Below are 105,367 nucleotides of genomic sequence, written 5' to 3'. Positions count from 1 at the left end.
TCCTCTCCCCCCCCCCCCCCCCCCTCCCCCCCCCCCCCCCCCCCCCTCTCCCCCCCCCCCCCCCCCCCCCCCCCCCCCCCCCCCCGGACCCGCGGCTCCCGTGACCGGGTCTCGGGGACTGTGGTTCGGCGGTGCGGTGCTACGGAAGGTGCGGTGTTGCGGAAGGTGCGGTGTTGCGAGGGTGCGGTTCAGTGGGCCACGGCGCGTGCCATGGCTCCGTGGCGCGGTTGCGCCGGAACGCCGCGTGCGGGTTCCGGGCCCGGTCCGGCCCCCGGTCCGGCCGCGGCCTGGCGGCCGGCCGGTGCGGGAGCGCGGCGTGGCTGGGCCACCGCGCCGTTCTGGACGTCCATCACCGCGTGCGCCACCAGACCGCCCATCGGGTCGTGTCTGATGAGGTCCCGCAGGCGGGACCGTGACGAGCGTCCTTCGTTGCCCGGGTAGAGGTGCTTGCCGAGTCCGACCGCGTGGGCCAGCGCGGCGAGCGCCGCGGTCCGCGGGTCCGGCGGTACGCCGGTGCGGATCGCCGAGTCCAGCCGGGTCTTGATCTCCCTGCTGATCGCCGTGTCCGTCGCCTGATAGCGAGTCGTCGGCAGCACCCCGCACATCTGGCCCTCCACGGCATGCACCATGCCGCATCGCTCCAGATGCGAGAGGTAGGTCTGGCGCAGCCCCAGGCGGGGCCCGCCAATCCAGTTGACCGCCCGTACGGGAGCGCCACGCCTTCGCAGCAACTCCAACGCGCAGTCCAGTGTTGGATCTCCAGTCGGCCGTGGTGCCACCACGGCGATACGATCCCCGTCTGGGGCTATCCGTCCGGCCAGCGCCAGCTCGACCAGCTGCGCTCCGGCCAGACCCAGGTCGAGCGACTGCGGCTGTGCGGTGGTGCCCGTGGTCGGGTCCAACGCCAGCAGCAGAAGCTCCTCCGGAAGTGTTCTGCGGCTCCTGCCCATCCATGCCTCCCCGCGTGGATGACAGACAGGGTGACCCCTCTCACATTGGTCTGTCGAGGGTGCGTGACCGGTTCGTAGTGGAACCAGTAGGTATGTCGTTCTCGTCTACCGCGTGGGTCCTACCCGTACACAGGACACTGGTACATGGTTTCGGTAGCGCACACAGGACGTGCGGCGCATGGAGGAGGCATCGGTGGCGGGCGAGTCCCCCGACAGGTCGAAGCAGCGCGAGTCGTCGGAAGAACCGACGTCGGGGAGCGCGGGTCCGGTTCCCGAAGCGCGGACCGAGGCGAACGAGACGCCCGATCCGCGGCTGGCGGTGACGCGGGAGACCGCGAAGCCCTCGGCGTCCGCCGGGTCCGCGGAGTCCGCCGGGTCGGGCGGGTCGGGCGGGTCGGGCGCATCCCGGGGCGGCGTCGATACGGCGACCCGGGTGCTGTCGGTCCGTGAGACGGACGCCCGGAGCGAGGGCGAGGACACCGAGGCGGAGGAGACCGTCGAGGAGGACACTCCCGAGACGTCCGACACACCCGCTTCCTCCGATTCGCACCCTTCCCCCGCTTCACCCTCTTCCTCCCCTTCACCCGATTCCGAGGACGCGTCCGACGCTTCCGACGCCGGGCCCGCCACGGACGGCGACGGCCGGCTGCGGGAGGCCGTCGCCGCCTGGGTGGCGACCGCGGACGAGCGTGCCGCCGCGAACGCGCGGACCGCGGACGCGGAACCGGCGGAGGGCGCGGCTGCCGCCGCGACGGGCGGCACCGAATCCCCGGCAGGCGCCGACGAGGACGCGGACGCCGTGACGGACGCCGACGCGGACGCCGTGACAGACGCGGACACCGACGCCGACGCCGAAGGCCAGGCCGAGGGCGTGACGGAGGCCGGCGACGGTCCCGAGGAGCCCGCCGACGGCACCGGTGACGAACCGGACGCCGACGCGGCCGCCGGGGAGCGCGAGGAGCCCGAGAAGGGCGCTGGAGAGGCCGGGGGCGGGGAGCGGGCCGTCGATCAGCCCACCGCCGTCTTCAAGGCCGTACGCCCCTCCGCGCCCGCCGTGGACCAGCCGACGACGATGCTGAAGCTGGGCGACGCCGCCGCGACGGCCGACAAGGCCAAGGACGCCAAGGCCAAGGCCAAGGACGCCAAGGACGCCGACCGAGCCGGGGAAGCCGGCAAGGGCGGCAAGGGCGGCGGCGCGGCCGCACCGGCCGAGCGGGACGCCGAGCGGACCAGCAAGTTCGTCGCGCTGCGGCATCCCGACGACCCCGCCACGCGCAAGCCTCCGTCCGAGGCCCCCCGGGCGCCGCAGGCACCCCGTGCCGGGGCCACCGCCGCCGTGCCGCAGGTCGGGCCGGAGCGGACCACGCAGCAGCCGCTGCCGCCGAAGCCGCCGCTGGACCTGCTGGCGGAGCTGACGAACACCCCGCCGCCCCCGGAGACGCCGCTGCGGACGACGGTCCGCCGGGTCAAGATCTGGACGCCGCTGGTCCTGCTGCTGCTGATCGTCCTCGGGGTCGTGCAGTCGATGCGGGCCCTGCCCGCGCCCGAACTCGACCTCACGGCTCAGGACAGCTTCACCTTCGAGGGCGGCAAGCCGCAGATCCCGTGGCCGGCCTCCGGGCAGGCCGCGCTCGACGTGCAGGGCATCGGCACGTTCGGCTCGTCCGGCGAGCAGAAGCCCGTGCCGATCGCCAGTGTCGCCAAGGTCATGACCGCGTACGTGGTCCTGCGCGACCACCCCCTCAAGAGCGGCGCCGACGGTCCGAAGATCCCGATCGACCAGGCCGCCGAGGACCAGTCGGAGGCGGGGCAGGAGTCGACCGCCCACGTCTACGCGGGCGACTCGATCTCCCAGCGCGAGGCCCTCCAGGCCGTGCTGATCGCGTCCGCGAACAACGTGGCGAGGCTGCTCGCCCGCTGGGACGCGGGGTCCGAGAAGGCGTTCGTGGAGAAGATGAACGCCGCCGCCGAGGACCTCGGCATGAAGAACACGACGTACACCGACCCGTCGGGGCTGAACGACACGACGGTGAGCACGGCCGTGGACCAGGTGAAGCTGGCCAAGGAGGCGATGAAGTCGCCCGCCTTCCGCGAGGTCGCCGCGCAGATGTCGTACGACGACTACAAGGGCGTCAACCACCCCAACTGGAACCAGCTGGTGGGTTCCAACAACGTCGTCGGCATCAAGACCGGCACCACCACCTCCGCCCTCGGCAACCTCGTCTTCGCCGCGAAGAAGGAGATCGGCGGCGAGACCCGGACCATCGTCGGTGCGGTGGTGCGCCAGCCGGCGGGCGGCAAGGACAACACCATCCTCAGCGCCGCGCTGACCTCCGGCGACCAGCTGATCCGGGCCGCGCAGGACACCCTGGAGTCGTCGACGATCCTGAAGAAGGGGAGCGTCGTCGGGTACGTCGACGACGGTCTCGGCGGCCGTACGCCGGTCGTCGCCACGCAGGACGTCAAGGCCGTGGGCTGGCCGGGCCTGACGGTCAAGCTCACGTTCACGGCGGACGAGGTCCCGCACACGGCCGCGGCCGGTACGAAGGTCGGCACCCTCACGGTGGGCGACGGGGGCGCCGCCGGGGCCGTGAAGGTACCGGTCGCGCTCCAGGAGGAGCTCGTGGAGCCCGCCCTCTCGGACAAGCTGACCCGCCTGGGCTGACCCCCGGACCGTCCGGGCAGGACACGGCTCACCAGCCCCCGCGGCCACCCGGCCGCGGGGGCTTTCGCCCGACCGAGGCGAGGAAGCCACGGCCCGGGAGCGCGTGCTAGCGTCGCGAGACGGGGCAGGTCGCCGGTCACGGCAAACGGGACACGGCCGAAAGCAGAAGAACAGGACACGGGGAGTGCCTTCAGGTGGCCACTGCGGAGCCGACACGCGCCGAGAACGCCGACACGGGTTCGGGAGCCGGTCCGCGACCGCGCGTACCCGCACCGCGCCCGGACGGCGACCGTGATCCCGGCGGTCCCGGCCGTGCCGGGCGGGAAGCGCCGTCCGCGGTGAAGGCCGCCTTCCTCGCCCTGCGTGAGCGCATGCTGCGCCACCCCGTGCTCTCCGTCACCGCCCTGGCCGCGGTCCTGCACATCGCCTGGTTCTTCACCTTCGCGAACAGTGGCGGCGACCTCGCGGCGCAGGACGCCTGGGCGGAGTTCGTGGGCCGCCACCCCGGCTCGGCGTACAACCTCGCCTGGTACGGCGGCACGCACCCGGTGTCCTACAGCATGGTCTCGCCGTACCTGATGTCGGTGCTCGGCGTGCGTACGACGATGATGATCGCCGGGACGCTGTCGGCCGGGCTGCTGACCATGCTGCTGATCCGCAGCCGGGCGGTCCGCAACCCGTTGTGGGCGTCGCTGGCGGGCCTCTTCGGCCTGCTGGCCAACGCCGCGTCGGGGCGGGTGACGTTCGGGCTGGGCATGATGTTCGGGCTGGGCGCGGTCGCCACGGTGTTCTGCTGGCCGTACCGCTGGCGGTATGAGCGCTGGGCGAAGGGCCTGTGCGCGGCGCCGCTGGCCGCGCTGGCCACGATGTCCTCGCCGGTCGCGGGCCTGTTCGTGGGCCTGGTGGCGGTGGCGCTGTTCCTCCAGAAGCGCCGCCCGGGCGCCTGGGCGCTGGGAGTGGCGCCGGCCGTCGTGGTCGCGCTGTCGACCTGGCTGTTCCCCTTCTCGGGTACGCAGCCGATGGGCTTCGGCTCGGCGGTCCTGCCCGTGGTGTACGCGGGGCTGGTGTACGTGTTCGTGCCGCGTACCTGGACGACGGTGCGGATCACCTCGGCGGTCTACGGACTGTCCGTGCTGCTGGTCTGGGCGATCAGCTCCCAGATCGGTTCCAACATCACGCGCCTCGCGATGCTCTTCGCCGGGGTGGCGCTGGTGGCCGCGCTGCCGTTCACGGTGGAGCGGACCCGCAAGTGGTACGCGCTCGTGCTCGCGATCGCCGGCTTCGTCGGCTGGATCGGCTTCAAGTCGGCCGACGACATCGTGCACACCACGCCCGCCGCCTCCTGGGCCCGTGAGCTGGCTCCGCTGGTGAACGAGTTGCAGGAGGTCGGTGCCGAGAAGGGCCGGGTGGAGGTCGTGCCCGCCCGCTCCCACCGGGAGGCCTCGGCCCTCGCGCCGTACGTGAACCTGGCCCGTGGCTGGCTCCGCCAGGCCGACATGGAACGCAACCCGCTCTTCTACGACGACACGCTCAACTCGGCGAACTACCACGAGTGGCTGAAGCGCTGGGCCGTGCACTACGTGGTGCTGCCGAAGGGCGAGCCGGACGGCGACGGCGGTGAGCGCGAGCGGGAGCTGGTGCAGCGGGGTCTGCCGTACCTGAAGCAGATCTGGGGCGACGCCAACTGGCAGCTGTTCCAGGTGACCAACCCCTCGCCGCTGGCGGAGCCCGACGCGTTCGTCCAGCGGGCCGAGCAGGGCGAGTGGACGATCGACGTGCGCCGGCCGGGCCGCATCCTGGTCCGGATGCCGTACTCGCCGTGGCTGAGCCTCGTCGACGCCGAGGGGAAGAAGCTGGAGGCGCCGCAGGAGACGGAGGCTTCCGAGAACGCCCCGGAGGGCACGCCGAAGACGTACGACAACGTCAACGGCTGTCTGATGGAGACGGAGGAGACCGCCGAGGGCGACAAGTGGACGATGCTGATCGCCCCCGAGGCCGGTACGTACCGGCTGTCGGCGCCCTATGACGTGCCGCGCGGCACCCCCTGCCCGGACGAGCTGAAGTAGCGCGCCGATCGTTCATGTAGGTGAACGGAGGTCAGCAAGCCGAACATTTTTACTTGCTCTTGACCTTCCGCTTCCTTGTCGTGCCCGCGTCGTCGCAACCACGATGAGCGGGCACTTCGCGCCCTGCCTCGCCCCTACCCCGCTCGTGCGAAGTGCCAGCCAGCTGAGCGGAGTTCACAAGGCGGACCCCGGAAGGGGGCACATGAACGGTCTCGACTGGTCCGTGCTCATCGGCTACTTCGCCATCATGGTGGCGATCGGCGTGTGGTCGCACAAACGCGTGGACAACGTCAGCGACTTCTTCACGGCCGGCGGCAAGATGCCCTGGTGGCTGTCGGGCATCTCGCACCACATGTCGGGCTACAGCGCGGTGATGTTCACCGGGTACGCGGGGATCGCCTACACCTACGGCGTCACGTCCTTCGTCACCTGGTCCTTCCCCATCGCCCTCGGCATCGCCATCGGCTCGAAGCTGTTCGCGCCCCGCATCAACCGGCTGCGCTCACGGCTGCACGTGGCCTCTCCCCTGGAGTACCTGAAGAACCGGTACAACCTGCCCACCCAGCAGGCGCTGGCCTGGTCCGGCATGCTGCTGAAGATCGTGGACGTGGCCGCGAAGTGGGCGGCGATCGCCACCCTGCTCTCGGTCTTCACCGGCATCAGCCTCAACCAGGGCATCCTGATCACCGGCGTCATCACGGGCATCTACTGCACGATCGGCGGCCTGTGGGCGGACGCGCTGACCGAGCTGGGCCAGTTCATCATCCAGCTGCTGGCCGGCATCGCGATGTTCGTGGCCGTCGTCGCGAAACTCGGCGACTACGGCGGCTTCTTCGGCGTCTGGGACGAGCCCGCCCTCCAGGGTCACGGCGAACCGCTGGTCGGCCCGTACGGCACGGTGTTCCTGCTCGCCTTCCTCTTCATCAAGCTCTTCGAGTACAACGGCGGCATGCTCAACCAGGCCCAGCGCTACATGGCCACGCCCAACGCCCGCGAGGCCGAGCGGTCGGCGCGGCTGTCGGCGGTGCTGTGGCTGGTCTGGCCGCTGGTGCTGTTCTTCCCGATGTGGATGTCGCCGCTGCTGGTGGAGTCCCAGAAGCCGGACGGCTCCGACTCCTACGCGCTGATGACCGAGCAGCTGCTGCCGCACGGCCTGCTGGGCCTGGTCATCGTCGGCTTCTTCTCCCACACCATGGCCATGTGCTCCTCGGACGCCAACGCCATCGCGGCCGTCTTCACCCGGGACGTGGCGCCGGTGCTCTCGAAGCGGGCGCGGTCCTGGGGCGAGCGGACCGGGCTGCTGGCGGCGCGGCTGGCGACGGTCGTGTTCCTCGGGCTGTCCATGGCGGTGGCGACCCAGGTCGACTCGCCGACCTTCAAGGACATCATCACCGTCGTGATCAAGTGGGTGGCCGGACTGATGGGCCCGATCGCGATCCCGATGATGCTCGGTCTGCTGCGGCCCTTCCGCCGCTCGGGCCCGACGGCCGCGCTCACCAGCTGGTCGATGGGTCTGCTCGCCTTCTGGCTGGTCAACTACCCGATCAACTGGAGCGTGGACGGCGGGGTGCCGCTGGAGTACCAGGTGTCGATCCCGCTGGCCGTGTCCCTGGTGCTCTACGTCCTGGTCGGCTTCCTGAAGCCGGAGGACACTCCCGAGCGTCTGGCGATCATCGAGCGGGTCAACACGGACGACGACGACGACCTGTCCGGCGCGGCCGCCGCGATCCCCGCGCCGGCCGGCGGGGTGGGCGACGCGAAGCCGGGCAGCAGGGTGACCGACTGACCGGCGCCTGACGCTCTCCGACCGGCACCCGCGGGGGTGCCGGTCGGAGGGCTCAGCGCACTTCCTGGATGCGGATCTGGTTCCCGGCCGGGTCGCGGAACGCGCAGTCTCGGATGCCGTACGGCTGCTCGGTCGGCTCCTGCACGATCTCGGCGTTCCCGGCGCGCAGCTTCTCGAAGGTGCCGTCGAGGTCCTTCGTGGCCAGCAGCAGCCACCCGTAGGTGCCCTTGGCCATCATCTCGGCGACGGTGCGGCGCTCGGCCTCGCTGATGCCGGGGTCGACGGCGGGCGGCGACAGCAGCAGGGAGACGTCCGGCTGGTCGGGCGGGCCCACGGTGATCCAGCGCATCGCGCCCTGCCCCACGTCCTGGCGGACCTCGAACCCGAGGACGTCGCGGTAGAACACCAGCGACGCGTCCGGGTCGTCGTGCGGGAGGACGGTGGTGTGAATGCTGATACCCATAGGGCAACGCTAACGGGAACGGGGTTTCCCAGCGGATCGCTCCGCTGGGAGACCCCCCGGCGCACTACTTCCCTTTCCTGCTCGCGTTGATCACGGCGGCGACGACGACGACCAGTCCGATGACGAGTACGGCGACCGTCACGGGCGGATTGCCACTCGGGAACGCTGCGAGTGGCACGGTCAACCCTTCCTCCTCCTCCGCAGCGTGACGACCGCGAAGACGACGAGGCCGACGATGATGATGGCGACGGTCACGCCGACGCTTCCTCCGACGGCGGCGCCGGAGCGAGCAAGTGTGGAAGACATTCGCTTACCTTGTGCTCATTCAGACGACCGAGGGAGCGTACATGAGGGTCTTCATTGGGGTTTGCTTCATTCTGCTGGGGGCGGGGCTCGCCGCACTGTGCCCCCGCCTCATGCGCGCAGGAGCCAATGATGCCAAGCGTCGTATCGGTCGGGGACCCACCATGACGGAACGAATCATCATACGCATATGCCTTATAGGCGGTGGTTTGGCGCTGGTGGCGTTCGGCATTTCCTATGCACTTTCCCTGGCTGGCTAAGTGCACGGATCCTGACCGAAGAGCGCCCGGCCATTTCTGCGGTCGGGCGCTCCTGTACGACTCCAGTCGCTACGGGAATCAGTCCTTGTTCTTTCTGCGCTTCTGGTCTCGAAAGAAGGCCCATGTGGCCACTGCTACCACCACGATGGCGATGATGGTGGTCCACAGCGGGCTTCCCTTGACCCCTGTTCCCATTGCGATCAGCGTGAGCGACATGTCTATTCCTTTCAGAGCCAGGATCCGCTGATTCCCGCGCCTCCCAGGTATCCGCCCACCGTGTACGCCTTTTCGGTCAGGTTCCCTGCAGTGGTCGCGGTGGCCCCGACTGCCTTGAGCCCTACTCCGACGCCTCCGGTCGCTGCACCGAATATGGCTGAGGCTGCGACCTGCCCGGGCGAGTCGCCCTTCATGATTCCGCCTGCGGTGCTCAGTCCGGTGCTGGCGGCGGCCATTCCGATGGCTACGGGCAACCCGCCCCCAGTGACAGCCAGGCCCGCCAGCCCCACGGCGGTCCCGGCTATGGAGAGCGCGTTGCCCCATTCCTTGGTGTCCCAGCCAAGGAAGTCGAGACCACTGGGGTCCATGTGGTTGACGGGGTCGCCTGCGGTATAGGCGTAGGGGTTGGACTCCTTGCCCGAGGGGTCGGGCTGGGTGAAGCGGCCGAGTTGCGGGTCGTAGTAGCGGGCGCCCATCTTGTACAGGCCGGACGGGTCGAGGTAGGTGCCGGTGTAGCGGTAGGGCTGGTCGGTGCCGCTGGTGGTGCGGGCCTCACCGTAGGGGCCGTAGCTGTAGGTCGCGGTGCGCTTGCCGGTGGCGTCGACCAGGCCGATGACGCTGCCCTGGACGTCGGTGAGGTAGTACTGGCTCGCCCCGCCCGCTGTCATGGCTGTCAGGGTGCCCGAGGGCTCCCGGACGAAACCGGTGCTGTTCTCCCGCGTCATGCCGATCGCGGCGTTGGTGAACGTCGAACTGCCGCGCGTGAGGCGGTCGTTGTGGTCGAGGCCCGCGTAGCCGTACGTCGACGCGGTACCGGAGGCCGTCAGCGCGGAGAGCTGGGTGTACGGGGTCCACTGGCCGCCCGTGCGGGTCCCGGTGGGCGAGGCGGCGGAGGTCTCGTTGCCGTCGCCGTCGTAGGTGAAGTTGGTGTTGCCGCCGAGCGAGGTCAGTTCGTTCGCGTTGTTGTACTCGCGGACGGACTGGGCGTCGGCGCAGGCGGGGAGGCTGGTGCCGGTGGAGCGGCCCGTCATGTTGCCGGACTTGTCGTAGCAGTAGGCCCAGCCGGCCGTGGTGGAGCCGGACTTGGTCTCCACGGCCTTGGTGAGGCGGCCCTTGGTGTCGTAGGTGTAGGCGGTGGCGGCGCCGTCGGTGGTCCGCTTCTGGATCTTGTCGCTGTCCTTGCCGGACTTGTTGTAGTCGTAGGTGATCGTGGACAGGACGGTGGTGCCGTTCTTGACCTCGATCTTCTGGGCGCGGCTGGACTTGTCGTAGTCCGTCTTCTGCACCGTGCCGCCGGGGTAGGTGGTGGTGGTGCGGTCGCCGTTCTTGTCGTAGTCGTACGTGGTCTCGGCGCCGCCCGGCTGGGTCAGGGTGGTGAGCTGGTTGGCGTCGTTGTAGTCGTAGGTGACGGTGCCGCCGGCGTCGGTGGCGGTCTTCACGTTGCCCGCGGCGTCGTAGGTCACGGAGCTGGCGCCGCCCGCGGGCAGGGACCGGGTGCGTTCGCGGTTCTGCTCGTCGTACGTGTACGTGCTGGTACCGGCCGGAGAGGTGCGGGTTCTGATGTTGCCGTCGGCGTCGTAGACGAACGTCGTGAGCTTACCGCCGCTGGTCTGCGTCTTGAGCCGGTCGCGCTTGTCGTAGGTGTAGACCGTCTCCACGCCGCGGCCGTCGGTGACGGTGTCGGTGCGGCCCAGGGCGTCGTAGGTGAAGGTGACGTCCTCCTGCGCGGACGGGCGGTCGACCTTCGTCAGGTTGCCCTTGGCATCGTAGGTGAAGGACGTCTTGTTGCCCTCGGGGTCGGTGGCCGAGCAGCGCTGGCCGGGCAGGCCGTCGCACTTCATCGTGCCGGACTTCGGGTTGTAGTCGTAGGTCCACTTGGCGCCGTCGGAGCCGGTCGTGGTGTCGGTCTGCGACATCATGTTGCCCGAGGTGTCGTAGCCGTTGGTGACCTTGTCGCCGCTCGCGGAGGTCAGGGTCTCGGGGTAGTGGCCGCCGGCCTTCTGGGTCCAGCCCATCGTGGACTGCGCGCCGGTGGGCTGGGTCGCGGTCTTGGGGTTGAAGGAGTCGTCGTAGTCGAACTTGACGGTGTTGCCCGGCGTCGATCCCACGCCCATGCCGTCGACCGCGCTGGTGATGTTGTTGTCCGGCCCCCACGTCCGGGAGCGCTCACGATCGAGCGGATCCTTGGTCTTCTTCACGCGCCAGCGGGCGTCGACCGTCTTCTCGGTGTGCTTGCCCAGCGGGTCGGTGATGCGGGCCACGCCCTCGCCCTCGGTGCCGGGCTGCGGAAGGATGTAGCGGAACGCGGTGGTCGCGCCGGTGCCCGTGGCCTTGTCGACGACGCGGGTGATCGAGGCGAGGAGGTTGGTGTTCCAGGTGAACCGCGTCTCCCGGCCCTCCGGAGTGGTCACCTTCGTCATGCGGTGCGAGGTGTCGTAGTCGAAGACCGTGGTCCTGCCGTCGGTGTCGGTGAACGTCTTAAGGTCGTTCCCGGACCACGTGTAGGTGACGTACCGGCCGGTGTTGTCCGTGACCTTGGTGATCTGCTTGCCATCGTTGTCGAAGGTCAGGGTGCGACCCGAAGCGGCGGTGATCTTCGAGGTGAAGGCGCCCGAGTAGGAGATCGTGGTGGCGTTGCCGTTCTTGTCCTCGACCTTGCTCACGCGGGCGTCGCCGGTGGTGCCGGAGCGGGTGAAAGTGGTCTTCTGGCCGTTCTTGCGCGAGGTGAGGGTGAAGGACTTCTTGTCGGAGGACTGGGTCAGGTCCTGCTTGTAGCCGGGGGCCGCGGTGAACCCGGAGCCGTCCCGCTCGAACACGGCGATGGTGCTGGAGGGGCCCTGCACGTAGACCGACGTCGTGTTCGGCTCGTGGATCAGGTAGTCGCTGCCGGTCGTCGCCTTCCAGCTGGTGTTGAGGCCGTTGTAGGCGTGCCCCAGGGACAGGCCAGGGCCCGCGTCGGCGATGTCGAAGGCGTTCACGGAGACCAGCAGGTTGCCGTTGCCGTAGTTGACCTGCGCGCCGACCGAGTCGGACAGCGGCGCCTCGTGGAACTCCGACCAGGGGACCTGGCCGATGCCCAGTCCCTGGAAGGTGGACTGGAGGATGCCGGGCTGCACCAGCGCGCGGTCCTCGCCCGCGACGCCGATGGGTGTGCTCGCGGGGGCCGTGGTCTTCCCGACCGGGGAGGCCGTCGGCCGGGGCGGGGCCGGTTTACCGACCGGTGAGGCGGATGCCTGGGCGGGTATCAGGGCGACGAGCAGCGCCGCCCCGGCGGCCGAGGCGACCATGGCGGTGGCTGCGGAGCGTCTGCCGCGTCTGATCCGCCGGTTTTCGGGCATGCCGAAGTGCATGGGGAACTCTCCTGGGATCGATCGATCAGGCTTCGGGGCCTGGTGAGGTGAGAAGCGGGAGCGGGACTCGGCGGGTGGCGGCCGGTGGGCGGCGGCCACCCGCACTCCGCGTCCCGTCAGCAGCGCTTGGACGTCCGGCTGTGGTAGCTGCCCTGCTCGCTGAGGATGGTCAGCGTTCCGTCGCCCGAGGTGCAGTCGTCGACGGTGTCGGCGCCGTTGCCCCAGAACTCCTGTTCGAGCGTGTCGTACTGGCGGTCCACGCCGATCAGCGCGGAGCGGTCGTAGGACCACACACCGACCTGGAGATCAAAGGTGATCTTCTTGTCCAGGAACGACTTCCAGACCCAGACGTAGCCGTAGTTCTCGTTGCACTGCGGCGAGTAGAACTGCTTCACCGAGGCGATCTGCACCGCTTCCCGGTAGATGTACGAGGTGGTGCCGATCTGGTAGGCGTCCGAGCAGACGCCGGCCGCCGCAGCCCTGGCGGACGAGGGATTCCCCTCCTCCGTCGGGGCGTTCGCGGCGGAGGGCTGGGCGGGTGCGGGGCGCGGCCCCGTCCCCGCGGACGCCGTACCCGCTCCGGCCAGCGTCAGGGCGAAGGCCCCCGACGCGGCAGTCGCACACACCAGCGTCCTGAAGCTCTTTCGGGCACGCGAAGACCGCGCACCGTTGGTGCGTCGTATCAAGACTTCCCCCCACAGGAAGACAGACCTCGCAGACCCCAGCGGTCACGAGGAGCCCACAACCTGTCACAGAAACCACACACGTCGGCCGCCGTGCCCTCGAACACGCAAGCTATACGGGCCAGAATCAGCCCCTCCGCATGGCGTGTTCCGGGCAGTCCGACGCATCGTCATCCGGCCACGAACGGCCGCCCGTCGGCAGCTCACCCTCACGTTGGCGGTGAAACTGCGACCGGAACTCTTCCTCTCATGTCCTCCGCTGTGGAAACGGCGGCCCGAAAGGCTCAGGGCTGCCACCTGGAACGTGCGAGGAGGGGCGACTCAGCGAAGCGGAACGAACCGGTTCGCCTTGGGCTCCGTCATGGTCGTGAACGGATCGGGAGCCGCGCCCGGGTGACGGAGCGCGCACGCTTCAGGAGGAGCCCACTGATGCGCATCAGCATGTCGAGCCGCCGCAACGCCACTCTGTCGACGCGGTCGCGGTGGCTTCTGCCGGGCATGGTCGTGGCGGCGCTGGCGACCGCCTGCACGATACAGGGCGGTGGCGGGGAGGGTGAAGGATCCTGCGCGATCACTGCCGTGTACGAGGGCCGCACCTATACGCAGGTGGCCGGGGTCGACTTCACCGTTGGCGAAGTACTCGGGGCCGCCGTGGTCCCGCCCTGCGAGGACACGCCGGGCCACGACGACGCCGCGGGGGCCGAACCGACCACGGCCTATGCGGTCGACGGCCTGAATCCACGCATCGCCATCGCGATGCGGTACACCTCGGACGAGGTGATGCTCCTTGCCGTCCGCCCAGGTGGCGGCCTGCCTCCGCTTGGTCCGGAGGCAGCCGTCTAGGCGCGCGGGTAGCGGGTCAGCCAGCCCGGGGACGAGCCTGCCGGGCCGTGCAGGGCGGGGCCCTGGGTCATCTCCATGGCGAAGTCGTCGGCGAGTTCCAGGATCGTGGGGCGGCCCTCCAGTTCGGCGAGCCAGGCCGGTGGGAGCGCGGTCTCGCCGTGCAGGGCGCCGAGCAGGCCTCCGGTCAGGGCGCCGGTCGCGGCGGAGGGTCCGTCGTGGTTGACGGCGAGCCGCAGCCCGTGCCGGATGTCCTCGCCGACGAGGGCGCAGTACACGGCGGCGGCGACCAGGTCCTCCGCCGTCCCCGCGCCGATCAGCCCGGTCACCCGTGCCGGGCCCGGCAGCCCCTGCCGGACGGCGCCCAGCGCGTGCTGGAGGGCGTCCACGACGGGCTCGTGCCCCGGACGGGGGGCCAGCAGGGCGAGGGCCCGCTGCACGGCGGCGTCCAGGCTCTCCCCCCGGGCCAGCCCGTGCACGACCACGGCGTAGGCGCCCGCCGCCAGACCGGCGGTGGGGTGGCCGTGGGTCTGGGCCGCGCACTCGACGGCGAGCTGGGTGACCAGTTGCGGCTCCCAGCCGACCAGCAGCCCGAAGGGTGCCGAGCGGGCGGCGGCCTCGGGGCCGCGCTCACCGGGGTTCTTGGGCGCCTCCGGGGTGCCCATGGTCTCGTCGCCCAGTCCGAGCAGCAGGGCGCGCGTCGCGTCCCGGCGGGCGTACAGCCACTCCTCGTGGGCCAGCCACCCGTCGTCCTTGCGCCGCAGGTCGGGCCCCCAGTCGCGCTGGGTGGCCGCCCAGCGCCGGTAGGCCCGGTGCAGGTCGGTCGGCGGGTGCCAGGCGCCGGTGTCCCGCCGTACCTGGGCGCGTATGAGCCCGTCGACGGAGAACAGGGTGAGCTGCGTGAGGTGGGTGACGGCGCCGCGTCGGCCGTGGGCGGGGGCGAGGTCGGCGAGGCCGTCCGGGCCGTGCGCCTCCTGGATGCCGGCGAGGCTCAGCCCGTCGACGGGTGCGCCGAGGGCGTCGCCGACGGCGGCCCCGAGCAGCGTCCCGCGCACCCGGCTGCGGAAGTCCTGCTGCTCGGCACGCCCCCAGACGGCACCGGCTGTCCCGCTCACCCGGACCTCCCCTCGACCTCTCCACACGCGTCCGTACGTACGACGTCCAGCACTGTATGCGAACCAGGGGGGACGGTTCAGGGCCGTGGAGGTGTGGAAACCTTCACGCGTCGTCCGGTCGGGCGCGGAGCGCCTCGCGACAGCAGCGGACGAAGTCCTGGACGACGGGATCGTCGTCGTCGGCAGGGGCCCAGGCGACCGCGACCGCGCTGGGGCCGACTCCGGTGACGGGGCGGTAGACGACGCCGGGGCGGGTGTAGAAGCGGGCGGCGGACTCCGGGGCGAGGGCGACGCCGTAGCCGTTGGCGATCGCGGTGAGCCAGTCGTCCGGGTGCTCGGTGACGGCGCCGACGCGCACCGGGTGGCCGTCGCGTTCGTCGGCGGCGAGCCAGTACTCCCGCCAGCGGCCCGTCTCGGGCGGAGCGGCGACGAACGGTTCGTCGCGCAGTTCGTGGAAGGCGATCGTCTCGCGGGCCGCCAGGGGGTGGGACTCGGCCAGTGCGACGCAGCGGGGTTCGCTGAACAGCGGCAGCACCCGCAGCGCTTCCTGGCCGGGGAACGGCAGGCGCACCAGGGCGACGTCGACGTCCGAGTCGGCGAGTCCGGCGGACGGGTCCGACCAGGCGGCCTGCCGCATCTCGGCCCGCCGGCCCGGTCGGCGCCGGGCGAACTCGGCGATGATCGACTGTGTCGCCTCGTTGGCGGCGCTGGCGAGGAAGCCGACCCGCAGGACGCGGGCCGCCCGGCTCGCCGCCGCCCTCGTCTCCCGCAGCGCCGCCTCCCATCCGGCCAGCAGGGCGGGGACCCGTTCCGCCAGCGCCCGACCCGGCTCGGTGAGCGTCATGCCGTTCCGCGAGCGGGTGAACAGGTCCGTGCCCAGTACCGCCTCCAGTTGCCGGATCTGCTTGGTCAGCGCGGGCTGGGACACGTAGAGCCGCTGGGCGGCCCTGGTGACGCTGCCCTCCTCCGCCACAGCCGCGAAGTACCTCAGCAGACGCGTGTCGACATCCATGCCTCCAGGTTATGGGTGCAGGTATTGGACGGCGCGGGACGGTATCGCGAGGCTGATTCCTAGGGAACGGCCGGAAGGGGAAGTCCGTGTACACCGCCTACGTGCTCGTCACCGTCGCCGCGATCGTCGCCGATGCCGGGATCGCCGTCGCCGACCTGATGCGGGCGCGGTTCGTCCTCGCCAACTCGGCCGAGGTGGCGGTCCCGGGGTCGTGGCTGCCGTGGCTCGCGGTGCTCAAGGCCGCCGGAGCCGCCGGGCTCCTCGCCGGCCTCCTGGGCGTCCGGCTCCTGGGCGTCGCCGCCGCGGTCGGCCTGGTCCTCTTCTTCGTCGGCGCGGTCGCCGCGCACGTCCGCGCGCGGGTCTTCCACACCATCGCGTATCCCGTCGGGTACCTGGCCCTGAACGCGGCCGCGCTCGTCCTGGTGGCCGTGTGAGTCGTGCGGGGTGAGCAGTCTGGCCACGTCTGTCATCGGTGCGCTCATGTGAGCTGTTGGATGACGGATTGCCCTACGGCGTTCACGCTTTTACGCGGCCATGTGTCCGGTCGGGCGGGCGGCGCGGCAGCCGCGGCAGCGGCCGGGCAGCGGGGAGCGGAAGGCGCGTTCGCAGCCGTCGCAGGTCTGGAGAGGGTCGGGGAGCAGTCGGCCGGGCGCCTGCGGACGGGGCGCGGGCAGCACCGGCGGCAGATCGGTGGTCAGGCGGCGCAGCAGGAAGGCCGCCGGGTGGCGGATCGGTTCCAGGGGGAGCCCGGCCGTCAGTGTCCGCTCCACCGCGGTCGCGGGGACGCCGCGCTCCAGCCAGACCGTCACGGAGGGGGCGAGGCGGCGGACGTCCCGTTCGGTCAGCAGCAGCCGGGAGTCGTGCACGCGCAGACGGGCGAGCAGATCGGCCGCCGGTGACCGGACGGTCTCCGGCACGGGTCCCGGGTCGGCTTCCGCCTCAGTTGCCGGTACGGGTGCGGGGGCCGGTACAGGTGCGGGTACGGCGGCTGCGGCTGCGGCGGCCAGGAGCGCGCGGGGCTTGTTGCGGGAGACCGTCCGGGTCACGACTCGGCCCGATGGAAGACGCTCCTTGGTGCGTGCGAGGTAGCCGTGCTCCTCCAGCTCCCGCAGGGCTGCGGCGATCCGGATCTCGCCCTCGGGGAACTTGCCCGCCAGCGTCTTGATCCCGACCGGTGCCCCGGCGGGCAGCGACTGGATGTGCACGGCCAGGCCGATCGCCGTCAGGGACAGCTCGGGATGCTGGAGGAGGTGGTTCCCGACCACGGTGAAGTGGTCGTCGTGGGGGTGGTTCTCGTGCTCGACACCGCCGGGGCGACGGCCGGACGCGGCGCGCGCGTGCGCGCTAGGGTGCTGCTCAGTCATCGGGAAGTCCTCTTCCTACTTCCTAGGTGATCAGGCCCTCGCAGTGGGATGGCAGTCCCGGCGGGGGCCGATTCATGTCCGGGGGGTTCGCGGCTGACGCTGCACCATGAACACCGCCCGGCGCCAGTCGAGTTGGCGATATTCACTCCGGAGAGTGACCGGCGGGGGCGGTGGGGGTGGGGTGGGTTCTTTCCCCGGTTCTTTGGTCTTTGGCGTCGCGTCCGACCGGGTCACGTCCGGCCGCGACCCGGTGACCATTCGGCCCAGACGGTCTTGGCGGGGGCGGGCCCGCGCTCGACACCCCAACGGTCCGCGTACGCCGCGACGATGAGCAGGCCACGCCCGTGCTCCGCAGCCTCGGTCACCGGGACGTGGGCTTGCGGGACCCGGTCACCCCGGGCGTCGGTCACCTCGACGCGGAGGACTCCGTCGGGGCGCAGCCGCAGCGCGAGCCGGAAGTCGCGCCCCGGCACCCGCCCGTGCAGCACCGCGTTCGCCGCCAGCTCCGCCACGACCTGCACCACCTCCGTCGACGGCATGCCCCAGTCGTCCAGTTGCCGCTCCACGAGCAGGCGCGCGAGCCGGGCCCCTCTGCGCGTCGCGGACAACGCCTCCTGGACCACGTTCGTGCACACCATCACGACGGCCGTCCGCCCCGCGTAGTTCATGATCCGTTAGCGGGGCGACCGTCCGGACGCAGAACGATCCGGCCATGACGACCACGACACGTGTCACCCTGACCTGCGCCCTGTCGGCCGCCGCACTGCTCACCGGAGTGGCGGCCCCCGCCGCGACGGCCGCCCCCGCCGGTCATCACCACGGGCACCCCGGTCACTCCGCACGGGAGATACCCTTCACCGCCGCCGAGGTGACCGCCCAGGACGACGGCACCTACGAGGTCACCTGGAAGGCCCCCGGCGTCCGCAAGGTCGCCGTCCGCGCGAACGGCCGTACCGTCGCCACCGGCGGCTCCACCGGCAGGGTCACCGTGTCGGGGCTGCCCGCCGCCGACCGGCAGTGGTTCGACCTGGTCCCCGACCGGGGTGAGCGGCTGCGCCTCGCCGACCGGCTGATCGCGCTGGACGGCACGGTCAACTTCCGTGACGCGGGCGGCTACCGCACCGAGGACGGGCAGTGGGTGCGCATGGGCGCGGTGTACCGCACCGACTCCCTGGACCGCCTCACCGACGCCGACCTGGCGAAGCTGAAGCGGCTCGGCATCTCCGTCGACTACGACCTGCGCAGCGCCTCCGAGCGCGCGGCGGCCCCGGACCGCGTCCCCGCGGGTGCGCGCTACGTCGTCGCGGACGTCATCGGGGACGACTCCCCCGTCTACACCATGCCGACCACGGCGGCCGAGGCCCAGCAGATGATGATCGACGGCGAGAAGGCCATGGTCAGCGGGGAGAGCGCCAAGGCCGCCTACTCCACCGTGTTCTCCGGTCTGGTGCGCGACGCCGACGGCGTCCTCTACCACTGCACCGCGGGCAAGGACCGCACCGGCTGGGCGAGCGCGGCCCTGCTCACCGCGCTCGGTGTGCCGCGGGAGACGGTCATGAAGGACTACCTCGCCTCCAACGAGTACCGCGCCGAGGCCAACGCCGCCGCCCTGGCCTCGATGCCCGCCGCACAGGCCGCGGTCTACAAGCCGCTGCTCGACGTGCGCGCCGAGTACCTCAACTCCGGGTTCGCCGAGGTCGAGGACGCGTACGGGTCCTTCGCCCGCTACGAGAAGAAGGCGCTGGGCCTGGACGCCCGCGAGGTGCGGCGGCTGAAGGCCGACCTCCTGGTTGGCTGACCGAGATCGTCATGGGGAAGGGTGTGTCCATGACCACCAGCAGACACACACTCTCCCTGGCCGCCACCGTCCTCACCGGTGTCCTGGCCCTCTACATCGCGCTCGTCGCCTTCGGGAACATCACCGACTTCGGCACCAACCAGCAGTTCGTGCGGCACGTGCTGGCGATGGACACGACCTTCAAGGACGACGACCTGATGTGGCGGGCGATCACGAACAAGGGGGTCCAGGACGCCGCGTACGTCGCGATCATCGTGTGGGAGACGGTGGCCGCGCTCGTGCTGCTCTGGGCGACCTGGCTGTGGATACGCCGCGACCACACCGCCGCGCGGCGCATGACCACGTACGGCACGCTCATGCTGATGCTGCTCTTCGGCGCCGGCTTCATCGCGATCGGCGGGGAGTGGTTCTCGATGTGGCAGTCGGCGGACTGGAACGGGCTGGACGCGGCGACCCGGGTGTTCCTGCTGAGCGGGGTCGTGCTGATCGTCGCGCACCTGCCGTTCCCGCAGGCGGAGGTGGAGGCTACGCGACCACGGTGACCGGCGTGCCCGCGGTCCCGAACTCCCAGAGCGCGTCGCCGTCCGCCTTGGGCAGGCGTATGCCGCCGGTCTTCGTGCCCGCGGCCGACGGTGGGGGCGAGGAGCCGTCGACGGCGTTGGAGAAGGCGACCCAGACGCCGTCCTCCTGGACGAAGTACACGATCTGCTCGATCCGCACCCCGTCGGAGCCGGTCGTGGGCTCCTCCCGGCGGGTCCCGACGCTGTACGTGCCCGGGTCCGGGTCGACCGTCCCGGGCCACACCGTGAAGGAGCGGCGGGTGGCGTCGCTGGCGTCCACCAGCCACACCCGGTCCTGACCGACCGAGTAGACGATGCGCCGCCCGGTGCCGGAACCGTCCGGCACCCGGGCCGGTGCCGTCTCCTTCGGCGTCGGCTGCGCCGAGACCGAGGGGCGGGGCTTCGTGGCGGCGGCGGTGGGGTGGGGGCCCTGGTCCGCCTGCACGGCCAGGACGCTCACCGCCGCGATCGCCCCCACGGTCAGACCGGAGACCCAGGCCCATGAGGGAAGTCGGGCTGGCACGGGCACGCATCTCCTCAGCTACGAGAACCCCGACACACCGGGGGCCCGATCATCGTACTGCGGGCGGCCCGTGCCCCGGCCCGGGAGGCGCACCCGTCAGTCCAGCACCGGCAGCAACTCCGGCAGGTGCCCGTCCGACTCCGTCGCCGCCCGCTGCCGCTCCTGCGGCACCGGCCCGTACAGGGTCGTGCGGGGCTTCGCCGGGCGGCCCGCCGCCTCCGCGACCGCGACCAGGTCCTTGACCGACTTGTACGAGCCGTACGACGAACCGGCCATGCGGGAGATCGTCTCCTCCATGAGGGTGCCGCCGAGGTCGTTGGCGCCGGAACGGAGCATCTCCGCCGCCCCCTCGGTGCCCAGTTTCACCCAGCTTGTCTGGATGTTGGGGATGTGCGGGTGCAGGAGGAGGCGGGCCATCGCCGTCACCGCGCGGTTGTCGCGCACGGAGGGGCCGGGCCGCGCGATGCCCGCCAGGTACACCGGCGCGTTGGTGTGGATGAAGGGGAGGGTCACGAACTCGGTGAAGCCGCCGGTGCGCTGCTGGATGCCGGCGAGGGTGCGCAGGTGGCCCAGCCAGTGGCGGGGCTGGTCGACGTGGCCGTACATCATCGTGGAGCTGGAGCGCAGGCCCAGCTCGTGGGCGGTCTCGACGACCTCGATCCAGGTGGCCGTCGGCAGCTTGCCCTTGGTGAGGATCCAGCGGACCTCGTCGTCGAGGATCTCCGCCGCCGTGCCGGGGATCGAGTCGAGCCCCGCCTCCTTGGCCGCGCTCAGCCACTCGCGGATGGACAGGCCGGTGCGGGTCGCGCCGTTGACGACCTCCATGGGCGAGAAGGCGTGCACGTGCATGCCGGGGACGCGTTCCTTGACCGCCCGCGCGATGTCGAAGTACGCCGTGCCCGGCAGGTCGGGGTGGATGCCGCCCTGCATGCAGACCTCGACCGCGCCCACGTCCCACGCCTGCTGGGCGCGGTCGGCGACCTGCTCCAGGGAGAGCGTGTACGCGTCGGCGTCGGTGCGGCGCTGGGCGAAGGCGCAGAAACGGCAGCCGGTGTAGCAGACGTTGGTGAAGTTGATGTTGCGGGTGACGATGTACGTCACGTCGTCGCCGTTGACGGACTTGCGGACGTCGTCGGCGACCCGGCACAGGGCGTCCAGCGCGGGGCCGTCGGCGTGCAGCAGGGCGAGGGCCTCGCCGTCGGTCAGCCTCGTCGGGTCGTCGGCGGCCGTGGCCAGCGCCTGGCGCACGTCGGTGTCGATGCGCTCGGGCACCATGCCGGGGGCGGCGGCCTCGCGCAGGGCGCCCCAGTCGCCGTACACCTCGTCGAAGTCGTCGCGGCGGTCCGAGGTACGGCCCTCGGTGTCGATCGTGGTGTGCAGGTCGGTGCGGCCGGAGGCGGTGAACGCCTCGTCCGGTTCCTGCCACGGGTGGCCCTCGACCGTGGCGTCCTCGCGGGCCAGGCCGGTGGCGGGGTCGGCGAGGGCCGCCACGTGCGGACGCAGCCGGGGGTCCAGCCAGGGCTCGCCGCGCCGCACGAACTCCGGGTACACGCAGAGGCGTTCGCGCAGCTCGAAGCCGGCCGTGCGGGACTTCTCGGCGAGTTCGTCGATCTGCGGCCAGGGACGCTCGGGGTTGACGTGGTCGATGGTGAGGGGGGAGACCCCGCCCCAGTCGTCGATGCCCGCGCCGATCAGCCGCTCGTACTCGGCGTCGACCAGGTTCGGGGGCGCCTGGAGGCAGGCCGAGGGGCCCATGATGTGCCGGGCGACGGCCACCGTGGCGACCAGTTCGTCCAGCTCCGCGTCGGGCATGCCGCGCATCGCGGTGTCCGGCTTGGCGCGGAAGTTCTGGATGATCAGTTCCTGGATGCCGTGGTAGGAGCGGGAGACCTTGCGCAGCGCGAAGAGCGACTCGGCGCGCTCCTCGTACGTCTCGCCGATGCCGATCAGGACCCCGGAGGTGAAGGGCACCGAGGAGCGGCCGGCGTCCTCCAGGACGCGCAGGCGCACCGCGGGCTCCTTGTCCGGGGAGCCGTGGTGGGGGCCGCCGGGCTCGGACCACAGGCGGGTCGCGGTGGTCTCCAGCATCATGCCCATGGAGGGGGCGACCGGCTTGAGGCGCTGGAAGTCCGTCCAGGTCAGGACGCCCGGGTTGAGGTGCGGGAGGAGGCCCGTCTCCTCCAGGACGCGGATCGAGATGGCGCGGACGTAGGCGATCGTGTCGTCGTAGCCGTGCGCGTCGAGCCACTCGCGGGCCTCGGGCCAGCGGTCCTCGGGCTTGTCGCCGAGGGTGATCAGCGCTTCCTTGCAGCCGAGCGCGGCACCGCGCCGGGCGATGTCGAGCACCTCGTCGGGCGACATGAACATCCCGTGCCCCGCCCGGCGCAGCTTGCCGGGGACGGTGACGAAGGTGCAGTAGTGGCACTTGTCCCGGCACAGCCGGGTCAGGGGGATGAAGACGCTCTTCGAGTAGGTGATGACGCCGGGGCGGCCCGCGGCCTCCAGGCCCGCGTCCCGGACCCGGGCGGCGGACGCGGTGAGGTCGGCGAGGTGCTCGCCGCGGGCCTGGAGCAGCACCGCGGCCTCGGACACGTCGAGGGCGACACCGTCCCGCGCGCGTTTGAGGGCGCGGCGCAGGGCGTTCTCGGTGGGGCCTGCGGGGCCGGTTCCGGGGGTCGCGGAAGTCGTCATCCTTCGAGCATACGAGCGGGGTGATCGGGACGCCGGGGCCGTCCCGCCGCCCCCGGCCCCGCCACCCGGGCGGGCACCCCCGGCCCACCGCGCGGTTTCCCGCTCTCCATCCTCCGAACCCCTTTCCTTGCACGGGAGTTCACGGCTCAATACGAGGGTTGCACGCACCACCCCGCACCACCCATGTCAGGTCAGGTCAGCCACGACACCCTGGGAGCAGCAGCATGTGCGAGGACGAGCACACCGGGATCGGCAGGCGCGCGGTGTTCGTGACGGGAGCCGCCGCCGCGCTCACGTTGGGAAGCGTGAGCTTCGCGTCGGCGGCACCCCGGGAACGGCGGAGCGAAACGGTGCGCGGCACCCTCCCCACCGGCTCCCCCGACTTCGTGTACGTACCCGTCGACGTCCCGGCCGGCGTCCGGGAGATCCACGTCGCCTACACCTACGACCGCCCCGCCGTCCCGGCGGGCACCGCGGGCAACGCCCTCGACATCGGCCTCTTCGACGAGCGGGGCACCGACCTGGGCGGCCGGGGCTTCCGGGGCTGGTCGGGCGGGGCGCGCACGGAGTTCTTCGTCCGGGCGGACGAGGCGACCCCCGGATACCTCCCGGGGCCGGTGCGGCCGGGCAGGTGGCACATCGCGCTCGGCCCGTACACGGTGGCTCCGCAGGGACTGTCGTACGAGATCACGATCACGCTGACCTACGGCGAGCAGGGCGCGGCCGTGCGGCCGGTGTACCCGCCCGAGCGCGCCCGGGGGCGGGGGCGGGCCTGGTACCGGGGCGACTGCCACCTGCACTCCGTGTACTCCGACGGCCGCTACACCCTCGCCGAGATCGCGGAGCTGGCGCGGGCGGCGGGGCTGGACTTCATCAACTCCTCCGAGCACAACACGCACGCGGCGCACGCGCACTGGGCCGAGGTGGCCGGCGACGACCTGCTCGTGCTGCTGGGCGAGGAGGTGACGACCCGCAACGGGCACGTCGTCGCCCTCGGCACCGACCCCGGCACCTTCGTCGACTGGCGCTACCGGGCCCGCGACAACCGCTTCGGCCGTTTCGCGCGCCGGATCCGCCGGGCCGGCGGCCTGGTGGTGCCGGCCCACCCGCACGCCACCTGCATCGGCTGCAACTGGAAGTTCGGCTTCGGGGAGGCCGACGTGGTCGAGGTGTGGAACGGGGCCTACACACCCGACGACGAGGTGGCGCTGGCCGACTGGGACGGCATGCTGGTCGCCGCCGTGCGGGACGGGCGGGACGGCAGGGGGTGGCTGCCCGCGATGGGCAGCAGCGACTCCCACCGCGCCCCGGACGTGATCGGCCGCCCGCAGACCGTCGTCCTCGCCGACGACCTGACCCGGCAGGCCGTCCAGGAGGGCCTGCGGGCGGGACGTTCGTACGTCGCCGAGTCCTCGAAGGTGTCGCTGGCCTTCACCGCCTCGGGCGGCCGGGGCGAGCACGCCGGCATCGGCGAACGGCTGCGCGTGGACGACGAGACGCCGGTCACCGTCCGCCTGGAGGCGACGGGCGCCCCGCGCTGCACGGTCCGCCTCGTCACCGACCAGGGCGTGCTCTTCACCAGCGCCCCGCTGCCGGTGTCCGGCTCGGGCACCGTGGAATGGCGGACGACCGCCTCCTACGCGGCGTACGTCCGTGCGGAACTGCGCCACGAGGCAGCCGCGGGCCCGGTCCCGGGGGCGCTGGCGGCGTTCACGAACCCGATCTTCCTGGGGCGGTAGGTCCGCGGGCGCGTGAAGGGGGTCCCCGGCGGCACCCGGACCGGCGGGCACCCGGACCGGGAGGCCCCGGAGCGCCCGGACCGGAGACCGTGGAGGTTCAGGGGCCGTCCAGGTCCACGACGACCGCCGCGTGGTCGGAGGGCCAGACGCCGTCCACGGGGCCGTCGCCGGCCCGGCGCGCGGCGCGGACCCGGCCGAGCCCGCCGGGTCCGGGCGGGCCGACGTGGACGTGGTCGATCCGGGCACCCGGCCCCGACCCGCCCGGGATGTACGGGTTGGCGCCCTCCCAGGTGGCGGACGGCGCCGACGGGTCGGCGTGCTCCCAGGCGTCGAGCAGGACGGCGCCCGCGGGGACGGCGGCCCTGGTGAGGAGCCGGACCTCCGCGGAGTCCGGGGTCGCGTTGAAGTCACCGGTGACGACGGGCGGGAAGAAGCCGGGCCCGTCGCGGTGACGGGCGACGAACTCCGCCAGCGCGGCGCCCTGTTCGCGGCGCACCGCCGCCGCGTGGGCGCCCGAGTTCAGGTGGGTGGTGAAGAAGGGGACGGGATGGCCGGGCGCGTCCAGCAGCGCGTGGAACGCGAGGCGCCCGTCGTCGAACTCCTCCGGAGCGGGCAGCCGCAGCGCCGCCCGCCGCGTCACCGGCCAGCGGCTGAGCACCGCGTTGCCGATGCCCACCGTGTCGTCCCCGATCCGCCGCTGCCACCGGCCGGGAGCCTCGGACGCGGCGAAGGCGCAGTGCAGGCCGAGTTCACCGGCCAGCCACTGCGCGAGGTTCGAGCCGTCGTCGGCGGCCCACACCTCCTGGAGACCGACGACATCCGGCCGCAGCTCCCGCAGTACGGCGAGGATCGCCTTCTGCCGGTCGGCCCAGGGCCCGAACCGCCACCACAGATTCCAGGTCACGACCCGCACGACCGCACCGCCCGTCTCTTGCCCAGCCACCTGCCTTCCCTTTCAGGTTTTCCGGGGAACATGGAGGCACACGAGACGGGAGCGTGAACGCGCGATGACGAGATCCTCCAGCACCCCCGAGCCGGACGGCACCCCCCGGCCGGACGGCACCCCCCGGCCGGACGGCACACCCCGGCCGACGTACGCCGAGCGGAAGTACCGGACGGTCACGGCCGTCCAGCGCCGCCTCAACGCCGTCCTGCGCCGGCTGCCGACCCAGACCCTGCTGGAGACCACCGGCCGCGTCTCCGGCCTCCCCCGCCGCACACCGGTCGGCGGGCGCCGGGTGGGCGGCTCCTTCTGGCTGGTGTCGGAGTTCGGTGAGCGGTCCCAGTACGTCCGCAACCTCCGCGCCGACCCGCGGGTCCGGGTCCGCGTACGCGGCCGCTGGTACGCCGGGACGGCCCACGTCCTGCCCGACGACGACCCGGTGGCGCGGCTGCGGCTCCTCCCCCGGTTCAACAGCCTGGCGGTGCGGGCCATGGGGGTCGGACCGGGGCTGCTGACGGTACGGGTGGACCTGGAGGGGTGAGGGAGCAGGTGAGGGACCTGTGATCGGCGTCTCCCACGGCTGACGAGGTCGGCATGAACAAGGCAAACTGGCGTAGTTGCTCAGGATGTCTAGGGGGACTGCATGGACGGTGTACCGCAGGTCCCGGAGCAGCGGCGTCCCGACCCGGCCGCGCTGCGCTTCGGTGTGCTCGGGCCGGTGCGCGCCTGGCGCGGCGACGAACCGCTGGCCACGGGCTCCCCGCAGCAGCGCGCCCTGCTGGCCGCCCTGCTGCTGCGCGAGGGCCGCACGGCCACGGCCGCCGAGCTGATCGACGCCCTGTGGGGCGAGGAACCGCCCTCGCAGGCGCTGGCGGCGGTGCGGACGTACGCGTCCCGGCTGCGGAAGGTCCTGGACCCCGGCGTCCTGGTGAGCGAGTCCGGCGGGTACGCGGTGCGGGGCCTGGCCGACGGGGCGTCGGACCTCGCGCGGGCCCGGGACCTGGCCGCCGCCGCGGAGAAGGCGCGCGGCGCCGGGGACCTGTGCCACGCCCGCGACGTGCTGCGCCGCGCGCTGGCGCTGTGGGACGGCGAGGCACTGGCCGGCGTACCCGGCCCCTACGCCGAGGCCCAGCGCGTCCGCCTGGAGGAGTGGCGGCTCCAACTCCTGGAGACCTGCCTCGACATGGACCTGGAACAGGGCTGCCACGCGGAGGCCGTCTCGGAGCTGACGGCGCTCACCGCGGCGCACCCGCTGCGCGAACGCCTGCGCGAGCTGCTGATGCTGGCCCTCTACCGCAGCGGACGCCAGGCGGAGTCCCTCGCCGTCTACGCCGACACCCGGCGCCTGCTCGCCGACGAGCTGGGCGTCGACCCGCGCCCCGGCCTCCAGGGACTCCAGCAGCGCATCCTCCGGGCCGACCCGGGCCTGGCCGAACCGTCGGCGCCGGCCGTGGAGACGCCGACGGCCCCGGTCCGCCCGGCCCAGCTGCCCGCCACGGTGCCCGACTTCACCGGGCGCGCGTCCTCCGTCCGCGAGCTGAGCGACGTACTCGCCTCGGCCTCCGGGGACGGCGGGGCGGGCCGGGTGATGGCGGTCTCGGCGCTGGCCGGGATCGGCGGCGTCGGCAAGACCACCCTCGCGGTGCACGTCGCCCACCGGGCGCGGGCCGCCTTCCCCGACGGGCAGCTCTACGTCGACCTCCAGGGGGCGGGCGGGCGCTCGGCGGAACCGGAGACGGTGCTGGGCTCCTTCCTGCGTGCCCTCGGCACGGCCGACTCCGCCGTCCCCGACTCCCTCGCCGAACGGGCCGCGCTCTACCGGTCCGTCCTGGACGGCCGCCGCGTCCTCGTCCTCCTCGACAACGCCCGGGACGCCGCCCAGGTACGCCCGCTGCTGCCCGGCACCGAGGGCTGCGCGGCGCTGGTGACCTCGCGGGTGCGGATGGTGGACCTCGCCGGGGCGCACCTGGTCGACCTGGACGTGATGTCGCCGGACGAGGCGCTGGCGCTCTTCACCAGGATCGTGGGCGAGGAACGGGTGTCCTCGGAACGGGAGGCGGCGCTGGACGTGGTCGGGGCGTGCGGTTTCCTGCCCCTGGCCATCCGCATCGCCGCGTCCCGGCTGGCGGCCCGCCGCACCTGGACGGTGTCCGTCCTCGCCGCGAAGCTGGCCGACGAACGCCGCCGCCTGGACGAACTCCAGGCCGGCGACCTGGCCGTCAAGGCCACCTTCGAACTGGGCTACGGCCAGCTGGAACCGGCCCAGGCCCGCGCCTTCCGCCTGCTGGGCCTGGCCGACGGCCCGGACATCTCCCTGGCCGCCGCGGCGGCGGTACTGGACCTGCCCGCCGAGGACACCGAGGACCTGCTGGAGTCCCTCGTGGACACCTCGCTGCTGGAGTCGGCGGCGCCGGGCCGCTACCGGCTGCACGACCTGGTCCGCCTCTACGCGCGTGCGTGCGCCGAGCGCGACGAGCACCCGCCGGGCGAGCGGGGGGCCGCGCTGTCGCGGTTGCTGGACTTCTACCTGGCCACGGCCGCGGCGGTCTACGCGATCGAGCGGCCCGGGGACCGGCTGGTGGACGGCCTGGAGCCGACGGCGTACCCGGGGCTCGCCTTCACCGAGGGGCCGGCGGCGCTGGACTGGCTGTACAGCGAGGCGTCGCCCCTGCTGGCCTGCGTGCGGCAGTCCGCGGGGACGGATCGGCTGCGGCGGGCGGTGGACCTGCTGTGGGCGGCGAAGGACCTGGCGGAGTCCGGCGCCGACTCGCGCCAGTACGAGACGACGGCCCGGGCGATGTGCGACGCCACGGAAGCCGCCGGTGACCTGCGCGCGCAGGGCAGGGCCCGCACGACCCTCACCAACGTCCTCCTGGTCTCCGGCCGTATCCAGCAGGCCGCCGAGCAGGCGGAGACGGCCATGGCGCTGGCGGAGTCCGAGCGGGACACGACCGCCGTCAGCTGGGTCGCCAACGACCGAGGGCTGATCTCGCTGCACCAGGGCCGGTACGCGGACGGCAGGGCCTTCCTGGAGCAGGCCATCGAGGGCTACCGCGCGGCCGGCAACCGCGCCGGCGAGGCGCTCAGCCTGTGCAACCTGTCCCGCGCGCACCTCGGGATGGGCAACACCGCCAAGGCGGTGGCCATCGCGCACCGCGGACTGACCGCCCAGCTCGACATCGGCCGGACGATGCGCCTGGCCAACGGGCACTTCACCCTCGGCATCGCGCTGAACGCGGCCGACCGCCACGGCGAGGCCCTGGAGCAGTTCGCCGACGCCCTGCGCATCTTCGAGGTCCACCGGCAGCGCCTCTGGCAGGGGACGACCAACTTCCGTATCGCCGAGGTGCACCTGGCGGCCCACCGCCCGGCGCAGGCCGCCCGGCACGCGGAGCAGGCGCTGGCGCTGGGCTGCATCGGCGGCGACCGGATGCGGGGCAACGTGCTGACGCTGCTGGGGCGTTCGCTGGCCGGGCTGGGACAGGCCGACCGGGCCAAGGCCTGCTGGCAGGAGGCGCTCAGCCTCTTCCAGCAGTGCGGCGCCCCGCAGGCCGCCGAGGTGCAGGCCCTGCTCGCGCCGGCGAACGCCGCCTGAACCGGCCCCCGACGGGGGACACGGCGGCGTTCAGCGTTCGTTTATCGCCCTGCGGCAGGGTCGTACCCGTCACACCGTCGCGTCGGGGGGCAGGCGGGGTGACCGGGAGCCCGGGAAGTATCGTGCGGCTCCGAACGCCCGTCCGGCGGCCCACGGGGGAGCCACCGGGCGGGCGTTGCCCACTCGCCGACTCCGCAGCAAAGGACTGAAGACATGAGCGACCCGACCAAGGACGCCGCGGCCACGCCGCAGGACAACGCGATGCCGGCTCCGCCGGCGAACGACGCCACCGTCACCACGCTCGACAACGCCATGCCGAGCGGGCCCGCGCGGGACGCGATCACGACGATGGACAACGCCATGCCGGCCCCGCCCGCCCTGGACCGGGACGGCAAGTAGACCTTCCTGCACACGGGGATCGGCCGCGGCGGCGCGGAGGGGAGCCGCCGCGGCCGACGTGTGTCCCGACACTCCCGCCGGCCCGCACGGCGTCACGGTCCGCACGACGTCACGGCCCGCACGGCCTCAGGTCGTGCGGGCCGTCCCCGTTCCCTTCTCCGCGTCCAGCGCGTACACGCAGCGGTCCTTGCTGCACGCGTACACGATGCCGTCGCGGACCACCGGGGAGCCGGTGATCTCGCCGCCGGTCGCCAGCTTCCAGCGCAGCCGCCCGTCGTCGGCCTTCAGGGTGTAGAGCAGGTGGTCCGTGGAGCCGAAGTGGATCCGGCCCTCGGCGACCGCGGGGGCGCCCACCAGGTCGCCGCCCGCCTGGAAGCGCCACTTGGGCGTCCCCGTCACCGCGTCCAGGGTGTAGAGGCCCTTGCCGCTGCCCACGTGGACGTGTCCGGCGGCGACCAGGACCGGGTCGGTCGAGGAGCGTGCCTCGGTGGCGATGCGCCAGCGGTCGCGGCCGTCGGTGGCGTCGAGGGCGTAGACGGTGCCCAGGTAGTCGGCCAGGTAGACCCCGCCGCCGGTCACCGCCGGGCCCGGCACGAAGGTGGGCGGGGCGAGGAAGACCGCCGGCGCCTCGAAGTGCCAGCGGACGTGGCCGGACGTGACCTCCAGGGCGAGGACCCGGGTGCCGGCCGAGACGTAGACGTAGCCGTCGGGAGCGGGGGCGACCCGGACCGGGACCCCGCCGCAGGAGGCGGCGTCGCCGATCGGGTACGACCATCTCTCGTCGCCGGTACGGGCGTCCAGGGCGCGCAGCCGGGCGTCCTGCCAGACGTACACCGTGCCGTCGTGGACCGCGGGGCCCGCCTCCGGGGACTCGAAGTCGCTCTGGCAGCCGGTGATCTCCCACAGCTTCTGGCCGCCCGAGGCCTCCCAGGCCTGGACGCCGCCGCCGCGGGTGGCGGTGACGACCGTCCCCCGGTCGGCCCGCAGGGAGTACACCCAGGCGTCGGTCTGGACCCGCCACAGGTCGCCGCCCTCCCGGGCGTCCAGAGCGAAGAGGGTCGGGCCGTCGGAGGCGTGGATACGGCCGTCCGCGACCGCCATCGACCAGGCGACGTCCCGGGTCTTGAAGCGGCGGCGCCCGGTGGCCACGTCGAGGGCGTGCACCTCGAAGGAGGTGACGTAGACGAGGTCCCCGGCGACGGACGGGGTGCCCCAGACGTCGTTGGACATGCGGAAGCGCCACGGGCGCCAGCCGGCCGGCGACGCCTCGGGCGGTGCGGCGGGGGCGGGCGGCGCGGCCGTCAGGGCCGGGTCGGCGCCGTTCACGCCGGGGCGGGCCCGGGACCAGGACGCGGCCAGCGCGGACTCCGGCGGGGGTGCCGCCACGGCGGCGGCGCGCATGTCGGCGACGCGCGGGCCGGGGCCGATGGGGACCGCGGCGCCGGCCAGCCGGACCGGGCCGGTGTCGGGGGCGCCGGCCGGCGAGGGCACCGGCGGGGCGTGCACCGGCGGTGCCGGGACGACCGGGTCGTGGGAGGGCGGGGGCGGGAGCGGCGGCGCCGGGACGACGGGATGGGCGCCGGCCGGGCCACGGCCGCCGGCCGTCGTGGCGAGCTTGACCGGGGGGCGTCCGCCCCGGCGGCCCTCGATCAGGCCCACCGCCCGCTCCGGCAGCCACGCCGACGCCGTACCGCTGTCGTCGGAGCCGGAACCGAACAGGTGCGGGGCGAGCTGCGACTGGAGGTCGGCCGGGTTGGGGCGGGCCGTGGCATCCATCTGCATACAGGACTCGATGAGCGGGCGCAGCTCCTCCGGGAGGCCCTCCAGGTCGGGGCCCTCGCGCAGCAGCATGAAGACCGTCTCGACCGGGTTGGCGCCGTGGAAGGGCGGGTGCCCGGTGGCGGCGAAGACCAGCATCGAGCCGAGCGAGAACACGTCGCTGGCGCCGGTGACGCTGCGGGAGTCCTTCGCCTGCTCGGGCGACATGTAGGCGGGGGTGCCGACGGCCACGTTCGTCATGGTCAGGCGGGTGTTGGAGACGCCGGACGCGATGCCGAAGTCGATCACCCGGGGGCCGTCCTCGACGACCAGGACGTTGGAGGGCTTCAGGTCGCGGTGGACCAGTCCGGCGCCGTGGATCGACTGGAGCGCCTCCGCGACGCCCGCCGCCAGCCAGCGCACCGCCTGGGCCGGGAGCGGCCCGCACTCGTTCACTATCTCCTCGAGGGAGGGCGCGGGGACGTACGCGGTGGCCAGCCACGGGACCGCCGCGCGCGGGTCGGCGTCGACCACGGCCGCCGTGTAGAAGCCGGAGACCGCGCGGGCGGCCTCCACCTCGCGCGTGAAGCGGACACGGAACAGCTGGTCCTCCGCCAGCTCCGTCCGGACCGTCTTGATCGCCACGCGCCGGCCGGACGCCGAGCGCGCGAGATAGACCAGCCCCATGCCGCCGGCGCCGAGCCGCCCCAGCACCTCGAACGGCCCGATCCGCCGCGGATCGTGCTGCGTCAGCTGATCCACCACTTGCCTGCCACCTCCCCGTACGGGCCGCGCCATCCACATATGTACGCGACCGAAGTGCAGCGTCTCACCACCGCACCTCCGTGGCGCCACGCACCCCGATTCTTCCTGTCCGGAGCGCTGGTGGCGAACCTGAGGACAATCAGGGTGTCTCACCTCATCCCGGGCAGGCGGACGTGGTACACGCGGCGCCGTTCAGCGTTGCAGCAGCGCGAACGAGGCTCCCTGGTCGTCCGAGACCACGGCCACCCCGCCGTACGACGTCTCGAACGGCGGGACGCGCACCCGCCCGCCGAGCCGGGTCACCGTGCCGAGCGCGGCCTCGGCGTCCTCGACCAGGAAGTGGACGAGGAAGTGCGGCGGCATCTCGGCGGCGAAGACGTCCGTGACCGGGGCGCGGCCGAAGTCGGGGGCGGCGTCCGGGCCGAAGAGGGCGTCGTGGAACAGGTCGCCGTAGAAGGCGTTGGCGGCCTCGGTGTCCCGGGTGTACAGCTCGGCCCAGGCGAAGGCGCCCGGCACGCGCCGGCGTCCGAAGCCGGGGTGGCCGTCCGGCTGCCAGAGGGCGAAGACGGCACCCTCGGGGTCGGCGGCGAGGGCGGTGGTGCCCAGGGCGCCGAGCGGGTGGGGCGGGACGACGATCTGGCCCCCGGCCGCGCGGATGCGCCCGGCCAGCGCGCCGGCGTCCGGAGTGTGGAAGTACACGGACCACACGGTGGGCATCCGCCCGTCCGTCTTGCGGACCAGCGCGGCGACGGGCTCACCGTCGAGGCGGGCCCACACGAGGCCCTCCCCGGCGTCCCCGGCGTCCCCGAAGGTCCACCCGAAGAGTTCGCCGTAGAAGCGCCTGCCCGCCTCGACGTCCGAAAGCTGCGCGTCCACCCAGCAGGGGACGCCCTCCCGCCGCGGGGAGGGAGACGTCGACGGGTCGCTGGATGTCCGCTTCGCGGATGCCCCATTTTCGGCCATGCCGTCAAAGTAACCGCGCGGCCCGCACCGCGCAGACCAGGCACACCAGCCTCTCGGCGCCCGTGCACCCCATTTGCAGTCGGCCGAATCGCGCTCAGATCACCCGTCGGTAAGCTGACGGCATGACAGGACAAGTGCGTACCGTCGACGGCCGCGTGGCCGGTCGACGTGGGCAGGCGACCCGGCAGAAACTGCTCGACTGCCTCAGCGACATGCTCAGCTCCTCTCCCTATCGCGATGTCAAGGTCATCGATGTCGCCCGCAAGGCGGGCACCTCGCCCGCCACCTTCTACCAGTACTTCCCGGACGTCGAAGGCGCCGTCCTGGAGATCGCCGAGCACATGGCCGCCGACAGCGCCGGACTGGCCGAGTCGACGGCCGGGCGCTCGTGGGTGGGCAAGGCCGGCTGGCAGACGGCGCAGGAACTCGTCGACGGGTTCCTGGAGTTCTGGCGGAAGAACGACGCCATTCTCCGGGTCGTCGATCTCGGTGCCGCGGAGGGCGACAAACGGTTCGCCAAGATCCGCATGAAGATCCTGAACTCGGTGAACTCCTCCCTCGCGGACTCCGTCGCCGAACTCCAGGCCAAGGGAAAGATCGACAAGGACGTGAACCCCGCGGCGATCGCCGGTTCCCTGGTCGTCATGCTCGCGGCCGCCGCCTCGCACCAGAAGGGATTCTCCTCCTGGGGCGTCAAGCAGGCGGAACTCAAGCCCACTCTCGCCCTGTTGGTGCACCTGGGCGTCACGGGCAAGAAGCCCGCCAAGTAGCACGCCGGGCAGTCGCGCGGCACCCCGTCCTGTCATCCTCCGGGGATCAGCCGCCCGCCCGACCGGTGTTGTGCTCGACGACCGACGCCCGTGTCCCGCTGCACCCGCTGGAGGAGACCGCAATGGCCCTGACCCGCGAAGAGCGTGAGAAGTTCCTGGCCGAACCCCACGTCGCCGCACTCGCGGTCGACGCCGAGGCGGGCCGCGCCCCGCTGAGCGTGCCGATCTGGTACCAGTACGCACCCGGCGGCGACGTCTGGATCATGACCGGGCTCGACAGCCGCAAGAACCAGCTGATCAAGGCGGCGGGCCGGTTCTCCCTGATGGTCGACCGCCTGGAGCCCACCATCCGGTACGTGTCCGTGGAGGGCCCGGTCGTCGAGACGGTCACCGCGACCGAGGAGCACCTGCGGGAGATCACCGCCCGCTACCTCCCGGCCGAGAAGGTCGACGGGTACGTCGCCTTCGCCACCGCCAACCACGGCGAGCAGGTCGTCGTCCGCATGCGGCCCGAGCGCTGGGTCTCCTCCGACCTCGGTTCCGTCTAGGGCCCGTCCGAACCGCCCCCGCCCGCCCGCGGCGGCGATGTGCTGCGGGGCGCGTGACAATCGGGGCATGGACGGAACCGATCTCCACGAGTCGTTGAGGTCACTGCGGGTGTGGGACGCGGCGGTCACCGAGCTGCCGCCCTTCGACCCGGACACCGCGCCCGGCGAGCCCCTGCCCCTGTTCGCCCGGTGGTTCGCCGACGCGGTGGCGGCCGGCCAGACCGAGCCGCACACGGTGTCGCTGGCGACGGCGGACGCGGACGGCCTGCCGGACGCCCGGGTGGTGATGCTGCACGGCGCGGACGCGGACGGCTGGTCCTTCGCCACGCACGCCGACAGCCGCAAGGGCCGCCACCTCGCCGCCCGCCCGTACGCGGCGCTCGTCTTCTACTGGCCGGTGCTGGGGCGTCAGGTGCGGCTGCGCGGCCCGGTCGCCGTCGCCCCGGCCGGGGAGGCGCAGGCAGATCTGCACGCACGGTCGACCGGCGCCCTGGCCGCCGCCCTCACCGGACGGCAGAGCGAGGACCTGGACTCGGCGGACGAGCTGGCCCGCGCCTCGCAGGCGGCCTGGGACCGGGCCGGCCGGGAACCGGACGCCCCCGTCCCGTCCTGGACGCTGTACCGGCTGCGCCCGGACGAGGTGGAGTTCTTCCAGGGCGACGCCCGCCGCCGCCACGTCCGGCTCGTCTACCGGCGCACGGAGGACGGGAACTGGACCAAGGGCCTCCTCTGGCCCTGAGCCCTGACGGCCCGCCGCCTCTCAGCGGCCGTCCGCCGCCGGTTCCGCGTCCGTCGCGAGGCGGGCGTGCAGGTGCGCGTCGCGGAACGTGTCGTGCCGGCCGGTCTCGAACATCGCCCCGCGCAGCGTGCCCTCGTAGGCGTACCCGGCGCGTTCGGCGATCCGGCAGGAGGCCTCGTGCCGGGCCGCGTGGCCCAGTTCCAGGCGGTGCAGGCCGAGTTCGGCGAAGGCCCAGCGCGAGGCGAGGAGCAGGGCGCGGGTGGCGACGCCCCGGCCGCGGGCCTCGGGCAGCACCCAGTAGCCGATCCGGGCCAGCTTCAGCGGGAGGCTGATCTCGTTCACCCCGATGTGGCCCAGCGTCGCGCCGTTCTCCTCGTCGGTGATCCGGAACGACGCCGACCGGCCCTCCCGGGCGTCCCGCGCCCGTCCGCGCAGCGAATCGCGGGCGCCCTCCAGGTCGGTCCACAGGGTGAGCGGGGTGTTCCAGCGCTGGAACTCCGGGTCGAGGTAGCCGCGCAGCCAGGTCTGCGCGTCCTCGTCGGAGCCGGCGTCCCAGGACCTCAGGCGCAGGCCGTGGCCGCGGGGTTCGCTGAGGGACGGGTCTACGGTGAGCATGCGTGAGGAGGCCATCGGCCCATTCAAGCCGACCGCCCGGCACACCCGGGACGAGGGGCCGTGACCGATCCGCAACCGATTCCGGTCTTGACCGAGACCCATCAACCGGAGCCTTGATTACGCTCGCGGCATGGCCGACTCCACAGCGTCCGCTGAACCGCAGCCCGCCCACCCCGCGGACCGCCCCGTGTACGTCATCGGCGCCGGTCCCGGTGGTCTCGCCGTCGCCCACGCCCTGCGGGCCCGCGGCATCCGGGCCGTCGTCCTGGAACGGGAGGACCGGGTCGGCGCCTCCTGGCGGCGCCACTACGACCGGCTGCGCCTGCACACCACCCGCCGCCTGTCCGCGCTGCCCGGCCTGCCGATGCCGCGCCGCTTCGGACGCTGGGTGTCCCGGGACGACGTGGTGCGGTACCTGGAGAAGTACGCCGAGCACCACCAGCTGGAGATCGTCACCGGCGTCGAGGTCTTCCGCGTCGAGCCCGCGCCGGACGGCTCCGGCTGGCTGCTGCACGCCTCCGGGGGCCGCGAGCTGACCGGCGCCGCGGTCGTGGTCGCCACCGGCTACAACCACACCCCGCGCCTGCCGCAGTGGCCCGGCCGGGACACGTACACCGGCGAGCTGCGGCACGCCGCCGAGTACCGTGCCGCACTCCCCTACACCGGCCGGGACGTGCTGGTCGTCGGCGTCGGCAACACGGGCGCCGAGATCGCCGTGGACCTGGTGGAGGGCGGGGCGGCCCGGGTGCGGCTGTCCGTGCGCACCGCGCCGCACATCGTCCGCCGCTCCACGGCCGGCTGGCCCGCCCAGTACAACGGCGTCCTCGTACGGCGGCTGCCCGCCCGCCTGGTCGACCGGCTCGCCCGGCCGCTGGCCCGCATCAGCACGCCCGACCTGTCGGCGCACGGGCTGCCGCGCCCGGACACCGGCCTCCTCACCCGGGCCGCCGAGGGCGCGATCCCGGTGCAGGACGTCGGACTGATCGACGCGGTGCGCGGCGGCCGGGTGGAGGTCGTGGCCGCCCTGGAGAGCTTCGAGGACGGCAAGGCGGTCCTCGCCGACGGCACCCGGATCGCCCCCGACGCGGTGATCGCCGCCACCGGCTACCTCCGCGGGCTGGAGGGGCTGGTCGGCCATCTCGGCGTGCTCGACGCGCGGGGCCGACCGGTCGTCCACGGCCCCCGCACCCCGGCCGCCGCACCCGGCCTGTACTTCACGGGCTTCACCAACCCGATCAGCGGCATGCTCCGCGAGCTGGCCCGCGACGCCCAGCGCATCGCGAAGGCCGTCGCGAGGAGGGGTGAGGTGCGGACCTCCCGGCTGCCGGGCTGAGACGTCGTCGGCCGCCCATCCCTCAGCGGCGCTCGAGAACACGCAGCTCGCCGGCGTCCGGATCCCCGAACAGCACGAACAACTCGGGACGCCGCCCGGTACCGCCGATCGTCCAGTACGTCTGCTGCCCGCACCCTCCGGTGAGGCGTACGAGGACACCGTCGCGCCCGGTGCCCCGCAGGCCGTCGCCCTCTTCGCGCGTCCACGTGCCGGTGCCGTCACACAAGACGAAGTCACCGTCGCCGTCGTCGAGGGCCGGCACCCGGGTCAGTTCCGCCCGGCCGCCCGGGGCCAGCCTCAGTACGTCCCCGTCCTGGCCGCGCCAGTACCCGGCGAGCTGTTCGGCGGACAGGACGGGGGGCTCGTAGTCAGGAGCCAAGGAGGCCGCCGGCACTCCGCACACGACGAAGAGGACGACGCAGGCGCCCGCCGACCGGAGCCAGACGCCCCACGAGCCCCAGGAGCGTCCGCGCAGCCAGGCGAGCGCCCACACCGGCAGGAGACCGGCGCCGACGCACCACGGGAGGGTGTCGGTCACGGGCACGTCCCACAGCGTGTCTGCCAGCACCGACCAGCCGGCGCCGATCAGCGCGGACCCGGCCAGGTGCCAGGCCCACTCGGGGCCGCGGAGGGCCCGCGGGCGCAGGCGTGCCGCCACGCCGGCCGGTGTGATCTGCGCGGTCGCGTGCAGGAGACCGAGGAACGGCAGGACGAGCGGCACGCAGAGGATGCCCAGGTAGCCGCCACCCCCGTAGCCGTAGTCGTCCCGGCCCGCCTCCTCGGCGAACCACCATGCCAGCCATACCAGCGGCAGTTGTCCCGCGCAGAGCGCGGCCGCCCGGTTCCACTCCTCGTTCGGCCGGGTGGACCGCGAACGCCCGCCCGGCTCCCCCGTGTTCCCGCTCCCCATGGCCGCAGCCTAGAACCGGCCGGGGGCGGGGCTCACGACAGGGCGGCCGCCGGCGTCGTCCGCCGGCGGATGACCAGCGCCATCAGCGCCGCCGCCGCGCACAGGGCGCCGGAGGCGACCCAGACCACGTCGTAGGAGCCGAAGCGGTCGCGGGCGACGCCGCCGAGGAAGGCCACGAGGGCGGCGCCGACCTGGTGGGAGGCGAGGACCCAGCCGAAGACGATCGCGCTGTCCTCGCCGTACTGCTCGCGGCACAGGGCGAGGGTGGGCGGGACGGTGGCGACCCAGTCGAGGCCGTAGAAGACGATGAAGAAGAGCATCGGCGGGTGGACGCTCGGCCCGAGCAGCACGGGGAGGAAGAGGAGGGAGACCCCGCGCAGGGCGTAGTAGACGGCGAGCAGGCGGCGCGGTTCGAAGCGGTCGGTGAACCAGCCGGAGGCGATCGTGCCGACCACGTCGAAGACCCCGATGACGGCGAGCAGCGAGGCGGCGGTCGTCAGCGGCATGTGGTGGTCGTGCGCGGCGGGGATGAAGTGGGTCTGGATCAGGCCGTTGGTGGAGGCGCCGCAGATCGCGAAGGTGCCGGCCAGCAGCCAGAACGGGCCGGTGCGGGCGGCGGAGAAGAGGACCCGCAGGGCGCGGCGGGCGGCGCCCGGGACGGGGGCCGGCTTGGGGACGAACTCCGTGGCGCCGTAGGGCTTCTGGCCGACGTCGGCGGGGTGGTCGTGCAGGAGCAGCCAGACGAAGGGGACGACGGCGAGGGCGGCCAGGGCGACCGTGACGGCCGCGGGACGCCAGTCGTGCGTCTCGACGATCCAGGACAGCAGCGGCAGGAAGATCAGCTGCCCGGAGGCCGAGGCGGCGGTGAGGACGCCGGTGACCAGGCCGCGCCGCTCGGTGAACCAGCGGTTGGTGACGGTGGCCGCGAAGGCCAGTGCCATCGAGCCGGAGCCGAGACCGACCAGCAGGCCCCAGCAGAGGATGAGCTGCCAGGCCGACTCCATCCAGACCGTCGCCCCCGAGCCCAGTGCGATGACGGTCAGGGCGACGGCGACCACCCGGCGGATGCCGAAGCGGTCCATGAGCGCGGCGGCGAAGGGCGCCGTCAGGCCGTAGAGCGCGAGGTTCACGGAGACGGCGGCACCGATCGTGCCGCGCGACCAGCCGAAGTCGTCCTGGAGCGGGTCGATGAGGATGCCGGGCAGCGAGCGGAAGGCGGCGGCGCCGATGATCGTCACGAAGGTGACGGCGGCGACCCACCAGGCGCGGTGCACCCGGAACCGGGGGCGCGGCCGGGCGGGCTCCGGCCGGCGGGCGTCTTCCGCTGCGGCGGCGGTTGTCTCGGTCACGTCATAGAGCTTCCGGTGCGCCGGCCGTCCGATCGAGTGGCCCGAAGGTCATGGTTCGCTAGGATCGGGCCATGACGTCCGACCGCCGCCCCGGCCCGCCGGACCCACCCGGCCCGCCCACCACGCCCGGCCTCACCACCACGCCCGGCCTCACCACCACGCCCGGCCTCACCGCCACGCCCGGCCTCTCCGCCACGCCCGGCCCGGTCACCGCGCCCACCCCGGCCGCCCCGCCCCGGCCGCACCGCGTCGTGGTCCTCGCCCTCGACGGCCTCCTCCCCTTCGAACTCGGCATCCCGCAGCGGATCTTCGGGCTCGCCCGGGACGAACGGCGGCGCCCCCTGTACGAGGTGGTCACCTGCTCGGTCCGCCCGCCGGGGCCGGTCGCCACCGACGCGGACTTCGCCGTCATGGTCGAGAACGGCCCCGAGGCCCTGGCGACCGCCGACACGGTCGTCGTCCCCGCCTCCTACGAGCTGGGCCCGGTGCACGAGCAGGGGGTGCTGACCGCGGAACTGGCCGCGGCGCTGGCCCGCGTCCGGCCCGGCACCCGGCTCGTCGCGATCTGCACGGGCGGCTACGTCCTCGCCGCCGCCGGTCACCTCGACGGCCGCCCGGCGACCACGCACTGGGCCTCCGCCGAGCACTTCCAGCGGCTGTTCCCGAAGGTGCGGGTCGACCCGGACGTGCTGTTCGTCGACGACGGCGACGTGCTCACCTCGGCCGGGGTCGCGGCCGGCATCGACCTGTGCGTGCACATCGTGCGCCGGGACCACGGCGCCGCCGTCGCCAACGAGGTGGCCCGGCGCACCGTCGTGCCGCCCCACCGCGACGGCGGGCAGGCCCAGTACATCGCGCGGCCGGTGCCCGACCCGCAGCAGTCCTCCACGACCCGCGCCCGCGCCTGGGCGCTCGGCCGGCTCCAGGAGCCGATCCAGCTGCGGGACATGGCCGAGCGGGAGTCCATGTCCGTGCGGACCTTCACCCGCCGGTTCCGCGAGGAGGCCGGCGTCAGCCCCGGTCAGTGGCTCACCCGGCAGCGGGTCGAACGGGCCCGGCAGTTGCTGGAGTCCACCGCTCTCTCCGTCGACCAGGTGGCCCGGGACGCGGGGTTCGGCACGGCCCAGTCGATGCGGCAGCACCTGCAAGCGGCGCTCGGGGTCACGCCGACCGCCTACCGGCGGACCTTCCGGGCGGAGTCGTCCACAGCCTGTGGAGAGTGAGCCGGCCCCCGCGGCACCCTCCGTGGAACTCGTCGGCCGGCGGCGCGGCGCTGTCCGCCCCGAGCACGGCACCGCGCGCCGCCACCCGACTCCGGCGCCCCCGCCCGGCTCCCCCGCCCCCGAAGGACACCGCCGCCGAATCACGACCCACACTCGCCGAGGGCTCCGTCACCGAGCCCTCGTCGTCCCCTCGCGGCGAATCGCTGCCTCCCAGCGTGAGGAGGCGGTCACGATCCGTCAACCGGCGCAGGGGGGTTCCTCACCCACGCCCTGTTCGTACGGGACGCGCACGGAAGCACACCCCGGCGCACCGCCGCACCGCTCCGGCGAGGAACGGGGCTCCGTGCACCCGGCGCCCCACGCGCCGCCGCCGTCACACCACCTCGAACGCGAATCCCTCGTACGTCACCGCGCCCTCGCCCCCGCAGGCCGGCGCGGTCTCCTCGCGCCCGCCGCAGCGGTCCAGTTCGCACCAGATGCGCTTGCCGGTGCCCTCCCGGCTCCAGCCCCAGCGGTCGGCGAGGCCGTCGACGAGGGCGAGCCCCCGGCCGCCCGTCGCCTCGCCGTCCACGCAACGGGGCACCGGGGCCCGGTCGCTGGCGTCGTCCACCTCCAGGCGGACGGTCGCCTCCTGCGCCTCCTCGGTCACCGCACCCGGCAGCACCAGCCGCAGCACGGCCGAACGGCCGGTGTGCACCACGGCGTTGGTGACGAGTTCGGAGACGAGCAGGACGAGCGTCTCGGCGAGTGGTTCGTCGGCCCGTATCCCGGCGCCGGCGAGCCGTGAGCGCGCCCACCGTCTGGCACGCCCCACTTCCGAGGGGTCGGGCCGGACCTCCAGCTGCACTTGAAGCACCTGCACCGCTCACACCATCCGAACCGGCGGACACATAGGCTCGCGCCTCATGAGGGCCACGATCGTGGCCATTTTCTGCATGGCCAGAACAACGGCCGGGCCAGGGATCACGGACCGTGAATCCCCTGCGGGACAGCATGGTTGACGTACAGTCACGTCAACAAGCGCTTCGGGCATATTCCAGCGCGAAGGAGTACGGGTGCGGCATACTGTGCGACGCCCGTCACGGGAAGTCGAACAGGCGGGGGCCGACGGCCGTTCCACCCTGCGGGGCAAGGCGCGCACCGCCGCTTCCGGAGCCGCCCCAGGGGCAACTCCGGCACGGCTGGCGCTCGGGACCACTCGCATCCCACACAAGGTACCGGAGTGTGGCGCCGACTCCGGGCCGTGACGGGTCACGCGGTGGACACGACCCGGTATCGACGCTCAGTGACGTGATCGCGCCACAATCCGCGACATCCGGGCGTCGCCGGCCCGGCGGGCGCTACTCGGGCACGGTGAAGTAGCGGGCGAAGGCCGGGACGATCTCCGCTTCCCCCACCTTTCCGTCGTCGTCCGCGTCCAGCGCGGCGGCGACCGACCGGGCGCTGTCCCCGGGCACGCCGAGCGCCGTGAGCACGCGCGCGGCGTCCTCGACGGTGGCGGCTCCGTCGCCGTCGGCGTCGGCGACGGCGAGCGCCGCGTGCAGGAAGGGGCGGGCGATCTCGGCGAAGCGGTCCGGGTTGTCCCGCAGCCGCTTGACCGCCGCCGTGACGAACTCCTCACGGGTGATGCGCTGGTCGCCGTCCCGGTCGGCGATGCCCGCCATGCCCTGCCAGAGCGCCTCCGCGCCCCCGTACAGGGCCTGCCCCTTCTCGGACCGCGCGGCGGTCCCGAACTCGGCGAGCAGCGCCTTGGCCGCCGAGTTGAAGTCCGCGCGGTCGATGTAGCCGTTGCCGTCCTGGTCGAAGGTGGCGAACCGCTCGGCGATCCTGCGCTCGTACTCGCTGTTGACCATGGTTCTCTCCGGCCGCCTCACGTCGGTGGGTGGTCTGCGTCTCGCTCGGAGCGTACGACGCCGGGCGCGGGCGCGGGCGGGTTCCGCGGGTCCGCACACCGGGCGGGTGGGTGGTGACCGGTCGGGTGACCGGACGGCTACGCCGAGAGCGGGCGCGGTTCGTCGCCGGTCGCCGAGGCCAGGTCAGGGTGCACGTCGAAGAGCCGCCGCACGCCGAGCGCGCCGAGGACGCGGTTGACGTGGGAACCGTCCACGGCGCCCTGCGCGGGCAGTATCAGGCGCAGCCGGCCCTGGCAGGAGCGGATGAGCCGCCGGGAGGCGATCAGCACGCCGACGCCGCTGGAGTCGCAGAAAAGGACCTCGGAGAGATCCAGGACGAGGTCGTGCCGCCCCTCGGCCACCTCGTCGTGCACACGCTGCCGCAGCACCGGTGACGTCACCAGGTCCAGTTCGCCCGACACCTGGAGCACGGCCCATTCGCCCTGCTCACCGCCGGTCACATTGAGCGTCACCACCATGCCCTTCATTCGCCGGTCAACGGACGTCCGGAATCACCCGAATCTCACCACATGCTCCTGAAACGGAAGCCGTGCTTACGCTTCTTGGGCGCGCACCTGCCCAGCGGCCGTTCCCGCAAACGCCTCACGGAAAACGGGAGTCGTTCGGAAACGGCTTGTTCCAGACCGTTTCGATCCTGTTCGATCGCATCCGGTCGCACGATAGAGGGTAGGGGAGGCACTTATCACCTGTGGGCGGCCGGGGGCGCGCATTGGCACAAAGGGGCGTGCGACGTCGGACGTGCCGACTACATTCGGAGGGACGCCGGCCGCAGGCTGGAGACCGGAACGGGCACGGGCGAGCAGGCGACGGACTGGGGGTGAGAGGCCGCATGGCGAAGAGCGACGCACCGCTGCGCTGGGACCGCAAGATGCAGCAGCGCCTCGCGCGCGGCGAGGCCGCCGCCCTGGGAGAGCTGTACGACCGGTTCGCCTCCCTCGTGCACGGTCTCGCGCACCGGGTGCTCGGTGACGAGCGGGCCGCCGACCGCATCACCCGCGACGTCTTCGCGTACGTCTGGGAGCATCCGGACGCCTACGACCCCCGGCAGGGCCCGCTGCGCACCTGGGTCGCCACGCTGGCCCACCGCCTGGCCGTGCAGCGGCTGCGGGCCACCGAGACGGCCGCCCTGGCCCGCAGCGGCACCGGGACCACCGAGGAGCTGGAGAGCAGGGTGCGCCACGCCTCGGTCGCCGCCCGCGCCGACTACATCGTCCAGTCGATGCCGGCCCCGCTGCGTGCCGCCCTGGAGCTGGCCTACTTCCAGCGCCGCGACTACCGCCAGACCGCCGTCGACCTCGGCGTCACGGAGGACGAGGCCCGCCGCCGCCTCCGCCTCGGCCTCCAGCTCCTCTCCACCGCCCGGGACGCCGCCTCCCCGGGGGCACCGGGGGCGCCGCCGGGATACGGAGGCGCCGCATGAGGGACGCGCACGGCACCGACGACGAGAACGAGCACACCGGGAACACAGGGAACACCGGGAACACCGGGAACACCGGGAACACCGGGAACACCGGGAACACCGGGAACACCGGGAACACCGGGAACGATGACCCCGGGGACCCGGGAGGTCGGGCAGGACCCGGCAGCCCCGCAGAGCGCGACGACCCCGTCACCCCCGGCAACCCCGGCGGTGCCCCCTCCCCCGCGCGGATACCGCTCCCCCGGGTGTCCGTCGAGGACGGTGGGCGGGCGCTGCCCGACGCGGTGCCGGACGGGCCGGTCCCGCTGGAGCACCAGGTGCTGACGTCCCTGCTCGGCGCGTGGGCGCTGGCGGCCTGTTCGGCGGAGGAGGCGGCGGCCGTCGAGGAGCACCTCGGCGCGTGCGACCCCTGCGCCGAGGAGGCGCTGCGGCTGCGCGAGGCCGTCGGACTGCTGCAACGCCCGGAGAGCCTCGACCTGGACCCCGCCCTGCGCACCCGCGTCCTGGAGGGCTGCCTGGAGCGGCGCCCGCCGCGCATCCCGGTGCCCGAGTGGGCGACGCCCTACGACGCCGAGACCGCACGGCTGGACGCGCTGCTCCAGGACATCGGCGACGCCGAGTGGCACGCGCCGGTCCGGCTGCGCTGGTACGAGGCCGACGGAGCCGCGAGCCGCCGCACCACCGTCGCCGGGGTCATCGCCCACCTGCTGACCGTCGACGGCCTGGTCGCGGTCGCCCTGGGCCTCGCCGATCCGCTGGGGGACATCGCCGCGCCCTCCGCCGCCCCGGCCGGCCGCACCGAGGCGTACTGGCGGGCGTCGCACTACCCGCCCACCCGCGCGGTGCGGGCACCCTGGCGCGAGCAGAGCCACGACATCGTGCGGACCGTGTCGTTCACCGGCGAGGCGGGCCGGATGCCGGTGTCCTACGGCGACTTCGAACTGCCGCTGCACGACGCCATGCTGGACCGCGCCTTCGAGTGCTGGGTGCATGCGGAGGACATCGCCGAGGCGGTGGACTATCCGTACGAGCCGCCCTCCGGGCGCCATCTGCACCGCATGATCGACCTGGCGGCCAGGATGCTGCCGGACGTCCTCGCGGCCCGTCGCCGGGACGGGCTGGCCTCGCCCGCCGCCCGCCCGCGCCTGGTGGCCGCGGGGGAGCCGGGGCGCAGCCTGCGCCTGGAGATCGAGGGCTCGGGCGGCGGGGAATGGCTCATCCCGCTCGACTCCCCGGGCGCGCTGGGCTCCGCCGACCACGAGGTGGCCCATGTGGCGCTGGACGGCGTGGAGTTCTGCCGGCTGGCCGCGGGCCACGTGCCTCCGGCGGACGCCGCGGCGGGACAGCTGGGCGACCGCGAGGCGATCAGGGACGTGCTGTTCGCCGCGGCGAGCCTGAGCAGGCTGTAGGGGCGGAGGCGGGCCGCCCCCGCGGGCCTAGGCGAAGACGACCGTGCGGCGCCCGTTGAGGAGGATGCGCCGCTCCGCGTGCCACTTCACGGCCCGGGCCAGTGCCTGGCACTCCACGTCCCGCCCGACGGCGACCAGCTGGTCCGGCGTGACGTCGTGCCCGACCCGCTCGACCTCCTGCTCGATGATCGGACCCTCGTCGAGGTCGGCCGTCACGTAGTGCGCCGTCGCCCCGATCAGCTTGACGCCCCGGGCGTGCGCCTGGTGGTACGGCTTGGCGCCCTTGAAGCTCGGCAGGAAGGAGTGGTGGATGTTGATGATCCGGCCGCTGAGCTGCTTGCAGAGGTCGTCGGAGAGGACCTGCATGTAGCGGGCCAGCACGACGAGTTCGACGTTCTCCTCGCGCACGATCTCCAGGACGCGCGCCTCGGCGTCCGCCTTGGTGTCCCGGGTCACGGGGATGTGGTGGAAGGGGATGTCATAGGAACCCACCAGCTCGGCGAAGTCGGTGTGATTGGACACCACTGCGGCGATCTCCACCGGCAGCGCACCGATCCGGGCCCGGAAGAGCAGGTCGTTCAGGCAGTGCCCGAACCTGCTGACCATGAGCACGACGCGCATCTTCTCGTCGGCCCGGTTGATCTGCCAGTCCATGTGGAAGGCGTCCCCGATCGCCGTGAAGCTGGCGCGCAGCTTGTCCACGGTCACCGGCGCCTCGGCCGAGAAGTGGACGCGCATGAAGAACAGTCCCGTGTCGTGGTCGCCGAACTGCTGGCTGTCCTCGATGTTGCAGCCGGTCATGAACAGGTAGCTGGACACGGCGTGCACGATGCCCTGCTTGTCCGGACAGGACAGGGTCAGGACGTACTGGTCGGCCGGGGCGGCGGCCGGCGGGACGGCGGCGGGGGACGGCTCATTCATGCAGGACAGGGTCCCATATCCGGGCCCCTGGGCCGAGTGGCGTCCCGCCAGGCGGACCCGTGCGCCCCCTCGGCCCGGCCCGGGGGCCCGCTCAGGCGGACCGGGTCAGGATGCGCAGCAGCTCCAGCGTGCGCGGCTCCGCCTCCGGGTCCTCGCCGTCGCCGGCGGCCAGCCGCACGTGCGCGTCGCGCGCCGCCCGGACCGCTTCCGGCCAGTCGGGGTGCTCGAGGTAGGCGGTCACCGGCGCGTCCGGCCCCACCTGGTGCATGATCCGCAGCACCCGCAGCACGGCGGTGTCGACGAGCGCCGCCTCCTGCGAGTCCCGGAAGACCGTGCCCACGTACTTCTCGGCGGACCAGTGGTCCAGCCAGGTGTCCTCCACCAGCCGGTAGACCGCGTCCGTGACGTCACCGTAGCCGTCCACACCGGCGAGCCAGACGTCCCGCTGGAAGGCGGGGGCGGAGAGCATGTGCAGCGCGGAGCGCACCTGGCTGCGCCAGCGCCACCACGGCATGTCGTTGAGTGGCATGCCGCCCATGGTGGAGGAGCGGCGGCCGCGACGGGAAGAGTTCTCCGAACCTTGCACGGTCATCGATCGTACGTTCCCCCTCGTTCACGCCTCACCGGCCCCCGCAATTCACCCCGGTGTCACCGTGCGTTGACCGCAGGTCACTTCCAGGTTAGCCGTGTGACGGAATCGTGCGGGCACATGACCGGCAGGCGACCCACCCGCAGCACCTTCCTCCGCGGCCTCCGCGGCCGCTCCCGGGCTTCCCGCACCGGTGTCCTGTCCGCGGGCGCGCTGGTGGCGTGCGCGTCGCTCGCCGTCGGCTGCGGGGTCGTCCCCGGTACCACGGGGGGTTCCGGGGACGACCCGATCACCGTCATGACCTGGGCACCGCAGGACACGGGCGCGACCAACAAGCCCGGCATGCCGGCCTTCGCCCAGGCCTACGCCCGCTCCGTCAACGCCCAGGGCGGGTTCGGCGGACGCAAGCTCAACGTCCTGACCTGCAACGACCACAACGACAGCGTGTCCGCCGCGAAGTGCGCCCGGCTCGCGGTCAAGGAGAACGTGGTCGCGGTCGTCGGCTCCTACAGCCAGCACGCCGACTCCTTCCTCCCCGTGCTGGAGGGCGCCGGAATCCCCTACATCGGCGGCTACGGCATCACCAACACGGAGTTCACCAGCCCGCTGTCCTACCCGGTCAACGGGGGCCAGCCCGCGCTGCTGGCAGGCCTCGGCAGCGCCCTCGCCGGCTCCTGCGGGCCGGTCACCCTGGTCCGGCCCGACACCATCGCGGGCGACGAGCTGCCCGTGCTGCTCGACGCCGGACTCGCCTCGGGCGGTCACGAGGACGCCCACGACCAGCGGGCGGCGGAGGACGCCACGGAGTACGGCGGCCAGTCCGAGCAGGCGCTGCGGCGGGCGACCGCCGGTGCGGCGGACCGGGGGTGCGTGGTGCCCGTCCTCGGGGACCGCACGGGCATCTTCATGGACTCCTTCCGCCGGGCCCGCGAGGACCACCCCGAGGTACGGACCGCGACCGTGCTCGGCAGCGTCGACCAGACCGCGGTCAACGCGAGCGGCGGGGAGTCCGGGCCCTACGAGGGGGCGTACGTCACCGGCTGGTACCCGTCGGTGAGCGACCCCGCCTGGGCCGGGATGAAGAAGGTGATCAAGGAGCAGGCGTTCGGCGACAACTACGTCGACGCGGCGGACGCCGGGGTGCAGACCACGTACATCGCGTACACCGTCCTCAGGAAGGTGGTCGAGTCCCTCGGCGACGGCGAGGTCGGCGCCGACACCGTCCGGCGGGCCCTGGACGGCGGGCTGGAGATCGGCACGGGCGGTCTCACGCCGCCGCTGCGGTGGACGTTCGCGGACAAGCTGGCCTCGGTCGGCTTCCCGCGCCTGGTCAACACCGAGGTGTCGCTCCAGGTCGTGCGCGAGGGCCGGCTCGTCTCGGCCCGCCAGGGCACCCTGGACACCACCCGCACCCTGCAGAACGCCGACGTGGCCTGAGCGACCGCCCGGCCCGGCGCCCGGAGGCGGGGGACCGGGGGCGGGGGCCGGGGGCCGTCACAGCTGGGTGGGCTGGCGTTCCGTCAGGCCGTACTCCTTGGCGATGGCGTTCCAGAGCTTGGCGGCCTTCGCCTTCTCCTTGCTCGCCGTGCCGCTCTCCCGGTTGCCGGCCGCCGGGCTGGAGCGGGGCTTGCCCTTCTTGCAGCCGTTCTTGCCGGCCGTCTGGTCGGCCCAGGCCGCGTAGTGGTTGTCGGCCGACGCCGAGGCCTGCCACGCCTTGGTGAGGGCGGTGGTCAGCTCGGAGTGCCGGGGCAGCTTGTCCACGCTCAGCTGGGAGAGGCTGGTGACCAGCCCGGTGCGCTGCTTGGCGGCCTCCCGGAGGTCCTTGGCCGCCTGGGGCAGGTTGTCGCAGGTCTTCACGTCGCCCACGGCGTTGATCACGGTGGACCGGCTGTTGCCGCTGTGGGCCAGCAGCTTGTCCAGCTCGACGGCCTGCTGCCGGACCGGGTCCGCGGACGGCGACGGTGAGGCGGACGCGGAGGCGGAGGCGGAGGCCGGGGCGGTGGCGGACACGGTCTGGTTGCCGCCGGTGTCCTCCTCGCCGCCCCCGCCGGCCATCATCGCGCCGGCTCCGACGCCGACGACGGCGATGCCGACCCCCACGGCCGCCAGGAGCGGCAGCCGGGAACCCGTCCGTCCACCGCGGCCGCCGCGGCCGCCGCCGTCCTCGTTCGCGCGCCGCCTGCCGCCGCCACCACCACCGGGGCCCTGGGGGGCGTACCCGGACCGGTCGCCGGGGCGCGGGGGCTGCGGCTCGTCGAAGCGGGGCATCTGCTGCGTGGACGAGGCCGGGCCGTCGGAGCCGGGCCCGCTGCGGAAGAGGTTGTCGAACTCGGCGGGCGGCTGTCGGTTCTCCTCGCCGCCGGGCGCCCCGTAGGGGGCCGGTGCGGGGCCGCCGGGCACGGGGGCGATGTACTGCGTGGCCTCGGCGTCCGGGTGCGGGGCGGGCGCCGCGGGGGCGGACCGGTGTCCGGCCGCGTCCGGCGCCGGGTAGTGCTGCGGGGCCCGGCCGAGGAACTGCGTCGACTCGGCGTCGGGCCGGCCGTGCCGGGCGTGCGTCTGCGCGGGTCTCTCCGGAGGCAGCGCTCCCGGTCCCACGGGAGGTATGTACTGGGTCGCGCCCTCGTCCGCGGGTATCCCGACCGGCGGCAGGAACTGGGTGAGCCCCTCGTCGGCCGACGGCAGCGGGGCGGACTGCTGCTGCGGCGCCGGGGACCCGGCCCCCTGACCCTGCTGCGGGTACGAGGACGGCACGCCGTAGCCCTGATCGCCGTGGACACCGGGAACCTGGCCACCCGCCTGGTCGCCGTACGCACCCGGCACCTGGCCGCCGTAGGCCGGGGCCGGGGCGCCGTAGGCCGGGGCCGGGGCGCCGTAGGCCGGGGCCTGCGCGCCCTCCGGGGGGAGCGGGCCGGGGCCCGACTGGGGCGGCAGGGCGCCGGGCGACCGGTCCGGGCCGTCCTGGGCGGGCCAGCCGTGCGCGGCGGGCGGCTGGGCGGTCTCCGGTCGGCCGGAGTCCCAGGGCTGGGCTCCGGCCGGAGTCGGCCAGCCCTGGTCCTGCGCCGGGCCCTGCTGCTCGGGGCCCCACGGCCGGTCCCATGCCTGGCCGCCGGGCGGCGCCGAGGGGGGCACGGGCCGGCCGGCCGGGCCGGCACCTGTGCCTGCCAGACCCGGCAGCAGCGGCTCGCCACCGTCGGAGGGCAGCACGATGCCTTCGCGCGCGGGCCGCGCCGAGGGCTCCTCGCCCTGTCCACTCTGCGTCACCGGGACTCCTACGAATGGGGGACCTTCGGAATCGTCGGCTCACGCTACCGGGTCCCCGGAGCCCACTGCCACGCCGCATGGGGCGTGGGCTCCTTCCCTGTGACAGCAGTAACAAAACCGGGCCGGGGCACGCTGTTCACGGAGGCCCGTGCTCACCGTGCCGCCATTTCCCGTGAGTTCACGGGCGCGCGGCCCTCGCGTTCACGCCGCGGCCTGGAGGTCGAGCCGCGCCCCGAACTCCCTCACCACCGCCTCCTCCCGGTACGGTTCCAGCCGTGCCTGGAAGTCGTCCAGGTACTCGGCGCCCCGGTTCGAGCGGAGCGTCTCCAGGAGTTCCACCGCCTTCGTCGCGGTGGTGCAGGCCTGTTCGATCTCCCGCTGCTGCACCTGCGCGGTGGCCAGCAGCACATGCCCGATGGCCCGCCTGCGCGCCCGCGACTCGGGGTGCCCGTCCAGGGACTCCCGCGCGTACCGCGCCGCGGCGTCGGCCTGCCCGAGGTCCCGGTGGCAGTGGGCCAACTCGTCCGCGAGGTAGGCCTCGTCGAAGTGCGCGATCCACACGGGGTCGTCCCCGGAGGCCGCGTCGGCCGCGTCCATTGCGGCGACCGCCCGTCCGGCCGCGGTGTGGGCGGCCCGCACGTCGCCGAGGAGCGCGTGGCCGCGGGCCTCGGCCGCGTGGAACATCGCCTCCGCCCTCGGCGTCACCCGCCCCCGCGCGCCCTCCTGCGCCGCGCGCGCCAACTGCGCGATCTCGCGCGGGTTGCCGAGCTGCGCGGCCAGGTGACTCATGGACGCGGCGAGGACATAGCCGCCGTACCCGCGGTCGCCGGCCGCCTGTGCGAGCCGCAGCGACTGGATGTAGTACCGCTGGGCGAGACCCGGTTGCCCGGTGTCGACGGCCATGTATCCGGCCAGCTCGGTCAGTCGGGCGACGGTGGCGAACAACTCCCGTCCGACCGACTCCCGGTAGGAGCCCGCGAGCAGCCCGGAGACGACGCTGTTCAGGTAGTGCACGACCACCGGGCGCACGTGCCCGCTGCCGTACTGGTGGTCCAGCTCCACCAGTGCCTGCGTCGTCGCCCGCACGGCCGCCACGTCGGAGGGCCCCACCCGCGGCCCGGCCGAGCGCGAGACCTGCGAGTCGGGGGCGGAAATCAGCCAGTCCCGGCTCGGTTCGACGAGCGCGGAGGCGGCGACGGAGGAACCGGACAGGAAGTCCCGGCGGCCGACGTCGCTGCGCCACAGCTCGCAGACCTGCTCGATGGCGCCCAGGACCGTCGGCGAGAACTGGAGGCCGACGCCCGACGCGAGGTTCTTGCCGTTGGCCATGCCGATCTCGTCGATCGTGACCGTGCGGCCGAGCTTGCGTCCGAGCGCCTCGGCGATGATCGCCGGTGCCCGGCCCCGCGGTTGCTGTCCGCGCAGCCAGCGGGCCACGGAGGTCTTGTCGTACCGCAGGTCGAGTCCGTGCTCGACCCCGCACACGTTGACCCGGCGGGCGAGGCCCGCGTTCGAGCAGCCCGCTTCCTGAATGAGCGCCTGCAGTCGTTCGTTCGGCTGCCGCGCGACGAGAGGCCTTGCGGCCATGGCGTAACCCCCATGCGGTCTCTTGCGGTGTCATGCGGTATCGGTGCTGTCCCGGCGGACCGATGAATCCGGCCGTGAAGATCAATGCCCCGTCGATGTGCCGACAATGCGAGACTTGCGAAGCTTGCGAGGATTGCCGGGGCAACGGCTGCCGCCGGCCCCAGACGTGGCTACCCAGCTCCCGCGGCGGATCCTCCCGCGCGCCCCCGAACATGCACCCATGCGCCCCGGGTGCGGAACCGGTGCTCCTCCCCGGCGCAGAGGGCGGGGCGGGGGCCCGGCGGGCACGCCCCGGGAGGGCGGCCGCGGGAGACGGCCGGACCCCCGTAACCCGGGGTGGGCGCGGGAGTTGAGTTCCACGTGGAAGAGACCATCCCGGGCACCGAAGCCGCTCAGATCCCCCGGCAGCGCGGTGCATCGCTGCTGGAGACCGCCGTACGCTACGCCGAGGAGCGCCACTGGGACGTGTTCCCCGGCACCTGGCTCGAAGCCGCCGACGGGGTGCAGCGCTGCTCCTGCGGGGACCCGGCGTGCGCCGCGCCGGGCGCGCACCCGGCGCGCGAGGACTGGGCGACCCAGGCGACGGGCAGCGCCACCGTCGCCCGGCGGATGTGGCAGAAGCAGCCGACGGCGGCGATCCTGCTGCCCACGGGGCGGACGTTCGACGCGATCGACGTGCCCGAGACCGCGGGGTTCCTGGCACTGGCCCGGATGGAGCGGATGGAGCTGACGCTCGGTCCGGTGACGCTGACGCCGGACCGGCGGATGCGGTTCTTCGTCCTCCCGGGTGCCGCGGCCAAGGTGCCGGACCTCGTGCGGCGGCTGGGATGGTCGCCGTCGTCCCTCGACCTGACCGCGCTGGGCGAGGGCACCTTCGTGGCCGCCCCGCCCACGCGGTACGGGACGCGGGGAGCCGTGCAGTGGGCGTGCCGGCCCACCCCGGCGAACCGGTGGCTGCCGGACGTGGAGGAGCTGATCTCACCGCTGGCGTACGCCTGCGGCAGGGACCGTTAGGGCTCCCTGAGGGCGTCCAGGAACGGTTCGATGGCCGCCCGCCACGCCTCCGGCTGGTCGTAGTGGACGAGGTGGCCTGCGTCGGCGACCTCCGCGTACTGGCCGCGCGGGAGCACGCGGACCATCTCCTGCGCCTCCGCGCGGCCCAGCTCGCCGTCGAGGCCGCGGACGACCAGGGTCGGGCAGCGGACCTGGGCCAGCTCCTCCCAGTGGGCGTCGTAGACCCACGTCTCGCGCGACCTGAGCATCTGCTCCGGCTCGAAGACGGGCCGCCAGCCGTCCGGGGACTCGGCCATCACCTCGACGTAGAACTCGCCCCGGGCCGGGTTGGGCCGCTCCACCCACGGGTCGTCCTCGCCGAACCACTTGCGCACGTCCGCGAGGGTGGCGAAGGGGACCGGCCAGGCGCGGAACCACTCGGTCCAGGTGTGCTGCGAGGCGGCGCCGAGCGCCGACGCCCGCATGTCGCAGATGATCAGGCCGCGGACCAGGTCGGGGCGTTTCGCGGCGAGCTGCCAGGCGGTCAGCGCCCCCATGGCGTGGCCGATCAGGACGGCCGGGCCGAGACCGAGCTGCTCCAGGGCGGCCTCGACGTCCTCGACGTAGGCCTCCCGGGTGTAGGCGCCGCGCGGGGGCTTCTCGCTGCGGCCGTGTCCGCGCTGGTCGAGGGCGACGGCCCGGTGCCGGGCGGAGAGCCAGCGGGCGGTGGGGGCCCAGTGCGAGGCGCGGCCCATCAGACCGTGGAGTAACAGCACACCCGGCAGGTCACCGGTGGCCGTGGCACCGGAATCCGGGTGTCCGGGAGCCGTGTCTTCGAGGGCCGTGCCGTGGGGCCCGCCGGTCTTGGGAGGGTCGCCGAACTCCCAGGCCGCGAGGCGTACGCCGCCCGCGCCGGTCACGTCGATGCGCCGCGCCATAGGTCCTGGCACCCCCCAAGCTCCGCTCGGACCGCCCGCTCCTGCCGGGCCGGCCGGTCCTGTGAACCGTGTCCTGCCTGCCGTGCCTGTCCTGCTCGCCGTGACCGCCGTCGCGTGCACGGCCGTCCGACGTCCGCAGAGTATCGAATACTCATTCGAAGGGGCCGTCTCGCTGAGCAACACCCCTCATTCGAGTGACACCCCTCAGGGATTGATCGTCGCCGCCCAGGGGAGATCTTCAACGGGAGGCGGACCGCTCGGGGAAAACGGTCCGAGGGGATTGACCCTGAGAGCTCGGGGCTCCGGGTCAGCACAGGGGAGGACAGGCCCCGGCGCCACACGGCGCCGGGGCCCTCTCCGTCTCTCCGTCACACCCTCCCCCTCCCCGGCCGGGCGACATCGCTGTCGGCGCACGGCCCAGAGCCCCTCACGTCATATGCCTCGCGTCCAGCCTTGCACGCGACGCCGCCGGGCGCTGCGATTCGGCTCACCGGCCGCCGGAATCGACGGGATCACACCCGTGGCCGGAACACCCCGCGACGGACGGGACCCGGCCGGCCCTCAGCGCTTGGCGACGAACACGTGGGAGGCGACCTCCGACTCCAGCTCCGCCGCCTCGCCGCCGCTGCCCACCAGCACCCCGCCCGCCGACTCCGTCACGCTCACCACCGAGCCGGGCCGCACGCCCGCCCGGCGCAGCGTGTACATCAGCTGCGCGTCCGTCTGGATCGGCTCCCCGATCCGGCGCACGACGACCGTCTTGCCCTCCAGGCCAGGGTCCAGGTCGGCGAGCGAGACCATGCCCTCGTCCAGGAACGGGTCCGCGCCGTCCGTCTCGCCCAGCTCCTCCAGGCCCGGGATCGGGTTCCCGTACGGCGACTCGGTCGGGTGGCGCAGCAGCTCCAGCACGCGGCGCTCCACGGCCTCGCTCATCACGTGCTCCCAGCGACACGCCTCGGCGTGCACCTGCTCCCACTCCAGGCCGATCACGTCGACGAGCAGGCACTCCGCCAGCCGGTGCTTGCGCATCACGCGGGTGGCCAGCCGGCGGCCCTCCTCGGTCAGCTCCAGGTGCCGGTCGGCCGCCACGGACACCAGACCGTCGCGCTCCATCCGCGCCACCGTCTGGCTGACCGTCGGACCGCTCTGGTCGAGCCGCTCGGCGATCCGGGCGCGCATCGGGACCACACCTTCCTCCTCCAGCTCCAGGATGGTGCGGAGATACATCTCCGTGGTGTCGATCAGTCCGGACATTCGTGCCCCTTGATGAGATTGCCGGAGGCTACGGCCCACCGGCGCGTGCGCTGGCCCTGGAATTCAATTCTGACGCATACCACCGACAACCGTGCCTCACCGCGGAAAGCCGGGCCCCGGCGGCCCTGCCGGGCCGCCCCGACACCGTATTGACACCGCAGTGGTCCAGACCGCACGGTGATCCGCGACACAGCCACACCTAAGGGGTCCCGCATGAGCGACCGCAAGCCGGCCGGCCAGTTCATCGACGCCGCGATCGACCTCCTGCGGCGCGTCCGCGACGAGGAGGCCGACGCCATCGAGGCGGCCGGCACGCTGCTCGCCGACACCGTGGAGAACGGCGGGCGGCTCTTCGCCTTCGGTGCCGGCCACTCCTCGCTCGCCGCCCAGGACGCCGTCTACCGCGCCGGCGGACTCGCCCTGATGAACCTGCTCGCCGTGCCCGGCGTCGTCGGCGTCGACGTCATGCCCGCCACCCTGGGCTCCGCCCTGGAGCGCGTCGGCGGCCTCGCCGGCGTGGTGCTCGACTCCTCGCCCCTGCGCGAGGGCGACGCCCTGGTGATCGTCTCCCTCTCCGGGCGCAACGCCCTGCCCGTGGAGATGGCCCAGTACGCCCGCGCGCTGGGGGTACGGGTCATCGGCGTGACCTCGGTGGCCTACGCCGCCGAGACCACGTCGCGGCACTCCTCCGGCACCTTCCTCAAGGACCACTGCGACCTCGTGCTCGACTCCAAGATCGCCGTCGGCGACGCGGAACTCACCCTCGACACCGTCCCGGCACCCTTCGCCCCCGCCTCCACGGTCGTCACCAGCGCCCTGATGCAGGCCATCACGGCCACGGCCGCCACCGTCCTCGCCGACCGCGGCATCGAACCGCCCCTGCTGCGCTCCGGCAACGTGGACGGCGGCCCCGAGTGGAACGAGCGGGTACTGGACCAGTACCGCGACCGGATCTTCTACCGGCGCTGACCCGCACGGAGGCGGCGCCTGCGCCGCCTCCGCTACCCCTTGCCCACCGCACCGGCCAGGTCCAGCACCGCCGCGATGCGCACGGCCACGTCCTCGGCGTACATCGCGTCGGACCGCTCGAAGGCGCTCCGCCCGGAGCCCCGCAGGAAGGTCACGACGCCCAGCGTCCGGCCCCGGCTGCGCAGCACCGCGCACAGGCCGTGCACCGTGTCCGCCGGCCACTGCCGGGCCGCCGCCCACTCGCGCACCCGCTCGGTGGGCACCGCCCGCACACCGGCGCTGGCCCGCACCGAACCCGCCCGCTCCACGCACTGCACCGCCGGGTGGCTTGCGCCGTAGCGCACCGGCATCCCGGTCGTCCCGGCCGGCACGCTCGGTCCCGGCGCACCGGACGGCGTGGCCGCGACCCGGACCAGCCGGACCGGCTCCGCCGGGTCGGCGTCGGTGTCCGCCGCGCCGCCCACGATCCGGTCGACCAGCGCGTGATCGGCGAACCCGGCGAGCGCGAAGTCCAGGTGGACGACCGCCGCCTCCGCCGGGTCCTCGCACTCGGCCGCCGCCCGCGCCGCGCGGTGCAGCTGGTTGGCCCGGAACCGCAGCAGCGCCGCGTCCTGCTCGCCCTGCTTCGACTCCGTGACGTCCTGGAACAGCCAGCCGACCCCCAGCGGCACCGGCTCCTCCGCCAACGGAGACGCCAGCCGCACGAAGCCGCTGCGCCAGCACCGGCGCCGCTCGCCCTCCGCGGTGCGCACGCTCACCCAGACCTCGGCGGGCCCGGGCGGCGCCCCTTCCGCGAGCACGTGCGTGAGCGCGCTCTCCAGCTCCTCCACGCCCTGCGCGAGCAGGTCGCCGAGCGGCCGGCCCAGCACCGCCGTACGCCCGGCGCCGAGCGCGCGGGCCGCGTGGGCGTTCACCACGGCGGGCCGCAGATCCACGTCCACCAGCACCACGCCCCAGCTCGCGTCCTCCAGCAGGGCCTCGCTCAGCGCGATGGAACGCTCCAGGTCGATCTGGGCGTGCACCTCGCTGAACGCGCAGTACACCCCCGCGGGCCGGCCGTCGGGGCCGCGTACGGCCGCGGACTGGGTGCGCACCAGCACCCGCCCGCCGTCCTTGGTCAGCAGCGCGAACTCGTGCACCTGCCGGCCCGGCGCCCGCATCGCGGACAGCAGCCGCTCCTCGACCTCACCGGCGTCCGCCCGGCGCACGGCCCAGCCCGCGAAGCCCTGCCGCCCCACGGCCTCGGCCGCGGTCCAGCCCAGGATGCGCTCCGCCTCCCGGTTCCAATGGGTGACGACCCCGTCCCCGTCGAAGGCGCACAGGGCCGCGTCCATGCCGTCGAGCAGCGCGGCCAGCAGATCCGCCCCGTCCCGCTCGGGCTGCTCCGGCTCGTCCGGCCCCAGCTCGTCGGTGATCCCACTACTCCGGGAAGCACTCACCTGGACCCCCTGCAGGCTGCGTCCGCCGTACGGTACGTCGGCTCGCTCAGTGGCCTTCACTGGCCTTCATTCAACTCGAACGTGATGCAGCACACACCGAGTTCCCACAAGATTGCGAAAATCGTTGTACTGCGGAAACTCGGCATACGCCCCCGTCATGCGGGGTGCCGGGTGAGCCGCAGATCGACCCACTCGTCGCTCTCGCCGTCCAGCACGTACCGCTCGCGTTCCACGAACCCGCGCGCCTCGGCGAACCGCAGCCCCTCGGCGTTCGCGGCCAGCACCACGGTCTCCACCGCCCCGGCACCGAGGGCGCGCGCGTGCGCCATCCCCGACGCGTAGAGGGCAGAACCGATCCCGCGGCCGCGGTGGCCGGGCAGGACCCGGGCGATCACGGTCGCCACCCGCTCCTCCCCCTGCGGCGGCCGCACGGTGGAGCAGCCGACGAGCACGTCCCCGAGGTAGGCGTTCTCCAGCCGGTACCGCCCGGCGCGCTCCCGCGCCTGGTCCGGACTCATCGCCGCGGGCGGCACGGTCACGTTGTGGACGTGCCGCCACTCCTCGGCCATCGCGTCGCCGCGCACCGCCTCGATCCGCAACCCCGGCACCGCCGCCGGCGGCTCTCCCTCTTCCCTCGTCATGGGCGGAACGGTAGGTGACCAGCGGCGACGCGTCCACGGACGAGGGAGGGCGAACCGGGTCGGAAAAAAGCGATTGCCCGGTGGCCGACCGGTTCCTAATGTGGTGTGCACACAGAAGGGAGGTGGTTCGGCAGATGTATGCATACCGGACGCGTGAGGTGACTGCGGGCTAGCGGCTCGCCACCACACTCAGTGCGGTGCCGGACCAGTGCGCGCGTGACGCGTGCGGCCGGCCCAATCCCAGCAGTCACCCGACCCGCGAGTCGCCGGTACGTCCGGCCGGCTCCTCTCCGGAGGAACCCGACTCGCGGGTCGTCTGCGTTGTCAGCAGCGGTCAGTGGTCAGCGGTCAGCGGTCAGTGGTCGATGTCGGCGTAGCCCTCGATCGCGCGGGGGTCGCGGGGGCCGGGGCCGACGTAGCGGGCGGAGGGACGGACCAGGCGGCCGGTGCGCTTCTGCTCCAGGATGTGCGCCGACCAGCCGGCGGTGCGGGCGCAGGTGAACATCGAGGTGAACATGTGGGCCGGGACCTCGGCGAAGTCCAGCATGATGGCGGCCCAGAACTCGACGTTGGTGGCCAGCACCCGGTCGGGGCGGCGGGCGTTGAGTTCGGCCAGGGCGGCCTTCTCCAGGGCCTCGGCGACCTCGAAGCGCGGCGCGCCCAGTTCCCGGGCGGTGCGGCGCAGGACGCGGGCGCGGGGGTCCTCGGCGCGGTAGACGCGGTGGCCGAAGCCCATGAGGCGTTCGCCCGCGTCGAGGGTCTTCCGGACGTAGGCCTCCGCGTCGCCGGTGCGCTCGATCTCCTCGATCATGCCGAGGACGCGCGAGGGGGCGCCGCCGTGCAGCGGGCCGGACATGGCGCCCACCGCTCCGGAGAGCGCCGCGGCCACGTCGGCGCCGGTGGAGGCGATGACGCGGGCGGTGAAGGTGGAGGCGTTCATGCCGTGCTCGGCGGCCGAGGTCCAGTAGGCGTCGACGGCGGCGACGTGCTTGGGGTCGGGTTCGCCGCGCCAGCGGATCATGAAGCGTTCGACGACGGAGCCCGCCTTGTCTATCTCGCGCTGCGGGACCATGGGCAGGCCCTGGCCGCGGGCGGACTGGGCGACGTAGGACAGGGCCATGACGGCGGCGCGGGCGAGGTCCGCGCGGGCCTGCTCGGCGTCGATGTCGAGGAGGGGCTTGAGGCCCCAGACGGGGGCGAGCATGGCGAGGGCGGACTGGACGTCGACGCGGATGTCGCCGGAGTGGACGGGGATCGGGAAGGGCTCGGCGGGCGGCAGGCCGGGGTTGAAGGCGCCGTCGACGAGCAGGCCCCATACGTTGCCGAAGGAGACGTGGCCGACGAGGTCCTCGATGTCGACGCCGCGGTAGCGCAGCGCGCCGCCCTCCTTGTCGGGTTCGGCGATCTCCGTCTCGAACGCGACGACTCCCTCGAGCCCGGGTACGAAGTCGGACATCAGCGGCTCCTCGTGATCGTGATGTGTGGCGACCGGTGCGGGAGCGGTGCGGCGCCCCCGCGGACGCTCGGTCCCTCGGATCCACGGTCGTCTCGCCGACTCGCGGTCCTGGCGGTCACCCCTGTGATGCCCCGTACGGCCGGCGTTCATCCGACCGGAGCGGGAGCAAGCACGATATCCCCGAGTGCCACGCTTGGGGAGGGGGTGCGGCACTCAGTGCCACGCAGTGACCAAGAACACCGCGGTACGGCAGGATGGCGGCGTGACCGATCCCGACGCCGCTCCCTTCGATCTCCCCTCGATGCGCAAGCAGTACCGGGCCGACGGACTCGCCGAGACCGAGCTGGCCGCCACGCCCGTCGAGCAGTTCGCGCGCTGGTTCCGGCAGGCCGCGACCGAGGGCGGGCTCTTCGAGCCGAACGCCGTGGTCGTCTCGACGGCGGACGCGCGGGGGCGGCCCAGCTCCCGCACGGTGCTGCTGAAGCACTTCGACGAGCAGGGGTTCGTCTTCTACACCAACTACGGCTCCCGCAAGGCGCGCGAGCTGGCGGAGAACCCGCAGGTCGCGCTGCTGTTCCCCTGGCATCCGATGGCCCGGCAGGTGATCGTCACGGGCGTCGCGGAGCGTACCGGGCGGGACGAGACCGCCGCCTACTTCCGCACCCGGCCGCACGGCTCCCAGCTGGGTGCCTGGGCCAGCGTCCAGTCGTCCGTGGTGGCCGGACGGGACGCCCTGGACGCCGCGTACGCGGAGCTGACCGCGCGGTATCCGGAGGGCGAGCAGGTGCCGGTGCCGCCGCACTGGGGCGGGTTCCGGGTGGTGCCGCACGAGGTGGAGTTCTGGCAGGGGCGGGAGAACCGGCTGCACGACCGGCTCCGGTACGTGGCGGAGGCGGACGGGGGCTGGCGGGTGGAGCGGCTCAGCCCCTGAGGGACGGGGCGGCTCAGCCCAGCGCCTCGTCCAGCAGCCGCGCCCACTGGTCGACCACCCGTCGCCGCCGGGCCGCGTCGTCGGTGAGGAGGGTGGCCAGGCCCAGGCCGCGGGCCATGTCGAGGAGGCCCTGGACGGTCTCGCGGACGCCGGGGCGCATCTCGTCGGCGCCGAGGAGTTCGACGGCGATGCGGTGGCTCTCGCGGCCGACGCGGGCCTCCAGCTCGGTCACCCGCTCCCGCAGCTGCTCCTCGTCGGAGGCGGCGACCCACAGGTGCAGGGCGGCCCGGAAGAGGGGGCCGGTGTAGAGGTCGACCAGGGCCGAGACGACGGCCCGGCGGTCGTCGGCCGCCGTGCCCTCGGGGAAGAGCGCACGCAGGGCGCCGGAGCGTTCCTCCGCCACGTACTCCACGGCGGCCGTGAAGAGGTCCTCGCGGGTCGGGAAGTGGTGCTGGGCGGCGCCGCGGGTGACACCCGCGCGTTCGGCGACGACGGAGACCGTGGAGCCCGCCCAGCCGCGTTCGGCGAGGCAGGCCACGGCGGCTTCCAGGAGCCGCTGCCGGGTGGCCCGGCTGCGGTCCTGCTTGGGGACACGCTCCGCGCCGGCCGTGCCCACGGCGCCGCTCACACCACCCATTCCGGATCCCGTCGTTCGAGGAAGGCCGTCATCCCCTCGCGGGCCTGCGGGGAGGCGAACAGCTCGGCCGAGACTGCGGTCAGGTGGGCCGCGTCCCGGTCGAAGGCCTCCAGCACCCTAGCCGTGAGCAGCCGTTTCGTCGCGGCCAGCGCCTGCGGCGAGGCACGGCGCACACCGTCCAGGACGGGTTCCAGTACGGCGTCCACGTCGTCGCCCGCCGCCGTGACCAGGCCGATCCGGGCGGCCTCGGCGGCGTCGAAGCGCTCGCCGGTGAGGTAGTGGCGGGCGAGGGCGCGGGGGTCGGTGCGGGGCAGCAGGGGCAGGGAGATGACGGCGGGGGCCACGCCGATGCGGACCTCGGTGAAGGCGAAGGTCGAGGCGGTGGAGGCGCCGGAGATGTCGCACGCGGCGAGCAGGCCGAGGCCGCCCGCGCGGACGTGCCCGGTGACGCGGGCGACGACCGGCTTGGGGAGTTCGACGATGCCGCGGAGCAGGCCGACCAGGGCGTCCGGGTCGGGCGGGTCGCGCAGATCGGCGCCGGCGCTGAAGGTGTTGCCGGTGTGGGTGAGGACGACGGCGCGGACGTCCGGGTCGCGTCCGGCGTCGTCGAGGGCGCCGGCCAGGTCGGTGACGAGGGCCGCCGAGAGGGCGTTGCGGGTGTGCGGGGAGTCGAGGACGAGGGTCTGGACGCCGCGTGTGCGGGAGCGGCCGAGCACGGTCACCGGCCGCCTCGCAGTTCCCGGCGGAGGATCTTGCCGCTGGCGGACCGGGGGACGCCGTCGACGAAGGTGACCCGGCGGACGCGTTTGTAGGGGGCGACGCGCTCGGCGACGTACATCATGATCTCGCTCTCCGAGAGGCCGGGCGCGGTCGGCCGGCGCACGACGTGGGCGTGCGGCACTTCGTTGCCGTCGTCGTCGTAGGTGCCGACGACGGCCGCGTCGGCGACGCCGGGGTGGGTGAGCAGGAGGGCTTCGAGTTCGGCGGGGGCCACCTGGAAGCCCTTGTACTTGATCAGTTCCTTGACGCGGTCGACGACGAACAGCCAGCCGTCGGCGTCCACGTGTCCGACGTCCCCGGTGTGCAGCCAGCCGTCCTCGTCGATCAGGGCGGCGGTGGCGTCGGGGCGGCCGAGGTAGCCCTTCATGACCTGGGGTCCGCGGATGAGGATCTCGCCGGACTCCCCGACGCCGAGGTCCTTGCCGGGGTCGTCGAGGGAGACGATGCGCATCTCGGTGCCGGCGATGAGCCGGCCGACGGTGCCGGGCGGCGCGTCGGCCATGGCGTCCAGGGGGACGACGTGGGTGCCCGGGGACAGTTCGGTCATGCCGTAGGCCTGGCCGACGGGCGGCAGGCCGAGCCGCTGCGAGCAGGCGGCGGCGAGCCGCGCGTCCAGGGGGGCGGCGGCGCTGAGGACGTACTTGAGGGACGAGAGGTCGTAGTCGGCGACGAGGGGGTGCTTGGCGAGGGCGAGGACGATCGGCGGGGCGACGTACAGGCCGGTGATGCGGTGGTTCTGGATGGCCGCGAGGAACTGCTCCAGGTCGAAGCGGGGCAGGACGACGACGGTGGCGCCGAGCCGCAGCGGGGCGTTCATGAGGGCCGTGAGCCCGTAGATGTGGAAGAACGGCAGGACGGCCAGGATGCGTTCGCCGGGACCGGCGGGTACCAGGGGTTCGAGCTGGGCGAGGTTGGTGGCGATCTGCCGGTGGGTGAGCATCACGCCCTTGGGGGTGCCGGTGGTGCCCGAGGAGTAGGGCAGCGCGGCGATGTCCTCGGCGGGGTCGAGGGTGACGGACGGCTCGGGTGCGGTCGAGGCCAGCATGTCGGCGAGCGAGCGGTGCCCGGGGGCGCTGTCGCAGACGAAGATCTCCTGGACGCCGCCCGCGAGTGCGGCGGCCCGGCGGGCGGTGTCCAGCAGGGGTGAGACGGTGACGATCCAGCGGGCCCGCGAGTCCCCCAGCTGCTTGGCGAACTCCTCGGCGGTGGCGAGCGGGTGCACGGTGGTGACGGAGGCGCCGGCGCGGGTGGCGGCGTAGAAGGCGAGGGGGAAGGCGACGGTGTTGGGGCTGTGCAGGGCGAGGACGTCGCCCTTGCCGACGCCGGCCTCGGCGAGGGCGGCGCTGACCCGCCGGTGGAACCGGTCGACCTGCTCGTAGGTGAGGGTGGTGCCGTCGGTGCCGTCGATCAGCGCCGGGGTGTTCCCGAAGGCGGCGGCCCGGCCGAGGACCGCGTCGTGGATGGGCAGGTCGACGGGCGGGACGGCTGCGTACTGGCTGCGGAACACGGTTCCTCCAGGGCGGGCTAGTACGACTTGGGCAGGCCGAGGGTCTGGTGGGACACGTAGTTGAGGATCATCTCGCGGCTCACCGGCGCGATCCGGGCCACGCGCGCCGCCGTGATCAGCCGGGCGAGCCCGAACTCGCGGGTGAGGCCGTTGCCGCCGAGGGTGTGCACGGCCTGGTCGACGGCCTTCACGCAGGCCTCGCCGGCCGCGTACTTGGCCATGTTGGCGGCCTCGCCGGCGGCCATGTCGTCACCGGCGTCGTAGAGGTGGGCGGCCTTCTGCGTCATCAGCCGGGCCAGTTCCAGCTCGATGTGGGCCTGGGCGAGGGGGTGGGCGATGGCCTGGTGGGCGCCGATCGGGGTCTTCCACACGGTGCGTTCGCGGGCGTAGTCCAGGGCGCGGGTCAGGGCGTAGCGGCCCATGCCGATACCGAAGGCGGCGGTCATCACGCGCTCGGGGTTGAGGCCGGCGAACAGCTGGAGGAGGCCGGCGTCCTCGTCGCCGACGAGGGCCTCGGCGGGCAGGCGCACGTCGTCGAGGGTCAGCTCGAACTGCTTCTCCTCGGCGTTCAGTTCCATGTCGAGCTGCCGCCGCTCGAAGCCGGGGGTGTCGCGGGGGACGATGAACAGGCAGGGTTTGAGCCGGCCGGTGCGGGCGTCCTCCGTGCGGCCGACGATCAGGGTGGCGTCGGCGATGTCGACGCCGCTGATGAAGACCTTGCGGCCGGTGAGGAGCCAGTCGGTGCCGTCGCGGCGGGCGGTGGTGGTGATGCGGTGGCTGTTGGAACCGGCGTCGGGTTCGGTGATGCCGAAGGCCATCAGGCGGCTGCCGTCGGCGAGTGCCGGGAGCCACTCGCGCTTCTGGGCCTCGGTGCCGAAGCGGGCGATGACGGTGCCGCAGATCGCCGGGGAGACGATCATCATGAGGAGGGGGTTGCCGGCGGCGCCCATCTCCTCCAGCACGAGGGAGAGTTCGGTGATGCCGCCGCCGCCTCCGCCGTAGGCCTCGGGCAGGTTGACGCCTATGTAGCCGAGCTTGGCGGCCTCCTGCCAGAACTGCCGGTTGTCGGTGCGGGGGTGGCTCCGGGCGAAGGCGGAGACCGCTGCGCGGAGGGACGTGTGCTCTTCGGATTCGATGAGGGTGGTCATCTCGGTGCTCCTTCGGGTACGGAGATCGTCGTGGCTTGTCGCGCCCACGCGGCAGAGCCGCATGTTCCGTGCGGTCCCGCGCCCCTAGGTCTCCTGCACCGTCGCCAGGAGCGAGCCGACCGTGACCTGCTGCCCGGGTACGGCCTTCAGGGTCGTCAGAGTGCCGTCGGCCGGGGCGGTGATCCGGTGTTCCATCTTCATCGCCTCCAGCCAGAGCAGGGGCTGGCCCGCCGCCACGCGCGCGCCCTCCGTCACGCCCTCGGCGACGCGGACGACCGTGCCGGGCATCGGGGCGAGGAGGGAGCCGGGGGCGTGCTCGGCGGTGGGGTCGGGGAAGCGGGGCAGGGCGGTGAGCGTGGTGGAGCCGACGTGGACGGTGTCGCCGTAGCGGGCGATCTCGAAGCGGCGCCGTACGCCGTCGGTCTCCAGGACGACGGTGCGGGCGTCGGCGCGCACCACGCGTACGCCGTCCGCGGTGAGGCCCGCGCGGGTGTGGTGGTAGCGGACCTCGTGCTCCTCGCCGGCCAGGGCGTACCGCTTGACCTGGGGCGCCGAGGGCAGGTTGCGCCAGCCACCGAAGCGGCCCGCGCGGGCGCTCGCGTCGGCGAGGGCGGCGGCCAGCGGGGCGAGGGGGTCGGGGGCGGGCTCGGTGAGGGCGGCCAGGTGGCGGTCGTAGAAGCCGGTGTCCATGCGGGCGGAGGTGAACTCCTCGTGCCGCAGGGAGCGGACGAGCAGGTCCCGGTTGGTGACCGGGCCGTGGATCGCCGCCCGTTCCAGGGCCCCGGCGAGCCGCCGGACGGCCTCCGCGCGGGTGGGCGCGTGGGCGACGAGCTTGGCCAGCATCGGGTCGTAGTGGACGCCGATGTCGTCGCCGTCGGTGTAGCCGGTGTCCAGGCGGATGCCGTCCGGGACGGCGAGGCGGTGCAGGCGGCCGGTCTGCGGCGTCCAGCCGTGTGCCGGGTCCTCGGCGTACAGGCGGGCCTCGACGGCGTGGCCGCGCGGGGTCGGCGGCTCGCTCCCCAGGGCGTGGCCCTCGGCGACGCGGAGCTGGAGGGCGACCAGGTCGATGCCGAACACGGCCTCGGTGACGGGGTGTTCGACCTGGAGGCGGGTGTTCATCTCCAGGAAGTGCGCGCGGCCGCCGGCGACGAGGAACTCGACGGTCCCGGCGCCGGTGTAGTGCACGGCGCGGGCGGCGCGGACGGCCTGCTCGTGCAGGTCCCGGGTGAGGGAGGCGTCCAGGCCGGGGGCCGGGGCCTCCTCGATCACCTTCTGGTGGCGGCGCTGGAGGGAGCAGTCGCGGGTGCCGAGCACCCATACCGTGCCGTGGGTGTCGGCGAGGATCTGCACCTCGACGTGGCGCCCGTCCTCCACGTACGGCTCGACGAAGACCTCGCCGTCGCCGAAGGCGCTCGCCGCCTCCGCGCGGGCGGCGGTCAGTGCGGCGCCGAGGTCGGCGAGCCGCCGTACGACGCGCATGCCGCGCCCGCCGCCGCCGGCCGCCGCCTTCACCAGCACCGGCAGGTCGGCCTCGGTGACCTCGCCGAGGGGGGCGATGCCCATCAGCTCCTTGGCGCGGGTCTTGGACGCCATCGCCTCGATCGCCTCCGGCGGCGGCCCGATCCAGGTCAGGCCCGCGTCGGTGACGGCCCGCGCGAAGCCGGCGTTCTCGGAGAGGAAGCCGTAGCCGGGGTGCACGGCGTCGGCGCCGGCGGCGAGCGCGGCCTTTACGATGAGGTCGCCGCGCAGGTACGTGTCGGCGGAGGCGGTGCCCGGCAGGCGGACGGCCGCGTCCGCCACGCGCGCGTGGAGGGCGTCCTCGTCGGCGTCGGAGTGGACGGCGACCGTCCTGATGCCCGCCTCGCGGCAGGTGCGGAAGATCCGGCAGGCGATCTCGCCCCGGTTGGCGACGAGGACGGTGCCGATCACAGGGTGCTCCTCGCTGGTCACAGTGGTTCCCTCACATCCGGAAGACGCCGAAGCCACCGCGCACGCCCTGGTAGGGCGCGGTGTGGACGGCCGACAGGCACAGGCCGAGGACGGTGCGGGTGTCGCGCGGGTCGATGACGCCGTCGTCGTAGAGCCGCCCGGACAGGAACATGGGCAGCGACTCGGACTCGATCTGCTGCTCCACCATGGCGCGCAGCGCCGCGTCGCCCTCGTCGTCGTAGGGCCGGCCCTTCGCGGCGGCGGACTGGCGGGCGACGATGGAGAGCACGCCGGCGAGCTGCTGGGGGCCCATGACGGCGGACTTGGCGCTGGGCCAGGCGAAGAGGAAGCGCGGGTCGTAGGCCCGGCCGCACATGCCGTAGTGGCCGGCGCCGTAGGACGCGCCCATCAGGACGGACAGGTGGGGGACGCGGGAGTTGGAGACGGCGTTGATCATCATCGCGCCGTGCTTGATGATGCCGCCCTGCTCGTACTCCCTGCCGACCATGTAGCCGGTGGTGTTGTGCAGGAACAGGAGCGGGACGTCGCGCTGGTTGGCGAGCTGGATGAACTGGGCCGCCTTCTGCGACTCCTCGCTGAAGAGGACCCCCTGGGCGTTGGCGAGGATGCCCACGGGGTAGCCGTGCAGGGCAGCCCAGCCGGTGACCAGGCTCGTCCCGTAGAGCGGCTTGAACTCGTCGAAGTCGGAGGCGTCGACGATCCGGGCGATCACCTCGCGCGGGTCGAAGGGGATCTTGAGGTCGCCGGGGACGATGCCGAGGAGTTCCTCCGGGTCGTACTTCGGGGGCTCGGCGACCGGCGGATCGGGGTGTGCCTTGCGGTGGTTGAGCCGGGCGACGACCCTGCGGGCCCGGCGCAGGGCGTCGGGTTCGTCCACGGCGAAGTAGTCGGCGAGACCGGAGGTGCGGGCGTGCATCTCGGCGCCGCCCAGCGACTCGTCGTCGCTCTCCTCGCCGGTGGCCATCTTGACCAGGGGCGGCCCGCCGAGGAACACCTTCGCCCGCTCCTTGACCATGATCACGTGGTCGGACATGCCGGGGATGTAGGCGCCGCCCGCCGTGGAGTTGCCGAAGACGACGGCGACGGTGGGGATGCCGGCCGCCGACAGCCGCGTCAGGTCGCGGAAGATCGCGCCGCCGGGGATGAAGATCTCCTTCTGGGACGGCAGGTCGGCGCCGCCGGACTCGACCAGGCTGACGCAGGGCAGCCGGTTGGCGAGGGCGATGTCGTTGGCGCGCAGGGCCTTCTTCAGCGACCAGGGATTGCTGGCACCGCCGCGCACGGTCGGGTCGTTGGCGGTGATCAGGCACTCCACGCCCTCGACGGTGCCGATGCCGGTGACCAGGGACGCGCCGACGGTGTACTCGCTGCCCCAGGCCGCCAGCGGGGACAGCTCCAGGAAGGGCGTGTCGGGGTCGAGGAGCAGCTCGATGCGCTCGCGGGCCAGGAGCTTGCCCCGCTCGCGGTGCCGGGCGACGTACTTCTCGCCGCCGCCCGCGAGGGCCTTGGCGTGCTCGGCGTCCAGCTCGGCGAGCTTGCCGAGCATGGCCTCGCGGTGGGCCCGGTGGTCCGGGGCGGCCGGGTCCAGGGCCGAGGGCAGGACCGTCACGCGAGTACCTCCGGGATGTCCAGGTGGCGGGCCGTCACAGGAGTACCTCCGGGATGTCCAGGTCACAGACCGTCACAGCAGTACCTCCGGGATGTCCAGGTCACAGCCGTCACAGGAGTACCTCCGGGCTGTCCAGGTCACGGACCGTCACAGGAGTACCTCCGGGATGTCCAGGTGGCGGGCGCGCAGCCATTCGCCGAGCGCCTTGGCCTGCGGGTCGAAGCGGGCCTGGGCGGCGACTCCCTCGCCGAGGATGCCCTCGACGACGAAGTTGAGGGCGCGCAGGGCGGGCAGCGCGTGCCGGGTGACGGGCAGGTCGCGGGCCTCGGGGATCAGCTCCCGGAACCGCTCGGCGGTCAGCTCGTGCGCGAGCCAGCGCCAGGCCTCGTCGGTCCGGACCCACACGCCGACGTTGGCGTTGCCGCCCTTGTCGCCGCTGCGCGCCCCGGCGACCAGGCCGAGGGCGGCCCGGCGTACCGGCCCGGGCGGAAGCGGCTCGGGCAGGGGCGGTTCCGGTACGGCGTCGAGGGCGGCGGTCTGCGGAGGCGGCGCCACCTCGACCCGGCGCCCGTCGTGGAGGACGGCCACCTGGGCGACGGCGCCCTGCGGGACGCGGTCCTCCTCGAAGACCCCGTAGGGCGCCCCCTTGCCGGGCGGCGCGAGCACGTGGAAGCCGGGATAGCTGGCGAGGGCCAGCTCGATCGCGGCGCCGCTCAGCGCCCGCCCCACGGTCTGCTGGTCCGCGTCGCGGACGACGAGCCTCAGCAGGGCGCTCGCGGTCTCCTCGGTCGGGGCGTCGGGCCGGTCGGTGCGCACGAGGTCCCAGCGGACGTCGGCGACCTTGCCCAGGGCGGGTTCCAGCTGCTCCCGCACCAGCGCGGCCTTGGCCTCGACGCCGAGGCCGGTGAGCACGAAGACGACCTCGTTGCGGAAGCCGCCGAGGCGGCTCAGGCCCACCTTGAGCGTGGGCGGCGGGGCCTCGCCGCGCACGCCGTCGATCCGTACCCGGTCCGGTCCGTCCGGGGTGAGCCGTACGGTGTCCAGCCGGGCGGTGACGTCGGGTCCCGCGTACCGGGCGCCGCCCGTCTCGTACAGCAGCTGGGCGGTGACCGTGCCGACGTCGACGAAGCCGCCGGTGCCGGGGTGCTTGGTGATGACCGAGGTGCCGTCGGCGTGCAGTTCGGCGAGGGGGAAGCCGGGGCGCCGGAGGTCCCCGGCGCGTTCCTCGAAGAAGGCGTAGTTGCCGCCGGTCGCCTGCGCCCCGCACTCCAGGACGTGTCCGGCGACGACCGCGCCCGCCAGCCGGTCGTGGTCCGTGGGCGCCCAGCCGAAGTGCGCGACGGCGGGGCCGGTGACCAGGGCGGCGTCGGTGACCCGCCCGGTGACGACCACGTCGGCGCCCTCGCTCAGGCACCGGGCGATGCCGAAGCCGCCGAGGTAGGCGTGGGCGGTGAGGCTGCCCGGGTGGGCGGTGGTGCGGTCGTCGCCCTCGACGTGCGCGACCCGCACGGGCAGGCCGAGCCGTCCGGCGAGCGTCCGTACGGCGTCGGCGAGTCCGGCCGGGTTGAGTCCGCCGGCGTTCGCGACGATCTTCACGCCCCGCTCGTGGGCGAGGCCGAGGCACTCCTCCAGTTGCCGCAGGAAGCTGCGCGCGTACCCGGCGTCCGGGTCCTTCAGCCGGTCGCGGCCGAGGATCAACATGGTCAGCTCGGCGAGGTAGTCACCGGTCAGGACGTCCAGCGGGCCGTCGGTGAGCATCTCCCGCACGGCGTCGAAGCGGTCGCCGTAGAAGCCCGAGGCGTTGCCGACGCGGAGCACGCTCACCGGCCGGCTCCCTTCGGCGGCCTGCCCGCTCCGGGCGGCCCCGCGAAGGCCTGGGCGATGTCCAGCCAGCGGTCGGCGTCCGGGCCCTCGGCCCGCAGGGCGAGGTCGGCGCGATGGGCGCGCTGGGCCGCGAGGAGGCAGAAGTCGAGGGCGGGGCCGGTGACCCGCTGGCGGGCGTCCTCGGGGCCGTACGTCCACAGGTCGCCGCCGGGGCCGGTGAGTTCGACGCGGAACGGCTCGGCGGGCGGGGTGAGGCCGTGGGCCGCGTGGGCGAAGTCCCGGGCGCGGACGCCGATGCGGGCGATGTGCCGCAGCCGGTCGGTGGGCGGCCGGGTGACGCCGAGGGCGTCGGCGATGTCGAGGCCGTGGGCCCAGGTCTCCATCAGGCGGGCGGTGGCCATGGAGGCGGCGGCCATGGGCGGGCCGTACCAGGGGAACCGGGCGCCGGGGGGCGCCTCGCGCAGCGCCCTGTCGAGGGCGGCACGCCCTTCCCGCCAGCCGGCCAGCAGCTCGGCGGGGTCCTGCCGGGCGCCTTCGTCGGCGCCGTCGTCGACGTACCGGTCGGGCGCGGCGAGGGCCTGCTCGACCAGGCCGGCGAAGCCCTTCTCGTCGGTGACGGCGAGCAGGGCGGCCCGGTCGGTCCAGGCCAGGTGCGCGATCTGGTGGGCGATCGTCCAGCGGGGCGCGGGGGTGGCGAGGCGCCACTCCCCGGGGCTGAGCCGCGCGACCAGCGCGTCGACTTCCCCGCTCTCCTCGCGCAGGTCGTCGATCACGGGCGTGGGATCGGACACGGACGCTCCCCTCGGGCACGGCGGTGTGCGGCGCGGTGTGGTGAGGAGCATGGCAGTGGCCCACGGAACAATCAAGCGTGCATGCATGATTTTCGGGCGGGGGCCAGCGGGGTCTCATGAGGGGCCCGGAGACCCGGAGGCCCGGAGGCCCCCGGCAGTCATGGGGGCACTCGGGGCACTCGGGGCCCTCGCTGACCGGGTCACGGGGAGCAAGCCGGCGTCCGTTCGCGAGGGTCCGCGCGTGCAGCGCGCTCGCTCGCGACGAACCGCGCGTGCACCGCGCCCCTTCCCGAAGACCACCCGTGCGCCGCGCGCCCCTTCGCGGTAACCGCGTGTGCTCCACGACGGCTAGCGGCGGACCGCAGCAATTCGCCGCGACTCGCAGCGGACCGCAACGGACCGCAGCGGCTCACAGCGGCTCACCGCGGCTCACCGCGGTCCGTACGGCCTACCGCAGGTCCCCGCGCTTCTTGGCCCGCCCGCGTCCCACCTGGGTCCGCACCGCTCCCATGCTGGCCGCGATGACCAGCGCGATGGCGGCGGACTGGGGCGCGGTCAGGGCCTGGTCCAGGATGAGGAAACCGGCCGCCGCGGCGATGGCGGGCTCCAGGCTCATGAGGATCGCGAAGGTGGGCGCGGGCAGGCGGCGCAGCGCGAGGAGTTCGAGGGTGTAGGGCAGGACGGAGGAGAGCAGGGCGACCCCCGCGCCCAGCGCCAGCGTCACCGGGTCGATCAGCTCGGCGCCGGACTCGGCGATGCCCAGCGGCAGGAACAGCACCGCCCCGACCGCCATCGCGAGGGCCAGCCCGTCGGCCTGCGGGAAGCGCCGCCCGGTACGCGCGCTGAACACGATGTACGCCGCCCACATGACGCCCGCCCCGAGCGCGAAGGCGGCGCCGGCCGGGTCGAGGCTGTCGAAGCCGCCGCCGCTGAGCAGGAAGACGCCGGCCAGGGCGAGCGCGGCCCAGACCAGGTTGACCGCGCGGCGGGAGGCGAAGACGGAGAGCGCGAGCGGGCCGAGCACCTCCAGGGTGACGGCCGGGCCGAGGGGGATGCGGTCGACGGCCTGGTAGAAGAGTCCGTTCATGCCGGCCATGGCGATGCCGAAGACGACGACCGTGCCCCAGTCGGCCCGCGAGTGCCCGCGCAGCCGAGGCCGGCAGATCAGGAGCAGCACGACGGCGGCCACGACCAGCCGCAGCGTCACCACGCCCAGCGCCCCGGCCCGCGGCATCAGGCTCACCGCCAGCGCGGCGCCGAACTGCACGGACAGGCCCCCGGCGAGGACCAGCCCCACGGGGCCGAGGGCACCGAACCGGCCGCCGTCGGCCGGGGCGCCGCCCGGCGCGGAGGCAGGGCCGGCGGCGGACGCCTGACCGGCGGCTCCCGCTGCCTCGGGCCCCGCCATGGAGGCGGCCGGGGCGGGGGTGCCGGGGGTAGCGCTGGGGGTACTCACGAGGGCTCCGGGACGGTTCGCGGGGAGGGTTGGTTCATCATGCTGTACGGCACGGTCCACAGTAATGGACTCGGTCAGGCGCGTATACCTTTCATGCAACTGTCGTGGGCGGGGAACAGGGCTGTCAACGCACTTCCACCGGCTGGACGGGGCTCACCCTCCGGGGCTCACCCGCCGGGGCCGCGCGCCGACCCGGTAGCGTCCCCCGTGTGAGACGACTCCTCGCCCGCCTGTGGCGCCTCCTGCGCCCGGTGCAGAGCCGCGTGATGTGGCTGCTGCACACGAAGTACGTGGTCGGTGTGACCGGCGTGGTGCGCGACGACGAGGGGCGGGTCCTGCTGCTGAAGCACCGGATGTGGCCGCCGGGCCGCCAGTGGGGCCTGCCGAGCGGCTTCGCGCGCAAGGGCGAGGACTTCCGGCACACCGTGGTGCGCGAGGTCAAGGAGGAGACGGACCTCGACGTGGAGGTGGGCCGCCTGGTCATGCTGGGCAGCGGTCTCCGCACCCGCCTGGAGGTGGCCTTCGAGGCCCGGCTGCTCGGCGGCGAGCTGCGCATCGACCCGTTGGAGATCCTGGAGGCCCGCTGGTGCCGTCCGGACGACCTCCCCGAGGACGTCCAGCCGGTGTGCCGTCCCCTGGTGCGCGGCGACACCACTCCCTGACGGTCCCGGACCCGCCCCGGGGCGTACGGTCGGAACCGGACGGAACCCGTACCGAGGAGGAGTCCCGATGCGCAGCGTCACCTATTCGATGGGTGCCTCGCTGGACGGCTACATCGTCGGACCGGACGGCGGCTTCGACTGGGCGTCACCCGACCCGGACGTCTTCCGCTTCTGGATCGACGAGATCCGGCAGGTCGACGTCCACCTGCTGGGCCGGCGGCTGTACGAGACGATGCTGTACTGGGAGACCGCCGGCCGGGACGAGGGGCTCGACGACGCCGGACGCGAGTGGGCCGCGCTCTGGAATCCCCTCCCCAAGGTGGTGTTCTCCACCACGCTGACGTCCGTGGAGGGCAACGCCCGGCTGGCCACCGGGAGTGTCGCGGAGGAGATCGAACGGCTGCGGGCCGAGCCGGGCGAGGGCGAGATCGCGATCGGCGGCGCGACCCTCGCCGCCGAGGCGGCCGCGGCCGACCTGATCGACGAGTACCGGGTCGTGCTCCACCCGGTCATGGTCGGCGGCGGCGTTCCCTACTTCCCCGGGGGTGAGCGCCGGGTGGACCTCGACCTGGTCACCACCCGCACCTTCGGCTCGGGCGTCGTCCACCTCCACTACCGCGTGAACCACCGCCCCCGGCCCTGACCGCCTCTCAGGGGTGATCCAACCCCTCCGCCAGCACCTCCGCCAGGTGCCGCCCCCGCACCCCCGCCAGCTGCTCCAGCTGGGTCCGGCACGAGAAGCCGTCCGCCATTACCACCGCCCCCTCCGGGGCCTCCCGCACCGCCGGCAGCAGCTGGTCCTCGGCGCAGGCGACCGAGACCTCGTAGTGGCCGGTCTCGAAGCCGAAGTTGCCCGCGAGGCCGCAGCAGCCGCCGCTCAGCTCGCCGGTCAGGCCGGCCGCCTCGCGCAGACGGCGGTCGGCGGCGTCGCCGAGGACCGCGTGCTGGTGGCAGTGGGTCTGGCCGACCGCCGGGACGTCCAGGGCGGGCGGGGTCCAGTCGGGGGCGTGGCGTTCCAGGGCCTCCGCGAAGGTCACCACGCGGGCGGCGAGGCGGGCCGCGCGGGGGTCGTCGTGCAGCAGCTCGGGCAGGTCCGTGCGCAGGGCCGCGGCGCAGCTCGGCTCCAGGACGACGACCGGCGCGGAGGTCTCCAGCACCGGCGCCATCAGGTCCAGCGTGCGGCGCAGCACCGCGCGGGCGCGGTCCAGCTGGCCCGTGGACACGTACGTCAGGCCGCAGCAGACCCGGCCCCGGCGGGCGGTGAGCAGGGCGGCCGCCGAGCGCGTGCGGCCGTCCGCAAGGGCGCCTCCCGCGAGGGTCGGCGGCAGCGCCACCCCCAGCCCCGCCGCCTCCAGCACCCGCGCCGCCGCCCGGCCCACGGACGGCGAGAGGTGCTCGGTGAAGGTGTCGGGCCACAGGACCACCAGGTCGCCGCCGCCCGTCGGGGCGGGCCGCCCCCGCCACCACCGGCTGAACGTCTCCCCCGCCAGCCGAGGCACGTCCCGCTCCCCCGCGATCCCGCCCAGCCGCTTCGCCACCGCCGCCAAGGGCCGCACGGAGGACAGGGCGTTGACGACGGGCGCCACCCGCGCCCGCGCCGCCCAGCGCAGCCACACCGGCAGCCACCCCATCGCGTAGTGGGCGGCCGGGCGGCGGCGCCCGGCGTAGTGGTGGTGCAGGAACTCCGCCTTGTACGTGGCCATGTCGACCCCGACCGGGCAGTCGGAGCGGCAGCCCTTGCAGGACAGGCACAGGTCGAGGGCGTCCCGGACCTCCGTCGACCGCCAGCCGTCGGTCACCAGCTCGCCGGCGAGCATCTCGTGCAGCAGGCGGGCCCGGCCGCGCGTCGAGTGCTCCTCCTCACCCGTCGCCCGGAAGGACGGGCACATCACCGACGCGCCCGCCGCCGACGTCGTACGGCACTTGGCGACCCCGACGCAGCGGCGCACGGCGGCCGAGAAGTCGCCGCCGTCGGCGGGGTAGCCGAAGGCCACGTCCACCGGTTCGCGGGGCAGGACGGAGAAGCGGAGATTGGCGTCCAGCGGCGCCGGGCGGACCAGCATCCCGGGGTTGAGGAGGTCGTCCGGGTCCCAGAGGGCCTTCGCCCGCTCGAAGAGGGCCACCGTCTCCTCGCCGTACATCCGCGGCAGCAGTTCCGCCCGCGCCTGCCCGTCACCGTGCTCGCCGGACAGCGACCCGCCGTGTGCCACGACGACGTCCGCCAGCTCCTCCGAGAAGCGGCGGAAACGGGCGACTCCGGCCGCCGTCAGCAGGTCGAAGTCGATGCGCACGTGGATGCAGCCGTCGCCGAAGTGCCCGTACGGCGTGCCGCGCAGGCCGTACGCGGTCAACAGGCCCCGGAAGTCCCGCAGGTACGCGCCCAGCCGGGCGGGCGGCACCGCGCAGTCCTCCCAGCCGGGCCACGCCTCCGAACCGTCCGGCATCCGGGTCGCCGTACCGCTCGCGTCCTCCCGGACCCGCCACAGCGCCCGCTGCCCGGCCGGGTCGGTCACCACCAACGCGTCGACGACATCGGCCGCCCGGACCACGTCCTCCGCCCGCGCCCGCGCCTCGGCCTCCGTGTCGCCGCCGGTCTCCACGAACAGCCACGCCCCGCCCCGGGGCAGGCCGGCCGGGGACGGCACCAGGTCGGCGGCCATGCCCTCCACCGTCAGCGGGCCCAGCGGCAGCAGCCCGGCCGCCGCCTCCGCCGCAGCGGCCTCGTCGGCGTAGCCCAGCACGGCGAGCGCCCGCGCGCGCGGCGCCTCGACCAGCCCCACGACCGCCTCGGTCAGCACGCCGAGCGTGCCCTCCGAGCCGCAGAAGGAGCGGGCGACGTCGGCACCGTTCTCGGGCAGCAGCGCGTCCAGCGCGTAGCCGGAGATACGGCGGGGCAGCTCCGGGAAGCCGGTGCGCAGCCGCGCCAGTTCCCCGTCGACGAGAGCACGCAGACCGTCCGGGGCCCCGGCCCACCCCGGTCCGAGCCCCAGCCTGTGCCCGCCCGCCGTGAGGACGGTCAGCTCCCGCACACTGTCGGCCGTCGTGCCCCAGGCCACGGAGTGGGAGCCGCACGAGTTGTTGCCGATCATGCCGCCGAGCGTGCACCGGCTGTGCGTGGACGGGTCGGGGCCGAACCGCAGGCCGTGCGGGGCGGCGGCCTCCTGGAGCCGGTCGAGGACGAGCCCCGGCTCGACGACGGCCGTGCGCGCCTCGGCGTCCAGGGAGACCAGCCGGTTCATGTGCCGGGTGAAGTCGAGCACGACCCCGGTCCCGGTCGCCTGACCGGCGATGGACGTCCCCCCGCCCCGGGGCACCACCGGCACCCCCCGCTCCCGGCACACCGCCAGGACGGCCGCCACGTCCTCGGCGTCCTTGGGCGCCACCACGCCGAGCGGGACCCTGCGGTAGTTGGACGCGTCCATCGTCGTCAGGGCCCGCGAGGTGACGTCGAAGGCGACCTCGCCCCGGACGGCTCCGCGCAGTGCTGCCTCCAGATCGGTCATGCCTCCAGCATGGGCTCTCGTGGTTCCGTACAGGTCCGCAAGGCGGAGATCTCGTCTCATCGGACGGACATGTTCCCGTCCGGTTCGGCCGGGACGATACGCTCCGGCACGTGGCTGAGATCCAGATTCCTGCTGACATCAAGCCCGCGGACGGTCGATTCGGCGCGGGCCCCTCCAAGGTGCGGGTGGAGGCGCTGGACGCCCTGGCCGCCACCGGTACGTCCCTCCTCGGCACCTCCCACCGCCAGGCCCCGGTCAAGAACCTGGTCGGCAAGGTCCGTGAGGGCATCCGCGAGCTGTTCCGGCTCCCCGACGGCTACGAGGTGATCCTCGGCAACGGCGGCTCCACCGCGTTCTGGGACGTCGCGACCCACGGCCTGATCGAGAACAAGTCCCAGCACCTGACCTTCGGCGAGTTCTCCTCGAAGTTCGCCAAGGCCGCGAAGCTCGCCCCCTGGCTGGCCGAGCCCACCGTCGTCTCCTCCGACCCGGGCACCCACCCCGAGGCGCGCGCCGAGGCCGGCGTGGACGTGTACGCCTTCACCCACAACGAGACCTCGACCGGCGTCGCCATGCCGATCAAGCGCGTCGCCGGTGCCGACGAGGGCTCCCTCGTGCTGGTCGACGCCACCTCCGGCGCCGGCGGCCTGCCCGTGGACGTCGCCGAGACCGACGTCTACTACTTCGCCCCGCAGAAGTCCTTCGCCTCCGACGGCGGCCTGTGGATCGGCGTCTTCTCCCCCGCCGCGATCGAGCGCGCCGAGCGCGTCCACGCGTCCGGCCGCCACGTCCCGGAGTTCTTCTCCCTCCCGACGGCGATCGACAACTCGCGCAAGAACCAGACGTACAACACCCCGGCGCTGGCCACCCTGTTCCTCCTGGGCGAGCAGCTCGACTGGATGAACGGCCAGGGCGGCCTGGACTTCACCACCGGCCGCACCAAGGACTCCTCGACCCGCCTGTACACCTGGGCCGACGAGTCCAAGTACGCCACGCCGTTCGTCTCGGACCCGGCCAAGCGCTCGCAGGTCATCGGCACGATCGACTTCGCCGACGAGATCGACGCGGCCGCCGTCGCCAAGGTGCTGCGCGCCAACGGCGTCGTCGACACCGAGCCCTACCGCAAGCTCGGCCGCAACCAGCTGCGCGTGGCGATGTTCCCGGCGATCGACCCGGCAGACGTCGAGGCGCTCACGAAGTGCGTCGACTACGTCATCGAGAAGCTCTAGCCTCCGGCGACAGCACGCGAAGGGCGCCCGGCGGATGATCCGCCGGGCGCCCTTCGCGCCTCCGCACGCTCTACTCCTCGACGAACAACTCCTCGGCGTGCGTCACGCTCAGGGAGCGGTCGAGCCAGGTCCCCAGCACGTCGAGATCGGTGCAGTCGGTAATCCGCTCCCGGGCGATGTCGGGGATCTCGGTACCCCGCACTTCGAGAATGCGCAGGATGTCATCGGCCCTACCCTTGGCTCGGCCTTCGAGCCAGGAAGTCAGCCCCGGATCCTCGCGCTTCGCGAGTACGCGCCCCGCTTCGCCTGCGACGCTCAGCGGGACGCGGTCCGCCTGGCCGCCCTCGTCGCCTCGGCCCAGGCACGGCTCGGGTGGGGCGGGGACGTGTCGCTGGGCTGCTACCTCGAACGTCCCGCGTTCCTCTCCGTCGCCCTGGTGACCTGCCCGCCGGACGATGACGGCAGTGGGCCCCGCACCCCGCCCTGCCCGCTGCCCCGCTGACGCCTACCGGCTCAGCCGCTGGAACCGCCGGACCGCCAGCGGCAGGAAGATCACCGTCAGGACGACCGGCCAGACGCACGCCATAAGGACCGCGTGCTGCTCGACCCACGAGTCGCCGCCGCCGACCGGCGTGCCGAACAGCTCGCGGGCGGCCGCCGCCGTGGAGGAGATCGGGTTCCAGGCGGCCACCCAGCCCAGCCAGTCCGGCATGAGCTGCGGGGCGACGAAGATGCTGGAGATCATCGTCAGCGGGAAGGCCACCGCGAACAGGCCGCCGGCCGCCTCCGGATTCGGCACCATCAGTCCCAGCCACACACCGATCCAGATCAGCGCGAACCGCAGCCACAGCAGCAGCGCGAACGCCGCCAGGAAGCCCCAGCCGCCGTCCGGCCGCCAGCCCATGGCCATCGCGGTCAGCATCATGATCGCCAGCTCGGCGCAGGCGATCACCAGGTCGGTCACCCCGCGCCCCGCGACCACCGCGGAGGAGGACATCGGCATGGAGCGGAACCGGTCGATGACGCCCTTGGTGGAGTCGTAGACGACGACGGTGGCGGTGTTGATGAAGCCGAACGCCATGGTCATCACGAACATGCCCGGCATCAGGAAGTCCTTGTAGTCCCCGCCGCCCGGCACGGTCATCGCACTGCCGAAGACGTAGCCGTAGAGGAGGACGGACAGGATCGGGAAGCCGAGCTGCCAGGCGATGTTGACGGGCTGGCGCTGGTAGTGGGTCAGGCCGCGGCGCACGATGTTGCCGCAGTCGGCGAGCAGCCAGTACAGCCGCCCGCGCTCGCGCGGGGCCGTCGTCGGGTCGAGGGCGCTCATGCCACCGCCTCCTTCTCGGTCAGGGCGGCGCGGTCGGTGCGGTGCCCGGTCAGGCGCAGGAACACGTCGTCGAGGCTCGGCCTGCGCAGCCCGATGTCCTCCACGCCGACCCCCTCGTCCTGGAGGGTCCGCGCCACCTCGGTCAGCGCGGCGACCCGGTCGGTGACCGGGGCGTGCACGCGCAGCGCCTCCTCGTCGGCCTCGGGTTCGCCCTCGCAGACCCGGGCCACCACCTTCACCACCCGCGGGATGTCGGCCCGCTCGGTCACCACGACCTCGACACGGTCGCCGCCGACCAGGTTCTTCAGCCCGTCCGGGGTGTCGTCGGCGATGGCCCGGCCCTGGTCGATGACGGTGATGCGGGAGGCCAGCTTGTCGGCCTCCTCCAGGTACTGCGTGGTCAGCAGCACGGTCGTGCCGCTCGCCACCAGGGCCCGGACGGAGTCCCAGACCTCGCCGCGGCTGCGGGGGTCGAGGCCCGTGGTCGGCTCGTCCAGGAACAGGACGGCGGGGGCGAGGATCATCGAGGCGGCGAGGTCGAGGCGGCGCCGCATGCCGCCGCTGTACTTGCCGACGCCCCGGTCGGCGGCGTCCGTCAGGTCGAACTGCTCCAGCAGCTCGACGGCGCGGGCCCGGGCCCGGCGGCCGCCCAGGTGGAACAGGCGCCCGAACATCTCCAGGTTCTGCCGGCCGGTGAGCACCTCGTCCACCGCCGCGTACTGCCCGGTGAGGCCGATCCGGGCCCGCACCTCGCGCGGCCGGCGGGCGACGTCCAGACCCGCCACCTCGGCGCGTCCGCCGTCCAGCCTGATCAGCGTGGACAGGATGCGCACGGCGGTGGTCTTCCCGGCGCCGTTCGGCCCCAGCAGGCCGTGCACGGTGCCCTCGCGGACGGCCAGGTCGAAGCCGTCGAGGGCGCGCTTCTCGCCGTACCGCTTCTCCAGCCCCTCGGCCCGTACCGCGTGTCCCTCAGTCATGGGTCCCCCCTTCGCTCACCAACTGAGTACACCGTACCCGATTGCGCGTACGCCGTACCCAATTTTTCTCCGCGGACCTAGACTGACCCCATGGCGAGCGGCACGGAGACCAGCGGCAGCGGCGACATCGGCCGCACCATCGAACTGTTGTGGGACACCGGCCGGCGGCCGAGCCGCGGGCCGAAACCCGGGCTGACGCTGGAGCGGATCGTGGAAGCCGCCGTCGAGATCGCCGACCGGGAAGGGCTCGCCGCCGTCTCCATGCGCCGGATCGCCACCGACCTCGGCACCGGCACGATGTCCCTCTACCGCTACGTCCCCGGCAAGGGCGAACTGCTCGACCTGATGCTGGACCGCGTGCAGCGCACCTCCGAGGACCCCGAAGACTACGGCGACGGCGGCTGGCGTTCGGCGCTGGAGGCCCTCGGCCGCTCCGCCCTCGCCCTCCACCGGCGCCACACCTGGCTGCTGAACGTCAACCAGTCCCGCCCCGTGCTCGGGCCGAGCGCCCTGGACGGCATGGAGAAGGTGCTCACCCGGATCAAGCCGATGGGCCTGACCGACCCCGAACTCCTGTCGGTGATCATCATGCTCGACGGGTACGTCGTCGGGGCCGCCCGCACGCAGGTGTACCAGGAGGAGGCCGAGCGCAGCTCCGGGCTCACGGACGCCCAGTTCTGGGCCGCCCAGCAGCCGGTGCTGGAGAAGGTCATGACCAGCGGGCGCTACCCGGTGCTGGCCTCCCTCTCCGAGGACACCTTCGGCCCCGGCTTCGACCACTTCGAGTTCGGCCTCCAGCGCATCCTGGACGGACTGGAGGTACTGGTGGCCGCGCGCGCCACGGCGGGCGGCCCGGCGACACCCGGCCCGGCGACGCCCTGCTCACCGGCGCCCGGCTCAGCGGCGCCCGGCTCACCGGCGCCGGACCAGCCTGCGTAGCCCGAACAGGGCCGCGCACGCGACGACCAGCCCGAGCGCCCCGACCTTCAGCGTGCCCGCGCCGGAACCGTCGTCACCGGAGGCGGCCGACCCTCCCGAGGAGGACGACGACGAGCCCCCGCCCCCGCCGCCCCCGGGCGCGTCCTGCGCCCGCACCGGGCTCCGGGAACCCTCCATGCCGAGCAGCAGCTTCGCGCCGTCGGCGGTGTAGGTGGTCGACTCGCCCTGGCCGAGGGGCACACTGATCCGCCCCTTGCGCTGGATCTTCCCGCCGTTCCAGTCGTACCAGAGGCCCCCCAGGTAGCCGCGCACCGCGAGCCGCTCGCCGTCCGGGGAGAAGGCGGCGTCGGTGGCCCACAGCTCCACGGGGGCCGCGCGCCGGAAGACGTTGGTGCCGGACGCGGAGAGTTTCGCCGGCCCTTCGTAGAGGTGCCCGCCGTCCTCGTTCTTGTCGATGATGTAGACCCGCCCGGTCTTCGGGTGCACGGCGAGCGACTCCGCGTCCCGGGCGCCGTCCGCGTACTTCACCACGTACTGCGTCGCCTTGACCGTCTGGTCCTTCAGCTCCGCGGGCTCCGGCAGTTCGTAGACCCACACGTACGGCCAGGTGCCGCCGAGGTTGTCGCCGATGTCCCCGACGAAGATCCGGTTGCCGGGCCCGATCGAGATCGCCTCGATGTCCCGCGGCGTGCCGACGCCGGAGAGCGCGACGCGGGCGACGGTCTTCCCGGTGCCGCCGTCCACCGCGTACAGGTAGGGCCCGTTGTCCTGGTCGTTGTGCGTCCAGTAGACGCCGGGGTGGAGGCGGGAGGCGGCGAGGCCGCTCGACTCGGTGATCCTCGGGTCCTCGATCGTGAACCCGTCGCCGCCGTCGCCGCCGTCGGCTGCGGAGGCGGGCACGGCGAACGCGCCCACGAGGAGGGCCGAGACGAGGAGGGCGAAGGGTCGGCGCATGCGCCAAGCCTGCCATCCCGCGCGGGTGTTCACGCCGGGGGTCACGCTGCGTGGTCGGGCTCACATCGCGCCGGCCGGGCCGATCGTCCATGATGAGCGGATGCTCAGGTTCATGTTCGTCGGAGACTCCATGACGATAGGGAGCGCCGGCGAGCACACGTGGCGCCACCGGCTGTGGCAGCACCTGCGCGACACGTACGGCGGCCCCTTCACGTTCGTCGGACCGCGCGAGGCGCTGCACGACCCGTCGACGGACGCGCCCACGTCGCAGGCCTACGCCGAGCCCGACTTCCCCCGCGCGCACCTGGCCGGCTGGGGCGAGGGCTGGCACCACATGACCCCGCTCATCGGCGAGACGGTACGGTCCTGCCGCGCGGACGTGCTCCTGGTCTCCCTCGGCCTCATCGACCTGGGCTTCTACACGAACGCGGAGCAGACCGCGGACAACGTCCGGAGCTTCGTGGCGGACGCGCGCGCGGCGAACCCGCACATCCGCGTCGCCGTGATGCCGGTGCTCCACAACATCCGCGTGGACACCGACGCACCCTTCGCCGAACAGGTCGCCCGCTTCAACGAACTCCTCGCCAAGACGCTCGCCGACCTCGACGAGGCGGACTCCCCGCTGCTGCTCGTCCCGCCCCCCGCGTCGTACGACTTCCACACGGACACCTACGACGGCACCCATCCCAACAGGAGCGGCGAGCACGGAATCGCGGGCGCCTTCGCGGAGGCGATGTACGAGGCGTGGGAACTGGGCGGCCCCTACAGCGCGGCGCCGTAGCCCGCCTCCGCCCTCCCCCGCGGTGGCATATGCGCGGGCTCCCGTGTCCCGGTCACCGTGCGTATCGTTGTACCGCGCGGCTGCTCCCGCCCGTGGGACAGCCGGGGAGGAGCGCCACGATGACCGTCCTTGAAGACAGGATCGCCATGGCCGACGCCAACACCCAGCGCCTGGACGAGTGGTTCGAGCGGCTGGAGCGGATGCCCGTCCCCGAAGGATTCAGGGTCGAGATCGTCGGGGGCAGCGTCCACATGACACCGCAGCGGGACACGCACTGGGGAATCATCCGCCGGATCGTACGGCCCATCGAAGACCGGTTCGGCATGGACGTCGTCGTGTTCTCGGATGTCCGCATCGACTTCCCCGGCCACGAGAACGGCTTCTGCCCGGACGTCGCCAAGCTCCGCGACGGAGCGGAGCAGGACGACACCGGCCACTGGCGGTACGAGGACGTCGAGTTCGTCGCCGAGGTCATCTCCCAGGGCACGGCCGCGAACGACTACGGCCCCAAGAAGCTCGCCTACGCCGCCGCCGAGGTCCCCCTCTACCTCGTCGCCGATCCCTACCAGGGCCGCTGCCACGTCTTCACCCACCCCAAGGACGGTGACTACACGACCGAGACGCGGGTCGCCTTCGGCCAGGACCTGGACCTCACCGACACCGTCCTCGACCTGACCCTCCCCACCGCCGGCTTCCCCCGCGACTGACCGGGCCCGACCCGCTTGCCTGGAGCGCACTCCAGGTCGTTGGCTTGGGGACCATGGAGTACACGCAGCTCGGACGCACGGGACTCAAGGTCAGCCGGCTCGTCCTCGGCACCATGAACTTCGGTCCGCAGACCGACGAGGCCGACAGCCACGCCATCATGGACGCGGCGCTGGACGCCGGCATCAACTTCTTCGACACCGCCAACGTGTACGGCTGGGGCGAGAACAAGGGCCGTACCGAGGAGATCATCGGCAACTGGTTCGCCCAGGGCGGCGACCGGCGCGAGCGGACCGTCATCGCCACCAAGGTGTACGGCAACATGGGCGCCGACGGCGAGGCGTGGCCCAACCACGACAAGCTGTCCGCCGTGAACATCCGGCGGGCGGTCGACGCCAGCCTCAAGCGGCTGCGGACCGACCACATCGACCTGTACCAGTTCCACCACATCGACCGCGCCACCGGATTCGACGAGATCTGGCAGGCGATCGACACCCTGGTCCAGCAGGGCAAGATCCTCTACGCGGGTTCCTCCAACTTCCCCGGCTACAAGATCGCCCAGGCCAACGAGACCGCCGCCCGGCGCGGCGGCACCATCGGCCTGGTCAGCGAGCAGTGCCTGTACAACCTGGCCGAGCGCCGGGCCGAGATGGAGGTCATCCCGGCCGCGCGGGACTACGGGCTCGGTGTCATCCCGTGGTCGCCGCTGCACGGCGGGCTGCTCGGGGGCGTCATTCGCAAGGAGGTCCAGGGCGGGCGCCGTGCCTCCGGCCGGGCCGCCGACACCCTCGCCGACCCCGCGAAGCGGGCGCAGATCCAGGCCTACGAGGACCTGCTCGACAAGCACGGCGTCGAGCCCGGCGAGGCCGCGCTGGCCTGGCTGCTGACCCGGCCCGGCGTGACCGGCCCCATCGTCGGTCCGCGTACGGCGGAGCAGCTCGCGTCGGCGCTGCGGGCCGTGGAGCTGGAGCTGTCGGAGGAGCTGCTGACCGGGCTGGACGAGGTCTTCCCGGGGCCGGGGCCCTCGCCGGAGGCCTTCGCCTGGTAGCGGTGTGCGCGGGGCGGCGGTCGCCGCACGGCCGCTCAGCCGAGGGCCGCCGCCACCGCCACCACCACGAGCATCAGCACGAGCACACCGGCCATGATCCGGTTACGGGTCTTCGGGTCCACGCCCCCGAGCCTAACCGCAGGCGCCGAGCGGCCAGCGGCCGACCGCCTCGTAACGGGGCTGCTCCCCCGGTACGCCGGAGTCGGGCAGATTGCTGCGGACCAGCGCGAGGTCCGTCACGGTCCAGGTGGGCCCGGTGAAGCCGGCGAGCGCCTCGACGTACGGCCGCACGTCGAACGCCTCCCGGCTGCGGGCGACCGTCAGGTGTGGCGTGTAACGCCGGTGCTCGCCCCTCTCGACGCCCGCTCTGCGCCCCGCCGCCTCCGCACGCTCCGCGAGCAGCCGCAGCGTGGCCAGGTCGCCCTCGGCCCCCGCCCACAGGGCCCGCCCGCGCCCGAACTGCCCGCCCCCGCGCAGGGCCAGCGGGAAGGGGGCGGTGCGGTGCGCGGCCCGCTCCAGCCGGGCCGACAGGTCGGGTACGACGTCGTCGGCGACCTCTCCGTAGAACGCGAGCGTGAAGTGCCACCCGGGCCGGCCGGTCCAGCGCAGCCCGTCCGCCCCGGGCAGCTCCCGCAGCGCGGCCACCTCGGCGGCGAGCGCGGCGGTGACGTCCTCGGGGGGCAGCACGGCGGCGAAGAGTCTCATGGGCCACAGTTTGCCCGGCACGGCTCCGGCGCCGTGCGGGTCGTTGTGCCGAGCGAGGGTTGTCGTCCGGAGAGGCAGGACTGGCGTGACCGGCAGCAACAGCAACGACGGGCCCACTATCGACAGAACGTTCGAGTGGCGGGAGAAGCCGCCCGTCCCTGAGGGCCACAAGTCCGAGATCGTGGGCGGCCACATCGTCGGCCTCACCCTCACGACCGACGGCTTCCCCCGCGACTGACCGGCGTCGGAGCCGGTCTACGCCGCCGGGGCCAGCTCCTCCCGGCGTTCCCGCGGTACGAAGCGCACCTGCGGGTGACCGCGGTGCCAGCCGACCGACAGGCGCAGGTTGCCCACGCGGGCCAGGACCAGGCCGATCACGAGCGCGGCGAGGGCGGCCACGGCGCCTCCGGCGGCGAAGCCGACCCGGGCGCCGTAGGTGTCGGTGACCCAGCCGACGATCGGGGCGCCGACCGGGGACCCGCCCAGGAACACCATCATGTACAGGGCCATGACGCGGCCCCGCATGGCCGGGTCGGTGGACATCTGGATGCTGGTGTTGGCGGTGACGTTGACCGTCATGCTGAAGACGCCTATCGGGACCATCAGCAGCGCGAAGAGCCACAGCTCGGGCGCCGTCGCCGCCGCGATCTCCAGGGCGCCGAAGCCCAGCGCCGCCGCGATCAGGACGCGCAGGCGGGCCGTGCCGCGCCGGGCGGCGAGCAGGGCGCCGGTCACCGAGCCGACGGCCATGAGGGTGTTGAAGAGGCTGTAGGCTCCGGCGCCCGCGTCGAAGACGTCGTCGGCGAAGGCGGACAGGAAGACCGGGAAGTTGAAGCCGAAGGTGCCGATGAAACCGACCAGCACGATGGTCCAGGTCAACTCGGGGCGCCCGGCCACGTAGTGCAGCCCTTCGCGCAGCTGGCCCTTGCCGCGCGGGGCGCGCTGGACGGAGTGCAGTTCGCGGGCGCGCATCAGCAGCAGGCAGCTCAGCGGCGCGACGAAGGAGAGGCCGTTGGCGAGGAAGGCCCAGCCGGTGCCCACCCCGGTGATCATCAGGCCGGCGACGGCCGGGCCGACCAGCCGGGCGGACTGGAAGTTGGCCGAGTTCAGGCTGACCGCGTTCTGCAGCTGGTCGCGGCCGACCAGCTCGGAGACGAAGGACTGGCGGGCCGGGTTGTCGACGACGGTGGCCAGGCCCATCGCGAAGGCGGCGACGTAGACGTGCCAGACCTGGACGTGGCCGGTCAGGGTGAGCACGGCGAGGAAGAGCGCGGTCAGGGCCATCGCGGACTGGCTGACCAGCAGCGTGGGGCGCTTGCGCCAGCGGTCGACGAGGACACCGCCGTAGAGACCGAAGAGGAGCATCGGCAGGAACTGGAGGGCCGTGGTGATGCCGACGGCCGCCGAGGAGCCGGTGAGGCTGAGGACCAGCCAGTCCTGGGCGATGCGCTGCATCCAGGTGCCGATGTTGGAGACGACCTGGCCCGCGAAGAACAGGCGGTAGTTCCTGACCTTCAGGGAGGCGAACATCGAGGTCCTGCGGGGCGCGTCGGGGGTGGTCGTCTCGTCGTGGCCGTCAGGTGCGGGGGCGGAAGCTGCTCCGGGTCCCGTACTCAAAGGGTTCGCCTCCTCGTCTGCGCCGCTTACAGGTGGGCGAGCTTCTCCAGTACGGGGGCGGCGGCGCGCAGTTTCGCCCACTCGTCCTCGTCGAGGCCCTCGACCAGCGTGGCCAGGAACGCGTTCCGCTTGCGGCGGCTCTCCTCGAGCATGACCACGGCCTGCTCGGTCTGCGTCACGACCTTCTGGCGCCGGTCCTCCGGATGCGGCTCCAGCCGGACCAGCCCCTTGGCCTCCAGCAGCGCCACGATGCGGGTCATCGAGGGCGGCTGGACGTGTTCCTTGCGGGCGAGTTCGCCCGGGGTCGCACTGCCGCAGTTGGACAGGGTGCCGAGCACCGACATCTCGGTGGGGCTGAGCGACTCGTCGACCCGCTGGTGCTTGAGGCGACGGGACAACCGCATCACGGCGGAGCGCAGGGAGTTCACGGCGGCGGCGTCGTCGCCATGCTTGAGGTCCGGCATGTTCCTTAGCGTAACTCATTAGTCTGGCGAAGTACCACCGCACGACCGCCGCGTGCCCGTGACACCCGCCACTGAAACCGACGGTTCACCCGAACGAGTGAGCAGTCCAGGGAAATCGGAGCATCACCCGGCCGGCGAGGGCGACCCTCGTCCGCATGGGGACCAGCGTGCTCAGCCTGCGGATGGACGGGGAGCTGCTCGACCGGCTCCGGGACCATGCGGCGAAAAGGGGAATGAGCGTCCAGGACTATGTCGTCCGGACGCTCATTCGGGATGACTTCGACGAGCGGTTCCTATCCGCCGTGGAGGAGACGGAACGGTTCTACGGGGTCACCTGAACCCCGCCGGTCAGGTGAGGCCCAGGGCCGGCATCAGGTAGTAGAAGGCGAAGACCGCCGAGACCACGTACATGGTGACCGGCACCTCCCGGCCCCGGCCCACCGCCAGGCGCAGCACCGAGAAGGTGATGAAGCCCATGCCGATGCCGTTGGTGATCGAGTAGCTGAACGGCATCATCAGCATCGTCACGAAGGCCGGGACGGCGATCGTGAAGTCGCTCCAGTCGATCTCCCTGATGGAGCCCGCCAGGATCAGGAAGCCGACCGCGACCAGTGCCGGGGTGGCCGCCTGGGACGGCACCATGGTGGCGACCGGCGTGAGGAACAGGGCGACGGCGAAGAGCGCGCCGCTGACGATGTTCGCGAAACCGGTGCGCGCGCCCTCGCCGACCCCGGCCGTGGACTCCACGAAGCAGGTCGTCGCCGACGCGGAGCTGGCGCCGCCCGCGGCGACCGCGATGCCGTCGACGAACAGGACCTTGTTGATGCCCGGCATCTGGCCCTCGCCGTCGGTCAGCTTCGCCTCGTCGCTGACCGCCATGATCGTGCCCATCGCGTCGAAGAAGCACGACAGCAGCACGGTGAAGACGAACAGCACGCCGGTCAGCACGCCGACCTTCTCGAAGCCGCCGAACAGGCTGACCTCGCCGACCAGGCCGAAGTCGGGGGTGGAGACGGGGTTGCCGGGCCACTCCGGGGTGGTCAGGCCCCAGGAGGGGATGTCGGCGACCGCGTTGATGATCATCGCGACGACGGTCATCACCACGATGGAGATCAGGATCGCGCCGGGCGTCCTGCGGACGATCAGGGCCAGGGTGAGCAGCACCCCGAGGGCGAAGACCAGCACCGGCCAGCCCAGCAGGTGACCGCCGGTGCCCAGCTGGAGCGGGACGGTGGTCTGGGCGGCGTCCGGCATCCGGGTGATGAAGCCGGAGTCGACGAGGCCGATCAGCATGATGAACAGGCCGATACCGATGGCGATGGCCTTGCGCAGGCCGTAGGGCACGGCGTTCATCACGCGCTCGCGCAGGCCGGTGGCGACCAGCAGCATCACGACGAAGCCGGCCAGCACCACCATGCCCATGGCGTCCGGCCAGGACATCCGCGGGGCGAGCTGGAGGGCGACCACCGAGTTCACGCCGAGGCCGGCGGCCAGGGCGATGGGCACGTTGCCGATGACGCCCATCAGGAGCGTGGTGAACGCCGCCGTCAGCGCGGTCGCGGTGACCAGCTGACCGTTGTCGAGCTGGTTGCCGTACATGTCCTTCGCGCTGCCCAGGATGATCGGGTTCAGCACGATGATGTAGGCCATCGCGAAGAAGGTGGCGAGACCGCCGCGGATCTCACGGGGCAGCGTGCTGCCGCGCTCGGAGATCCGGAAGTAGCGGTCGAGCGCGTTCTGCGGGGGCCGCCGGTCTTCGGGCGACTCGGGGGACGGGGGGACCTTGGCGGAGGCCGAGGTGGGCATGCGTGGACCTCATCACCAACAGGTTCCCCCACGGCCTTATTGGTGTTTCCTACGAATGAAAGTGGTCAGAGACAAACGAATTCAGTATGAAGGTATGAGGCACGGATCGCTATCTCCGCGCGTAGACCCCGGTGGCGCCGCGCCGTCACCCGTCCGGTGCCTTCCTCGTAAGCTGTACGCATGAAGAAGTGGACACCCACGCACGAGGCGCCGCCACCCCTGGAGGGCCCCGTGGTTCCGACCGTCGTCGGCGGCACCGTCCTCTGGTTCGTCCTCTTCCTCGTGCAGCTTCCCTTCTACGGCTGGTTCGACGAGCGCGGCCACGCCTGGTGGGTGTGGACCTGCCTGGCCGGAGCCGGACTCGGACTGATCGGCATCTGGTACGTGCGCAAGCGCGACGCCGCGCTCCGGCGGGCCGAGCGGGACGCCGCCTGACCCGCTCCCGGCCGGTCCGCGGTACGGATCTCGCGGCGGCCCCGTAGTACTCCGGCATCACTCGGCGGCGCACCCCTCCTCCCCCGGTCGGATCTTCCGCGCATTCGGCGGGTGGAGCCCCAAAACGGCACGTACCGTCGAACGCATGACGCATCTCGACGCGGACGAGGGACTCGCCCCCGCGCATTCCGTCCACGCCCCCTCACCGGCCACCGGGCTGACGGCGGCCGGTGTCGCCGAACGGGTCGCGCGCGGTCAGGTCAACGACGTGCCGGTGCGCAGCAGCCGCTCGCTGACCGACATCGTCCGCGCCAACGTCTTCACCCGGTTCAACGCCATCATCGGCGTGCTCTGGGTGATCATGCTGTTCGTGGCGCCGATCCAGGACAGCCTCTTCGGCTTCGTGATCCTCGCCAACACCGGCATCGGGATCATCCAGGAGTGGCGGGCGAAGAAGACCCTCGACTCCCTGGCCGTCATCGGCGAAGCGCGGCCGACCGTGCGGCGGGACGGGGCGGCGGCCGAGATCGGCACCTCGGAGATCGTGCTGGACGACGTCATCGAGATCGGGCCCGGGGACAAGGCCGTCGTCGACGGGGTGTGCGTCGAGGCGGACGGGCTGGAGATCGACGAGTCGCTGCTGACCGGCGAGGCCGACCCGGTCGTCAAGCAGCCGGGGGATCAGGTCATGTCCGGCAGCTTCGTGGTCGCCGGCGGCGGCGCGTTCCGGGCGACGAAGGTCGGGCGGGAGGCGTACGCCGCGCAGCTCGCCGAGGAGGCCTCCCGTTTCACCCTGGTCCAGTCCGAACTGCGCTCCGGCATCTCCACCATCCTGAAGTACGTCACCTGGATGATGGTCCCGACCGCGATCGGCCTGATCCTCAGCCAGCTCCTCGCCAAGGACGACGCGCTGGACGACTCGATCGCGCGGACGGTCGGCGGCATCGTGCCCATGGTCCCGGAGGGCCTGGTCCTGCTGACCTCCGTCGCCTTCGCGATCGGCGTGATCCGGCTCGGCCGCAAGCAGTGCCTCGTCCAGGAGCTGCCCGCCATCGAGGGCCTGGCCCGCGTCGACACCGTCTGCCTGGACAAGACCGGCACCCTCACCGAGGGCGGCATGGACGTCACCGAGCTGCGCACCCTCGACGGCGCCGACGAGCGGTACGTGCGCACGGTGCTCGGCGCCCTCGGCGCGTCCGACCCGCGCCCGAACGCGTCCCTCCAGGCGATCATCGACACCTACCCGGCCGCCGAGGCCGCCGAGGAGTGGCGCTGCACGGAGTCGCTGCCGTTCTCCTCCGCCCGCAAGTACAGCGGCGCCACCTTCGGCGAGGGCGACGAGACCTCCGGCACCTGGCTGCTGGGCGCACCCGACGTGCTGCTCGCCGAGGACGCCCCGGCCCTCGCCGAGACCGTGCGGCTCAACGAGCGGGGGCTGCGGGTCCTGTTGCTCGCCCGCGCCGGCCGCGCGCTCGACGACCCCGAGGTGGCCGAGGGCGCCACGCCCGTCGCCCTGGTCGTCCTGGAGCAGCGGCTGCGTCCGGACGCCGCCGACACCCTGCGCTACTTCGCCGACCAGGACGTCCGCGCCAAGGTCATTTCCGGCGACAACGCGGTGTCGGTCGGGGCGGTCGCCGCCAAGCTGGGGCTGTCCGGCACCACCGTCGACGCGCGCCGGCTGCCCGCCGGGCGCGAGGAGATGGCCGGGGCGCTCGACGAGGGCACGGTCTTCGGGCGGGTCACCCCGCAGCAGAAGCGGGACATGGTGGGCGCCCTCCAGTCACGCGGCCACACGGTCGCGATGACCGGCGACGGGGTCAACGACGTCCTGGCGCTGAAGGACGCCGACATCGGGGTGGCCATGGGCTCGGGCTCGGAGGCCACCCGGGCCGTCGCGCAGATCGTGCTGCTCAACAACAGCTTCGCCACGCTGCCGTCGGTGGTGGCCGAGGGCCGCCGGGTCATCGGCAACATCACCCGGGTCGCGACCCTGTTCCTGGTGAAGACCGTCTACTCGGTGCTGCTGGCGATCCTGGTGGTCTGCTCCCAGGTCGAGTACCCGTTCCTGCCCCGGCACCTCACCCTGCTCTCCACGCTGACCATCGGCGTCCCGGCCTTCTTCCTGGCGCTCGCCCCGAACAAGGAGCGGGCCAAGCCGCAGTTCGTGCGGCGGGTGATGCGCTACGCCGTCCCGGGCGGGGTGGTGGCCGCCACGGCGACCTTCGTGACGTACCTCGTGGCCCGGCAGCACTACTCCGGGCCGGGGGCGCTGGACGCGGAGACCAGCGCGGCGACGCTGACGCTGTTCCTGGTCTCGATGTGGGTGCTGGCGATCATCGCCCGTCCCTACACCTGGTGGCGCATGGTGCTGGTGGCGGCGATGGGCGCGGGCTTCCTGGTGGTACTGGCGGTGCCGTGGCTCCAGGACTTCTTCGCGCTGAAGCTGGTGGGCGTGACGATGCCGTGGGCCGCCGTGGGCATCGCGGCGGTGGCGGCGGGTGTGCTGGAGCTTGCGTGGCGGTGGGTCGACCGGCGGCTTCCGATGTGAGGTCCTCCCCGAGGTCCTTCCGAGAAGCGTGAGCATCCCGGCCCTCGATGTCCTCGGTGCGCTCACATGAGCGCACCGAGGACGCTTCCCCGTCGACTGTTCACGTCCTCTCGGAAGTACCTCAGTCGAACCAGCGGTCCCGGGCCAGTTCCTCCGTGCGCGACTCGTCCTCCAGCAGCGCCGCCACCTCGAACCGCCGCGGCCACTGCCCCGCCGCCCAGGCGAGCCCCGCCGCGACGCCCTCCAGGGTCGCCGCGTGCAGCGCGCCGTCGTCGGTCAGCCGCCAGTCGACCTCCACGCCGTCGACGACCAGTTCCTCGTGCTCCACGTACGACGCCGGGGTCCGCGCCCCCAGCAGCACCCGCACCGGCTCCGGCACGTCGTGCTCGACGCCCTCGGAGTGCACCCGGCCGGTGACCGACTCGCTCAGCCGCCGCACCTGGAACAGCTCCGCCAGCTCGGCGGCGCGGGCCGGCCGCACGGGCAGCAGCGGCACACCCGACGTGAAGGGCAGCAGGTCCGGCGAGTCCACCACCACGGCGTCGGCGGCGTCCACCACCTCCACCCGGCCGTCGACCACGGCCCGCACCTCGTCCGGGAGGGTCACCTGCTCCGGGTCCAGCTCGGCCAGCGCGCCGTACAGGGCGTGCAGTTGGGCGGCGGTGACCGGGCGGTCCGGGTCGGCGAGGCGGTCCAGCAGCTCGGCCCCGCCACCGGGCTCGTCGAGGAGGGCGGCGACCGACGTGCGCACGCCCAGCGCCCGCAGCACCTGCTCGTCCTCGAAACCGGTGGCGTCGGTCTCGTCGTACAGGCCCCGCAGCAGCGGGTCGCCGCCCGCCGCGCGCAGACCCGCCGGGCGCCGCCCGCCGAGCACCGGGTGCCCGCGCAGCCACCATGCGGTGTACGGCCGGACGACCTCGTGCGTGCCGTCGTGCAGCAGGACGCGCACGGGCTGCACGAGCGCGTCGCGCAGCGGGGGCCGCGACAGCAGGGCGAGGGCCTCGGGCCACCGGTCGTCGTCCACGAGGTCCAGGTCGCGCACGGCGACGATCTCGGTGGCGACCGGGGGGACGGGGGAATCGGGGAAGCGGTCGAGGACGTCCTCGCTCCACACGTCCACGGCGTCCAGCAGACCCGCGTCGTCCGGTTCGGCGAAGTCGCTCTCGCGGGGCTCCAGTTCGTCGGGGTCGAGTACGACGTCGGTCGCCCGCACCAGCGCGAAGGTGTGGAGCACGCCGCAGGCCGCCAGGGGCTCCGGCCCCCACTTCCGTGCCAGCTCCGCGTCCACGGCGGCGAGTTCGTCCTCGCGCATGACCTCGGCGAACGGGCCGCCGGGGAAGACGAGTTCGCACGCCGGGGACAGTTCCCCGTCCTCGTCGGGCAGGGCGAGCGCGCCGAGCCAGGGTTCGTCCCCGGGGTCGAGCCCGGCGTCGCGGACCAGGCCGAGGACGGTGTCGGCCAGTTCGTCGGCGTCGAGGGTGTCCTCCTCCCAGTTCGCGCCGCCCTCGTCCGCCAGGGACGCGGCGACGGCGGCCCTGACCTGCGGGGTGGTGAGCACGGCTCGCGGGGTGGCCGGGAGGGCGCCGAGCTTCTCCAGGAGCCCGTGGGCGGCGTCCGGGTGGGCGACCTTCAGGCCGAGACGGGTGAGGACCTCGGGGTCGAGGGACGCGGCGTCCGCCGAGGGCAGGAGCACCTGCCGGGGCCCGATGGCCGTCCGGCTTCCCCCCGTGCCGAAAGCCCGGGAGGTGTCCCCGGCGAGCGGCACCGGCAGCCCCGTCAGCCGGTCCGGGTCGACCCCGGCGAGGCTGTCGTAGAGCCGCCACCACCAGCCCGGGTCCTTCTCCAGCCCGGCCAGCCGGTCGATCGCTTCGGTCAGCGGCAGCCGGGCCACGCCCAGCGCGCGCAGTTCCGCGCGGCGCTCCAGGCCGGCGGGCAGCAGCGTCGGCAGCACTTCCGCGAGGACCCGCACGGTGTCGGCGCCCGCGCCCTCGACCACCTCGGCGTCGCGGGGCCGCAGGGACTCGGGCAGGTCGGGTTCGTCCTCGCGCGGCTCGGCGGCGGGCGGCAGGAAGGAGGTGCGCGGCAGCCGCTGAAGGATCGCCTGCCGCAGCACGCCGTCCAGTTCGCCCTTGCCCAGCGGGCCGGGTACCAGGTCGATGAGGCCGACGCCGACCGGCCGCCAGTCGGCGAGCAGCCCGGCGTAGGCGTCCGCCGCCCGCTCCGTCAGGAAGTCCGTCAGCGGGCCGCGCGCGGCGTGCCGGCGGGTGGAGTCCAGCGGGAAGGAGGCGATGAGCAGGGCCGGTACGCCGAGGGGCTCGTCGCTCGGGGTGGGGGCGTGCACGACGGGGCTGGTGCGGGGGCGTGCCGGAGCGCCGTCGGCGTCCACGGGCACCGCCCAGGTCACCGACCAGTGCGGACGCAGCCGCTCCTCGACCGGCCGGTCGGCGAGGAGGTCGGGGGTGAGCGGGCCGTGCGCGGCGGCGGTGCGCCAGCGGGTGGTGCCCTCGCCGGAGTCCTCGACGACGGTCAGCGGGCCCTCGGTGCGGCGGGACAGCGTGCGCACGTCGTCCGCCACCTCGACGACTACCTCCTGGAGACCCGGCAGGGCGAGGAGCAGGGCGTCGTCCACGGCGTGCAGGAGCCGCTCGGCGAGGTCGGCGGCGGCCGTGTCGCGCAGCGGCAGGATGACGGCCGTGTCGTACGGGCCGGGGGCGCTGCCCTCGGCGGGGAACGGCAGCCGCAGCAGCGGGACGTGCCCGTCGCGCCGCCGGACCTCTTCGCCGAGGCCCGGGCTGCGCAGGGCGGTGTCGGCGGCCAGGCCGCGCGCCTCGGCCAGGGACCAGCGCACCCCGCCGTGCAGGCCGACGACGGCGGGCTCGTCGGTGACGGCCAGGACGGCGGCGAAGCCGACCCCGAACCGGCCGACCGTGCTGTCCCCGGCGTCCCGTTTGGCGGAGGCGCGCAGGGTGGACAGCGACTCGACGCCGGTCGCGTCCAGCGGGGCGCCGGTGTTGGCGGCGACGAGGACGCCGTCGCGCAGGGTGAGCCGGAGCCGGCCGGGGACACCGGCGCGGGCGGCGGCGTCGGCGGCGTTCTGCGCGAGTTCGACGACCAGCCGGTCGCGGTAGCCGCCGAGGACGAGGTCCTCCTCCGCGTTGGCGTCCTCACGGAACCGGGCGGGGCTCGTCGCCCAGGCGTCCAGCACCCCGCGCCGCAGACGTGCCGTGCCGAACGGATCGGCGCCCTCGGCGGCAGGCTGCACGAACATGCTCACGGTGACTCTCCTCATCGACGGGCCACGAAGGTACCGCGAGGACCCGGCCCCACCGGTCCGGACGCCGGGCCGGGGCCCCCGGGGGCCCCGAGGGGGACCGCCGCCCTACGAGTGCCCCAGCTCCGCCGACGCCTCGTCCTCGACCGGGGGGACCGACCCGGAATCCGCCGCCGGACGCAGCGGGAACGGGTCGACCCGCGTCTCGTCGATCACCGGCGGGGCCGGCTGCGGCGGCCTCGGCATGACCGCCGCCTCGGAGTGCCCCCCGCACCCGTAGGCCAGCGACACGACCCGGCCGTCCGCCGGGGAGAACTCGTTGGCGCACACGCCGAAGGCCTGTCCCAGCGAGCCGCCGATACGGGCCAGGAAGCCGCAGCTCACGCAGGAGGCGGGGGCCGCCTGGGCCATCGGGGTCTTCGGGCCGTAGGAGTCCTCCCAGCGGTCGGCGGCGACGTGCAGCCCGTACCGGGACAGGACCCGGGTGCGGCGCAGGCCCAGTTCCTCGGCGACGGCCGAGATCGTGCCGCGGGCCGGGACGGTGGTCAGCTCGGCCGGGGGCCCGGCGGCGACCTCGGCGTCCTCGGCCTCGACCAGGTCGGCCATCTCGTGGGAGACGACAGAGTTGGGCGGCGGCTCGTCCTCGCCGGTCCAGCCGGGCTCCAGCCGCAGGTCCTCGGCGTCGGTGGGCAGCAGGTCGCCGGGGCCCATGTCGCCGGGGCGCAGGCGCTCGCTCCAGGGCACCCACTCGGGCGCGAGGAGGGCGTCGGGGCCGGGCAGCAGCACCGCCTCGTCCACCGTGACGATCTTGGCGCGGGAGGCACGGGCCACGGTCACGGCCCAGCGCCAGCCTCGGTAGCCGAGTTCCTTGCAGGCGAAGAAGTGGGTGACGACCCGGTCGCCCTCCGACACCGCCCCCTCGTGCTCGCCGACGACGCCGGGTGCGGCGGCCTCCTCGGCTGCGGCGCGGGCGAGGTCGACGGCCTCGGCGCACAGACGGTCAGGGGTGCGGCTTCGCGTTGTCGCTGCGCTCACAGGTATCGCTTCTCTCCATACGCCGTCTCACGAGTGCGCCGCTGCCTGCGAGGGGCGAACGGAGCGGACCTGTGGACCGCGTCGACGTCCGCGCCCGATCGCGCTCGGGCACACCTACTCCATCCATTCTGCGGGATGGCCGTGAGGCGCGCGGCCGAGAACGTTCGCCACGGCGCGCTAGGCACGCTACCTGCTCATGTGCGCTGGGCCTACACCGACGGGAGTTTCGGCGGTGTACGGTACCGCGTTCCCCGGTGGTGTCACCCGACTCGGTCACCGCCATCCGCGCCGTATCGACGCTATAGCCCCCGCTCTCGGGGCACTATGACGGGGTGGCAGCCGCACGGACTGAGTTCAAGGGCGGGAGCCGGGGGCGCGGCCCCGGCTCCCGGTTCCGTGCGGTCGGCCGGGCGCTGCGCCTGCCGGTGACGGGGACCGCGCGCGGCATCCGCAAGGCGACGCACGCGCACGGCGCCGGCGAGTCCGGCCTCGGCAAGCTGATCGAGCTGCACGGGGTGAACGGCGCCGGCGACGTCATGATCACCGTGGCCCTGGCCTCCACCGTCTTCTTCTCCGTCCCCACCGACGAGGCGCGCGGCCGGGTCGCGCTCTACCTGGCCATCACCATGGCCCCCTTCACGCTCCTCGCGCCGGTGATCGGGCCGCTGCTGGACCGCCTGCCGCACGGCCGCCGCGCCGCGATGGCCGTCGCGATGGGTGCCCGGGCGCTGCTCGCGCTGGTGCTGTCGGGGGCGGTGGTCAGCGGGAGCATCGGGATGTACCCGGCGGCGCTCGGCGTGCTGGTCGCCTCGAAGGCGTACGGCGTGGTCAGAAGCGCCGTCGTGCCGCGGCTGCTGCCGCCCGGCTTCTCCCTGGTGAAGGCCAACTCGCGGGTCACGCTGTGCGGGCTGCTGGCCACCGGGGTCGCCGCGCCGGTCGCGGCCGGCCTCCAGCAGGTCGGGCCGCGCTGGCCGCTGTACGGCGCTTTCGTGATCTTCGTCGCGGGGACCGTGCTGTCGTTCACGCTGCCGCCGAAGGTCGACTCGGCGCGGGGCGAGGACCGGGCGCTGCTCGCCGCGGACGAGCGGCACCTGCACGGCCCGCACCGCAAGCCGGTCAAGCGCCCCGGGCTGCGCACGGTGGGTCCGGCAGTGACGCACGCGCTGGCCGCCAACGCCGCGATCCGCTGCCTGACCGGCTTCCTGATCTTCTTCCTGGCCTTCCTGCTGCGGGTGCACCCGCTGTCCGGGCAGAGCGCGGCCGTGTCGCTGGGCATCGTGGGCGTGGCGGCGGGCGCGGGCAACGCGCTGGGCACGGCGGTCGGGGCGTGGCTGCGCTCGCGGGCGCCGGAGGTCATCATCGTGACGGTCGTCGCGGTGGTGCTGGGTGCGGCGGTCACGGCCGCGGTGTTCTTCAGCACCGTCCTGGTGGCCTGTCTGGCCGCGGTCGCGGGGTTCGCGCAGGCGCTGGCCAAGCTGTCCCTGGACGCGCTGATCCAGCGGGACGTGCCCGAGCAGGTCCGCACCTCGGCGTTCGCGCGCTCGGAGACGCTGCTCCAGGTCTCCTGGGTGTTCGGCGGGGCGGTCGGGATCGTGCTGCCGCTGAACGGGACGCTGGGCCTGTCGGTGGCGGCGGCGATCATCGCCGCCGGGTGGCTGACGACCGTACGGGGGCTGATCGGCTCGGCCCGGCGCGGGGGACGGGCCCGGCCGAGGGTGGCGTGACCACGCCACGCCGTACCCAGGTGGGGAGCGGGCCACAAGCGCCGTATAGCCTTCGCCCATGACCACGTTGCCCCGCGGCACCGCCGCTATCGGACACGGCGTAGTGCGACGCCGCCGCGCCGTCGCCGCCGCCGGCGCCGTATCCGCCGGACTGCTCCTGCTGTCAGCCTGTGACAAGCCGACGCCCATGGGGACCGTCACGGTCGGCAGTGACTCGGTCAGCTCCGAGGCCACCTGCGGCGGGCACGACAAGGCCCTGGAGAACGCCGAGATCCAGAAGTGCCTCAAGGACGACGACGTCAAGTCCATCTCGGTCGGCGAGGACGACACGGTGCGCTTCGGTGTGGACCCGGAGGTCGCCGACCAGCGCTGGACGATCCTGATGAACGGTCAGCAGCTGACCAACGACACGGACAACACCTACCGCACGGTGCCGGGCAGCGTCTTCTTCAACGAGCAGTACGGCGCCCAGGGCGACTCGACGCTCGTCACCATCAAGGCCGGCGACGGCAAGGACGACAGCGAGGAGGCCACCGGTCTGTGGTCCTTCAAGCTGAAGAAGGACGACTGACCACGTCCTCCGTACGTGTTCTCGTGGCCACCGCGGTCCCCGTCGAACGGGACGCGGTGGCTCGGGCGTTCCCGGGGACGGGTCCGGACGCGGCCGTGGAGGTGCCCCGGCCCGGCACGGTCCTGCACCGGCTCCCGGGCGGCTGGGACCTCCTGGCCGCCGGCGTCGGCCCCGCCCTCGCCGCCGCCTCGACCGCCGCCGCCCTGACCGCGGCGGCCCTCGACTCCGCGCCCTACGACCTGGTCGTCTCGGCCGGGATCGGCGGCGGCTTCGCACCGGACGCGCCCGTGGGCTCGCTCGTCGTCGCCGACGAGATCACCGCGGCCGACCTGGGCGCCGAGACCGCCGACGGATTCCTCCCGGTGACCGACCTCGGCTTCGGCACCGTCACCCACCACCCGCCCGCCGGCCTCGTCCGCGCCGCCGCCGCCGCGACCGGGGCCCGCACCGGCACCGTGCTGACCGGGTCCACCGTCACCGGCACCGCCGAACGCGCCGCGCTGCTGCGCGCCCGCCACCCGCGGGCCCTGGCCGAGGCCATGGAGGGCTTCGGCGTCGCCGAGGCCGCCACCGCGCACGGGGTGCCGGTGCTGGAACTGCGTGCCGTCTCCAACCCGGTCGGCCCGCGCGACCGCGCCGCCTGGCGCATCGCGGAGGCACTGGCGGCGCTGACGGACGCCTTCGGGAAGCTCGCACCCGTCCTCAGGAGTTGGAACCCCCATGAGCGCTGAGACCTTGCAGATCGCGTACTCCCCCTGTCCGAACGACACCTTCGTCTTCGACGCCCTCGCGCACGGCCGCGTCGCCGGAGCACCCGCCCTCGACGTGACGTTCGCGGACATCGACGTCACCAACGGCATGGCCGAGCGCGGCGAGTTCGACGTGCTGAAGGTGTCGTACGCCGTGCTGCCGTACGTCCTCGACGAGTACGCCCTGCTGCCCTGCGGCGGGGCACTGGGCCGGGGCTGCGGGCCGCTGGTGCTGACCCGGGAGGCGCGGGCCGACCTCCGCGGGCGCACGGTCGCGGTGCCGAGCGAGACGTCGACGGCGTACCTGCTGTTCCGACTGTGGGCGGCGGACACCGTGCCGGGCGGGGTCGGCGAGATCGTGGTGATGCCGTTCCACGAGATCATGCCGGCCGTGCGGGACGGCAAGGTCGACGCGGGACTCGTGATCCACGAGGCGCGCTTCACGTACCGGAACTACGGGCTGCACAAGCTCGCCGACATGGGCGAGCACTGGGAGGACACCACCGGGCTGCCGATCCCGCTCGGCGCGATCATCGCCAAGCGGTCGCTCGGCGCGGGGACGCTGACGCACCTGGCCGACTCGGTCCGTGCCTCGGTGCGGGCGGCCTGGGACGACCCGGAGGTCTCCCGGCCCTACGTCATGGCGCACGCCCAGGAGATGGACCCGGCCGTCGCCGACCAGCACATCGGGCTCTACGTCAACGAGTTCACGGCCGACCTCGGCGAGGACGGGTACGCGGCGATCCGGGGCCTGCTGACGCGCGCGGCGGCCGAGGGACTGGTACCGGCCCTCGGCCCGGACGCGCTGGCGTTCCCGTGAGACGCGAGACGTGAGACGTGAGGTGTGACGGGCGGGCGACCGGCGGGGGTCAGACGTCCAGCTGGTCGGCCACCGCGCGGAGCAGGCCGGCGATCTTCTTGCCGGCGGTCTTCTCCGGGTAGCGGCCCCGCTCCAGCATCGGGGTGATGTTCTCCAGGAGCGTCGTCAGGTCCTGGACGATGGAGGCCAGTTCGTCGGGCTTCTTGCGCTGCGCGGCCGCGACCGAGGGCGCCGGGTCCAGCAGGGTCAGGGACAGGGCCTGGTCGCCGCGCTGCCCGGCGACCACGCCGAACTCCACGCGCTGCCCCGGCTTCAGGGCCTCGACTCCGGCGGGGAGGACCGAGGAATGGACGAAGACGTCACCGCCGTCGTCACGGGAGAGAAAGCCGAAGCCCTTCTCACTGTTGAACCACTTGACCTTGCCGGTGGGCACGTCTGTCCTCGTCCTCGTACTCGTCGGAAAACTGCTCGGAAACGGCTTCTGATAGCACTTGGGCGGGTCGTCCGGACCCGCCGGTACCAAGGCTAATGGGGTTCGGGCCGGTGACAAGACGTCCCCCGGTCGTTCCCCAGGCCTGGGAACTACCCTGGTCGAGTGCGTGAACAAACCCAAACGAATTCCGCCGCGCCCGGTGACCGACTGATCCGCGCCGGTGCGATCGTCTTTCTCGTCGGCACCGTGGCCACCCTCGTCACGGTGGCACCGCTGCTGCTGGGGACGACGCCCTTCCCCACCTTCATGTTCGTGCTGAGCATGCTGATGGGCGTGGGCTTCCTGATCGCCGGCGCGGGGGTGTTCCGGTCGATCGCGGCGGGCCGGCGTCAGGCGCGCGCCGGGGCCGGCCCGTCGCCGTCGCGGTAGCCGGCGAGCCACGCCGGGAACTCCGTGAGGTCGGCGAGGACGACGTCGGCGCCGGCCGCGCGCAGCTCCTCGGCACTGCACGGACCGCTGGCCACGGCCACGGAGAGGGCGCCTGCGGCGCGCGCGCCGCGGACGTCGCCGAGGTGGTCGCCGACGTACACGTGCGCGCCGTGCTCGCGCAGCGCCACGGCCTTCTGCTCGGCCCACAGGTCGCCGACGACGGCGTCCGGCTCGATGCCGAGGTGCGCCAGGTGCAGCTTGGCGTTGGGCTCGTACTTCGCGGTGACGACGAGCGCCCGTCCGCCGGCCGCCCGCACCGCCTCGACCGACTCCCGGGCGCCGGGCAGCGCGGGCGTGGCGGTGACGGCGTACGTCGGGTACATCGCGCGGTACAGCTCGGCGGTGGCCGCGATCTCCTCGGCCGGGAACCAGTGGGCCAGCTCCTCCTCCAGCGGCGGCCCGAGGCGCGTCACGGCCAGGTCGGCGTCGACGTACGTCCCGGTCCGCTCCGTGAGCGCGAGGTAGCAGGCGCGGATGCCGGGCCGCGAGTCGATCAGCGTCATGTCGAGATCGAAGCCGACGGTGGGCGCGGGGCGGGTCGTGGAGGCCATGGGGCCCATTGTGCCGGGCGCCGTCGCCGCGCCGGCCGGACGGTCCCGGGTCAGCCCCGGGGGCGGCGGGAGCGCCACAGGAGGTAGAGGGCGGTGGCGACGGCGGCGGTGCGCAGCACCCAGGGCCAGGTGTCGGTGACGGCGTCGTTCATGCGGCCCTCGGCGATCGGATCGCCCCAGCGGCCCTCCGTGCGGCCCCACAGCCAGACGACGCCGGCGGCGGCGACCGTGCCGGGCAGTCCCAGGACCGCCCACTTGGTCTGGGCGGGGGTGAGGCGGCGGGAGAGGTAGGCGATCAGCCAGCCCAGGCCCAGCGGGACGAGGCTGCCCAGCACGGCGCCGGCGAGCAGCAGGGCCGCGGCGAGCAGCAGCAGGGGGTTGGGCCGGCCGCCCTCGGGCCACAGGCGGCGCAGGTGCCGGCGTGCGGCGCGGCCCGGCTTCCCGGCGACCGGCTCGGCAGGCTCCGCGGCCGCCTCCACGGCCGCCTTCCCGAGGGTCCCGTCGGCGGCCCGGGGCGCCTTGCCGGTCTCGTCGCCGTCCTTCGGCGGCGGTTTGAGCAGCTCCGGGATCTCCACACCGCCGACGAATCCCGGCACGCTGTCGCCGACGCCCCCGAACGGGCCGTTGTCCACCCGCCACCAGTCCTGTCGGCCGGTGGCGCTCTCCCCCAGCTCGTGGGCGCTCGCCAGATGGGGCGGGGAGGCGGCCGGGGCCGGCGCGGGGGCGGGTGCGGCCTCGGACTCGGCGGGGCGGGGGCGCGGTGCGGCGGCGCGCCGCAGGCCCCTGAGCCGCTCCGTCCCGCGCCGCTCGCCCTCCCGCTGCCGGCCCTCCCGCTGCCGGCCCTCCCGCTCGCGGCCCTCCCGCTGCTCGGGCACCGCGGTGGGCGGCGGCGCCGGGGGCCGCGGGGCACCGCTCGTGCCGCCGGCCGCGCCGACGATGTCGTCGGGGCTGCCCAGCCGGTCCAGGATGCGGCGGACGGCCGCGGGGCTGTCGACGGTGGTGCCGGCTCGGCGCCGGTCGATCTCGTCGCGCAGCTCGGAGACCAGCCGCATCCGGGTGGCCGACGGCAGCTGCCGTTGCTGGGCCACGTCGCCGACGCGGCTCAGATACTCGTAGACGACCTGGTCGCTCTCGATCCCCACGAACCCCTCCGGGGCGGTGTGTTGTGGTGTGCCGCCGGTATCCCGCGGGACGAAGGTACCTAATCCTCCCGCGCGGGGCGGACACCCCGCGCACGGCACCGGCGCACACGCCGCCCCACCGTCGTACCCACCCGCTAACGTGGGCCGGATGAGCACCGAGGAGAAGTCCGCGACCCCCCGGTCCCTCGCGGAGGCGCTCCGCGCCAGGGACGACGTCTCGCTGGCGGCCCTCCTGCGCAGCCGTCCCGACCTCGTCACTCCCGTGCCCACCGACCTCACCCAGCTCGCCACCCGGGCCGGCACCCGCGCCTCGGTCGTGCGGGCGCTGGAGCGGCTGGACCGGTTCGCGCTCCAGACGGCGGAGGCGCTGGCCGTGGCGGCCGACCCGGCGCCCTACGACGAGGTGCTCCGGCTCATGGCGGGCGACCCCGGGCCCGCGACCGACCCGGCCGTCGCCGCCGCCCTGCCCCGGTCCCTGGCCGTGCTGCGCGAGCAGGCGCTGGTGTGGGGCGCGGACGACCGGCTGCGGCTGGTGCGCACCGCTCGCGAGCTGCTCGCGCCCTCCCCGCAGCACCCGTCGCCGACGGGGCTCGGCCCCACCGTGCGGGAGGCGACGGCGGGGATGTCGCCGGGCCGGATCCAGGAGCTGCTCACCACCGTCGGTCTGCCCTCGACCCACGACTCGGTCTCCGCGGTGTCCGCGCTCGGCGCCCTCTTCAGCGACCGGCCGCGGATGACGGAGCTGCTCGCCGCCCTGCCCGAGGAGTCCCGGGAGGTGCTGGCCCGGCTGGTGTGGGGGCCGCCGTACGGCCAGGTCACCCACGATCCCGCGCCGCACCTGCGGGCGCTGCTCGACCGCGGCCTGCTGCTGCCGACCGCGCCGGGCACGGTCGTCCTGCCCCGCGAGGTCGCCCTGCACCTGCGGGAGGGCCGCGCGCACCGCGCGCCCGAGCCGGTGCCGCCGCCGGTGGAGGCCGCGGCGGCGCACCGTCCGCGGATCGTCGACGCCACCGCGGCCGGGCAGGCCCTGGCGGCGCTGGCGACCGTCGAGGAGCTGCTCAAGGAATGGGACGAGGGTGGTCCGGCGGTGCTGCGGGCCGGCGGGCTGAGCGTGCGGGACCTGAAGCGGACGGCCGTCGCCCTGGACGTGACCGAGCCGGTGGCCGCCTTCTGGGTCGAACTGGCCTACGCGGCGGGGCTGATCGCCTCGGACGGCCAGGCCGACGAGCGGTACGCGGCGACGCCGGCCTACGACGAGTGGCGGGAGCTGCCCACCGCCGAGCGGTGGGCGGGGCTGGCCGAGGCGTGGCTGACGGCCACGCGCACCCCGGGTGTGGTCGGCGGGCGGGACGCGAAGGACCGTACGCTCTCGGCGCTGGGGCCGAACCTGGACCGTTCGGCGGCGCCGGAGGTACGGCACCGGGTGCTCGCGCTTCTCGCCGGGCTGCCCGAGGGCGCCTCGCCCACCGAGGAGTCGGTGCTGGCGCGGCTGCGCTGGGAGCGGCCCCTGCGTGGACCGCAGCGGGAGACGCGGGAGCCGCGTGAGGAGGACCTGCGCAGCAGGCTCGCCCGGTGGACGCTGTCCGAGGCGGAGCTGCTGGGCGTCACCGGGCGCGGTGCGCTGGCGGCGCCCGGACGGGCCCTGATCGGGGCGCCCGAGCCGGTGCGTCCGGCGCCGGAGGCCGCGGAGTCCGGGGGTCCCGGCGACAAGCTCCCCGTCCACCACCGCGCCCTTCCCTCCCCGCTCCCCGCGACGCCCGCCGAGCAGGCCGCCGCCACCGCGGCCGCCGCCCGGCTGATCGCGCCGCTCTTCCCCGAACCGCTGGACCACGTGCTGCTCCAGGCCGATCTGACGGCGGTGGCGCCGGGCCCGCTGGAGCGTCCGCTGGCCGACCTGCTGGGGGTGCTCGCGGACGTGGAGTCCAAGGGCGGGGCGACCGTGTACCGGTTCACGCCGGGTTCGGTGCGCCGCGCGCTGGACGCCGGGCGGACCGCCGCGGACCTGCACGCCGTCCTCGCCCGGCACTCCCGCACGCCGGTGCCGCAGCCCCTCGCGTACCTGATCGACGACGTGGCCCGGCGGCACGGGCGGCTGCGGGTGGGTGCCGCCTCGGCGTACGTGCGCTGCGACGACGACGCCACGCTGGACGAGATCCTCGCCGACAAGCGGGCCGCCGGTCTGGGGCTGCGCCGTCTCGCGCCGACGGTGCTGGCCGCGCAGGCCGACCCGGCGGCGCTGCTGGAAGGGCTGCGGGCGATCGGTTTCGCGCCGGCCGCGGAGTCCGCCGCGGGTGACGTGCTGATCGCCCGGGCCGACGCCCACCGCACGCCGCCGCGCACGCCCCCGGTGCCGGTCCCGGAGGGCCCGCCGGTCCCCGACGACACACTGCTGACGGCGGCGATCCGCGCCGTCCGGGCCGGTGACCTGGCCTCCACCGCCCCGCGCAAGCCGGGACCCGGCGAGGGCGGGGCACCGGCCGCGGGCGAGCTGCCCCGCACCGGCGCCGCCGAGACCCTCGCCACCATGCAGGCGGCGGTCATGACCGGCGAGGCGCTGTGGATCGGCTACGTGAACGCCGAGGGCGCCGCCAGCCAGCGGGTGGTGGCCCCGATCCGGGTCGAGGGCGGCTTCGTCACGGCGTACGACCACACGGCGGACGAGGTGCGCACCTATCCGCTGCACCGGATCACCGGGGTGGCCGAACTGGCCGACGACGCGCTGTGAGCGGTGGCCCCTCTTTCGAGCGTACGGGCCGGTTCATGCACGCCACGCCGGGTGATTAGCACCTGCGAGGGAGCTTTTTTCATAATCCGCATCGAACTTTCGGCGCTCGGGCAGCCACCGGTTGTCCTGAACCGAACCGAAAGGAACCACCTGATGCGTGCCGTTCGTCGCGTCGCCACCGTCCTGACCTCCACCGCCGCCCTGGTCGCGGCGTTCGCCGCCGAGGCCGCGGCGATCGGCATCGACCTCGGCGGAGGCCTCACCCTCTGATCCGGCCGTCGCGCGTCCCCTTCGGCGGGCCGCGTCCCCTTCGGCGGGCCGCGTCCCCTTCGGCGGGGCGGGGCCAAGCCCCCGGGACCCGCCCCCCCCCGAGCCCCCCCCCCCCCCCCCCCGAGCTCCCCCCCCCCCCCCCCCGACCCCCCCCCCCCCCCCCCCCC

92 protein-coding genes are annotated in these 105,367 nt (G+C 73.6%); 39 read left to right on the top strand and 53 right to left on the bottom strand.

Going from position 1 to position 105,367, the window contains the following annotated elements:
* Positions 1-188: 188 nt before the first annotated feature.
* On the bottom strand, positions 189-950 hold the full coding sequence (locus tag AC07FV_RS27580; protein ID WP_479090017.1) for a GOLPH3/VPS74 family protein: 762 nt from the start codon (positions 948-950) through the stop codon (positions 189-191).
* Between the two features lie 178 nt (positions 951-1,128).
* Here AC07FV_RS27580 and AC07FV_RS27575 point away from each other — a divergent pair, with 178 nt between their 5' ends.
* The 3 genes from AC07FV_RS27575 to AC07FV_RS27565 all read left to right on the top strand — a co-directional run bounded on the left by AC07FV_RS27575 (position 1,129) and on the right by AC07FV_RS27565 (position 7,467).
* Positions 1,129-3,615 carry a serine hydrolase gene (locus AC07FV_RS27575; RefSeq protein ID WP_479090015.1) on the top strand — a complete coding sequence of 829 codons (2,487 nt, stop codon included), beginning with the start codon at positions 1,129-1,131 and terminating at the stop codon, positions 3,613-3,615.
* 194 nt (positions 3,616-3,809) lie between these two features.
* Positions 3,810-5,681 carry an MFS transporter gene (locus tag AC07FV_RS27570; RefSeq protein ID WP_479090013.1) on the top strand — a complete coding sequence of 624 codons (1,872 nt, stop codon included), beginning with the start codon at positions 3,810-3,812 and terminating at the stop codon, positions 5,679-5,681.
* A 202-nt stretch (positions 5,682-5,883) separates the two neighbouring features.
* Positions 5,884-7,467, top strand: a complete 1,584-nt coding sequence (locus AC07FV_RS27565; protein ID WP_479090011.1) for a sodium:solute symporter family protein — start codon at positions 5,884-5,886, stop codon at positions 7,465-7,467.
* 52 nt (positions 7,468-7,519) lie between these two features.
* On the opposite strand, the gene AC07FV_RS27560 is transcribed toward AC07FV_RS27565, so the two are convergent.
* The 5 genes from AC07FV_RS27560 to AC07FV_RS27540 all read right to left on the bottom strand — a co-directional run bounded on the left by AC07FV_RS27560 (position 7,520) and on the right by AC07FV_RS27540 (position 12,685).
* Entirely contained in the window at positions 7,520-7,930 is a 411-nt protein-coding gene (locus tag AC07FV_RS27560; protein ID WP_384695409.1) for a VOC family protein, read from the bottom strand.
* Positions 7,931-8,110: 180 nt separating this feature from the next.
* Positions 8,111-8,236 carry a hypothetical protein gene (locus tag AC07FV_RS27555; protein ID WP_432881790.1) on the bottom strand — a complete coding sequence of 42 codons (126 nt, stop codon included), beginning with the start codon at positions 8,234-8,236 and terminating at the stop codon, positions 8,111-8,113.
* A 335-nt stretch (positions 8,237-8,571) separates the two neighbouring features.
* Positions 8,572-8,709, bottom strand: a complete 138-nt coding sequence (locus tag AC07FV_RS27550; RefSeq protein ID WP_391327424.1) for a hypothetical protein — start codon at positions 8,707-8,709, stop codon at positions 8,572-8,574.
* 11 nt (positions 8,710-8,720) lie between these two features.
* Positions 8,721-12,059: an RHS repeat-associated core domain-containing protein gene (locus AC07FV_RS27545; RefSeq protein WP_479090009.1), complete on the bottom strand. Its 3,339-nt coding sequence runs from the start codon at positions 12,057-12,059 to the stop codon at positions 8,721-8,723.
* Between the two features lie 116 nt (positions 12,060-12,175).
* The gene (locus tag AC07FV_RS27540) at positions 12,176-12,685 is read right to left on the bottom strand and encodes a hypothetical protein (RefSeq protein ID WP_479090008.1); all 510 of its coding nucleotides are present in this window, start codon (positions 12,683-12,685) and stop codon (positions 12,176-12,178) included.
* A gap of 486 nt (positions 12,686-13,171) precedes the next feature.
* On the opposite strand from AC07FV_RS27540, the gene AC07FV_RS27535 reads away from it, so the two are divergent.
* Entirely contained in the window at positions 13,172-13,585 is a 414-nt protein-coding gene (locus AC07FV_RS27535; protein WP_479090006.1) for a DUF6281 family protein, read from the top strand.
* Here the strand turns inward: AC07FV_RS27535 and AC07FV_RS27530 are convergent.
* Together AC07FV_RS27530 and AC07FV_RS27525 are read right to left on the bottom strand one after the other, a co-directional pair.
* Positions 13,582-14,697 carry an ADP-ribosylglycohydrolase family protein gene (locus AC07FV_RS27530; protein ID WP_479090005.1) on the bottom strand — a complete coding sequence of 372 codons (1,116 nt, stop codon included), beginning with the start codon at positions 14,695-14,697 and terminating at the stop codon, positions 13,582-13,584. The genes AC07FV_RS27535 and AC07FV_RS27530 overlap by 4 nt on opposite strands.
* 103 nt (positions 14,698-14,800) lie before the next feature.
* Positions 14,801-15,709 carry a LysR family transcriptional regulator gene (locus tag AC07FV_RS27525; RefSeq protein ID WP_479090003.1) on the bottom strand — a complete coding sequence of 303 codons (909 nt, stop codon included), beginning with the start codon at positions 15,707-15,709 and terminating at the stop codon, positions 14,801-14,803.
* Between the two features lie 86 nt (positions 15,710-15,795).
* Between AC07FV_RS27525 and AC07FV_RS27520 the strand changes: the two genes are divergently transcribed.
* A complete protein-coding gene (locus AC07FV_RS27520; protein WP_479090001.1) occupies positions 15,796-16,143 on the top strand; it encodes a DoxX family protein in 348 nt (115 codons plus the stop codon).
* A gap of 90 nt (positions 16,144-16,233) precedes the next feature.
* Here AC07FV_RS27520 and AC07FV_RS27515 read toward each other — a convergent pair whose 3' ends face one another.
* Both AC07FV_RS27515 and AC07FV_RS27510 read right to left on the bottom strand, forming a co-directional pair.
* Positions 16,234-17,073, bottom strand: a complete 840-nt coding sequence (locus AC07FV_RS27515; RefSeq protein ID WP_479090000.1) for a helix-turn-helix domain-containing protein — start codon at positions 17,071-17,073, stop codon at positions 16,234-16,236.
* A 230-nt stretch (positions 17,074-17,303) separates the two neighbouring features.
* A complete protein-coding gene (locus AC07FV_RS27510) occupies positions 17,304-17,741 on the bottom strand; it encodes an ATP-binding protein (RefSeq protein WP_479089999.1) in 438 nt (145 codons plus the stop codon).
* Positions 17,742-17,785: 44 nt separating this feature from the next.
* Here AC07FV_RS27510 and AC07FV_RS27505 point away from each other — a divergent pair, with 44 nt between their 5' ends.
* Together AC07FV_RS27505 and AC07FV_RS27500 are read left to right on the top strand one after the other, a co-directional pair.
* Entirely contained in the window at positions 17,786-18,871 is a 1,086-nt protein-coding gene (locus tag AC07FV_RS27505) for a tyrosine-protein phosphatase (RefSeq protein WP_479089998.1), read from the top strand.
* 29 nt (positions 18,872-18,900) lie between these two features.
* Positions 18,901-19,413, top strand: a complete 513-nt coding sequence (locus AC07FV_RS27500; protein WP_479089996.1) for a DUF2165 domain-containing protein — start codon at positions 18,901-18,903, stop codon at positions 19,411-19,413.
* Here the strand turns inward: AC07FV_RS27500 and AC07FV_RS27495 are convergent.
* A complete protein-coding gene (locus AC07FV_RS27495) occupies positions 19,397-19,954 on the bottom strand; it encodes a hypothetical protein (protein ID WP_479089994.1) in 558 nt (185 codons plus the stop codon). The genes AC07FV_RS27500 and AC07FV_RS27495 overlap by 17 nt on opposite strands.
* Positions 19,955-20,050: 96 nt before the next feature.
* Complete coding sequence (locus tag AC07FV_RS27490) at positions 20,051-22,645, bottom strand: bifunctional FO biosynthesis protein CofGH (RefSeq protein WP_479089992.1); 2,595 nt, start codon at positions 22,643-22,645, stop codon at positions 20,051-20,053.
* 224 nt (positions 22,646-22,869) lie between these two features.
* On the opposite strand from AC07FV_RS27490, the gene AC07FV_RS27485 reads away from it, so the two are divergent.
* Complete coding sequence (locus AC07FV_RS27485; RefSeq protein ID WP_479089991.1) at positions 22,870-24,384, top strand: CehA/McbA family metallohydrolase; 1,515 nt, start codon at positions 22,870-22,872, stop codon at positions 24,382-24,384.
* Positions 24,385-24,481: 97 nt separating this feature from the next.
* Here AC07FV_RS27485 and AC07FV_RS27480 read toward each other — a convergent pair whose 3' ends face one another.
* The gene (locus tag AC07FV_RS27480) at positions 24,482-25,297 is read right to left on the bottom strand and encodes an endonuclease/exonuclease/phosphatase family protein (RefSeq protein WP_479090067.1); all 816 of its coding nucleotides are present in this window, start codon (positions 25,295-25,297) and stop codon (positions 24,482-24,484) included.
* A gap of 94 nt (positions 25,298-25,391) precedes the next feature.
* Here AC07FV_RS27480 and AC07FV_RS27475 point away from each other — a divergent pair, with 94 nt between their 5' ends.
* The 3 genes from AC07FV_RS27475 to afsS all read left to right on the top strand — a co-directional run bounded on the left by AC07FV_RS27475 (position 25,392) and on the right by afsS (position 29,321).
* Complete coding sequence (locus AC07FV_RS27475; protein ID WP_479089990.1) at positions 25,392-25,868, top strand: nitroreductase/quinone reductase family protein; 477 nt, start codon at positions 25,392-25,394, stop codon at positions 25,866-25,868.
* 102 nt (positions 25,869-25,970) lie between these two features.
* Entirely contained in the window at positions 25,971-28,922 is a 2,952-nt protein-coding gene (gene afsR, locus AC07FV_RS27470) for an SARP-family global regulator AfsR (protein WP_479089988.1), read from the top strand.
* Between the two features lie 213 nt (positions 28,923-29,135).
* Complete coding sequence (afsS, locus tag AC07FV_RS27465) at positions 29,136-29,321, top strand: regulatory protein AfsS (RefSeq protein WP_479089986.1); 186 nt, start codon at positions 29,136-29,138, stop codon at positions 29,319-29,321.
* Positions 29,322-29,447: 126 nt separating this feature from the next.
* On the opposite strand, the gene afsK is transcribed toward afsS, so the two are convergent.
* Positions 29,448-31,844: a protein serine/threonine kinase AfsK gene (gene afsK / locus AC07FV_RS27460; protein ID WP_479089985.1), complete on the bottom strand. Its 2,397-nt coding sequence runs from the start codon at positions 31,842-31,844 to the stop codon at positions 29,448-29,450.
* A 192-nt stretch (positions 31,845-32,036) separates the two neighbouring features.
* Positions 32,037-32,807 carry an AfsK-binding protein KbpA gene (gene kbpA / locus AC07FV_RS27455; RefSeq protein ID WP_479089983.1) on the bottom strand — a complete coding sequence of 257 codons (771 nt, stop codon included), beginning with the start codon at positions 32,805-32,807 and terminating at the stop codon, positions 32,037-32,039.
* 134 nt (positions 32,808-32,941) lie between these two features.
* On the opposite strand from kbpA, the gene AC07FV_RS27450 reads away from it, so the two are divergent.
* From AC07FV_RS27450 to AC07FV_RS27440, 3 genes are all read left to right on the top strand, one after another.
* A complete protein-coding gene (locus AC07FV_RS27450; RefSeq protein ID WP_383644793.1) occupies positions 32,942-33,577 on the top strand; it encodes a TetR family transcriptional regulator in 636 nt (211 codons plus the stop codon).
* A gap of 122 nt (positions 33,578-33,699) precedes the next feature.
* Entirely contained in the window at positions 33,700-34,125 is a 426-nt protein-coding gene (locus AC07FV_RS27445) for a pyridoxamine 5'-phosphate oxidase family protein (RefSeq protein ID WP_384695464.1), read from the top strand.
* A gap of 67 nt (positions 34,126-34,192) precedes the next feature.
* Positions 34,193-34,864, top strand: coding sequence for a pyridoxine/pyridoxamine 5'-phosphate oxidase (locus tag AC07FV_RS27440; RefSeq protein WP_479089981.1), 672 nt, complete (start codon positions 34,193-34,195; stop codon positions 34,862-34,864).
* A 21-nt stretch (positions 34,865-34,885) separates the two neighbouring features.
* Here the strand turns inward: AC07FV_RS27440 and AC07FV_RS27435 are convergent, their stop codons facing one another.
* Positions 34,886-35,494: a GNAT family N-acetyltransferase gene (locus tag AC07FV_RS27435; protein WP_479089979.1), complete on the bottom strand. Its 609-nt coding sequence runs from the start codon at positions 35,492-35,494 to the stop codon at positions 34,886-34,888.
* A 115-nt stretch (positions 35,495-35,609) separates the two neighbouring features.
* Between AC07FV_RS27435 and AC07FV_RS27430 the strand changes: the two genes are divergently transcribed.
* Positions 35,610-36,812 (top strand): flavin-containing monooxygenase, encoded by a 1,203-nt coding sequence (locus AC07FV_RS27430; RefSeq protein ID WP_479089978.1) that lies wholly within the window; start codon positions 35,610-35,612, stop codon positions 36,810-36,812.
* 22 nt (positions 36,813-36,834) lie between these two features.
* Here AC07FV_RS27430 and AC07FV_RS27425 read toward each other — a convergent pair whose 3' ends face one another.
* Both AC07FV_RS27425 and AC07FV_RS27420 read right to left on the bottom strand, forming a co-directional pair.
* Complete coding sequence (locus tag AC07FV_RS27425; protein ID WP_479089976.1) at positions 36,835-37,722, bottom strand: hypothetical protein; 888 nt, start codon at positions 37,720-37,722, stop codon at positions 36,835-36,837.
* A 32-nt stretch (positions 37,723-37,754) separates the two neighbouring features.
* Positions 37,755-39,071, bottom strand: coding sequence for an MFS transporter (locus AC07FV_RS27420; protein ID WP_479089975.1), 1,317 nt, complete (start codon positions 39,069-39,071; stop codon positions 37,755-37,757).
* A 71-nt stretch (positions 39,072-39,142) separates the two neighbouring features.
* Between AC07FV_RS27420 and AC07FV_RS27415 the strand changes: the two genes are divergently transcribed.
* Positions 39,143-40,294 (top strand): GlxA family transcriptional regulator, encoded by a 1,152-nt coding sequence (locus tag AC07FV_RS27415; RefSeq protein ID WP_479089974.1) that lies wholly within the window; start codon positions 39,143-39,145, stop codon positions 40,292-40,294.
* Positions 40,295-40,667: 373 nt separating this feature from the next.
* Here AC07FV_RS27415 and AC07FV_RS27410 read toward each other — a convergent pair whose 3' ends face one another.
* The 3 genes from AC07FV_RS27410 to AC07FV_RS27400 all read right to left on the bottom strand — a co-directional run bounded on the left by AC07FV_RS27410 (position 40,668) and on the right by AC07FV_RS27400 (position 42,665).
* Entirely contained in the window at positions 40,668-41,141 is a 474-nt protein-coding gene (locus AC07FV_RS27410) for an ATP-binding protein (protein ID WP_479090065.1), read from the bottom strand.
* Positions 41,142-41,634: 493 nt separating this feature from the next.
* Positions 41,635-42,147, bottom strand: a complete 513-nt coding sequence (locus tag AC07FV_RS27405) for an EF-hand domain-containing protein (protein WP_479089972.1) — start codon at positions 42,145-42,147, stop codon at positions 41,635-41,637.
* A gap of 137 nt (positions 42,148-42,284) precedes the next feature.
* Positions 42,285-42,665, bottom strand: a complete 381-nt coding sequence (locus AC07FV_RS27400) for an STAS domain-containing protein (RefSeq protein ID WP_383644613.1) — start codon at positions 42,663-42,665, stop codon at positions 42,285-42,287.
* A 371-nt stretch (positions 42,666-43,036) separates the two neighbouring features.
* Here AC07FV_RS27400 and AC07FV_RS27395 point away from each other — a divergent pair, with 371 nt between their 5' ends.
* Positions 43,037-43,627: a sigma-70 family RNA polymerase sigma factor gene (locus AC07FV_RS27395; protein WP_361015559.1), complete on the top strand. Its 591-nt coding sequence runs from the start codon at positions 43,037-43,039 to the stop codon at positions 43,625-43,627.
* Entirely contained in the window at positions 43,624-45,036 is a 1,413-nt protein-coding gene (locus tag AC07FV_RS27390; RefSeq protein ID WP_479089971.1) for a zf-HC2 domain-containing protein, read from the top strand. The genes AC07FV_RS27395 and AC07FV_RS27390 overlap by 4 nt, the downstream gene beginning before the upstream one ends.
* 27 nt (positions 45,037-45,063) lie before the next feature.
* Here the strand turns inward: AC07FV_RS27390 and purU are convergent, their stop codons facing one another.
* Positions 45,064-45,957 carry a formyltetrahydrofolate deformylase gene (purU, locus tag AC07FV_RS27385; protein WP_479089969.1) on the bottom strand — a complete coding sequence of 298 codons (894 nt, stop codon included), beginning with the start codon at positions 45,955-45,957 and terminating at the stop codon, positions 45,064-45,066.
* Between the two features lie 91 nt (positions 45,958-46,048).
* Entirely contained in the window at positions 46,049-46,549 is a 501-nt protein-coding gene (locus AC07FV_RS27380) for an SCO4402 family protein (protein ID WP_479089968.1), read from the bottom strand.
* Between the two features lie 117 nt (positions 46,550-46,666).
* On the opposite strand from AC07FV_RS27380, the gene AC07FV_RS27375 reads away from it, so the two are divergent.
* Positions 46,667-47,983, top strand: coding sequence for an ABC transporter substrate-binding protein (locus AC07FV_RS27375; protein WP_479089966.1), 1,317 nt, complete (start codon positions 46,667-46,669; stop codon positions 47,981-47,983).
* Between the two features lie 57 nt (positions 47,984-48,040).
* On the opposite strand, the gene AC07FV_RS27370 is transcribed toward AC07FV_RS27375, so the two are convergent.
* Together AC07FV_RS27370 and AC07FV_RS27365 are read right to left on the bottom strand one after the other, a co-directional pair.
* The gene (locus AC07FV_RS27370) at positions 48,041-49,807 is read right to left on the bottom strand and encodes a hypothetical protein (RefSeq protein ID WP_479089964.1); all 1,767 of its coding nucleotides are present in this window, start codon (positions 49,805-49,807) and stop codon (positions 48,041-48,043) included.
* 201 nt (positions 49,808-50,008) lie between these two features.
* Positions 50,009-51,394: a transcriptional regulator gene (locus AC07FV_RS27365; RefSeq protein WP_479089963.1), complete on the bottom strand. Its 1,386-nt coding sequence runs from the start codon at positions 51,392-51,394 to the stop codon at positions 50,009-50,011.
* Between the two features lie 360 nt (positions 51,395-51,754).
* On the opposite strand from AC07FV_RS27365, the gene AC07FV_RS27360 reads away from it, so the two are divergent.
* The gene (locus AC07FV_RS27360) at positions 51,755-52,408 is read left to right on the top strand and encodes a bifunctional DNA primase/polymerase (protein ID WP_479089961.1); all 654 of its coding nucleotides are present in this window, start codon (positions 51,755-51,757) and stop codon (positions 52,406-52,408) included.
* Here the strand turns inward: AC07FV_RS27360 and AC07FV_RS27355 are convergent.
* Positions 52,405-53,325: an alpha/beta fold hydrolase gene (locus AC07FV_RS27355; protein WP_479089959.1), complete on the bottom strand. Its 921-nt coding sequence runs from the start codon at positions 53,323-53,325 to the stop codon at positions 52,405-52,407. The two genes, AC07FV_RS27360 and AC07FV_RS27355, sit on opposite strands and share 4 nt — an antisense overlap.
* 561 nt (positions 53,326-53,886) lie before the next feature.
* On the bottom strand, positions 53,887-54,579 hold the full coding sequence (locus AC07FV_RS27350; protein ID WP_479089957.1) for an iron-dependent transcriptional repressor DtxR: 693 nt from the start codon (positions 54,577-54,579) through the stop codon (positions 53,887-53,889).
* A gap of 213 nt (positions 54,580-54,792) precedes the next feature.
* On the opposite strand from AC07FV_RS27350, the gene AC07FV_RS27345 reads away from it, so the two are divergent.
* Complete coding sequence (locus AC07FV_RS27345; RefSeq protein WP_479089955.1) at positions 54,793-55,548, top strand: SIS domain-containing protein; 756 nt, start codon at positions 54,793-54,795, stop codon at positions 55,546-55,548.
* Positions 55,549-55,580: 32 nt separating this feature from the next.
* Here AC07FV_RS27345 and AC07FV_RS27340 read toward each other — a convergent pair whose 3' ends face one another.
* The 3 genes from AC07FV_RS27340 to AC07FV_RS27330 all read right to left on the bottom strand — a co-directional run bounded on the left by AC07FV_RS27340 (position 55,581) and on the right by AC07FV_RS27330 (position 59,084).
* Positions 55,581-56,987 (bottom strand): PAS domain-containing protein, encoded by a 1,407-nt coding sequence (locus tag AC07FV_RS27340; protein WP_479089953.1) that lies wholly within the window; start codon positions 56,985-56,987, stop codon positions 55,581-55,583.
* A gap of 155 nt (positions 56,988-57,142) precedes the next feature.
* Positions 57,143-57,628 (bottom strand): GNAT family N-acetyltransferase, encoded by a 486-nt coding sequence (locus AC07FV_RS27335; RefSeq protein WP_479089951.1) that lies wholly within the window; start codon positions 57,626-57,628, stop codon positions 57,143-57,145.
* A 355-nt stretch (positions 57,629-57,983) separates the two neighbouring features.
* A complete protein-coding gene (locus AC07FV_RS27330) occupies positions 57,984-59,084 on the bottom strand; it encodes a citrate synthase 2 (protein WP_383644572.1) in 1,101 nt (366 codons plus the stop codon).
* Positions 59,085-59,385: 301 nt separating this feature from the next.
* Between AC07FV_RS27330 and pdxH the strand changes: the two genes are divergently transcribed.
* Positions 59,386-60,015, top strand: coding sequence for a pyridoxamine 5'-phosphate oxidase (gene pdxH, locus AC07FV_RS27325; RefSeq protein WP_479090063.1), 630 nt, complete (start codon positions 59,386-59,388; stop codon positions 60,013-60,015).
* Positions 60,016-60,028: 13 nt separating this feature from the next.
* On the opposite strand, the gene AC07FV_RS27320 is transcribed toward pdxH, so the two are convergent.
* The 9 genes from AC07FV_RS27320 to AC07FV_RS27280 all read right to left on the bottom strand — a co-directional run bounded on the left by AC07FV_RS27320 (position 60,029) and on the right by AC07FV_RS27280 (position 71,717).
* Complete coding sequence (locus tag AC07FV_RS27320) at positions 60,029-60,652, bottom strand: TetR/AcrR family transcriptional regulator (RefSeq protein WP_479089949.1); 624 nt, start codon at positions 60,650-60,652, stop codon at positions 60,029-60,031.
* Positions 60,640-61,374, bottom strand: a complete 735-nt coding sequence (locus tag AC07FV_RS27315) for an enoyl-CoA hydratase family protein (RefSeq protein ID WP_479089948.1) — start codon at positions 61,372-61,374, stop codon at positions 60,640-60,642. The genes AC07FV_RS27320 and AC07FV_RS27315 overlap by 13 nt, the downstream gene beginning before the upstream one ends.
* Positions 61,371-62,939 carry a 4-coumarate--CoA ligase family protein gene (locus AC07FV_RS27310; RefSeq protein WP_479089946.1) on the bottom strand — a complete coding sequence of 523 codons (1,569 nt, stop codon included), beginning with the start codon at positions 62,937-62,939 and terminating at the stop codon, positions 61,371-61,373. Before AC07FV_RS27310 ends, AC07FV_RS27315 begins: the two co-directional genes overlap by 4 nt.
* Positions 62,940-62,956: 17 nt before the next feature.
* Positions 62,957-64,087 (bottom strand): acyl-CoA dehydrogenase family protein, encoded by a 1,131-nt coding sequence (locus AC07FV_RS27305; protein WP_479089944.1) that lies wholly within the window; start codon positions 64,085-64,087, stop codon positions 62,957-62,959.
* An 84-nt stretch (positions 64,088-64,171) separates the two neighbouring features.
* Positions 64,172-66,016, bottom strand: a complete 1,845-nt coding sequence (locus AC07FV_RS27300) for an acetyl/propionyl/methylcrotonyl-CoA carboxylase subunit alpha (RefSeq protein ID WP_479090062.1) — start codon at positions 66,014-66,016, stop codon at positions 64,172-64,174.
* 31 nt (positions 66,017-66,047) lie between these two features.
* A complete protein-coding gene (locus AC07FV_RS27295; RefSeq protein ID WP_479089942.1) occupies positions 66,048-67,646 on the bottom strand; it encodes an acyl-CoA carboxylase subunit beta in 1,599 nt (532 codons plus the stop codon).
* Between the two features lie 147 nt (positions 67,647-67,793).
* Positions 67,794-69,470: an acyclic terpene utilization AtuA family protein gene (locus AC07FV_RS27290; protein ID WP_479089941.1), complete on the bottom strand. Its 1,677-nt coding sequence runs from the start codon at positions 69,468-69,470 to the stop codon at positions 67,794-67,796.
* On the bottom strand, positions 69,467-70,261 hold the full coding sequence (locus AC07FV_RS27285) for a TIGR03084 family metal-binding protein (protein ID WP_479089940.1): 795 nt from the start codon (positions 70,259-70,261) through the stop codon (positions 69,467-69,469). Before AC07FV_RS27285 ends, AC07FV_RS27290 begins: the two co-directional genes overlap by 4 nt.
* A 448-nt stretch (positions 70,262-70,709) precedes the next feature.
* A complete protein-coding gene (locus AC07FV_RS27280) occupies positions 70,710-71,717 on the bottom strand; it encodes an EamA family transporter (protein ID WP_479089938.1) in 1,008 nt (335 codons plus the stop codon).
* A 209-nt stretch (positions 71,718-71,926) separates the two neighbouring features.
* On the opposite strand from AC07FV_RS27280, the gene AC07FV_RS27275 reads away from it, so the two are divergent.
* Complete coding sequence (locus AC07FV_RS27275; protein ID WP_479089936.1) at positions 71,927-72,379, top strand: NUDIX hydrolase; 453 nt, start codon at positions 71,927-71,929, stop codon at positions 72,377-72,379.
* Positions 72,380-72,446: 67 nt separating this feature from the next.
* On the top strand, positions 72,447-73,022 hold the full coding sequence (locus AC07FV_RS27270) for a dihydrofolate reductase family protein (protein ID WP_479089935.1): 576 nt from the start codon (positions 72,447-72,449) through the stop codon (positions 73,020-73,022).
* A gap of 7 nt (positions 73,023-73,029) precedes the next feature.
* On the opposite strand, the gene AC07FV_RS27265 is transcribed toward AC07FV_RS27270, so the two are convergent.
* The gene (locus tag AC07FV_RS27265; protein ID WP_479089933.1) at positions 73,030-75,882 is read right to left on the bottom strand and encodes an FAD-binding and (Fe-S)-binding domain-containing protein; all 2,853 of its coding nucleotides are present in this window, start codon (positions 75,880-75,882) and stop codon (positions 73,030-73,032) included.
* Between the two features lie 110 nt (positions 75,883-75,992).
* Here AC07FV_RS27265 and serC point away from each other — a divergent pair, with 110 nt between their 5' ends.
* On the top strand, positions 75,993-77,111 hold the full coding sequence (gene serC / locus AC07FV_RS27260; protein WP_383644527.1) for a phosphoserine transaminase: 1,119 nt from the start codon (positions 75,993-75,995) through the stop codon (positions 77,109-77,111).
* Positions 77,112-77,181: 70 nt separating this feature from the next.
* On the opposite strand, the gene AC07FV_RS27255 is transcribed toward serC, so the two are convergent.
* The 3 genes from AC07FV_RS27255 to AC07FV_RS27245 all read right to left on the bottom strand — a co-directional run bounded on the left by AC07FV_RS27255 (position 77,182) and on the right by AC07FV_RS27245 (position 79,418).
* Positions 77,182-77,313, bottom strand: coding sequence for a hypothetical protein (locus AC07FV_RS27255; protein WP_479089931.1), 132 nt, complete (start codon positions 77,311-77,313; stop codon positions 77,182-77,184).
* Positions 77,314-77,616: 303 nt separating this feature from the next.
* Complete coding sequence (locus AC07FV_RS27250; protein ID WP_479089929.1) at positions 77,617-78,441, bottom strand: ABC transporter permease; 825 nt, start codon at positions 78,439-78,441, stop codon at positions 77,617-77,619.
* Positions 78,438-79,418 (bottom strand): ATP-binding cassette domain-containing protein, encoded by a 981-nt coding sequence (locus AC07FV_RS27245; RefSeq protein WP_479089927.1) that lies wholly within the window; start codon positions 79,416-79,418, stop codon positions 78,438-78,440. Before AC07FV_RS27245 ends, AC07FV_RS27250 begins: the two co-directional genes overlap by 4 nt.
* Before the next feature lie 90 nt (positions 79,419-79,508).
* On the opposite strand from AC07FV_RS27245, the gene AC07FV_RS27240 reads away from it, so the two are divergent.
* The gene (locus AC07FV_RS27240; RefSeq protein ID WP_479089926.1) at positions 79,509-80,357 is read left to right on the top strand and encodes a TetR/AcrR family transcriptional regulator; all 849 of its coding nucleotides are present in this window, start codon (positions 79,509-79,511) and stop codon (positions 80,355-80,357) included.
* On the opposite strand, the gene AC07FV_RS27235 is transcribed toward AC07FV_RS27240, so the two are convergent.
* A complete protein-coding gene (locus tag AC07FV_RS27235) occupies positions 80,331-81,311 on the bottom strand; it encodes a WD40 repeat domain-containing protein (RefSeq protein WP_479089924.1) in 981 nt (326 codons plus the stop codon). The two genes, AC07FV_RS27240 and AC07FV_RS27235, sit on opposite strands and share 27 nt — an antisense overlap.
* A 100-nt stretch (positions 81,312-81,411) precedes the next feature.
* Here AC07FV_RS27235 and AC07FV_RS27230 point away from each other — a divergent pair, with 100 nt between their 5' ends.
* The 3 genes from AC07FV_RS27230 (at position 81,412) to AC07FV_RS27220 (ending at position 83,845) form a co-directional block, all read left to right on the top strand.
* A complete protein-coding gene (locus AC07FV_RS27230; protein ID WP_479089922.1) occupies positions 81,412-82,092 on the top strand; it encodes a GDSL-type esterase/lipase family protein in 681 nt (226 codons plus the stop codon).
* 119 nt (positions 82,093-82,211) lie between these two features.
* Entirely contained in the window at positions 82,212-82,799 is a 588-nt protein-coding gene (locus tag AC07FV_RS27225) for a Uma2 family endonuclease (protein WP_356608386.1), read from the top strand.
* 53 nt (positions 82,800-82,852) lie between these two features.
* Positions 82,853-83,845: an aldo/keto reductase gene (locus AC07FV_RS27220; protein ID WP_479089920.1), complete on the top strand. Its 993-nt coding sequence runs from the start codon at positions 82,853-82,855 to the stop codon at positions 83,843-83,845.
* A 132-nt stretch (positions 83,846-83,977) separates the two neighbouring features.
* On the opposite strand, the gene thpR is transcribed toward AC07FV_RS27220, so the two are convergent.
* Positions 83,978-84,550, bottom strand: coding sequence for an RNA 2',3'-cyclic phosphodiesterase (thpR, locus tag AC07FV_RS27215; RefSeq protein ID WP_479089918.1), 573 nt, complete (start codon positions 84,548-84,550; stop codon positions 83,978-83,980).
* Positions 84,551-84,635: 85 nt separating this feature from the next.
* Between thpR and AC07FV_RS27210 the strand changes: the two genes are divergently transcribed.
* A complete protein-coding gene (locus tag AC07FV_RS27210) occupies positions 84,636-84,788 on the top strand; it encodes a hypothetical protein (protein ID WP_479089916.1) in 153 nt (50 codons plus the stop codon).
* 17 nt (positions 84,789-84,805) lie between these two features.
* Here the strand turns inward: AC07FV_RS27210 and AC07FV_RS27205 are convergent, their stop codons facing one another.
* Together AC07FV_RS27205 and AC07FV_RS27200 are read right to left on the bottom strand one after the other, a co-directional pair.
* Positions 84,806-86,167, bottom strand: a complete 1,362-nt coding sequence (locus tag AC07FV_RS27205) for an MFS transporter (RefSeq protein ID WP_479089914.1) — start codon at positions 86,165-86,167, stop codon at positions 84,806-84,808.
* A gap of 26 nt (positions 86,168-86,193) precedes the next feature.
* Positions 86,194-86,631 (bottom strand): MarR family winged helix-turn-helix transcriptional regulator, encoded by a 438-nt coding sequence (locus AC07FV_RS27200; protein WP_217139705.1) that lies wholly within the window; start codon positions 86,629-86,631, stop codon positions 86,194-86,196.
* Between the two features lie 155 nt (positions 86,632-86,786).
* Here AC07FV_RS27200 and AC07FV_RS27195 point away from each other — a divergent pair, with 155 nt between their 5' ends.
* Positions 86,787-86,969, top strand: coding sequence for a ribbon-helix-helix protein, CopG family (locus tag AC07FV_RS27195; RefSeq protein ID WP_479089913.1), 183 nt, complete (start codon positions 86,787-86,789; stop codon positions 86,967-86,969).
* Between the two features lie 10 nt (positions 86,970-86,979).
* Here AC07FV_RS27195 and AC07FV_RS27190 read toward each other — a convergent pair whose 3' ends face one another.
* A complete protein-coding gene (locus AC07FV_RS27190; RefSeq protein WP_479089911.1) occupies positions 86,980-88,437 on the bottom strand; it encodes an NCS2 family permease in 1,458 nt (485 codons plus the stop codon).
* A 180-nt stretch (positions 88,438-88,617) separates the two neighbouring features.
* On the opposite strand from AC07FV_RS27190, the gene AC07FV_RS27185 reads away from it, so the two are divergent.
* Both AC07FV_RS27185 and AC07FV_RS27180 read left to right on the top strand, forming a co-directional pair.
* Positions 88,618-88,872, top strand: a complete 255-nt coding sequence (locus tag AC07FV_RS27185; protein ID WP_356608396.1) for a DUF2530 domain-containing protein — start codon at positions 88,618-88,620, stop codon at positions 88,870-88,872.
* A 145-nt stretch (positions 88,873-89,017) separates the two neighbouring features.
* Positions 89,018-91,420, top strand: coding sequence for an HAD-IC family P-type ATPase (locus AC07FV_RS27180; RefSeq protein WP_479089910.1), 2,403 nt, complete (start codon positions 89,018-89,020; stop codon positions 91,418-91,420).
* A gap of 121 nt (positions 91,421-91,541) precedes the next feature.
* On the opposite strand, the gene AC07FV_RS27175 is transcribed toward AC07FV_RS27180, so the two are convergent.
* Positions 91,542-94,694 carry a sacsin N-terminal ATP-binding-like domain-containing protein gene (locus tag AC07FV_RS27175; RefSeq protein ID WP_479089908.1) on the bottom strand — a complete coding sequence of 1,051 codons (3,153 nt, stop codon included), beginning with the start codon at positions 94,692-94,694 and terminating at the stop codon, positions 91,542-91,544.
* Between the two features lie 105 nt (positions 94,695-94,799).
* Positions 94,800-95,726: a DUF3027 domain-containing protein gene (locus AC07FV_RS27170; protein WP_479089906.1), complete on the bottom strand. Its 927-nt coding sequence runs from the start codon at positions 95,724-95,726 to the stop codon at positions 94,800-94,802.
* A 332-nt stretch (positions 95,727-96,058) separates the two neighbouring features.
* Here AC07FV_RS27170 and AC07FV_RS27165 point away from each other — a divergent pair, with 332 nt between their 5' ends.
* Genes AC07FV_RS27165 through AC07FV_RS27150 form a run of 4 tightly spaced genes read left to right on the top strand, consistent with a single transcriptional unit; the run spans position 96,059 to position 99,590 of the window.
* Positions 96,059-97,450 carry an MFS transporter gene (locus AC07FV_RS27165; RefSeq protein WP_479089905.1) on the top strand — a complete coding sequence of 464 codons (1,392 nt, stop codon included), beginning with the start codon at positions 96,059-96,061 and terminating at the stop codon, positions 97,448-97,450.
* Between the two features lie 58 nt (positions 97,451-97,508).
* The gene (locus tag AC07FV_RS27160) at positions 97,509-98,021 is read left to right on the top strand and encodes a DUF2771 domain-containing protein (RefSeq protein ID WP_479089904.1); all 513 of its coding nucleotides are present in this window, start codon (positions 97,509-97,511) and stop codon (positions 98,019-98,021) included.
* Between the two features lie 23 nt (positions 98,022-98,044).
* Entirely contained in the window at positions 98,045-98,752 is a 708-nt protein-coding gene (locus AC07FV_RS27155; RefSeq protein WP_479089903.1) for a futalosine hydrolase, read from the top strand.
* Positions 98,742-99,590: a 1,4-dihydroxy-6-naphthoate synthase gene (locus AC07FV_RS27150; RefSeq protein ID WP_479089901.1), complete on the top strand. Its 849-nt coding sequence runs from the start codon at positions 98,742-98,744 to the stop codon at positions 99,588-99,590. The genes AC07FV_RS27155 and AC07FV_RS27150 overlap by 11 nt, the downstream gene beginning before the upstream one ends.
* A 49-nt stretch (positions 99,591-99,639) precedes the next feature.
* Here the strand turns inward: AC07FV_RS27150 and AC07FV_RS27145 are convergent, their stop codons facing one another.
* Positions 99,640-100,023 carry a cold-shock protein gene (locus AC07FV_RS27145; RefSeq protein WP_053132946.1) on the bottom strand — a complete coding sequence of 128 codons (384 nt, stop codon included), beginning with the start codon at positions 100,021-100,023 and terminating at the stop codon, positions 99,640-99,642.
* Positions 100,024-100,185: 162 nt separating this feature from the next.
* On the opposite strand from AC07FV_RS27145, the gene AC07FV_RS27140 reads away from it, so the two are divergent.
* Positions 100,186-100,452 (top strand): hypothetical protein, encoded by a 267-nt coding sequence (locus AC07FV_RS27140; RefSeq protein WP_383644453.1) that lies wholly within the window; start codon positions 100,186-100,188, stop codon positions 100,450-100,452.
* Here AC07FV_RS27140 and AC07FV_RS27135 read toward each other — a convergent pair.
* Both AC07FV_RS27135 and AC07FV_RS27130 read right to left on the bottom strand, forming a co-directional pair.
* Positions 100,413-101,063 carry an HAD family hydrolase gene (locus tag AC07FV_RS27135; protein WP_479089899.1) on the bottom strand — a complete coding sequence of 217 codons (651 nt, stop codon included), beginning with the start codon at positions 101,061-101,063 and terminating at the stop codon, positions 100,413-100,415. The two genes, AC07FV_RS27140 and AC07FV_RS27135, sit on opposite strands and share 40 nt — an antisense overlap.
* 50 nt (positions 101,064-101,113) lie before the next feature.
* A complete protein-coding gene (locus AC07FV_RS27130; RefSeq protein ID WP_479089897.1) occupies positions 101,114-102,205 on the bottom strand; it encodes a hypothetical protein in 1,092 nt (363 codons plus the stop codon).
* Between the two features lie 148 nt (positions 102,206-102,353).
* On the opposite strand from AC07FV_RS27130, the gene AC07FV_RS27125 reads away from it, so the two are divergent.
* The gene (locus tag AC07FV_RS27125; RefSeq protein ID WP_479089895.1) at positions 102,354-104,930 is read left to right on the top strand and encodes a helicase C-terminal domain-containing protein; all 2,577 of its coding nucleotides are present in this window, start codon (positions 102,354-102,356) and stop codon (positions 104,928-104,930) included.
* The last annotated feature ends 437 nt before the right edge of the window (positions 104,931-105,367 follow it).

This window comes from Streptomyces sp. NPDC045956, assembly GCF_056430705.1.
This window is presented reverse-complemented; position numbering and strand designations above follow the sequence as displayed.

Excerpts from the sequence above, each read along its gene's own strand:
- AC07FV_RS27580 (WP_479090017.1), bottom strand. The coding sequence starts at position 950 with ATGGGCAGGAGCCGCAGAACACTTCCGGAGGAGCTTCTGCTGCTGGCG.
- AC07FV_RS27575 (WP_479090015.1), top strand. The coding sequence starts at position 1,129 with ATGGAGGAGGCATCGGTGGCGGGCGAGTCCCCCGACAGGTCGAAGCAG.
- AC07FV_RS27565 (WP_479090011.1), top strand. The coding sequence starts at position 5,884 with ATGAACGGTCTCGACTGGTCCGTGCTCATCGGCTACTTCGCCATCATG.
- AC07FV_RS27560 (WP_384695409.1), bottom strand. The coding sequence starts at position 7,930 with ATGGGTATCAGCATTCACACCACCGTCCTCCCGCACGACGACCCGGAC.
- AC07FV_RS27555 (WP_432881790.1), bottom strand. The coding sequence starts at position 8,236 with ATGTCTTCCACACTTGCTCGCTCCGGCGCCGCCGTCGGAGGAAGCGTC.
- AC07FV_RS27550 (WP_391327424.1), bottom strand. The coding sequence starts at position 8,709 with ATGTCGCTCACGCTGATCGCAATGGGAACAGGGGTCAAGGGAAGCCCG.
- AC07FV_RS27545 (WP_479090009.1), bottom strand. The coding sequence starts at position 12,059 with ATGCACTTCGGCATGCCCGAAAACCGGCGGATCAGACGCGGCAGACGC.
- AC07FV_RS27535 (WP_479090006.1), top strand. The coding sequence starts at position 13,172 with ATGCGCATCAGCATGTCGAGCCGCCGCAACGCCACTCTGTCGACGCGG.
- AC07FV_RS27525 (WP_479090003.1), bottom strand. The coding sequence starts at position 15,709 with ATGGATGTCGACACGCGTCTGCTGAGGTACTTCGCGGCTGTGGCGGAG.
- AC07FV_RS27515 (WP_479090000.1), bottom strand. The coding sequence starts at position 17,073 with ATGACTGAGCAGCACCCTAGCGCGCACGCGCGCGCCGCGTCCGGCCGT.
- AC07FV_RS27510 (WP_479089999.1), bottom strand. The coding sequence starts at position 17,741 with ATGAACTACGCGGGGCGGACGGCCGTCGTGATGGTGTGCACGAACGTG.
- AC07FV_RS27505 (WP_479089998.1), top strand. The coding sequence starts at position 17,786 with ATGACGACCACGACACGTGTCACCCTGACCTGCGCCCTGTCGGCCGCC.
- AC07FV_RS27500 (WP_479089996.1), top strand. The coding sequence starts at position 18,901 with ATGACCACCAGCAGACACACACTCTCCCTGGCCGCCACCGTCCTCACC.
- AC07FV_RS27490 (WP_479089992.1), bottom strand. The coding sequence starts at position 22,645 with ATGACGACTTCCGCGACCCCCGGAACCGGCCCCGCAGGCCCCACCGAG.
- AC07FV_RS27485 (WP_479089991.1), top strand. The coding sequence starts at position 22,870 with ATGTGCGAGGACGAGCACACCGGGATCGGCAGGCGCGCGGTGTTCGTG.
- AC07FV_RS27475 (WP_479089990.1), top strand. The coding sequence starts at position 25,392 with ATGACGAGATCCTCCAGCACCCCCGAGCCGGACGGCACCCCCCGGCCG.
- afsR (WP_479089988.1), top strand. The coding sequence starts at position 25,971 with ATGGACGGTGTACCGCAGGTCCCGGAGCAGCGGCGTCCCGACCCGGCC.
- afsS (WP_479089986.1), top strand. The coding sequence starts at position 29,136 with ATGAGCGACCCGACCAAGGACGCCGCGGCCACGCCGCAGGACAACGCG.
- kbpA (WP_479089983.1), bottom strand. The coding sequence starts at position 32,807 with ATGGCCGAAAATGGGGCATCCGCGAAGCGGACATCCAGCGACCCGTCG.
- AC07FV_RS27445 (WP_384695464.1), top strand. The coding sequence starts at position 33,700 with ATGGCCCTGACCCGCGAAGAGCGTGAGAAGTTCCTGGCCGAACCCCAC.
- AC07FV_RS27440 (WP_479089981.1), top strand. The coding sequence starts at position 34,193 with ATGGACGGAACCGATCTCCACGAGTCGTTGAGGTCACTGCGGGTGTGG.
- AC07FV_RS27435 (WP_479089979.1), bottom strand. The coding sequence starts at position 35,494 with ATGGCCTCCTCACGCATGCTCACCGTAGACCCGTCCCTCAGCGAACCC.
- AC07FV_RS27430 (WP_479089978.1), top strand. The coding sequence starts at position 35,610 with ATGGCCGACTCCACAGCGTCCGCTGAACCGCAGCCCGCCCACCCCGCG.
- AC07FV_RS27425 (WP_479089976.1), bottom strand. The coding sequence starts at position 37,722 with ATGGGGAGCGGGAACACGGGGGAGCCGGGCGGGCGTTCGCGGTCCACC.
- AC07FV_RS27415 (WP_479089974.1), top strand. The coding sequence starts at position 39,143 with ATGACGTCCGACCGCCGCCCCGGCCCGCCGGACCCACCCGGCCCGCCC.
- AC07FV_RS27405 (WP_479089972.1), bottom strand. The coding sequence starts at position 42,147 with ATGGTCAACAGCGAGTACGAGCGCAGGATCGCCGAGCGGTTCGCCACC.
- AC07FV_RS27400 (WP_383644613.1), bottom strand. The coding sequence starts at position 42,665 with ATGGTGGTGACGCTCAATGTGACCGGCGGTGAGCAGGGCGAATGGGCC.
- AC07FV_RS27395 (WP_361015559.1), top strand. The coding sequence starts at position 43,037 with ATGGCGAAGAGCGACGCACCGCTGCGCTGGGACCGCAAGATGCAGCAG.
- AC07FV_RS27390 (WP_479089971.1), top strand. The coding sequence starts at position 43,624 with ATGAGGGACGCGCACGGCACCGACGACGAGAACGAGCACACCGGGAAC.
- purU (WP_479089969.1), bottom strand. The coding sequence starts at position 45,957 with ATGAATGAGCCGTCCCCCGCCGCCGTCCCGCCGGCCGCCGCCCCGGCC.
- AC07FV_RS27380 (WP_479089968.1), bottom strand. The coding sequence starts at position 46,549 with ATGACCGTGCAAGGTTCGGAGAACTCTTCCCGTCGCGGCCGCCGCTCC.
- AC07FV_RS27375 (WP_479089966.1), top strand. The coding sequence starts at position 46,667 with ATGACCGGCAGGCGACCCACCCGCAGCACCTTCCTCCGCGGCCTCCGC.
- AC07FV_RS27365 (WP_479089963.1), bottom strand. The coding sequence starts at position 51,394 with ATGGCCGCAAGGCCTCTCGTCGCGCGGCAGCCGAACGAACGACTGCAG.
- AC07FV_RS27355 (WP_479089959.1), bottom strand. The coding sequence starts at position 53,325 with ATGGCGCGGCGCATCGACGTGACCGGCGCGGGCGGCGTACGCCTCGCG.
- AC07FV_RS27350 (WP_479089957.1), bottom strand. The coding sequence starts at position 54,579 with ATGTCCGGACTGATCGACACCACGGAGATGTATCTCCGCACCATCCTG.
- AC07FV_RS27345 (WP_479089955.1), top strand. The coding sequence starts at position 54,793 with ATGAGCGACCGCAAGCCGGCCGGCCAGTTCATCGACGCCGCGATCGAC.
- AC07FV_RS27335 (WP_479089951.1), bottom strand. The coding sequence starts at position 57,628 with ATGACGAGGGAAGAGGGAGAGCCGCCGGCGGCGGTGCCGGGGTTGCGG.
- AC07FV_RS27330 (WP_383644572.1), bottom strand. The coding sequence starts at position 59,084 with ATGTCCGACTTCGTACCCGGGCTCGAGGGAGTCGTCGCGTTCGAGACG.
- pdxH (WP_479090063.1), top strand. The coding sequence starts at position 59,386 with ATGCGCAAGCAGTACCGGGCCGACGGACTCGCCGAGACCGAGCTGGCC.
- AC07FV_RS27320 (WP_479089949.1), bottom strand. The coding sequence starts at position 60,652 with ATGGGTGGTGTGAGCGGCGCCGTGGGCACGGCCGGCGCGGAGCGTGTC.
- AC07FV_RS27305 (WP_479089944.1), bottom strand. The coding sequence starts at position 64,087 with ATGACCACCCTCATCGAATCCGAAGAGCACACGTCCCTCCGCGCAGCG.
- AC07FV_RS27270 (WP_479089935.1), top strand. The coding sequence starts at position 72,447 with ATGCGCAGCGTCACCTATTCGATGGGTGCCTCGCTGGACGGCTACATC.
- AC07FV_RS27265 (WP_479089933.1), bottom strand. The coding sequence starts at position 75,882 with ATGACCGATCTGGAGGCAGCACTGCGCGGAGCCGTCCGGGGCGAGGTC.
- AC07FV_RS27250 (WP_479089929.1), bottom strand. The coding sequence starts at position 78,441 with ATGAGCGCCCTCGACCCGACGACGGCCCCGCGCGAGCGCGGGCGGCTG.
- AC07FV_RS27245 (WP_479089927.1), bottom strand. The coding sequence starts at position 79,418 with ATGACTGAGGGACACGCGGTACGGGCCGAGGGGCTGGAGAAGCGGTAC.
- AC07FV_RS27240 (WP_479089926.1), top strand. The coding sequence starts at position 79,509 with ATGGCGAGCGGCACGGAGACCAGCGGCAGCGGCGACATCGGCCGCACC.
- AC07FV_RS27235 (WP_479089924.1), bottom strand. The coding sequence starts at position 81,311 with ATGCGCCGACCCTTCGCCCTCCTCGTCTCGGCCCTCCTCGTGGGCGCG.
- AC07FV_RS27230 (WP_479089922.1), top strand. The coding sequence starts at position 81,412 with ATGCTCAGGTTCATGTTCGTCGGAGACTCCATGACGATAGGGAGCGCC.
- AC07FV_RS27225 (WP_356608386.1), top strand. The coding sequence starts at position 82,212 with ATGACCGTCCTTGAAGACAGGATCGCCATGGCCGACGCCAACACCCAG.
- AC07FV_RS27220 (WP_479089920.1), top strand. The coding sequence starts at position 82,853 with ATGGAGTACACGCAGCTCGGACGCACGGGACTCAAGGTCAGCCGGCTC.
- thpR (WP_479089918.1), bottom strand. The coding sequence starts at position 84,550 with ATGAGACTCTTCGCCGCCGTGCTGCCCCCCGAGGACGTCACCGCCGCG.
- AC07FV_RS27200 (WP_217139705.1), bottom strand. The coding sequence starts at position 86,631 with ATGCCGGACCTCAAGCATGGCGACGACGCCGCCGCCGTGAACTCCCTG.
- AC07FV_RS27195 (WP_479089913.1), top strand. The coding sequence starts at position 86,787 with ATGGGGACCAGCGTGCTCAGCCTGCGGATGGACGGGGAGCTGCTCGAC.
- AC07FV_RS27190 (WP_479089911.1), bottom strand. The coding sequence starts at position 88,437 with ATGCCCACCTCGGCCTCCGCCAAGGTCCCCCCGTCCCCCGAGTCGCCC.
- AC07FV_RS27185 (WP_356608396.1), top strand. The coding sequence starts at position 88,618 with ATGAAGAAGTGGACACCCACGCACGAGGCGCCGCCACCCCTGGAGGGC.
- AC07FV_RS27180 (WP_479089910.1), top strand. The coding sequence starts at position 89,018 with ATGACGCATCTCGACGCGGACGAGGGACTCGCCCCCGCGCATTCCGTC.
- AC07FV_RS27160 (WP_479089904.1), top strand. The coding sequence starts at position 97,509 with ATGACCACGTTGCCCCGCGGCACCGCCGCTATCGGACACGGCGTAGTG.
- AC07FV_RS27150 (WP_479089901.1), top strand. The coding sequence starts at position 98,742 with ATGAGCGCTGAGACCTTGCAGATCGCGTACTCCCCCTGTCCGAACGAC.
- AC07FV_RS27135 (WP_479089899.1), bottom strand. The coding sequence starts at position 101,063 with ATGGCCTCCACGACCCGCCCCGCGCCCACCGTCGGCTTCGATCTCGAC.
- AC07FV_RS27125 (WP_479089895.1), top strand. The coding sequence starts at position 102,354 with ATGAGCACCGAGGAGAAGTCCGCGACCCCCCGGTCCCTCGCGGAGGCG.